General features: G+C 41.1%; 98 protein-coding genes, 1 tRNA gene and 2 pseudogenes (2 of these 101 cut by a window edge). 56 read left to right on the top strand and 45 right to left on the bottom strand.

Annotated elements, in window-relative coordinates; translation table 11 throughout:
- Positions 1–3,314 carry the 3' portion of a LysM peptidoglycan-binding domain-containing protein gene (locus H6G74_RS02490; RefSeq protein ID WP_190966162.1) on the top strand. Its footprint begins 1,693 nt before the window's first position, so only the last 3,314 of its 5,007 coding nucleotides appear in the window; its start codon lies beyond the left edge, outside the window; its stop codon occupies positions 3,312–3,314.
- A gap of 151 nt (positions 3,315–3,465) precedes the next feature.
- Here the strand turns inward: H6G74_RS02490 and H6G74_RS02495 are convergent, their stop codons facing one another.
- The gene (locus tag H6G74_RS02495; protein ID WP_190966163.1) at positions 3,466–3,639 is read right to left on the bottom strand and encodes a hypothetical protein; all 174 of its coding nucleotides are present in this window, start codon (positions 3,637–3,639) and stop codon (positions 3,466–3,468) included.
- 168 nt (positions 3,640–3,807) lie between these two features.
- Between H6G74_RS02495 and H6G74_RS02500 the strand changes: the two genes are divergently transcribed.
- Positions 3,808–4,857, top strand: a complete 1,050-nt coding sequence (locus H6G74_RS02500; RefSeq protein WP_199340868.1) for a DALR anticodon-binding domain-containing protein — start codon at positions 3,808–3,810, stop codon at positions 4,855–4,857.
- Between the two features lie 649 nt (positions 4,858–5,506).
- On the opposite strand, the gene H6G74_RS02505 is transcribed toward H6G74_RS02500, so the two are convergent.
- Entirely contained in the window at positions 5,507–6,466 is a 960-nt protein-coding gene (locus H6G74_RS02505; RefSeq protein WP_190966164.1) for an aldo/keto reductase, read from the bottom strand.
- Between the two features lie 80 nt (positions 6,467–6,546).
- Here H6G74_RS02505 and H6G74_RS02510 point away from each other — a divergent pair, with 80 nt between their 5' ends.
- Positions 6,547–7,137 (top strand): DUF1802 family protein, encoded by a 591-nt coding sequence (locus H6G74_RS02510; RefSeq protein WP_190966165.1) that lies wholly within the window; start codon positions 6,547–6,549, stop codon positions 7,135–7,137.
- A 612-nt stretch (positions 7,138–7,749) separates the two neighbouring features.
- Complete coding sequence (locus tag H6G74_RS02515) at positions 7,750–8,016, top strand: hypothetical protein (protein ID WP_190966166.1); 267 nt, start codon at positions 7,750–7,752, stop codon at positions 8,014–8,016.
- Between the two features lie 173 nt (positions 8,017–8,189).
- Here H6G74_RS02515 and ggt read toward each other — a convergent pair whose 3' ends face one another.
- Entirely contained in the window at positions 8,190–9,989 is a 1,800-nt protein-coding gene (gene ggt, locus H6G74_RS02520) for a gamma-glutamyltransferase (RefSeq protein ID WP_190966167.1), read from the bottom strand.
- Positions 9,990–10,184: 195 nt separating this feature from the next.
- Between ggt and tadA the strand changes: the two genes are divergently transcribed.
- Together tadA and H6G74_RS02530 are read left to right on the top strand one after the other, a co-directional pair.
- Complete coding sequence (gene tadA, locus H6G74_RS02525) at positions 10,185–10,700, top strand: tRNA adenosine(34) deaminase TadA (RefSeq protein WP_190674793.1); 516 nt, start codon at positions 10,185–10,187, stop codon at positions 10,698–10,700.
- Positions 10,701–10,779: 79 nt separating this feature from the next.
- Positions 10,780–11,550 (top strand): lysophospholipid acyltransferase family protein, encoded by a 771-nt coding sequence (locus H6G74_RS02530; RefSeq protein WP_190591012.1) that lies wholly within the window; start codon positions 10,780–10,782, stop codon positions 11,548–11,550.
- A 21-nt stretch (positions 11,551–11,571) separates the two neighbouring features.
- On the opposite strand, the gene H6G74_RS02535 is transcribed toward H6G74_RS02530, so the two are convergent.
- Positions 11,572–13,674, bottom strand: coding sequence for a S8 family serine peptidase (locus tag H6G74_RS02535; RefSeq protein WP_190966168.1), 2,103 nt, complete (start codon positions 13,672–13,674; stop codon positions 11,572–11,574).
- Positions 13,675–13,847: 173 nt separating this feature from the next.
- Here H6G74_RS02535 and H6G74_RS02540 point away from each other — a divergent pair, with 173 nt between their 5' ends.
- From H6G74_RS02540 to grxD, 3 genes are all read left to right on the top strand, one after another.
- Positions 13,848–14,417, top strand: a complete 570-nt coding sequence (locus H6G74_RS02540) for a hypothetical protein (RefSeq protein ID WP_190966169.1) — start codon at positions 13,848–13,850, stop codon at positions 14,415–14,417.
- Positions 14,418–14,511: 94 nt separating this feature from the next.
- Positions 14,512–14,769 (top strand): BolA family protein, encoded by a 258-nt coding sequence (locus H6G74_RS02545; protein WP_190966170.1) that lies wholly within the window; start codon positions 14,512–14,514, stop codon positions 14,767–14,769.
- Positions 14,770–14,843: 74 nt separating this feature from the next.
- On the top strand, positions 14,844–15,167 hold the full coding sequence (grxD, locus tag H6G74_RS02550) for a Grx4 family monothiol glutaredoxin (protein WP_190966171.1): 324 nt from the start codon (positions 14,844–14,846) through the stop codon (positions 15,165–15,167).
- A gap of 312 nt (positions 15,168–15,479) precedes the next feature.
- Here the strand turns inward: grxD and H6G74_RS02555 are convergent, their stop codons facing one another.
- On the bottom strand, positions 15,480–15,728 hold the full coding sequence (locus H6G74_RS02555; protein ID WP_062296854.1) for a DUF6761 family protein: 249 nt from the start codon (positions 15,726–15,728) through the stop codon (positions 15,480–15,482).
- A gap of 561 nt (positions 15,729–16,289) precedes the next feature.
- On the opposite strand from H6G74_RS02555, the gene H6G74_RS02560 reads away from it, so the two are divergent.
- A complete protein-coding gene (locus tag H6G74_RS02560; protein WP_062296855.1) occupies positions 16,290–17,057 on the top strand; it encodes a response regulator transcription factor in 768 nt (255 codons plus the stop codon).
- Positions 17,058–17,283: 226 nt separating this feature from the next.
- Here H6G74_RS02560 and H6G74_RS02565 read toward each other — a convergent pair whose 3' ends face one another.
- The 4 genes from H6G74_RS02565 to H6G74_RS02580 form a co-directional block, all read right to left on the bottom strand.
- Positions 17,284–18,054: an ABC transporter ATP-binding protein gene (locus H6G74_RS02565; RefSeq protein WP_190966172.1), complete on the bottom strand. Its 771-nt coding sequence runs from the start codon at positions 18,052–18,054 to the stop codon at positions 17,284–17,286.
- An 80-nt stretch (positions 18,055–18,134) separates the two neighbouring features.
- Positions 18,135–18,692 carry a hypothetical protein gene (locus H6G74_RS02570; protein WP_190966173.1) on the bottom strand — a complete coding sequence of 186 codons (558 nt, stop codon included), beginning with the start codon at positions 18,690–18,692 and terminating at the stop codon, positions 18,135–18,137.
- 130 nt (positions 18,693–18,822) lie between these two features.
- A complete protein-coding gene (locus H6G74_RS02575) occupies positions 18,823–19,284 on the bottom strand; it encodes a DUF4079 domain-containing protein (RefSeq protein WP_190966174.1) in 462 nt (153 codons plus the stop codon).
- Between the two features lie 143 nt (positions 19,285–19,427).
- Positions 19,428–19,805: a DUF1830 domain-containing protein gene (locus tag H6G74_RS02580; protein WP_190966175.1), complete on the bottom strand. Its 378-nt coding sequence runs from the start codon at positions 19,803–19,805 to the stop codon at positions 19,428–19,430.
- A 568-nt stretch (positions 19,806–20,373) separates the two neighbouring features.
- Between H6G74_RS02580 and H6G74_RS02585 the strand changes: the two genes are divergently transcribed.
- The 5 genes from H6G74_RS02585 (at position 20,374) to H6G74_RS02605 (ending at position 27,304) form a co-directional block, all read left to right on the top strand.
- On the top strand, positions 20,374–21,948 hold the full coding sequence (locus tag H6G74_RS02585) for a photosystem II high light acclimation radical SAM protein (RefSeq protein ID WP_190966176.1): 1,575 nt from the start codon (positions 20,374–20,376) through the stop codon (positions 21,946–21,948).
- Positions 21,949–22,026: 78 nt separating this feature from the next.
- Positions 22,027–23,427, top strand: coding sequence for a DICT sensory domain-containing protein (locus H6G74_RS02590; RefSeq protein WP_190966177.1), 1,401 nt, complete (start codon positions 22,027–22,029; stop codon positions 23,425–23,427).
- Positions 23,424–24,062, top strand: a complete 639-nt coding sequence (locus H6G74_RS02595) for a pentapeptide repeat-containing protein (protein ID WP_190966178.1) — start codon at positions 23,424–23,426, stop codon at positions 24,060–24,062. The genes H6G74_RS02590 and H6G74_RS02595 overlap by 4 nt, the downstream gene beginning before the upstream one ends.
- 166 nt (positions 24,063–24,228) lie before the next feature.
- The gene (locus H6G74_RS02600; RefSeq protein WP_190966179.1) at positions 24,229–25,428 is read left to right on the top strand and encodes a Coenzyme F420 hydrogenase/dehydrogenase, beta subunit C-terminal domain; all 1,200 of its coding nucleotides are present in this window, start codon (positions 24,229–24,231) and stop codon (positions 25,426–25,428) included.
- A gap of 259 nt (positions 25,429–25,687) precedes the next feature.
- Positions 25,688–27,304 carry a TAXI family TRAP transporter solute-binding subunit gene (locus H6G74_RS02605; protein ID WP_190966180.1) on the top strand — a complete coding sequence of 539 codons (1,617 nt, stop codon included), beginning with the start codon at positions 25,688–25,690 and terminating at the stop codon, positions 27,302–27,304.
- Positions 27,305–27,364: 60 nt separating this feature from the next.
- Here H6G74_RS02605 and H6G74_RS02610 read toward each other — a convergent pair whose 3' ends face one another.
- Entirely contained in the window at positions 27,365–28,597 is a 1,233-nt protein-coding gene (locus H6G74_RS02610) for a methionine gamma-lyase family protein (protein ID WP_190966181.1), read from the bottom strand.
- A gap of 87 nt (positions 28,598–28,684) precedes the next feature.
- Here H6G74_RS02610 and H6G74_RS02615 point away from each other — a divergent pair, with 87 nt between their 5' ends.
- The 3 genes from H6G74_RS02615 (at position 28,685) to H6G74_RS02625 (ending at position 32,158) form a co-directional block, all read left to right on the top strand.
- A complete protein-coding gene (locus H6G74_RS02615) occupies positions 28,685–29,503 on the top strand; it encodes an acyl-CoA desaturase (RefSeq protein WP_190966182.1) in 819 nt (272 codons plus the stop codon).
- A gap of 304 nt (positions 29,504–29,807) precedes the next feature.
- Positions 29,808–30,860: a fatty acid desaturase gene (locus H6G74_RS02620; RefSeq protein WP_190966183.1), complete on the top strand. Its 1,053-nt coding sequence runs from the start codon at positions 29,808–29,810 to the stop codon at positions 30,858–30,860.
- 230 nt (positions 30,861–31,090) lie between these two features.
- A complete protein-coding gene (locus H6G74_RS02625; RefSeq protein WP_190966184.1) occupies positions 31,091–32,158 on the top strand; it encodes a fatty acid desaturase in 1,068 nt (355 codons plus the stop codon).
- A gap of 149 nt (positions 32,159–32,307) precedes the next feature.
- On the opposite strand, the gene H6G74_RS02630 is transcribed toward H6G74_RS02625, so the two are convergent.
- On the bottom strand, positions 32,308–33,747 hold the full coding sequence (locus H6G74_RS02630; RefSeq protein ID WP_190966185.1) for a deoxyribodipyrimidine photo-lyase, 8-HDF type: 1,440 nt from the start codon (positions 33,745–33,747) through the stop codon (positions 32,308–32,310).
- 207 nt (positions 33,748–33,954) lie between these two features.
- Positions 33,955–34,287 (bottom strand): antibiotic biosynthesis monooxygenase, encoded by a 333-nt coding sequence (locus tag H6G74_RS02635; protein WP_190966186.1) that lies wholly within the window; start codon positions 34,285–34,287, stop codon positions 33,955–33,957.
- 886 nt (positions 34,288–35,173) lie between these two features.
- Here H6G74_RS02635 and H6G74_RS02640 point away from each other — a divergent pair.
- Both H6G74_RS02640 and H6G74_RS02645 read left to right on the top strand, forming a co-directional pair.
- A complete protein-coding gene (locus H6G74_RS02640) occupies positions 35,174–38,239 on the top strand; it encodes a PAS domain-containing protein (protein ID WP_190966187.1) in 3,066 nt (1,021 codons plus the stop codon).
- 41 nt (positions 38,240–38,280) lie between these two features.
- Entirely contained in the window at positions 38,281–38,745 is a 465-nt protein-coding gene (locus H6G74_RS02645) for a CYTH domain-containing protein (protein WP_190966188.1), read from the top strand.
- 52 nt (positions 38,746–38,797) lie between these two features.
- Here the strand turns inward: H6G74_RS02645 and H6G74_RS02650 are convergent, their stop codons facing one another.
- From H6G74_RS02650 to H6G74_RS02665, 4 genes are all read right to left on the bottom strand, one after another.
- Complete coding sequence (locus H6G74_RS02650; protein ID WP_190966189.1) at positions 38,798–39,160, bottom strand: ATP-dependent Clp protease adaptor ClpS; 363 nt, start codon at positions 39,158–39,160, stop codon at positions 38,798–38,800.
- 13 nt (positions 39,161–39,173) lie between these two features.
- The gene (locus tag H6G74_RS02655; protein ID WP_190966190.1) at positions 39,174–39,569 is read right to left on the bottom strand and encodes a hypothetical protein; all 396 of its coding nucleotides are present in this window, start codon (positions 39,567–39,569) and stop codon (positions 39,174–39,176) included.
- A 243-nt stretch (positions 39,570–39,812) separates the two neighbouring features.
- Positions 39,813–40,397 (bottom strand): Uma2 family endonuclease, encoded by a 585-nt coding sequence (locus tag H6G74_RS02660; protein ID WP_190966412.1) that lies wholly within the window; start codon positions 40,395–40,397, stop codon positions 39,813–39,815.
- A gap of 12 nt (positions 40,398–40,409) precedes the next feature.
- Entirely contained in the window at positions 40,410–40,991 is a 582-nt protein-coding gene (locus tag H6G74_RS02665; RefSeq protein WP_190966191.1) for a Uma2 family endonuclease, read from the bottom strand.
- A gap of 296 nt (positions 40,992–41,287) precedes the next feature.
- On the opposite strand from H6G74_RS02665, the gene bioU reads away from it, so the two are divergent.
- Positions 41,288–42,298, top strand: a complete 1,011-nt coding sequence (bioU, locus tag H6G74_RS02670; RefSeq protein WP_190966192.1) for a (S)-8-amino-7-oxononanoate synthase BioU — start codon at positions 41,288–41,290, stop codon at positions 42,296–42,298.
- 92 nt (positions 42,299–42,390) lie between these two features.
- Here bioU and H6G74_RS02675 read toward each other — a convergent pair whose 3' ends face one another.
- The 4 genes from H6G74_RS02675 to H6G74_RS02690 form a co-directional block, all read right to left on the bottom strand.
- Positions 42,391–42,948: a hypothetical protein gene (locus tag H6G74_RS02675; protein ID WP_190966193.1), complete on the bottom strand. Its 558-nt coding sequence runs from the start codon at positions 42,946–42,948 to the stop codon at positions 42,391–42,393.
- A gap of 64 nt (positions 42,949–43,012) precedes the next feature.
- Entirely contained in the window at positions 43,013–44,236 is a 1,224-nt protein-coding gene (locus H6G74_RS02680) for a type II secretion system F family protein (RefSeq protein ID WP_190966194.1), read from the bottom strand.
- 109 nt (positions 44,237–44,345) lie between these two features.
- Positions 44,346–45,464 carry a type IV pilus twitching motility protein PilT gene (locus H6G74_RS02685; protein WP_190591481.1) on the bottom strand — a complete coding sequence of 373 codons (1,119 nt, stop codon included), beginning with the start codon at positions 45,462–45,464 and terminating at the stop codon, positions 44,346–44,348.
- Positions 45,465–45,551: 87 nt separating this feature from the next.
- Positions 45,552–47,564 (bottom strand): GspE/PulE family protein, encoded by a 2,013-nt coding sequence (locus tag H6G74_RS02690; RefSeq protein ID WP_190966195.1) that lies wholly within the window; start codon positions 47,562–47,564, stop codon positions 45,552–45,554.
- A gap of 297 nt (positions 47,565–47,861) precedes the next feature.
- Here H6G74_RS02690 and grpE (H6G74_RS02695) point away from each other — a divergent pair, with 297 nt between their 5' ends.
- The 5 genes from grpE (H6G74_RS02695) to rsgA all read left to right on the top strand — a co-directional run bounded on the left by grpE (H6G74_RS02695) (position 47,862) and on the right by rsgA (position 53,862).
- Complete coding sequence (grpE, locus tag H6G74_RS02695) at positions 47,862–48,611, top strand: nucleotide exchange factor GrpE (protein WP_190966196.1); 750 nt, start codon at positions 47,862–47,864, stop codon at positions 48,609–48,611.
- A 354-nt stretch (positions 48,612–48,965) separates the two neighbouring features.
- Positions 48,966–50,927, top strand: coding sequence for a molecular chaperone DnaK (dnaK, locus tag H6G74_RS02700; protein WP_190966197.1), 1,962 nt, complete (start codon positions 48,966–48,968; stop codon positions 50,925–50,927).
- Between the two features lie 477 nt (positions 50,928–51,404).
- Complete coding sequence (gene dnaJ, locus H6G74_RS02705) at positions 51,405–52,535, top strand: molecular chaperone DnaJ (protein ID WP_190966198.1); 1,131 nt, start codon at positions 51,405–51,407, stop codon at positions 52,533–52,535.
- A complete protein-coding gene (locus tag H6G74_RS02710) occupies positions 52,535–52,792 on the top strand; it encodes a sulfurtransferase TusA family protein (RefSeq protein ID WP_190966199.1) in 258 nt (85 codons plus the stop codon). The genes dnaJ and H6G74_RS02710 overlap by 1 nt, the downstream gene beginning before the upstream one ends.
- Positions 52,792–53,862 carry a small ribosomal subunit biogenesis GTPase RsgA gene (rsgA, locus tag H6G74_RS02715; RefSeq protein ID WP_190966413.1) on the top strand — a complete coding sequence of 357 codons (1,071 nt, stop codon included), beginning with the start codon at positions 52,792–52,794 and terminating at the stop codon, positions 53,860–53,862. The genes H6G74_RS02710 and rsgA overlap by 1 nt, the downstream gene beginning before the upstream one ends.
- 182 nt (positions 53,863–54,044) lie before the next feature.
- On the opposite strand, the gene H6G74_RS02720 is transcribed toward rsgA, so the two are convergent.
- The 5 genes from H6G74_RS02720 to H6G74_RS02740 all read right to left on the bottom strand — a co-directional run bounded on the left by H6G74_RS02720 (position 54,045) and on the right by H6G74_RS02740 (position 59,186).
- A complete protein-coding gene (locus tag H6G74_RS02720; protein ID WP_190966200.1) occupies positions 54,045–54,833 on the bottom strand; it encodes an ABC transporter permease in 789 nt (262 codons plus the stop codon).
- An 86-nt stretch (positions 54,834–54,919) separates the two neighbouring features.
- Positions 54,920–55,900, bottom strand: coding sequence for an ABC transporter ATP-binding protein (locus tag H6G74_RS02725; protein WP_190966201.1), 981 nt, complete (start codon positions 55,898–55,900; stop codon positions 54,920–54,922).
- A 173-nt stretch (positions 55,901–56,073) separates the two neighbouring features.
- Positions 56,074–57,720: an ABC1 kinase family protein gene (locus H6G74_RS02730; RefSeq protein WP_190966202.1), complete on the bottom strand. Its 1,647-nt coding sequence runs from the start codon at positions 57,718–57,720 to the stop codon at positions 56,074–56,076.
- A gap of 31 nt (positions 57,721–57,751) precedes the next feature.
- On the bottom strand, positions 57,752–58,036 hold the full coding sequence (gene yidD / locus H6G74_RS02735) for a membrane protein insertion efficiency factor YidD (RefSeq protein WP_190966203.1): 285 nt from the start codon (positions 58,034–58,036) through the stop codon (positions 57,752–57,754).
- 85 nt (positions 58,037–58,121) lie between these two features.
- Positions 58,122–59,186 (bottom strand): mannose-1-phosphate guanylyltransferase, encoded by a 1,065-nt coding sequence (locus tag H6G74_RS02740; RefSeq protein ID WP_190966204.1) that lies wholly within the window; start codon positions 59,184–59,186, stop codon positions 58,122–58,124.
- A 117-nt stretch (positions 59,187–59,303) separates the two neighbouring features.
- On the opposite strand from H6G74_RS02740, the gene H6G74_RS02745 reads away from it, so the two are divergent.
- Together H6G74_RS02745 and H6G74_RS02750 are read left to right on the top strand one after the other, a co-directional pair.
- Positions 59,304–60,815: an LCP family protein gene (locus H6G74_RS02745; RefSeq protein WP_190966205.1), complete on the top strand. Its 1,512-nt coding sequence runs from the start codon at positions 59,304–59,306 to the stop codon at positions 60,813–60,815.
- 154 nt (positions 60,816–60,969) lie between these two features.
- Positions 60,970–61,476, top strand: a complete 507-nt coding sequence (locus H6G74_RS02750; RefSeq protein ID WP_190966206.1) for a pentapeptide repeat-containing protein — start codon at positions 60,970–60,972, stop codon at positions 61,474–61,476.
- Positions 61,477–61,719: 243 nt separating this feature from the next.
- Here H6G74_RS02750 and H6G74_RS02755 read toward each other — a convergent pair whose 3' ends face one another.
- Positions 61,720–65,262: a GAF domain-containing sensor histidine kinase gene (locus H6G74_RS02755; RefSeq protein WP_190966207.1), complete on the bottom strand. Its 3,543-nt coding sequence runs from the start codon at positions 65,260–65,262 to the stop codon at positions 61,720–61,722.
- 406 nt (positions 65,263–65,668) lie between these two features.
- Between H6G74_RS02755 and murJ the strand changes: the two genes are divergently transcribed.
- Positions 65,669–67,273, top strand: a complete 1,605-nt coding sequence (gene murJ, locus H6G74_RS02760; protein WP_190966208.1) for a murein biosynthesis integral membrane protein MurJ — start codon at positions 65,669–65,671, stop codon at positions 67,271–67,273.
- 140 nt (positions 67,274–67,413) lie between these two features.
- Positions 67,414–67,926: an outer membrane beta-barrel protein gene (locus H6G74_RS02765; RefSeq protein WP_190966209.1), complete on the top strand. Its 513-nt coding sequence runs from the start codon at positions 67,414–67,416 to the stop codon at positions 67,924–67,926.
- Positions 67,927–68,147: 221 nt separating this feature from the next.
- Here H6G74_RS02765 and H6G74_RS02770 read toward each other — a convergent pair whose 3' ends face one another.
- Both H6G74_RS02770 and metK read right to left on the bottom strand, forming a co-directional pair.
- Positions 68,148–69,872 (bottom strand): sensor histidine kinase, encoded by a 1,725-nt coding sequence (locus H6G74_RS02770; RefSeq protein WP_190966210.1) that lies wholly within the window; start codon positions 69,870–69,872, stop codon positions 68,148–68,150.
- 597 nt (positions 69,873–70,469) lie between these two features.
- Complete coding sequence (metK, locus tag H6G74_RS02775) at positions 70,470–71,732, bottom strand: methionine adenosyltransferase (RefSeq protein WP_190587883.1); 1,263 nt, start codon at positions 71,730–71,732, stop codon at positions 70,470–70,472.
- A 409-nt stretch (positions 71,733–72,141) separates the two neighbouring features.
- On the opposite strand from metK, the gene H6G74_RS02780 reads away from it, so the two are divergent.
- Positions 72,142–73,101 (top strand): glycosyltransferase family 9 protein, encoded by a 960-nt coding sequence (locus H6G74_RS02780; RefSeq protein ID WP_190966211.1) that lies wholly within the window; start codon positions 72,142–72,144, stop codon positions 73,099–73,101.
- Between the two features lie 595 nt (positions 73,102–73,696).
- On the opposite strand, the gene H6G74_RS02785 is transcribed toward H6G74_RS02780, so the two are convergent.
- From H6G74_RS02785 to H6G74_RS02810, 5 genes and pseudogenes are all read right to left on the bottom strand, one after another.
- On the bottom strand, positions 73,697–74,677 hold the full coding sequence (locus H6G74_RS02785) for a PRC-barrel domain-containing protein (protein ID WP_190966212.1): 981 nt from the start codon (positions 74,675–74,677) through the stop codon (positions 73,697–73,699).
- Between the two features lie 58 nt (positions 74,678–74,735).
- Complete coding sequence (smc, locus tag H6G74_RS02790) at positions 74,736–78,362, bottom strand: chromosome segregation protein SMC (protein ID WP_190966213.1); 3,627 nt, start codon at positions 78,360–78,362, stop codon at positions 74,736–74,738.
- Between the two features lie 285 nt (positions 78,363–78,647).
- A complete protein-coding gene (locus H6G74_RS02795; RefSeq protein WP_190966214.1) occupies positions 78,648–78,803 on the bottom strand; it encodes a hypothetical protein in 156 nt (51 codons plus the stop codon).
- A gap of 9 nt (positions 78,804–78,812) precedes the next feature.
- A pseudogene (locus tag H6G74_RS31015) lies at positions 78,813–79,642 on the bottom strand (IS1 family transposase).
- Positions 79,643–79,957: 315 nt separating this feature from the next.
- Positions 79,958–80,257, bottom strand: coding sequence for a 30S ribosomal protein PSRP-3 (locus H6G74_RS02810; protein ID WP_190710745.1), 300 nt, complete (start codon positions 80,255–80,257; stop codon positions 79,958–79,960).
- Positions 80,258–80,510: 253 nt separating this feature from the next.
- Here H6G74_RS02810 and H6G74_RS02815 point away from each other — a divergent pair, with 253 nt between their 5' ends.
- Both H6G74_RS02815 and H6G74_RS02820 read left to right on the top strand, forming a co-directional pair.
- The gene (locus H6G74_RS02815; protein ID WP_190966414.1) at positions 80,511–81,302 is read left to right on the top strand and encodes a TIGR01548 family HAD-type hydrolase; all 792 of its coding nucleotides are present in this window, start codon (positions 80,511–80,513) and stop codon (positions 81,300–81,302) included.
- Positions 81,303–81,396: 94 nt separating this feature from the next.
- On the top strand, positions 81,397–82,692 hold the full coding sequence (locus H6G74_RS02820) for a phthiocerol/phthiodiolone dimycocerosyl transferase family protein (protein WP_190966216.1): 1,296 nt from the start codon (positions 81,397–81,399) through the stop codon (positions 82,690–82,692).
- A 10-nt stretch (positions 82,693–82,702) separates the two neighbouring features.
- On the opposite strand, the gene H6G74_RS02825 is transcribed toward H6G74_RS02820, so the two are convergent.
- The 3 genes from H6G74_RS02825 to ruvB all read right to left on the bottom strand — a co-directional run bounded on the left by H6G74_RS02825 (position 82,703) and on the right by ruvB (position 85,832).
- Positions 82,703–83,509: a tetratricopeptide repeat protein gene (locus H6G74_RS02825; RefSeq protein WP_190966217.1), complete on the bottom strand. Its 807-nt coding sequence runs from the start codon at positions 83,507–83,509 to the stop codon at positions 82,703–82,705.
- Between the two features lie 296 nt (positions 83,510–83,805).
- On the bottom strand, positions 83,806–84,648 hold the full coding sequence (locus H6G74_RS02830) for an Rpn family recombination-promoting nuclease/putative transposase (RefSeq protein ID WP_190966218.1): 843 nt from the start codon (positions 84,646–84,648) through the stop codon (positions 83,806–83,808).
- 83 nt (positions 84,649–84,731) lie between these two features.
- Positions 84,732–85,832, bottom strand: coding sequence for a Holliday junction branch migration DNA helicase RuvB (ruvB, locus tag H6G74_RS02835; protein WP_190966219.1), 1,101 nt, complete (start codon positions 85,830–85,832; stop codon positions 84,732–84,734).
- A 157-nt stretch (positions 85,833–85,989) separates the two neighbouring features.
- On the opposite strand from ruvB, the gene hisF reads away from it, so the two are divergent.
- From hisF to H6G74_RS02855, 4 genes are all read left to right on the top strand, one after another.
- A complete protein-coding gene (gene hisF, locus H6G74_RS02840; RefSeq protein ID WP_190966220.1) occupies positions 85,990–86,763 on the top strand; it encodes an imidazole glycerol phosphate synthase subunit HisF in 774 nt (257 codons plus the stop codon).
- A 105-nt stretch (positions 86,764–86,868) separates the two neighbouring features.
- On the top strand, positions 86,869–87,060 hold the full coding sequence (locus H6G74_RS02845) for a hypothetical protein (protein ID WP_190966221.1): 192 nt from the start codon (positions 86,869–86,871) through the stop codon (positions 87,058–87,060).
- A gap of 104 nt (positions 87,061–87,164) precedes the next feature.
- Positions 87,165–87,237, top strand: a tRNA-Ala gene (locus tag H6G74_RS02850).
- Between the two features lie 658 nt (positions 87,238–87,895).
- A complete protein-coding gene (locus H6G74_RS02855) occupies positions 87,896–88,681 on the top strand; it encodes a hypothetical protein (RefSeq protein ID WP_190966222.1) in 786 nt (261 codons plus the stop codon).
- 271 nt (positions 88,682–88,952) lie between these two features.
- On the opposite strand, the gene psb29 is transcribed toward H6G74_RS02855, so the two are convergent.
- The gene (gene psb29 / locus H6G74_RS02860; protein WP_190966223.1) at positions 88,953–89,654 is read right to left on the bottom strand and encodes a photosystem II biogenesis protein Psp29; all 702 of its coding nucleotides are present in this window, start codon (positions 89,652–89,654) and stop codon (positions 88,953–88,955) included.
- A gap of 304 nt (positions 89,655–89,958) precedes the next feature.
- On the opposite strand from psb29, the gene H6G74_RS02865 reads away from it, so the two are divergent.
- Positions 89,959–90,576, top strand: coding sequence for a chromophore lyase CpcT/CpeT (locus tag H6G74_RS02865; RefSeq protein WP_190966224.1), 618 nt, complete (start codon positions 89,959–89,961; stop codon positions 90,574–90,576).
- Between the two features lie 76 nt (positions 90,577–90,652).
- On the opposite strand, the gene H6G74_RS02870 is transcribed toward H6G74_RS02865, so the two are convergent.
- Together H6G74_RS02870 and hemF are read right to left on the bottom strand one after the other, a co-directional pair.
- Positions 90,653–91,021: an STAS domain-containing protein gene (locus tag H6G74_RS02870; RefSeq protein WP_062298256.1), complete on the bottom strand. Its 369-nt coding sequence runs from the start codon at positions 91,019–91,021 to the stop codon at positions 90,653–90,655.
- 398 nt (positions 91,022–91,419) lie between these two features.
- Positions 91,420–92,463 (bottom strand): oxygen-dependent coproporphyrinogen oxidase, encoded by a 1,044-nt coding sequence (gene hemF, locus H6G74_RS02875; RefSeq protein ID WP_190966225.1) that lies wholly within the window; start codon positions 92,461–92,463, stop codon positions 91,420–91,422.
- Positions 92,464–92,907: 444 nt separating this feature from the next.
- Between hemF and H6G74_RS02880 the strand changes: the two genes are divergently transcribed.
- The 10 genes and pseudogenes from H6G74_RS02880 to H6G74_RS02920 all read left to right on the top strand — a co-directional run bounded on the left by H6G74_RS02880 (position 92,908) and on the right by H6G74_RS02920 (position 103,332).
- On the top strand, positions 92,908–93,432 hold the full coding sequence (locus H6G74_RS02880) for an SRPBCC family protein (protein WP_190591928.1): 525 nt from the start codon (positions 92,908–92,910) through the stop codon (positions 93,430–93,432).
- 332 nt (positions 93,433–93,764) lie between these two features.
- Positions 93,765–94,838, top strand: a complete 1,074-nt coding sequence (locus H6G74_RS02885; protein WP_190966226.1) for an Mrp/NBP35 family ATP-binding protein — start codon at positions 93,765–93,767, stop codon at positions 94,836–94,838.
- A 245-nt stretch (positions 94,839–95,083) separates the two neighbouring features.
- A complete protein-coding gene (gene rodA / locus H6G74_RS02890) occupies positions 95,084–96,400 on the top strand; it encodes a rod shape-determining protein RodA (RefSeq protein ID WP_190966227.1) in 1,317 nt (438 codons plus the stop codon).
- Between the two features lie 101 nt (positions 96,401–96,501).
- The gene (locus H6G74_RS02895; RefSeq protein ID WP_062291551.1) at positions 96,502–96,702 is read left to right on the top strand and encodes an NAD(P)H dehydrogenase subunit NdhS; all 201 of its coding nucleotides are present in this window, start codon (positions 96,502–96,504) and stop codon (positions 96,700–96,702) included.
- Positions 96,703–96,792: 90 nt separating this feature from the next.
- Entirely contained in the window at positions 96,793–97,449 is a 657-nt protein-coding gene (locus H6G74_RS02900) for an HAS-barrel domain-containing protein (protein WP_190966228.1), read from the top strand.
- Positions 97,450–97,595: 146 nt separating this feature from the next.
- A complete protein-coding gene (locus H6G74_RS02905; protein ID WP_190966229.1) occupies positions 97,596–99,728 on the top strand; it encodes a cation:proton antiporter domain-containing protein in 2,133 nt (710 codons plus the stop codon).
- Positions 99,729–100,076: 348 nt separating this feature from the next.
- Entirely contained in the window at positions 100,077–101,012 is a 936-nt protein-coding gene (locus H6G74_RS02910) for a UDP-glucuronic acid decarboxylase family protein (protein WP_190966230.1), read from the top strand.
- A gap of 164 nt (positions 101,013–101,176) precedes the next feature.
- A complete protein-coding gene (locus H6G74_RS02915) occupies positions 101,177–102,568 on the top strand; it encodes a UDP-glucose dehydrogenase family protein (RefSeq protein WP_190966231.1) in 1,392 nt (463 codons plus the stop codon).
- Between the two features lie 190 nt (positions 102,569–102,758).
- Positions 102,759–102,839: pseudogene (locus tag H6G74_RS31885) on the top strand (IS607 family transposase); the annotation flags it as partial.
- A complete protein-coding gene (locus H6G74_RS02920; RefSeq protein ID WP_242051140.1) occupies positions 102,823–103,332 on the top strand; it encodes an RNA-guided endonuclease InsQ/TnpB family protein in 510 nt (169 codons plus the stop codon). The pseudogene H6G74_RS31885 and the gene H6G74_RS02920, both read left to right, overlap by 17 nt.
- 58 nt (positions 103,333–103,390) lie before the next feature.
- Here the strand turns inward: H6G74_RS02920 and H6G74_RS02925 are convergent, their stop codons facing one another.
- Together H6G74_RS02925 and H6G74_RS02930 are read right to left on the bottom strand one after the other, a co-directional pair.
- The gene (locus H6G74_RS02925; RefSeq protein ID WP_190966232.1) at positions 103,391–103,969 is read right to left on the bottom strand and encodes a transposase; all 579 of its coding nucleotides are present in this window, start codon (positions 103,967–103,969) and stop codon (positions 103,391–103,393) included.
- Positions 103,945–104,388, bottom strand: coding sequence for a helix-turn-helix domain-containing protein (locus tag H6G74_RS02930; protein WP_190966233.1), 444 nt, complete (start codon positions 104,386–104,388; stop codon positions 103,945–103,947). The genes H6G74_RS02925 and H6G74_RS02930 overlap by 25 nt, the downstream gene beginning before the upstream one ends.
- Here H6G74_RS02930 and H6G74_RS02935 point away from each other — a divergent pair.
- The 3 genes from H6G74_RS02935 to H6G74_RS02945 all read left to right on the top strand — a co-directional run bounded on the left by H6G74_RS02935 (position 104,379) and on the right by H6G74_RS02945 (position 106,111).
- A complete protein-coding gene (locus H6G74_RS02935; protein WP_242051141.1) occupies positions 104,379–105,041 on the top strand; it encodes an RNA-guided endonuclease InsQ/TnpB family protein in 663 nt (220 codons plus the stop codon). The two genes, H6G74_RS02930 and H6G74_RS02935, sit on opposite strands and share 10 nt — an antisense overlap.
- Positions 105,042–105,450: 409 nt before the next feature.
- Positions 105,451–105,777, top strand: a complete 327-nt coding sequence (locus H6G74_RS02940; protein ID WP_190966234.1) for a nucleotidyltransferase family protein — start codon at positions 105,451–105,453, stop codon at positions 105,775–105,777.
- Positions 105,764–106,111, top strand: a complete 348-nt coding sequence (locus tag H6G74_RS02945) for a HepT-like ribonuclease domain-containing protein (protein WP_190966235.1) — start codon at positions 105,764–105,766, stop codon at positions 106,109–106,111. Before H6G74_RS02940 ends, H6G74_RS02945 begins: the two co-directional genes overlap by 14 nt.
- 168 nt (positions 106,112–106,279) lie before the next feature.
- Here H6G74_RS02945 and H6G74_RS02950 read toward each other — a convergent pair whose 3' ends face one another.
- A complete protein-coding gene (locus H6G74_RS02950) occupies positions 106,280–107,968 on the bottom strand; it encodes a fasciclin domain-containing protein (RefSeq protein ID WP_190966236.1) in 1,689 nt (562 codons plus the stop codon).
- Positions 107,969–108,698: 730 nt separating this feature from the next.
- On the opposite strand from H6G74_RS02950, the gene H6G74_RS02955 reads away from it, so the two are divergent.
- The 5 genes from H6G74_RS02955 (at position 108,699) to H6G74_RS02975 (ending at position 113,291) form a co-directional block, all read left to right on the top strand.
- Positions 108,699–109,472 (top strand): MlaE family ABC transporter permease, encoded by a 774-nt coding sequence (locus H6G74_RS02955; RefSeq protein ID WP_190966237.1) that lies wholly within the window; start codon positions 108,699–108,701, stop codon positions 109,470–109,472.
- A gap of 153 nt (positions 109,473–109,625) precedes the next feature.
- Positions 109,626–110,357, top strand: a complete 732-nt coding sequence (locus H6G74_RS02960; protein ID WP_190966238.1) for a hypothetical protein — start codon at positions 109,626–109,628, stop codon at positions 110,355–110,357.
- Between the two features lie 109 nt (positions 110,358–110,466).
- The gene (locus H6G74_RS02965) at positions 110,467–111,054 is read left to right on the top strand and encodes a Uma2 family endonuclease (protein WP_190966239.1); all 588 of its coding nucleotides are present in this window, start codon (positions 110,467–110,469) and stop codon (positions 111,052–111,054) included.
- 165 nt (positions 111,055–111,219) lie between these two features.
- Positions 111,220–111,987: a DUF1350 family protein gene (locus tag H6G74_RS02970; RefSeq protein ID WP_190966240.1), complete on the top strand. Its 768-nt coding sequence runs from the start codon at positions 111,220–111,222 to the stop codon at positions 111,985–111,987.
- Between the two features lie 167 nt (positions 111,988–112,154).
- Positions 112,155–113,291, top strand: a complete 1,137-nt coding sequence (locus H6G74_RS02975; protein ID WP_190966241.1) for a PP2C family protein-serine/threonine phosphatase — start codon at positions 112,155–112,157, stop codon at positions 113,289–113,291.
- Here the strand turns inward: H6G74_RS02975 and H6G74_RS02980 are convergent, their stop codons facing one another.
- The 3 genes from H6G74_RS02980 to H6G74_RS02990 form a co-directional block, all read right to left on the bottom strand.
- Entirely contained in the window at positions 113,292–113,618 is a 327-nt protein-coding gene (locus H6G74_RS02980) for an STAS domain-containing protein (RefSeq protein ID WP_190966242.1), read from the bottom strand.
- Positions 113,619–114,180: 562 nt separating this feature from the next.
- Positions 114,181–114,843 carry a nucleotide exchange factor GrpE gene (gene grpE / locus H6G74_RS02985; protein ID WP_190966243.1) on the bottom strand — a complete coding sequence of 221 codons (663 nt, stop codon included), beginning with the start codon at positions 114,841–114,843 and terminating at the stop codon, positions 114,181–114,183.
- An 80-nt stretch (positions 114,844–114,923) separates the two neighbouring features.
- Positions 114,924–115,343: the 3' portion of a Dps family protein gene (locus H6G74_RS02990; protein WP_190591945.1), read on the bottom strand. The gene runs 72 nt beyond the window's last position; only the last 420 of its 492 coding nucleotides appear in the window; the start codon falls outside the window, past its right edge — the gene reads right to left on this strand; its stop codon occupies positions 114,924–114,926.

The following is a 115,343-nucleotide window of genomic DNA, read 5'->3' on the forward strand; positions in this document are numbered from 1 at the left end:
GAGATACTCTCAGTGGGATTGCCCAAAAGACTTTAGGTAATGCTGGTTATGACTACTATATGTGGATTGCTAACCACAATGGTATTCCTAATCCAAATTATATTGTGGCAGGGAATTGGATTGAGATTCCTGTGTATCATCCCAACTACGAATGGGAGCAAGAACAAGAACGGTTACGTCGGGAAGCTGAGTTAAGACAACGGCAAGAAGAAGAAGCACGGATTCGCCAGCAACAAGAAGAACAGTTTCAACGAGAACAGGAACGTATTCGTCAAGAAGAAGAAGCACGGCGACGAGAAGCAGAAGCCAAACAACGGGAACTAGAGGAGCAGGAACGACGGCTGCGTGAGGAGATGGAGCGCCGTCGGCAAGAGGAAGAACGTATCCGAGAGATGGAGCGTCAAGCAGAGATAGCCCGTCAACAAGGGAAAGGCGGTTTGGATTGGTTCATTGCCAAGTCTTTGCCTGAGTTTGGCCCAGTCGATCCGTTTGAAACCAAGCTAACAGGCGAGACGGTAGGAAATTTGGTTCCCGACGATTACTATCGCTTTACTCTGTCGCGTCCTGGACGGATTGATGCGCGGTTGATGCGATTGTTGGCAGATGCTGATTTAGTGCTGTATGACGCTCGGAATCGGCCAATTTCGTACTCAATGCGTGATGGGATTACAGACGAGCAAATTGTTGCTGACTTGATTCCTGGCACTTATATGTTACGAGTCAATAGTCCTAAAGGTGTGACAACAGACTATGACTTAATCGTTAAATTTAAGCACAAGCTGTCTCAAACAGAAATAGGGCCACCTCCTGGTTGGCAAGTTGGTGGTGGTAAAAGCGGCAACAGTAGTAATAGTAGTGGCAGTGGTAGCATCTCTAGTGGTGTGACTTTTGCTGATCCACGCATTAAGCGCATTTATGATACGGCATTAAACAATTTTGTAATTCCTGAACGAGCTAAAGCTAATACTCAAATTCAGCAGCTTGTACGAGAGAAACAAAGTTATGAGCAGGAGTTGCAGCAACTGCTCGACCAAATGAATGGTGAGCAGAGGGCAAAGGTTCATCGAGCATTGGATGGTATTCGAGATGAGCGACGCGCTTGGGTTGATTCTGCTGCTAACCCTATTAAAAATGGCATAGATAGCACAGCTGATTGGATTATTAATCAAATTGAAAGTAAGATTCCCAGTCAAGCTTATAGTATTTCCTGGTTTGGAGATCAATTAAGATCCGCTAAAGACTCTTTTAAAGGAGCAGTGAATGGTGCTAGGAGTTGGTTAAAAGCAAAAGTTGATTGGGTGCAAACTGGAGTTAAAGATGCAATTTGGCAGTTTACTGAAGCTCTCAAGAATGCTTACCGAACTGGTGCAGAAATCAATAGTTCGATTGAAACAGCAGCGCAGAAATTAAAAGAAAAAATTGATAGTCTAGTTGGCAATATCAATAATTGGGTTAGTGAATTTAAAGGTAAAATTCTAGGTTCTATTCAATGGCTAAGGAATGTTGGAGTTAATATTCCAGAAGTTAAGATATTTGGCAAGACAATTACCAGTGGTTTCAAATGGAATTTCTACGATGGTGTTGTTGAACCTTTGGCAAATAGCCTAGCTAATGGCATTAAGAGTTCAGTTACCTCTGTCGGTGATTTTGCCAAAGGAACTGTTGATTGGATTAAGCCCCGCGCTCAAAAGGCTGTTGCTGCTATTGTTGATGCAATTTTTGGTGACAAGACAGGACATCTGTACAACAAGATTCATAATGTTGATCAGCAGATAGAGGCAACTAAGACGGGTTTGGAGAGAGCGATCGCTAGTGTTGGACAAAAAATTCTTAGCATAGCCCGACAGATTGAAGCTTTACTGACCGATCCAGAAGAAAGAAAGCGCGTTTTAGATGCTCTCTGGCAATGGGGATTTAAGACGGCTGAAGAAGCTTATAATTTTGTTGTCAAGAAGCGAGATGAAGTTCGCAAGCAAATTGAGGCTGAAAAGGAAGCTCGTCAAAAGATTGAAGAAGAGGCTCGTCGAAAAGCTGAAGAGGAAGCTCGTCGAAAAGCTGAAGAGGAAGCGTGGCTGGAAGAAAAAATACAACTAAGTCCTACTCAGGAACAGCTATTTAAACAGGTAATTCTTCGAGGCAATTCTCAACTAATAGGCGATTATAACTTCCTTAAGTCAATCGCTAAACAAAATATAAGAGAATTAAGTTCCTTCTCTGGTGTAGACTTGCCAGAAAGTGAAATACTAGGTCAAGAATTCCTTAATGAGCCAGGGAGCATCTTCAGAAGATTCAGCTATATGCAGGTTCTTCAGAACAAGCTAGGTATGATAAGCCTAGAAAAAGCATACGATGCTTATGAGAGAATTGGCGATGCGATTAACAGCTATTCTTTTAATGATCCAGCTTTAGAGCAGATGATAAGTGCCAATACAAACAAGATAGTGCAGCAAAACTATGACGAATTACATGAGATAACGGAGAAATACAAATCGCTGTATTCCTTTAATATAGTTAATTCTTTGAAGGATTCAGCAAATGGAATATTCCGGGCAGTTGGTTTAGGACTCCACTTCTCAAGAATACTTGTTGAGATAAAAACTCTCCCAGGAACGTCGTTGGTGAAATCGGCTTATGATAGTTTGGGTGATGGTAGTTCTGGATATAGTGGCAATTCAGTAGGATTAGATGAAAAGTTCAAGATGGGTAAAGCGATATATGATGCCAGATTTGATATTCAGGATGCTTTAGATGCTTTATTTAAAGGTGACTTCAATAAGATGTCTGAAAAACTATTGCACGTACTTTCAATTGCAAAAGATATAGAGGGTGTGAGTAAGAGTGCTGCTACAGGAAATATCGCAGCCGCTTCTGCATTTATTAAATTGACGGAGAATGCAGAAGAATTCATAAACCTCAACTCTCTTTTAAATAATCTTAAGCAGATTCAAGGAACACATATGAATTCTGATGATATTAGCTTTGTCGATTGGTCTAGAACCTATTCATCTGTAAGTACCCTTGTAAGTGTTGTCAAGTTCATGAGTGTCTTAGTATCTCACATAAGCAATGGTTTAAGTAGCACTCAAATTGCGAATTTCAAAACAGATAAAATGACAGGATATTTAGATACTGCAAGTAACATATTGGAATCTGCAAAAGATGCCATTTGGAATATTTTTCAGGAATTAAATGCCACTGATATACGAAATCAAAATGCAATTTACTCTTATGCTACAGAGTACAATCATTCTGCAATCAAGGTAGCACAAAAAGTTGTCAGTTATGTGGCACAGGAAGCAAGCTCAAAACTGTAAAGACCTTATCAAACTTGCCTACTTTGGTGACGACTGTAATCGTGCTACTTTTCAATTCTTATGGTAGCAGCGCCATCCCAAAATTCCACACGACCGCACCTCAATCACTTCCCTAAAGTGCGATCGCATCCCCACTAAAAACCCAACTTCCCTAACCCATACCATCAGCTAACATTCTCACTGCCACTAATATCATTAATCTAATTGTTGGGGGAATTGACAAAACCACCTTAGAAACTGAACTCACCACCTCAAATTGGATATCCACCCCAGCTAGAGGTGGTTCAAAAAGTGGTAGCGGTACAAACTGGACTAGTCCAAACAATCAATCTAGCGTCAGAATAATGACAAAGCCAGATGGTTCATCCTATGCCCGCGTTGATAATGGGACTGGAAGCGGCGACCGGGAGAACAATCCCTCAACACATTAGTATTGATTTCCTAAATTAGTTGAAAAAGCATCAAATATCATCCCCGGTAAAACTGTGAAATTATGACGGCATTATCCGAAAAAAATTCCAAAATTTGGTTAAGTATAATTGAAGATTCTTTAGCAGCTATTCCTTCAACTTATATTCGGTACTCCTTCATAACTGCTATTAAAAGTATTTTAGAAAAGTGTAATTATCTTGTTAGTGCAAAAAGTCAAAATTGTAAAGAAAATTTTCATAATATTCAAAACTTTTTTCAATCAATTCAAACCAACAACCAAGTTTATCAAGCCTCCATGTCGCGCCAAATCGCCGCAGACTTACCCCCCGACATCGAACTCAAAGATGAACCCCAAGACTGGTTTATCAAAACTGCTGATTTTGGTGACGAATACGACAGAGTTCTGCAACACCGCGACGGCGAGTTCACCCAACTCCTAGAAGACATCGCCTGCTACCATCAAATATTCCAACAAGGTTATGACAAAATCATTCTCTTACGTCCCCCAACTTATACAGGCTACGATCTCCAACTCACAGCCGCCATGCAATGCTTGGGCTACACGAAAGAGCAATTTCAATTTATCATTGTCCAGCCCATCAAACTTTATGCTTTCCACAACGCTACCCAAAAAATCCATGCTCTTCCTGATTTAGCCACAGAAGAATTAATCTCAGCTATTGGGATGGATGCGCTATGCTGGTATAGCCTCCGCGTTCCTCTAACGAGTGTCGCCCCTATTAACATCAGCACAGCAGGACAGCCAAATGATAGCCTTTTTCGCGTTCAATCAGCCCATTTCCGTTGCTGTACCCTGCTGCAACAAGCCAACCAAGAAACAGGGACGGAAGTTTATCCACCCCTACCAATAGCTGAAAAATTAAATAGCCTACTGCAAGCTGTTCCTCAAATCCTGGAACAAAGCGCCAATGAAATTGCCCTTCATTTCGTTATTCAGCATTTAGAGGCTATTAGTGAAACCTGTCATCAATGGTTAGATTCCCTCAGCCTAACACCCCCAGATTACGCCCTGTTATTAACTACCAAGCAAACAATTTTTGACGTGCTAGTTAATATTTTGAATGTCACTGCACCAGAACCTAGTAATTGAGCAGAATAAAATTCAGATTAGCCCAGCCCAAAGGCACTCAGCCTTCACCAAATCTGGTTTCTTAAAAGAGGGTTTATACCGATTTAAAAAATGATTACGACCAATGGATTTATAAACACCTTACCAGTAAAGCAATCTAAAATCTAAAATGGTATGACTCTTGAATTTTTATCATCTGATAGCTAAAAACATCAAAACCTGGTCAACGATGACCAGGTTATTGGGAATTCACAGGTTTCAAATTTTTTAAAATTAGCTAAACAATTGAGAGAGTAAACAACTAAGGTGGACTTAATCACTAGCAACTTCAGCAATCTTTGTTTTTCCGCTTTGGGATTTGGCTCTGCCTTTTGTATGCTTGGGCTTTCACCACATTTAATTAGGGCTTGCTGAAAATTTGCCTGGGCTACAGACGGGAGACATCAGAGTCATTTGCCCTTTTGGTTTGGTTGGAATCTGTTTGATGTCTTGTTATTCAATTTAGCACTGACTTAGGAAACAGCAACTAGTAGTTTACTAAAGTTGACATTTTGTTTATTCTTGCAATCTTTGTTGTTACTTTGTTTAGCAAAAGATTCAGATCCCTGATTTTCTTGAAGATTCAGGGATCTGATCTGTCACCTGTAACCTGTCACCTATCCCCTTCAGCCTACCAATTCCACATCACTGGGTTGTTATCTAAATGATCGGTGACAATTCGCCCAATAGAATCGATTTCGGCAATTTCATCAGGGGAAAGTTTGACATCGGCGGCTAAAGCATTATCCTTTGCTTGTTCGGAATAACGTGCGCCTGCGATCGCTTGGGCTTGGGGTTGGGCAATTAACCAAGCTAATGCTAACTGTGCCAAGGTACAATCATGGCGTTCGGCTATGGGGCGGAGTTTATCTAAAGCTTGGTGAGCGCGTTCAAAGTTTTCGCCTTGAAATAATTTATTTTTGGCGCGGTTGTCTTCTGGGGCAAATTTTTGACCGCGAGTAAATTTACCTGTTAATAATCCTTGGGCTAGGGGTGAATAAGCCAAGATAGAAATTTGATTTTCGATACAATAGGGCATAGCATCTTTTTCCACCGCCCGCCAAAATAGTGAATATGGGGGTTGCAAGCTATCAATTCGTCCATATTGTGATGCTTCGGCCAATTGTGCGCCAGAAAAGTTAGAAACTCCAATAGCTCTAATTTTTCCTTGCTGTTTTAGCTCATTTAAAGCGTTCATCGTTTCGGCGATGGGGACGATTTCGCTGTTAAAGGCACCCGCAGGCCAATGAATTTGATAAAGGTCGATATAATCGGTTTTGAGGTTTTTTAACGAGCGATCGCAAGCCTCAATCACTTGATTATACTTGAGATGATTGGCAAAAACTTTTGTGGCATACTGTACTTGATCGCGCACATCTGCTAAAGCTTCGGCTACAATGCGCTCAGAATGACCGTCACCATAAACTTCTGCTGTGTCAACAGTTGTGATTCCGGCTTCAAAGGCGGCGCGAATGGCTTTAATCGAATCAGAGTCTTCAATTCCCACCCACATCTTTTTGCCAGCTTGCCAAGTTCCAACAATAATGGGTGTGATTTCTACGGCAGATGTACCTAATTTTCGCTTTTCCATAATGGTTGTTTCATTACATTTCCCCGGATAGTTTCATACTTTAACGGTCTTAGCGTGAAATTAAATCAGAGTTACAGCAGATGCCGATGAATTTAACTTCGAGTTTATACGCTCTCAAAGAATGGTCTGTGGCGATCAATGCTTTGGAAACTGCCAAAACCATCATGTTGCTGCGTAAAGGCGGCATTCATGAGCAGAATGGACGTTTTCAAGTTGCTCATGAGCAGGTTTTACTTTACCCAACTTTTGAACATCAACAGCCGTTTCTGCTAAAATCAGAATATGCAAATCTCGTCTGTCCCGTAACTCCTGGTTGGCATCCAGAAACGATTCGCATTGGCAGTTGGGCAGAGATTACAGATATTTTGCCGATTAGTGAGGAGTCTACTGTTAACGCGCTACTCCCGTTTCATATCTGGAATGAGTATTTTATTAGCGATCGCTTAAAATGGAAACCACGTCAGCCGTTGTATGTTCTGCTGTTACGCACTTATAAACTGCCCAAAGTCCAAGAAATTCCCTATCATCCAAAATATGGTGGTTGCAAGTCCTGGATTGATTTAGCGCAACCAATTGACATCGCAGGTGCAACACCTGTTTTATCTGATGCTGACTACTCGGCAATAGTTAGCGAAATTCGCACGATTATTAGTGATTTTATTAAGTGCTGAGGTTAGGGGGACAAGGGAGACAAGGGGGACAAGGAAGCAATATTTCTACCTTGTCTACCCCCTCTACCTTGTCTACCCCAACTCCCCACATGACTATCTTTAATAGCAACTGGGTATCAGCACTCAGCACTGATAACTAAATCTTACTGGTGTAACTAGCAAAACAAATGATTTGTTATTCAGCTATTTAGCAAAATAGTAACTCTTGTTACATACACTAACAGCAACCACAGATAACATGAGAAAAATCTTGCCCTCATAATCAGCAAAATATCGCAGAGAAGCGTTATGTTTTTACGCCTATAGGCGATTTTGAATCATTATCAGTCATGGAGCCAAAGATATTGAGCTATTATCAGCTTTTTCCTACAAAATCCGCAATATTTGACACTTTTTGCAAGTATCAAAGGTTGGGGATGGAGTGATTTTGTCTTGCTGTATCTTCAAAGATGGTCTAGAAAATCTATCTTGTGGCTTACGTAATTTTACTAAACCAATTTGTAGGTATATGGACACATACTAGGGAAATTAAAAATTATCCCAGAAGATTGATGCAGTGCTTGACAAAAGTCTGCGATTATGCAATTTTAGCTAAACACTAAGGAGTTTGCCATGAATCGACAAATGTGCTGGTTATCTAAGTCTAGTGGCGACGGTGAGAAGATTTTGTATTTGCAAGTAGAGGCTAATAAAGGTTGGCGACCTTACACAGCTTATCCGCAATTTGCAGTGCCAGATTATAAAATTCCTGGCGGTTCTAAGGGTTGGGCAACTTATCAAAAACTGCTGAAGGCTGGTTGGACATTAGTACCCAGTGCGAGAGCAAATGAATTTAGCACTCAAGTAGAATACTCAGAATCAATGTTACAGAATCAATAGTTGCAGTTATAGCAAAGTGCTGAGTGCTGAGTGCTGAGTGCTGAGTAAAAACCCAGTATTGTCATGCCTTTAAGCTATCAACACTGTCCTAAGCTAAGTGACTACAGCTATAATATTTCAGAATTTTAACTATCTCGAAAAACGGCAGTGTTGCGTTATTTTGTGATGACTGTCTACCAGCCTCTAGGCGAACCTTCACCGCGAGGATCGGCGGCTGCTTCTAGGCTGCCATCTGCTTGAGTAGCGATCGCGTTAACATTACCCCAAGGAGTTTTTTCTTCCTTGATATTGTGTCCACGGCGACGTAAATCTTGCAGAGTTAAAGCATCCAAACCCCAAGGTTCGACGCGCAACTCATCAGGAAGCCACTGATCATGTATGCGTGATACGGAGACAGCTGCACCAACGTCCATATTATATGCCAGCACATTGAGAATTACTTGCAATACCTGAGTGATAATTGTGCTGCCACCAGGGGCTCCCACTGCCATTCGGAGGTGATTATTTTCTGTGACTATTGTCGGAGTCATACTCGACAATGGTGTTTTTCGGGGTGCGATCGCATTTGCTGAGTTGCCAATTAAACCAAAAGCGTTAGGAACTCCTGGCGCAATCGCAAAATCATCCATCTCGTTATTGAGTAAAATTCCTGTTCCTGGGGTGACTACACCCGCACCAAAACCAAGATTAATGGTAAAAGTCAAACTCACAGCGTTGCGTTGTTCATCCACAACGCAAAGATGGCTGGTTTCGGAAGATTCGTAGCGCGTGGCTTGCAGTTGTAATAATTTGTTGGGTAGAGGGACAATTTGATTGCTAACAGAGCCAAACCGTTGAAGAATTTCTGGTGCTACTGGTTTGATTTCCGACGCAGGTTTCGCCACATCCATATTGATTTGTTGACGGCGCTGTTTGGCGTAAGCCGGGTTAATGAGGGCTTGTACAGGTACTTTGACAAAATCAGGATCACCCAAATATTGTGAGCGATCGGCGTAGGCTATCTTCATCGCTTCCGCCATTAAATGTAAACTGTTGGGATGGTGCCATCCCCAAGCTTTTAAATCACTGTCACCGATAATGTTTAAAATCTGCAATAGATGAACGCCGCCTGATGATGGTGGTGGCATAGAACAGACTTTAGCTTGACGAAAACTACCGCAGAGAGGAGTTCGCCAGATTGGTTTGTATGCCTTGAGGTCGTCTAAAGTAATTAAACCACCATTTTTTGCCATATCTGAGGCGATCCCACGGGCAATTTTGCCAGTATAAAAACTTTGGGGATCGTCGGCAATGGTTTCTAAAGTGTTTGCTAAGTCTCGTTGGACTAATCTTTCTCCAGGCTGATAAAATTCGCCGTTGCGGGTAAATATGCGTCTAGCGGCGGAATTCTGGAGAATTACGGGTTTGCGGTTTTCGTAAACTTGAATGGAACGCCAAGTTAGTTGTTTACTTAGGATAAAGCCATTTTTTGCTAGAGCGATCGCAGGTTTGACAACTTCCTTCCACGGCAACGTACCATAACGGCGATGCACCTCATACATCCCCGCCACCGTTCCTGGTGTCGCCACTGCCAAATATCCATTCACACTTGCATTCGGACGCACCTTTCCCTGTTCATCCAAATACATATTTCTGGTAGCTTTGATGGGTGCGCGTTCCCGAAAATCCAACGCTTTCATCTCGCCAATTTTCTCAGAATGTAGCAGCAAAAATCCCCCGCCACCAATTCCCGCCGAAAAAGGTTCAACTACAGATATCGCAAAAGTTGTGGCGACTGCTGCATCAATAGCATTCCCTCCCTGACGTAACATCAAAAGTCCCGCCTCACTCGCTAGGGGATGTGCAGATACTACCATCCCCTTTTTGCTGCGTAGCGGTAAAGTGGTAGTGGCTGCTGCAACTTGGCTGTAACAGAGAACAGTAAGGGAAAAGACAGTAAATACAACCTGTTTGGGTTTAGCAAAGATTGGCATTTTGACACTATTCTAGATTGATATGTCTTAGCCTATCGCTTGATGATGAATTTTGTTTCGTGCATAAACGCAAAAAATATACAAGGTTGACTGTAAAAAAGTTATTTAGCGCGATTAATGCTAATAGCCTAAAATTAGTAAGTCTTAAACAACAAAAAGCGGCCGCATTCATTAAACCATCAAACTAGATTTGATATGTCTATCGAATATCCAGAATATTGGACACATCGTCAATGGATGAGTCGGGCTTTAGAAATCGCCCAAGCCGCAGGAGAGGCGGGTGAAATTCCAGTTGGTGCTGTTATTGTCGATAGTCAGGGAAATTTGATTGCTGAAGGGGAAAATCGCAAAGAACGGGACAAAGACCCGACAGCCCACGCCGAAATTGTAGCAATTAAAGCAGCATCTCAAACATTACATAGCTGGCGACTGCATGAATGTACATTATACGTAACTTTAGAACCTTGTCCGATGTGTGCAGGTGCAATTATCCAATCACGGTTGAGGACGCTTGTCTATGGAGTGGACGATACTAAAACTGGCGCAATTCGGACTGTCCTAAATATTCCCGATGGTGCAGCTTCTAATCATCGTCTGCAAGTCCTGGGAGGCATTCTAGAATCAGCTTGTCGCCAGCATTTGCAAGCTTGGTTTGCTACTCGCAGACTTCAACAAAAAACTACAGACACCAAGAAAACTGTCCAATCATAACTACACAATTTATAAAAGAGAATTTACGGTTTAATTAATCACTATTTAATCAACCTCTGGGCAATTCGCAGCTACCGACATGATAAAACTTGACTTCTCCCAAAATACGCAACAGATCAAGCCAACATCACAGAAATCATTAAATCATCAGGTGGCTGATACTACCTCACAGGTTTCTCCCTTGTTAGGGCCGATAGCGTATCGTTTGGGACGACATCTGCTTTTACCTTTGTTCTTCGGCAGAATTACCATCACGGGACAACACAATGTTCCCACAACAGGGCCAATTATCTTAGCACCCACCCACCGGGCGCGTTGGGATGCTTTAATTGTCCCTTACGCTACTTCTCTAATTACTGGGGGAGATTTGCGCTTTATGGTGACTATCACTGAATGCCAGGGCTTACAAGGCTGGTTTATCCGTCGTTTAGGTGGGTTCCCTGTAGATCCACAACATCCGACAATTTCCACCTTACGACATGGCGTTTCTTTACTAGAGCAAAGAAAAACCTTGGTCATCTTTCCCGAAGGCGGCATTTTCCGCGATGGTAAGGTTCATCCTTTAAAGCCAGGAATTGCCCGCTTGTCTTTGACTGCGGAAATGAATCACCCAGGACTGGGGGTCAAAATTGTGCCTATGAGTATCAATTACAGCGAACCCTATCCCAACTGGGGTACAGATGTGCATATTAACATCGGTAGCCCGATTAATGTTGCAGAATATACTAACGGCTCAATCAAACAAAATGCAAAACGGATGACAGATGAGTTAGCCAAGGAACTGCAAAGCTTAAATCATCAAGAAGCAGAAGTGACTAATGGGCAATGGTCAATGGTTAATGGTCAATAGTCATTGGTGTGTGATTTAACCCTAATTACCAATAACTAATTCCCAACTGTTTAATCTACCAACATCTTGCGGTGCAGCATCGATGAGCCACAATTGCCAGCGCCCTTGACCAGATATGGATAGTAATTGCTTGAGGGCAGGATGCGATCGCACATTATAAGTCGTCTGCAAGTTTGTCCGTCTGCCCAAAGTCCGATTCTGTAACAAAACTGACTGATTATTTGGTGCTATTAAGTAAATTTCTACATCGCCTAAGAAATCGTGCGAGACATTCACACTCACTTGGATATCTTTAACTACAATATCTTCGTTAATAGTGATCGCACTTTTGATACCCTGGCGATCGTTATCTGGAATGCCTACAGAGTTGGTATTACTCACCTGCAACTTTTGGCTGACAGGTGATGCGCCTTCTCGCATTTGCTTGGCGGCTTGGACTGCTTTAGCGGCGTTGATTTTGCCATAGCCAAACCATTGGGAATGACCATTGCCATTGTATGTCCCGCCTTTTAAACCTAATTGGGGGTCGGGATTCGGGTCAACTATTTTATCGGCAGTTTCTTGTAAGATGCGTTTAACTTGTTGAGCAGTTAAATCGGGATTCGCTGATAAAATCAAAGCTGCTACCCCAGCCACCACAGGCGTAGCACTGGAAGTCCCACCAAAACTACTGGTAAAATTCCCCTTGTCATAACCTGCGGCTCCTAATTGGTCAGTTGTAAACACACCCAACCCGTTAAGATAAGCAGCGATCGCAGGTTGGGTATACACATAACCCTTTTCCGGAAATGACATTCCTGGCGGCGCATTATTACTAGGCGCACATACAGCAATACTATCTCCCCAATTACTGTAAGCCGCTTTCTTATTCAAACTCGTGGAAGCCGCAACAGTAATCACATCAGGATGTACCGCAAAACCACTGAGCCACTCGGTTTTACCTTGTAAAATTTTATCAGGCCAAGTTTGTTCAATTACACTACCATTAATTGGACGATTGGCATTACCAGCAGCAAAACAAATCACACATCCTTTTCCCTTCCTGCCTTTGGTGGCTGCGCGGGTAATTGCAGCCCGTTGCCGCAAAGACAAGGGGAAATACACAGCCGAGGCTCCCCAACTGCAAGAAATTACACTTGCACCCTTGTCAATTGCCCAATTAAAAATTTGTTCAACAGATTCATCATCTAAATAGCCAGTGGTACGGATGGGCATAAATGCACAACCAGGAGCCACCCCCACAATACCAGAACCATTTTCTTCGGCAATGGCTACCCCTGCACAGGCTGTCCCGTGGCTAGTTTCTTTCGCATCAGGTAAAGGTAGAAAATCATTTTGTTTCAAATCTCTAGGGGCAACTACTTTACCTGAACCTTGAAAATCAGGATGATTCAAATCAAAAGAATCATCTACCACAGCCACAACCACAGAACGCACACCACGAGTAATATCCCAAGCTTTTTCAACTGCGATATGGGAACCTAAAACTAAATCCTCACCGCCGCTATGGTTTAAGTACCACTGTTGGGTATAAAGCGGGTCACGGGGTTTGTAGTGTGTTTCGCTGTTAACGATAATGTTAGGTTCAGCAGCTAAAACTTCTTTGAGTCCTTGCAGTTGGTTAGTAATTTTAATCGGGTTGTCTGTAGCTTGTTTACTAACTAAAAATACGAAAGTGTTAGGTATACCCAGAACAGGTTTATCTTGAATTAAACTATACTTACTGGCGATCGCACTAATTCTAGGTGCTGCTATCTCTTCTAAAAATTGGATAGTAATTTGGTCGCCCAAGTAAACAAAAGTCCCAGGATTATTTTTAATCGTGTAAACATGGCTGGAAAAGGCTACAGTTTCTGCTGCGCGGGCTTGAGACATCGCCGCATCTAATTGGGCGGGGGGAACTTGAAATAATTCTAGTTGCGCTTGGGGAATACTTCGCTGCCAAATGCCCCAAGTTACCTGAGATAATTGTTGAGGTGTAAAATCGTTAGCTGGGCGGATGGTGAAACGGTCTGTTGCTTTTTCTAACACTAATTCTTCACCACCGCGTTGCAGAACAACTCCCAAATTGCTGGCTGGTACACCTGTGGTTGGAAGATCAGAGGAATTAATGCGATCGCTCATAATAGACGATGGTAATTAGTATACAGAGGCACTGGGAACTCGATTAAACCGATTTTCAGTCTAAAGCAAAGAAACCAAGTATATAGCTGTGTTTTGTTTAAAACGAAAACAAAGTTAAGATACCCAAAGTTTCTCTTAAGTATTTGTATATATTTGTCACACCCATTCAATCCATGAAAATAGCTGCAACTGCGCCTTTTATTAGCCTCAGTTCCTTCTCAGTCATTGCCCTCTTGAGTTTGCTATCACCCGCTTATAGCCAACAAGCACAGCCCATTGACCCCAACAACCCCAATAATCTCCGTCCTACCACCCAAAACAATAGCCTGTTAAGCATTGAAGGAGGAGAGCGACTGATGAAAGAGGCAGAAGCAGCAGTTTCCGCCCAAAACTATCCCCTAGCCGCTAAAAAGCTCCAAGAAGCACGACAAGTTTTTAATCAGCTATCTAACTTTTATCAAGACCTAAACTCTAGCTTTTCTGGTATTGACATCAGAGTGTCTGACTCTCAACGTCAAAAAGCTTTACTAACCGCCCAGAAGCGAGATGAAGCTACATATCAACTAGCACTCGTACATCGCGCCCAAAATCAGCCAGAATTGGCCGTACCACTATTAATTCAAATTATTAAAAGTCAAAATCCCACACGCGATTTAGGTAAAAGAGCATATCAACAGCTATTTGAACTCGGTTTTGTTGATACCCCCTACCCCAGACAAGGCGGTTCAACTTCCCAAAAATAAATTCCTATCTGTCGTCTCCCTTGTCCCCCTTGTCCCCCTTCTCTCAACTCTCTAATCTGCTAATAATAGAGAAGTAGTTTTTTCAAAAATTGCGATGATTAGTCCGCAGCAGATTGAGGCTATGATCAAGGCGGAACTGCCAGACGCTCAGATACAAGTACAAGACTTAACAGGTGGCGGAGACCACTATCAAGTTACAGTCGTATCATCGCAGTTTGCAGGTAAAGGACTGGTGCAACAACATCAGCTAGTTTATGGCGCGTTGCGGCAAGCTATGTCCACGGAAGCAATTCACGCCTTGGCAGTTAAAACATTTACGCCAGAAACTTGGCAAGCAACCACCACTTCATAAAATCAATAGTTCCAAGCTAGGTTGAGCATTGACTATTGATTTTTTATATCCGTAACATAGGAAGCGAAAATACCATGTCACAAGCAGTCCAAGAGAGAATTGAGAACTTAATTAAACAAAACAAAATCTTTGTTTTCATGAAGGGAACTAAGTTAATGCCTCAATGTGGTTTTTCTAACAACGTCGTCCAAATCCTCAACAGTTTGGGTGTTCCCTTCGAGACGATTAATGTTCTTGATGATTCTGAAATTCGTCAAGGCATTAAAGATTATTCCAACTGGCCGACTATTCCCCAAGTTTATATTAATGGTGAATTCATCGGTGGTTCCGACATCCTGATTGAAATGTACCAAAACGGCTCATTACAGGAAAAAGTGGAAGTTGCTCTAGCTTCGTAATTTTAAAATAAGTTTAATTACAAAAAAGCCCCTGTAACGGGGCTTTTTTGATGGACTACGCTTCCCAAAGCAGAAAAATTACTCAATGGATAGTAGCAAGTAGTGAATAAAAAATTTTCTGCTTTTTAATTAAAATCACAATCTTAAACACCCCTCACAAGAGTTACCAAAATTACCACAGGTTTGAGGGGATGTTTTTCCCAGTACAATCTCTCCCAAAATTCACACCATCGCACACTTGATCAATACAGATAACGTGCTATAATCATCTGCGTCAATCTACGTTTACTTTGAATGGCTAAAGCAAAAGCTTTAGTAGTAATCGTGTTGTGGTTGTGGTTCCGGCATTGCAAAATTTGAAGCATCGTACAAGTAGCGGCTGGCTTCCTCTTCTAGACGATGAATCAGATATGGCTCGATAGCGTTGCCATGTCGCAGTGCGGCTAGATATCCATCCAAATACATCCGCATATCGTCCATACGATAACCGCGATTCCATAGCTCGACGAAGGCGTCTGTGAGTCTTTGGTAATAGCGGATGGTTTGTGTGTCTTGAAGCATAACTGCTGTTTGATCTCTTTGGAATGAGAATTGTAAATGATTAACGCTGAAATGTGAAGTGCCACTTTCGCTTTTTTAGCGTTTTTGGCATATAAATTATGCCAATAATTCTGCTTTGATCTGCCCCCTCCAGCAGCTACAGCGTATTCAGATCCTATTCCAGAAAACTGGGAAATTGATTGGTCAGTAATTTATTCTTATGATTTCTTCTTTCAACAACCTGATTTTTGTGGTTGAGGTTAAGCTTAAACAAGCAGAACTTAAACTCCAACAGCAGGCTGAAGGACTTTTACAAGAATGAAAATTTGGCTGAGTACAAGTTCTTCATAAAGTTACAATGTGCTAAAAGCAAAATGATTGTTAAGAAGAACTTTCGATAAGTCTAACAAAAATTTAAGAAAATTACTAATTAACCTTGGAAATAGGCTGAGGTGGGAGATATTGCCACCCTTTTTTGGAATAAATGTCAAATGAATTGTGATTAGAAGTAACAAAGACTACAAAACCTTGAGCATGAGCTTGTTACTTTGAAAGTCATCAACGCTAAGGGGTCTTACCGCCGTGGGTTCGGTTTGTATTGAAATCGTTGAGGGGAATCCCCATCTAAGGTCGTTGCTGGGTTGGCACTTGCAACAGTTAGAGTATAGGGTAAATCAAGCTGCCAGTATTTATCAAGCAAGAGAAGTGTTTTTAACCCATCAACCTACTCTAGTGATTCTAGATGCGGATCTGCCCGATGGAGATGGTATCGAGTTTTGCCGTTGGTTGCATCGTCAGCAACAGCCTTTAATTTTAATGCTGTCTGCACGTAGCAACGAAGCGGATGTGGTCGCAGGACTAAAGGCGGGGGCCGATGATTACCTCAGCAAACCTTTTGGGATGCAGGAGTTTTTGGCTAGGGTTGAGGCATTAATTCGCCGCAAACGCACGCCGACTGCACCAGCTTATTTAGACTATGGCACTTTACAAATTGATTTAGTGCAGCGTCGTGTCCGGTTTCAAGGGGAGTTTATTGATTTAACACCCCAGGAATTTAGTTTGTTGTATGTGTTGGCGCAAGCTGGCGGGGTACCTTTGTCTCGCTCAGAATTGCTGCGTCGTGCTTGGCCAGATGCAATTGACAACCCGCGCACGATAGACACTCATGTTTTATCACTACGCAAAAAAGTAGAACTTGATCCCCGTCAACCTAGTTTGATTCAAACTATTCGGAATGTGGGATACAGATTTAACATGGAAATTTTGAATGCTAATCTTCCTCAATCACAAACTAAGTTAGCAAAAGAACGGTTTAGCAATCAACGTCCAACACTGACTACTCAACGGTGATGAAGCAGGTGATAGGTGACAGGTGATAGGTTTTGCCTGAATTTTATCATCTGCGGATTTCTGAAACTATGCTTCAACTGCTACATAAGAGGGTTTGGTTGGGTGCAGTACAAGTTTTAAGGAAAGAGGCTAGAGGCTAGAAGTTAGAGACTAGGCTATGTTGCTTTATCCAACGGAAGAGTGCTGTAACATTTGTGTTTAGGGTGATTGATCAGATAAGAGGTTTTTAAATCCATTCTTGTGCGGCTTGAGTTTCTGCCTGAGTCAAACTTGCTTGTAAACTGACTAAATCTACCTCAGAGGCGGGTTTATCTGCTAACAACTGGCCTTGGTGCAGGTGTAACAGCCTTGTACAAAACATTTGGGCTAAATCTAACTGGTGATTAACCATCAAAATTGTAGTTTGTTGGGTTTCGGCTAGTTGAATGAGGATTTGCATCAGATGAGAGGCTGTACCCGCATCCAAGGCTGATGTTGGCTCATCTAATAGTAAAATTTTGGGTTGGATGATTAAAGCACGAGCGATCGCAACTAATTGCCTTTGACCCGATGATAACTGTAACTCATTCTTGGCTAACCAGTCGTTAGGAATATGCAGTTGTTCCAGGCAATGGCTAACTTGTTGCTGAATCGTCTGTTTGGGCAAACCGCGCAAAACTAAAGGATATTCCAATGCCTGCTGGACTGTCATCCCCAGTAGCTTTGATTCTTGCAACACCAGTGTCACCATTTGCCGTAGTTGAATAGCAGGCATTTGGTGATATTCTTGATTTTCTAGATAAATTTTGCCGCTAGTCGGTTCCGTTAAGCGGTTTATTAAGCGTAGTAATGAGGTTTTGCCAGCACCAGTTACGCCAACAATGGCAATTCTTTCACCAGGGAATACTTGAAAGGAAATATTCTGTAAGATTGGGTATCCCTGGTGATTGTTTTTTAGTTTGCTAAATAGATTAACTTGCTCAAGCCTGAGTTGGGCTTGTGGAGTGAAATTATCCACAGTTATAGTTTTCCTTTTTTCTCACGCAGAGGCGCAGAGGCGCGGAGAGTACCTTTGAGCTTTTGCGTGAGATTTTAAATTTAAAATAGTGTCAAAGCTGTATTAATAGTCCAAGCATCAACTAACAGCAGTAGTAATGTAAATCCAAATAAAATTGCATACATCCAAGGCTGTGCTAAAGGACGGATATCGGTGGTGTCTATGCCTGTTTTGGCTTGGACGATGTTAACTAACCGGGCAAATCCCGCCACGCGCATTGGTAGTAAATAAGCTTTACCATCTTTGCTGAGGAAATAATAAACTAAACCGCCTTGACCTGTAGAACGGGGTTTGATTTCTTTAACTTCTGACCAAGGTAAAATCCAACCTTTACGAAAGAAACGCGGAACCCATACAGGGTAAGTTACTTGGATTTCTTGGTCATTAACAATTACTCTTTCTGTCAACACAGCATACAGTCCGACAAAGCCGATGGCAATACCCACCCATAGTAATGACGGTGGTGTTGGTGCGGCGGTTGCTTGGGCTAAAAATGGCAATGGTATTGTGAGTGCTACATATAAACTCAACAGGGTAATCCGAATCAACGGAGATAGGCGAAATATAGTTGTAGAGGTATTAGCTGAGTTGGCTGTCACGGTTCCATTAAGATTGTTGCTTTCAGTTTTATCCTAACTGGAAGGCTCATATCCTGGCGACTTGTCAGATCCCCGACTTCTTCAAGAAGTCGGGGATTTCGCAGCCCATCAAAATTAATGACATTAACTACTAAGGTAAATACTTCTGTACGACAGTCCAGCCAGTCCAGGATACCCAAGCAAAGGCGGCGCAGAGAATAATATTTACGGTGATGTGTAAAGTTCTAATCCAAGGTCGTCTAGGACTAATTTGAGTGGCGCTGAGGGCAGATATTAAAACTAAAAATACTACTATTAGCCCAGCACTTAGGTGTGATGAATGTCCTAATGAACCAAAGTGACCTAATGTGCCGATAATGCCGATCGCTAATAACAATAACACTAAACTCACCATACTAATGCCCATTGTATAGTGGAGCGATCGCACTCCCCCACGACTCGCAGGAAATCCAGGCAAACTAGGTATAGACTGAGAAGTCCTGGCTTGCCACATCAGTATTCCGGTGACAGCTAACATGATATACGCTAACAGCGATAAGCCCATCGACCAAGCGGCGATTTTCCATAGCCAGAGAAAAGAGGGTAGGTGCATAGAGTTGGGGGAGTGGGGAATTGGAAACAAATGACAAAGGACAAAGGACTGATGACAACCCACCATCACAATAGAAAAGGTTGCTGATATCAGCAACCTTAAATTTTTTTTGATCAAATTTTTTATCTTAATCAAGCTAATGATTAACCAGCGATTGTTAAAGGTTTTGTTGTATCTCCGCTTTTGGTATTAATTGACTGAACTATGGGTTTTTTACTGATAGGGTCGAGGGTAGATGATTCGGTATTAAAATCACTACTGGTTGGTTCTTGGAGTGCAAGGCGATCGCACGGAATTGTATCCGATAAAATTGCACTTGCCATCATCCCCGTATGAATCTCCATGTGAGCTTCTATCGGGGCTTCAAACACGAGGCGCTGCCCAGGAAACACAACCCTTTCAAAGTACCAGTTAGCGACGTTAGAGATGCGAGCCACCTGGATTTTGCTTGTGACATTAACGTAGCAGCAGAGAATTTTCCCCGATTGCTCAGGTGGTAGAGAATCTAGTATTTGAGCCATAACTGCCGAGGAGCTTTACGCCAAACATTGTATATTACACCAGCCAAGACTAACATCGGCTGATCCCCAGTTGCTGTAACTCCGACTACCAACTGAAAATTTCTACGTTATTTCTATCTAAAGATATGTTCAAGTTATGAAAACTTTATAAATAAAATCTATTTTCAAAAAATTATACACTATTAAGGAAAATTTTTAATTGTTTGCTTTAGTAACAATTTTGCCTAAGTTATTAATTAACTTTCCCTAGAGGATACAACCTGGAGATTGAGCTTGTATCTTTCTTTTCATGAGTTTAGCTGGGCTTTTATCCCCAAAGAGATAGGGAGGGATCATCGCTTAATGATTAAACTCAATGTTATGGTAAAGATATATGAACAATTTATTCATAAACCCGTTTCTCCTGTTTGATGCCAAGCCAATTTAGCTCTTTCCACCATTCCGCACCGGAAAAATGTCAAAGCATAAATTAACTTCCCAGTCAAACTAGATTGTCATAAATAAAACTAAGCAAGCTTCGTTTCCCTCGCTTTCTCAAAAGAATGGCAAGATAAAGGTTAAAACTCCGATGATCGAAAATCGCATTCTCTACGTTCGCCTTCCTTGTAACCCCATTTTTCCCATTGGGGTGGTTTATCTTTGTGATCATGTCCACAAGCTATTCCCGAACATCGAACAGCGCATTTTCGATTTGGGGACAGTTCCCCCTTTAGACTATGCTGCGGCGTTAGATCGCTGTATCGATGAGTTTAAACCAACACTGTTAGTATTTTCTTGGCGGGATATTCAAATTTATGCCCCTGTGGGTGGACGCGGTGGCAACCCGTTGCAAAACGCTTTTGAATTTTATTACGCGAAAAATCCCCTGATCAAATTACGTGGGGCTTTGGGTGGTTTACGCATCTTCATTGCCTACTATGTAGAGTTGTGGCGTAACTTGGGATTAATCAAACGCGGTTTAAAACGCGCCCAAAAATACCATACTGATGCGCGTGCAGTTGTAGGCGGTGGCGCAGTCAGCGTATTTTATGAACAGTTGGGTAAAAGCTTACCTCCAGGGACGATTATTTCTGTGGGCGAAGGGGAAACCTTACTGGAGAAATTCTTGAATGGTAAAGAATTTCGTGATGAACGTTGTTATGTAGTTGGGGAAGGTAAACCACGCCAGCGCCTAATTCACGAACAACCCACCCCATTACAAAAAACTGCTTGTAACTACGACTACATTGAAAGCGTCTGGCCAGAGTTTAACTATTATCTGCAAGACCAAGATTTCTATATTGGTGTGCAAACCAAGCGTGGTTGTCCGCATAACTGCTGCTACTGTGTTTATACGGTAGTGGAAGGTAAACAAGTACGTATCAATCCAGCCGAAGAAGTTGTAGCGGAAATGCGACAACTATATAATCGCGGCGTGCGGAACTTCTGGTTTACCGATGCTCAATTTATCCCAGCGCGGAGATATATCAATGATGCCATTGAATTATTGCAGGCGATCGTTGATTCTGGGATGACAGATATTCATTGGGCAGCATACATCAGAGCCGATAATTTAACACCCGAATTGTGCGACTTGATGGCCAAAACCGGGATGAATTATTTTGAAATCGGCATTACCAGTGGTTCTCAAGAACTGGTACGCAAAATGCGGATGGGTTACAACCTGCGGACTGTCTTACAAAACTGTCGTGATTTAAAAGCAGCCGGGTTTAACGATTTAGTTTCTGTCAATTATTCCTTTAATGTGATTGACGAACGTCCTGAAACTATTCGCCAAACCATCGCCTACCACCGCGAACTAGAACGCATCTTTGGTGCAGATAAAGTCGAACCCGCAATTTTCTTTATTGGACTGCAACCCCACACCCATTTAGAAGAATACGCCTTTAAAGAAGGCATCCTCAAACCAGGGTACAATCCTATGAGCTTGATGCCGTGGACAGCGAAAAAACTGCTGTGGAACCCAGAACCCCTCGGTTCTTTCTTTGGTGAAGTCTGCTTACAAGCTTGGCGACAAAATCCCAATGACTTCGGAAGGGAAGTGATGAAGATTTTAGAAGCAAGGCTAGGTTGTGCGGAATTAGAAACAGCACTTTCCGCACCAATTGAGCCGAAAGAAAAACAATTAGCAGGCATATCATAGAAGACACGTTAATCAAGGGATGGGGTATAAAACAAGTTTCCCTATTCCCTATTCCCCACTCCCTACTCCCCACCGCCTATGTTAGAAGGTTCGATTTTACAACAGCTGGAAACCGCCCATCGCCATAGCACTAGACCAATTCGATTTGGGGTGTATTATAAAAACACTTTAGTTGCTTTGTGTCATGCTCTCGAAGACCACATTTTAGCTGATCAGGATCAACCCTTGGTAATTACAGCTTTCCAACGTGGTAAATGGTATTTGCAAGAAGCCGAAAGATATGCAGACATAGCTAAATGTAGTCGGGAAATAGTAATTATGGCTTCACCCGATGCTGGCTTTGCGGAACATCCTACTAGCAAATTACCCAATGTAGACTTAGTAGCATTAGATTCACCTGATCCGGTGGCGCAGGAATGGCATTTAATTATTCTGTCGCCTGGATATACAGCAATGGTACTTTGTCAAGAATTATCTGAGGCTGATTATGGTGCAGGTGGGCTACCAGTTTCTGATTTAGAACGGAAATTTTACGGGTTGTGGACATTTGAACCGGAATTGGTAAAGGAAACAGCAGAATTAGCGATCGCTCATATTCAACAATACAACCCAGAACTAGCCGCCAAACTTACTACCCACAAAGAAGCAATCCAATCTCGTCTCGCCACACCAGAAGACTTAAGTACAGTCGTCTCTCGCGTTGTTGATTACCTGCAAACTGGGCAAGATAACTTATCAATTCCCACAGCATTGCGTCAAAAAGCCTTAGATAGCAACTTGTTATCTAACGAAATTCAGGCATTTTTGCGGATGGCGCAGTTGATAGATTTAGCAGATATCAACAACCCAATGGCAGCATCGGAAGTTGTCGCCCTTTCCGAAGCAATGGGACAATTATTAGAACTACCAGCTTGGCAAATTAAAAGATTGCGCTTGGCAGGTTTATTACACCGCATAGATCCGCTACAAAAAACCGAAAGTATTCTGACTCCTGGAACATCCACTCGTTACCCAGAAGAAGAAGCACTCAGTTGTCCTTTAACCTGTCCCCTAGTACCAGGCGCACAGGTATTGCGAACCATGCCTCGTTTACGGGCTGTGGCTCAAATTATCACTCACCAAACAGAGTGGTGGGATGGTACAGGCGAACCCGCAGGTTTAGCTGGCGATGAAATTCCCTTAGAATCCAGGATTTTAGCTTTAGTCGCTGAATTTCAATGGCAAGTTAATCAAATTAAATCAGCTAATCAAAGTCGGGAAGAAATATTTGTTCAAGCTTTAGAACAATGCCGACAGCAACAATCAACCCGCTTTGACCCTAAACTAATAGATGCCCTAACTTTGTTAGTCATGGGTTTGCAACAAGGGCTAGACTTACCTGTGATGACAACCAAAGCCAGCAACGGTATGTGGTTACTAGATTCGCGCTGGGATAGCCACAGCAAAAGTAGTGAGGAGATTGGTAGTTACCCCCAATGAACATCGAAGCTATTAAGTCAGGAACCCTCAAACAACTCCCAGGGGTAAACTTAGAAGACGAGGAACTCTCTAAACTCGATTTAAGCCGGATTAATTTTGCAGGTGCTACTCTGGTTGGCACTAATTTTAGTGGTTCCAAACTGGAAGGCGGACATTTAGAAGGAGCCAATTTAATGGGGGCAAACCTGCAAGAAACTGATTTGCGGGCGAATTTGATGGGCGCAAACTTGATGCAAGCCGACTTAACTAGTGCTGACTTGCGTGGTAGTAATTTACGCGGCGCGAACTTAATGGGCGCAACCCTGAGTGATGTCTCGTTAGCAGGTGCTTTTTTAAGTGGTGCGAACTTAATGAATGTCAATTTACAAGGCGTTGACTTGCGTGGTGCTGACTTGCGTGGTGCTAACTTAACTGGGGCAAATCTCAAAGGTGCAGACTTAAGCCGTGCTGATTTGCAAGGAACGCTATTGAGTGAGGCAAATTTGGAAGAGGCTGATTTGCGGGGAGCAAATTTGGCGGGGGCAAATCTTACAGGTGCTAACTTGCTGTGTGCAGAGTTAGAAGGTGCGAATTTAAGCGGAGTTAAGTTAGATAAGGCTTGTTTGGTGGGGACTGTAATTGAGAAGGGTTTGTAATGGCTAAAAATTCAATTCTGAAGTTTTAAAAATTGGTCTATTGACTACAAAGAAAGCTGTAAATATTCTCCGGCTGCAATCCTCTTCATTTTTCAACCTCTATAGTTAAGTTCATAAGCTGTAAAGGTATTGTAGTAAAAGGATTTCTGGATAAAACAAACTTTATATGACCTCTGTTGATTCTAGCAAGCATACAAAAGCCAAAGCCTTAAAACCCGGTAGCCGTCGCCCTGCCAAAGAACTGTGTAGCGAGTGCGGACTATGTGACACATACTATATTCACTATGTCAAGGAAGCCTGCGCTTTTATCACCCAGCAGATAGACACCCTCGAAGAACAAAGCCACAGCCGTTCTCGGAATCTCGACAACCCCGATGAACTTTACTTCGGCGTGCATCAAGACATGATGGCAGCGCGGAAACAGCAGCCCATCGAAGGCGCACAATGGACAGGCATAGTTAGCAGCATTGCCATAGAAATGCTAAATCGTGGCTTAGTTGAAGGCGTTGTCTGCGTCCAAAATACCAAAGAAGACCGCTTCCAACCCATGCCTGTGATTGCTCGTACCCCAGAAGAAATACTGGCAGCACGAGTAAATAAACCAACACTTTCCCCTAACCTTTCTATTTTGGAACAAGTAGAAAAATCCGGGATGAAGCGACTATTAGTAATTGGTGTTGGTTGCCAAATTCAAGCACTCAGGGCAGTAGAAAAAAAACTCGGTCTAGAAAAGTTATACGTATTAGGTACACCTTGCGTAGATAACGTCACCCGTGCCGGACTGAAAAAATTCCTAGAAACCACAAGCCGATCGCCTGAGACAGTAGTACACTACGAATTCATGCAAGACTTCCGCATCCACTTCAAACACGAAGATGGCTCAATCGAGAAAGTCCCCTTCTTTGGCTTAAAAACCAACCAACTCAAAGATGTCTTTGCCCCCTCTTGTATGAGTTGCTTTGATTACGTCAACTCCCTAGCCGATTTAGTCGTTGGTTATATGGGCGCACCCTTCGGCTGGCAATGGATTTTAGTGAGAAATGATACAGGTAAAGAAATGCTGGATTTGGTAAAAGACCAGATAGACACTCAACCTGTAATGTCGCAAGGAAATCGTAAAGAAGCCGTGCAACAAGGTATTCCGGCTTATGACAAAGGCGTAACCTTACCGATGTGGGTGGCAAAAATGATGGGCGTAGTCATTGATAAAATCGGCCCCAAAGGTTTGGAATATGCCAGATTCTCAATTGATTCGCACTTTACAAGAAATTACTTGTATGTGAAGCGGAATCATCCTGAGAAGTTGGAGGCGCACGTACCGGAGTATGCTAAACGGATTGTTGGGCAGTATAAGTTACCGGAGTAGCTGTTTATGCAAAGACGCATAATTCTCAGCGTCTTTGCCTCATATTTCACATTAAGATTTGACACAAAATTTACTTGAGATGTATCCTATAGCATTAAGCGTAAAAAATAAGAAACTTGGGTAAAGTTTTTAATAATTAACATATTCATAACTTTTGCTTAATTTTTAATTGTTAAAAGGTTAATAACCAGCACCTTTAATTTGAAATAACCATCAAAATTAATCAGGAAAACTACTAGCCTATAGTACCTCCTCATGTATGGCATCGTTGAAAAATCCTTTACGCTTCTTTGGCGATATCGAGTCTGTCTCTAAGCTTGGTCTGATCTCATTAGGATTAGCAAGTGCCAGTTTATTGATACTCATTATTCCTAATGTGGTAAATCGTTTTACGGGAACTACACTTACCCTTGCAGCTGGAGATAAACAAGGGGAAAGCTATATTATCAGTAAAGCTATTGAAGAAGTAGTTGAACGCAAATCTAACATCAAAATTGAAGTAAAAGTCACTGGCGGTACAAAAGACAACCTAGAAAAATTAGAAACCGGCGAAGCTCATTTAGCAACAGCTCAGGCTGATGTCATTACAGAAGAAATTAATACATTAATCAACAGTAATCGTCAATTATCTAAACCGGAGCCGCAAATCGCAGAACGTACTGTAGTCGTATTATATAAAGACCTATTTCAGCTAGTTGTTAGATATCCCAATATTAAGAGATTTGTTGATCTTGAGCGTAAAACAATTGCTATACCTGCTAGAGGTGGACAGTATGAATCTTTTCAACAAGTAGCCAAACATTTTAAGTTAAAAGATTTAAAAATTACAGGTTTAGATAGTAATGGTAAGCCTATTCAAGGTTACAGCGACAAATTAGCAGATGAAGATTTTATTAACAAGAAAGCAGATGCTTTATTTCGTGTTCGTGCTTTAGGTAATAAAAGTATATCTGAACTTTTACAAAATGATAGTGTGAGATTATTACCTATTGAACAAGCAGAGGCAATGAAAATTTTATACCCAGCCTTGGAAAGTGCAAAAATACCTGAAGGTGCGTATAAAGGTAATTTGCCAAAACCAGAAGCAGATTTACCAACAATAGCAGCATCGAGGCTGTTATTAGCAAGTGACAAAGTAAATAAAGATGTTATTAAAGAAATTACTCGCATCATATTTGAAAATCGTCGAGAAATAGCTAATGCTGTTTCTCCAGATAATCCAGAAGTCAAACCTTTAGTGGCTACCATTAGTCAGCCAGACACTACAAATAGCCCAGGTTTTCCCCCCCTTCATCCGGGAGCGATCGCATTTTATCAGCAAAGCCAACCCTCATTTATTCAAGAAAATGCTGACTATGTAGCATTGCTGTTGACAGTTGCCTTACTACTGATTTCTTGGCTGCGACAAATCAAAAGCTGGGTGGAAAGCCGAAGAAAAAATGAAGCTGATGAATATATCGAATCAGCCATCAAACTGATGAATAATAATTTAGGTGATGTGAATTTAAGGCAACAGCTACTTGATGAAGCTTTTAACGCAGCCGCTAAAGCTCTAATTCAAGAGAGAATTTCTCAAGAGTCATTTAGAACTTTTAACGAAGCTTATAAAGCTACTAGGGAAGCTCTAGAGCGTGAAACAGAATTTACTCAAGAAAATATAGAACAGAAACAGAGAGAACTAGCAGCTAAATATATCAAAGAAATTGTAGAATTGTTAAACTATGATCTGCAAGACAAGGATTTAATAAAACAAAAAATTGACAGAATTTTAAAAGAAGTAGCACAAAAATTAATCGCAGATGAAATATCTGAAGAATCATTCCGAACTTTTATTGAAGCGTATAAAACTACAAAAGATGCGATTGATCGAAATTAAATAAGCGTTATGAGTTGGAGAGGGGATGAAGAAAAGAAAATTTACCCATCTCCTGAGAACCTACTCGTGATTTCCTACTGCTTCAATCGCCGCCTCTAATGCGATCGCTACATGAGTCCAATGAGTCCCCCCTTGGCAATAAACTATATAAGGCTCCCGCAAAGGCCCATCCGCCGAAAACTCCAAGGTACTCCCCTCAATAAACGTTCCCCCAGCCATCACAACTTTACTCTCATATCCAGGCATAGCATCAGGTATGGGGTCAAGATAGGAACCCACAGGGGAATTTTGCTGCACCGCCTTACAAAAAGCGATTAATTTCTTAGCAGAACCAAGTTTAATTGCTTGAATCACATCACCACGCGGTGCTAACGGCGCAGGATTCACCGGATAACCAAGTTTGTCAAAAACATAACCAGTGAGTAAAGTTCCCTTCATCGCCTCACCCACCATCTGCGGCGATAAAAATAAGCCTTGGAATAACAAGCGATTTTGGTCAAAAGTAGCACCACCGTAACTACCTATACCGGGGGCTGTGAGTCTACAGGCGGAGGCTTCTACCAAGTCAGCCCGACCAGCTAGGTAACCGCCTGCGGTGACAATAGTACCGCCAGGATTTTTAATTAAGGAACCCGCCATTAAATCCGCACCAACATGGGTGGGTTCTTGAGTTTCGATAAATTCGCCGTAGCAGTTATCCACAAAGCAAACAGTATCGGGATTTTGCTGTTTGACAATATGCACAATCTTTTCGATATCCGCAATTGATAAGCTAGGCCGCCAAGAATAACCGCAAGAACGCTGAATTAAAACTAGACGAGTGTTATGATTAACGCTATTACTTAAAGCTTGCCAATCGATAGTTCCTCCTAAAGTTAGCTCCAATTGGCGGTATTTTATGCCAAACTCAATAAGGGAGCCTTGGCCTTCACCCCGTAACCCAATCACTTCTTCAAGCGTATCGTAGGGAGAGCCGACCACTGCTAACATTTCATCACCAGGACGGAGTACACCATATAGGGCGCAAGCGATCGCGTGAGTTCCCGATACAAACTGCACTCGCACGGCTGCGGCTTCTGCACCCATTACTTCCGCAAAAACTTTATCTAAAGTTTCTCGTCCTAAATCATCATGACCATAACCACTCACACTGGCAAAGTGGTGCGCTCCTACGCGCTGATTACGAAAGGCATCCAGGACTCTTTTTAGATTATGCTTGACCTGAGCGTCAATTCCAGAAAAAATCTCTAACAGTGCCTGTTCTGCTTGCCGCATCTGTTCCAAGCTGTTCATTAATGTCCTCATTAGATAAAAAATTATAAATGTGCGGATTGTGCGATCGCGCAGATTAGGCTGAACAATTTCAACACAGGTTACTGCATGACAATTGCTACTTCAACTAAACCTCAAATCAATTGGGTGAATACCCTATTTTTCGTTGGTCTACACATCGGCGCGTTATTTGCCCTTGTTCCTAGCAACTTTAGCTGGACGGCAGTTGGTGTGGGTTTATTACTTTACTGGATAACAGGTGGTTTAGGAATCACCCTAGGTTTTCACCGCCTTGTTACTCACCGCAGTTTCCAAACGCCCAAATGGTTGGAATATCTCTTGGTATTCTTCGGGACATTAGCCTGTCAAGGAGGGCCAATCGAATGGGTAGGTACACACCGCATTCATCATTTATATTCCGATACTGACCCAGATCCCCATGATTCCAATAAAGGCTTTTGGTGGAGCCACATGGGTTGGCTAATTCACAAATGCCCTGCTCATGCTGACGTTCCTCGCTTTACCAAAGATATTGCCGAAGACCCAGTTTATCAGTTTTTAGAAAAATATTTTATTCTCATCCAATTTGCTCTAGGTTTTCTATTGTTGTTTTTGGGTGGCTGGCCGTTCGTTATTTGGGGCATTTTTGTTCGCATTGTCTGGGTTTACCACTGCACCTGGTTAGTCAACAGTGCGACCCACAAATTTGGCTACCGCAGTCATGAATCTGGGGATAACTCAACTAACTGTTGGTGGGTAGCTTTACTCGTTTTTGGTGAAGGCTGGCACAACAATCACCATGCTTTTCAATACTCAGCCCGTCACGGTTTGGAGTGGTGGGAAATCGACTTAACCTGGATGACAATTCAATTTTTACAATTCTTCGGTCTAGCCAAAAATGTAAAACTTGCAGACAAAAAGTCGTAATTCGTTTATCATTTGTCATTAGTTATTGGTCTACCAATGATTAATGACAAAGGTATTTCTGAGTAATCAAAATATCTATCCGCCAAATAATTTTGGGTTTTAGATTATTTAGATGCTGAATTGACCTCACAGATAAATTGGTGACTTTACCATGAAAAACTATTGGTCGGTTCTATCTAAAAGCTACTTACTTCTGTGCTTAAGTAGCTAAAGTTGCTATAATTCAGAGCGTTAATTCAAAAATTTTTACTACAAGTTACTTTTCTGTGACTTGGTGGAGGAGTTTGTTGTTTTTTAGGTTTTCATGACTACATCAATCATCAAGACGCAAGCTATAAATAAAGACCTTAGTAATTCCCAACTAAGGCTCAAAGATATTATCAAAACTTTGCCAAAAGAATGTTTTCAGCAGAATAGGCGTAAAGCTTGGACACAAGTTTTCTTCAATGTTTTGATGGTAGGTTTAGGCTACTATAGTTTGGCAATTTCTCCCTGGTTTCTGTTGCCTCTTGCCTGGATTTTTACAGGGACTGCTTTAACAGGTTTTTTTGTAATTGGACATGACTGCGGTCATCGTTCATTCGCTAAAAGACGCTGGGTAAATGATTTAGTAGGGCATATATTTATGATGCCCCTGATCTACCCTTTTCACAGTTGGCGGATTAAGCACAATCATCACCATAAACATACCAACAAGTTAGATGAGGATAATGCTTGGCATCCTATCCGACCAGAAGTTTTTGCCAATTGGGGTAAAACTCGTCAGTCTGCTTTTAAATTATTCATGAAAAGGCGGCTGTGGTGGGTAGGTTCCATCGGACATTGGGCTGTTGTGCATTTTGATTGGCGCAACTTTAAAGTTAAAGACCAAGGAAGTATTAAACTTTCAGTTGCTGTCGTAGCAATTTTTGCAGCAGTTGTATTCCCTACCCTCATTGCTACAACTGGGATTTGGGGATTTATCAAATTCTGGTTTATACCTTGGATGGTGTACCATTTCTGGATGAGTACCTTCACCATTGTTCACCACACTTTCCCAGATGTGCCGTTTGACAAAGCCAGCAAATGGAATGAAGCAATGGCGCAGCTATTTGGTACTATTCATTGTGATTATCCCCGGTGGGTAGAGTTCCTGTGCCACGATATTAACGTCCACGTCCCACACCACATTTCTACTGCTATCCCCTCTTATAATTTACGCCTAGCTCATAGCAGCATTAAAGAAAATTGGGGAAATTATTTGCACGATGAATTCAAGTTTTCTTGGTCTTTAATGAAACAAATTACAGACCAATGTCAACTGTATGTGACTGATGAGGGTTATCAAACTTTTAACGAATATTACGCAGGTAAATAAACCAAAATCCAGCTAAAATCGCGCTGAATTAATTTCATCTCCTACATGTTAGAGTAGCGAGGTTATTTGTCTGCAAATTAAATAATTCTGGCAATTCTCTATAAATTTTAGTGATTGTTCAGTGAATTGCCAGATATTTTTGTCTTGCGTCTATATCATCAACGCAAGTATCCCAGAGGGGAAGGAAAACCTCTAACAAAGTTCGACTTTATTTTTTATTACAGAATCAAGTGCAATCAACTACTATCCCGTTCGACAGTTCTCGTGTCAATCAAGCTTCTGAGGATACAACTAAACTGCCATTTACTCTTCAGGATTTAAAAGCCGCTATCCCAGAGGAATGTTTTCAACCAAACGTCAGTAAATCACTGTTTTATTTCTTTCGTGACATTCTGATTATTGGTTCACTTTATGCAGTAGCGCATTATCTTGATTCTTGGTATTTTTGGCCTATTTTCTGGTTAATGCAAGGCACAATGTTTTGGGCTTTATTTGTTGTTGGTCATGACTGCGGACATCAATCTTTTTCTAAGCATAAATGGCTCAACGATTTAATTGGCCATTTATCTCATACTCCAATACTAGTGCCTTATCACGGCTGGCGCATCAGCCATAGGACACATCATAAAAATACTGGCAATATCGATAATGATGAAAGCTGGTATCCTGTGAGTGAATCACAGTATAAAGAAATGCCACTGGCGCAGAAAATAGGTCGATATTATTTATTTTTATTGGCTTATCCAGTCTATTTATTTAAGCGTTCCCCTAATAAAGAAGGCTCTCATTTTTCACCTAATAGCCCACTCTTCAAAAAATCAGAGAAATGGGACGTAATCACTAGCACTGTACTCTGGATTGGGATGGTAGGTCTGTTAGCTTTCCTCACCTATCAATGGGGTTGGATGTGGTTGTTGAAATACTACGCTATGCCCTACATAGTGTTTGTGGTTTGGTTAGATTTAGTAACATTTTTACATCACACCGAACCTGATATTCCTTGGTATCGTGGTGATGATTGGACTTTCCTCAAAGGTGCAATTTCGAGTATCGATCGCAATTATGGTTTAGTTAATCATATCCATCACGATATCGGTACTCACGTTGCCCATCACATTTTCTTGAATATCCCCCACTACAACTTGTTGAAGGCAACTGAAGCCATCAAACCTGTGATGGGTGAATATTACCGCAAGTCTGAAGAACCTATTTGGAAGGCTTTATGGCGTTCTTGTGTTAGCTGTCATTTTGTCCCTGATACTGGCAGTAAGGTTTATTACACCTCTCATCATCATTAAAGAAGAATTCAGAAGTCAGGAGTTTTTTACCCTGCGGGAGGCTAATACAAAAGAAGGGGATTTTGACCCTTCCTAAACAATTGTTCAGATACCCGACTTTTTTAAAAAGCCGGGTATTTATTATCTATCAAAATTTGTGTAATGGGCTACTACTTAATGATTTCTTTTTGCTGTTGGTAACGCTGCTTAAATTTCTGTTGCTGTTGTTTATGATCAACTATGGGTTCAGGGTAGCCCACAGCGCGACGTTCTAACGGTGTAATTTTACCAGTTACTAAATATTCAGTATCTATAGAACGTAATTCTGGCAACCATTGACGGATATATTCAGCATCGGGATCAAATTTTTGTGCTTGACTGGCTGGGTTAAAAATCCGCACAGGTTTAGGATCCATACCACTAGAAGCACTCCACTGCCAACCGCCATTATTTGCTGATAAATCACCGTCAATGAGCTTTTGCATAAAGTATTTTTCGCCTAATTGCGGATTAATTAGCAAGTCTTTGGTGAGGAAACTCGCAACAATCATTCTGCAACGGTTGTGCATCCAGCCACTTTCATTTAATTGGCGCATGGCTGCATCTACTATGGGGTAGCCTGTTTTACCTCCGCACCAAGCTTGAAAGTGTGCATCATTGGTTTCCCAAGGAAAGTTTTTAAAGGCATCGCGGTAAGCACCTACAGCTAATTCAGGAAAATGATACATAGCGTGCTGATAAAATTCTCGCCACGCTAGTTCTTGTTGCCAAGTGCGGATACTAGCTGTTGTTTCTTCGCTGCGGCTATTTTCTTGTGCGGCAATTGTGGCTTGCCAAACAGTGCGAATACCAATTACGCCAAATTTCAAAGCGGTGCTGAGTTGAGATGTACCGTCTGTGGCGGGAAAGTTGCGCTGTTCTTGGTATTCGGTAATGGCTTTATAGGTAAATTCGGCTAATCTGGCTTGGGCGGCGGTTTCGCCGGGTGGCAGAATTAAATCACCATCCCAGATAAATCCTAAATCTTTGGCGGTGGGTAATGGAATTGCACCTATATTTTGAGCAATTTCTTGTTCGGCTGGTGTTAGTCCTTCAGCAGTTTCGATGGTTTCTGCTGGTGCTGCTTTGGGTTTACTACTCCAGTTTTTCCAAAAGGGGGTGTAAACAGTGTAAGGCGAATTGCTCCCTGTGCGAACTTCTGTCGGTGTGTGTAAGATTTGATCCCAATTTTCGTTGAGGAATTGAATGCCTTTTTCTTTGAGTGCATTAATTATGGTGCGATCGCGTATTTGCGAGTATGGTTCTACATCCCAGTTCCAAAACACAGCTTTGGCATTCAAAGCAGCTGCTAAAGCTGGAATGGCTTGTATAGGATCAGTATGGAGAATCAAAAGTTGGCTACCAATTTGGGCATATCGCTCTTGTAATGCCTGCAAGCAGCCAATCATATACTCTACCCTTACAGGCGCAACATCATCGCGTTTGAGAATATTGGGATCAAGACAAAATACACCCACCACTTTCGGGCTTTGCTTTCTGGCCGCAGCTAGTCCAGTATTATCCCCAATGCGTAAATCACGGCGATGCCAAAACAGAATTAACTCAGACATTCCATACCTATTACAGTTCACTTGTACTATGCTAAATCCTAGCAGTAAGTAGCCATTATGAACATCTGAGAGGGGCTAGGGAATAGTATTTTTACTCAGCACTCAGTGAGAAATTGCGTGCGCGGGTTCCCCACTTTGAGCAAAGTTTGGTGTGACTCAGCATTTTCAACTCAGTATGCCACAACATAAAATTTCATACTTTATACGTCATACTTCTTCTATTTCTTTAGGCGTTATTTCACAAACTAGTTCGTAAACTACTGTCTTTGGCGGTTCAGCAAATAAAGGCATCATCTGTTTCAAAATTTCTTGATAAACCTCATTGTGATTCGCTTCCATATCTTCTACACTTTCCCAAAAAATTATCGATATACCTCTGTCTGTTCCTGGTTCTTGTAACAGATAGGCTCCTTTGAAACCTGTTGTATAGGTTAATACGGCTTCTTCATAAAGTTTTTTGGCAGCTTCAAATTTACCTGGCTTGAATTCGCCCATTACAACATGAGTAAATTTATGTCTGAGAAAATCCTGAAAGTCCATAAAATTTTTACCTTATTTTCAGTTTTTTTACAGTTTAGCTTGTAATTTAGTTTACAACCTACTGTTGTTTGATTTTTTTATCTGAAGAACTAAAATATCATTATCGAACGCCATGATGGCAAAAATAAGTAAAATTTAAACTTTACTTGATTTAACTTAAATTACTCAATCAAAATTTCAAGCTACAACCAGATAGCGCCAAAAATTTGGGCATTATTTTCGGCAATCTGGCTTTTGATATCACGTCCCGCAAATCAGTTATGATTCAGCATATCTGTGCAGAAAGATAAAACTCTTCCTCCCCCTGCTTCCTACGGTCTTGATGATAAGTCTGTTACCAGACACGATATGACTTGCCATTTTGGCAATTTAATTTTCAAAATCTATCAAAACGGCTTGATTTTTTCTAATTAAGCAGTAAGTAAAAAAAACTTATATTTTCTATAGATTTATTACATAATATGATGTGTAGCTTTTAGAACTTAATTACTGAGATTTTAAGAATAAAATTTTTTGAAACTCTTGCTATTGATAAGTTTAGTAATTTGCTCTAGAGAATAAAAAGCTACATTTATAAGTTATCAAGGCATTTTAAAAACCAGAATTAATACGATTTATTTTTTGAATCAATAGATCATTTCATCAGCATTTGACAATAAAATGAGTTTGACTACCCCCAAATTGGATAAATAGTCTAACACTGAAGATCCATTGACTCTGTAAGCTAGTTTTAGACTTAATTTAAGAAAAAAATGCCATTTTGCAGTTAAATTTGCACAATACTCTATTAAATTTTAATCAATGATATATCACACTGATTTGCTATAGATTGCATTGTCTAACTTGTTTTCAGGTTAAGAACATACATTTAATAAAGAAATTAACTATGCGACTACAAGATCAGCTAATTAATTTGCCGACTTTAGATTATCTGATTAATCCCTCTCCTTTAATGATTAGTCCTGATAGTTATCTAGTCGATGCTATTATCTTGATGAGTCAGAAAAAAACTCAAAATCGGTCTGTGATTGATTTAAATAGATATTTGCAGCCTGAGATTTGGAATCAGCAAGAAAACAGTTGCATCTTGGTTGTAGAAAGTGGATATTTATTAGGAATAATTACAGCAAAAGATGTAGTAAATATCATTGCATCGGGAGTCGATATCACCCAAACCAAGGTGTCTGAGGTAATGGTGACAGCCTTGATAACTCTCAAAGAAAGTTATGCAACAGATATATTCACAGCTTGGTCTCTATTACACCACTATCAAATTAGTTATTTGCCCATTGTAGATTCCCAAGGCCAATTAAAAGGAATTGTTAATGCTAGTGTTTTAATCCAAGCTTTTAACCGCGACACAATACTAGGTATAAAAACAGCTTTGCAGCAACGACAAAATAATTACCGCCAAATTAGTTGCATAAGTTGTTCTATTCACCAACGTCTCCAGCAAGGGATGAAATATAAATCGCCGACATTTACCCCGATTAACGAAGGATTTCAACAGAATCGTAAACAACTTCAGATGGTAGAAGACAAACTGCACCAAACTCAAAATGAGTTAGAAAGACTCATGGCAGAAAACAAGCGGTTGCAGCAAAAAATCTGGGAATACCAAAAAGCTGAAGCAGCTTGGCAAAATCAAGAAAAGCTTGATTGCGAACAAAAAGATGCTGCATTGCGGGGGATTGAGGCTAAATTTCAGCATTTTGCTGAACATATCCAAGCTTTGATTTGGTGGAAAGATCCCCAAGCAAGGCAATTTTTGTATATTAATCCAGCTTATGAAAAAATCTGGGGTCGTTCTCGCCAGAGTTTGCAAGAACAGCCTCTATCGTGGATGGATGCGGTACATCCAGACGATCGCGATCGCGTTGATCAAGTAATGACGCAACATTTGGCTGGAGAACCAACCGAAATTGAATATCGCATTTTACGTCCTGATGGTTTGATGCGTTGGGTGTGGGATCGCACCTTTGCAATGCGGGATCAACAAGGAAATATTTGTTATTACGCGGGTATTGTTGAAGATATCACTGAACGCAAGCATACAGAAGAATCATTGCGTGAGAGTGAAGCCAGACTCAGTGTAGCTTTAGAAGCAGCACATATGGGCATTTGGGAGTGGAAGATTCCGACAGATGAAACTCTGTGGTCTGCCAATATGGGGTCACTTTATGGTTTACCTAATGGGACATTGTGTCCAACAACAACAGATTTTTTGGAGTTAGTGCATACAGAAGATCGGCAAACTTTTACTCAAGCTGTAACTGCTACTCTTCAACAAGGTGTGAAATTTATTGTGGAATATCGGACTGTTTGGCCTGATGGCAGTATTCACTGGCTCAATTCTACAGGTCAACTGTACTACGACGAAAACAACCAGCCCAGCCGATTGACGGGAACAACTACAGATATCGGTGAACGCAAACAAGCTGAACAGCAAATTCAAGAACAAGCCGCCTTACTAGATATTGTCACCAATGCTATCGTCGTGCGAGATTTGCAAAATCAGATTCTTTTTTGGAATCAAGGTGCAGAACGTCTGTATGGTTGGCAAGCCCAAGAAGCAGTTAACCAAAACGCCAATGAACTTTTATTTCAACAGCCTTCAACCAAAATTCTCACAGCAATAGAACAAGTAATTAATACTGGTACTTGGCAAGGCGAATTACATAAAGTTACCAAATCCGGCAAAGAAATTATTGTCGAAAGTCGCTGGACACTGATGAACGACAGCACAGGACAACCCAAATCTATTTTGATTGTTGATACAGATATTACCCAAAGGAAACAATTAGAAGAACAGTTTTTTCGCACCCAAAGATTAGAAAGCCTGGGGACTCTGGCTGGTGGCATTGCCCATGACTTGAACAATATTTTGACTCCAATTTTGGCAGCATCTCAACTATTGCAACTGAAATTTCCCCAAGACAAAGAGCGTTATCATCAGTTAATGGCAATTATTGAAAATAACGCCAAACGTGGTGCAGATTTGGTAAAACAAGTATTATCGTTTGCGCGGGGATTTAAGGGCGATCGCACCATTATTTCCATTAAGCACTTAATTTCGGAAATGCTATTGATTGTCAAACAAACATTTCCCAAATCTATCGAATTTGCGATCAATATTCCTGAACATTTATCGGCTGTCTCTGGAGATATTACCCAGCTACATCAAGTGCTAATGAATTTGGTTGTCAATGCCCGTGATGCCATGCCAGATGGCGGTAAAATTGAAATTTCTGCCGAAAACCGCTTGATTGATCAAGCCTACGCTCAGATGAACTTGGATATTCAAGCAGGAAATTATATCGAGTTAACTATAGCCGATAATGGTATGGGAATGCCTCCAGAAGTATTACATAGAATATTCGAGCCATTTTTTACCACCAAAGAAATTGGTATAGGCACAGGATTAGGTCTTTCGACAGTGCTAGGAATTGTTAAAAGTCATGGTGGTTTTATTAATGTTTCTAGCAAAGTCGGCAAAGGAACTAAATTTCAATTGTTTTTACCAGCAGTGGAAGGCTGTCAAAGAACGAGAAGCGAAAGTTTAGCAGTACCTTTAGGCGCAGGAGAATTAATTTTAGTGGTTGATGATGAAGCAAAAATTCTCGAAATTGCTACCATCGTGTTAGAAAATTACAATTATCAAATTCTGACCGCGAGTAATGGGATTGAAGCGATCGCACTTTATGCCCAACACAAGCACCAAATCAAAGCTGTACTGATGGATATGATTATGCCTGAAATGGACGGATTGACTGCCATTCGTACCCTACAAAAAATGAATCCGCAAGTAAAAATCATTGCTTGTAGTGGGTTTAATCCCCATGAAGGATTGAGCGGAGTTGTCAACGCCAATGTTCAATTAGTTCTGCCCAAACCTTTTACAGCACAAGATTTATTGAACAGTTTACAGTATATCTTAAGAGACGAAAATTAGGTTTTCTGGATTTAACAATTACACATTACTTAATCAATAAAATGGCTAAAGAAATAGAACGGAAGTTTTTAGTGAAGGGAGATACTTGGAGAACACTAGGTAAAGGTAGTGTGTATCGACAAGGATACATTGCTACTAAAAACTCAGTTACAGTCAGAGTGCGGATTGCTAACAACCAAGGTTATTTAACAATTAAAAGTCCAAGTGTGAACTGTTCTCGGTCTGAATTTGAATATGAAATTCCCCTAGCAGACGCAGAGGAAATGTTAGATACATTATGCGATCGCCCGTTAATTGAAAAGGTGCGTTACAAAGTAGAATTAAATGGGTTAATTTGGGAAATTGATGAGTTTGATGGCGATAATAAAGGATTAATTTTGGCAGAAGTTGAACTAACTGATGAACAACAACAAATTGAAATACCAGAATGGATTGGCGAAGAAGTTTCTACTGATGGGCGGTATTTCAATAGTAATTTAGCAAGATTTCCCTTTTCCAAATGGTAAATCGTAACCAAGCGATCGCTTTACCTCTTGAGAAACTAAATATCATATTGATTTAAAAATTTTTGGGGATAATTTTTGTTAAAAAACATTTCAAACCTACTGCTCTCAAATTTTGCAAATATTGTTCTGCTTCATTAATAGCGCCTGTCCAAACTATTGCAATTCCTTCGTTATGGATTCTCAACGTCAGATTGATTGCTTGTTTTTCAGAAATCCTAAAAACCCTGACTAAGGTATTTACAACAGTTTCGATTGAATTAATCTCATCATCCATAACAATAATTGTATGTGTCTCAAATCCACTGAAAATTTTTTGACAGGAGGTTTGTTTTATTCCTCCGGCTCCTTGCTGAACAAGACGTATCAGCAGATAAATTACGATGGTACTAAGAAGAGCAGATATTAATATCCACATAAAATAAAATCATTTATTTTCTTATCTTTTGGCTATTTGCTTTCTGTTTTGCATTGAATGCTTCTGTGCCTGTCCCCCATGATGGATATTTACCCATGACTGCCAAATAGCCAGAAGGAATTCCCCACACAAGGAATCCTACAATTGCCCGACTAAGATTTTGATTACGGAAACTATCAGATACATAAGCAACATAGGTACAAAAAATCATTGCACCAATAAGTCGTAAAGTAATCGGATGACTTTGAGGAAAAAAACAAGCGATCGCAACAATCATACAGAACGCTGCCATTCCGTAAAAAGTAACAGATCCCGCAGGTAAACCACTTGGATCAAGCGCCGTCATAAAGAAACCAGCAGCACAAAGTAAGGCTACTAATCCAATAGCTATACGTGAGCCAAAACTCATCGTTTAATCTCCTAAAACATAGAATACTCTGCGAGGTTTGGATCTTGAGCAGTTCACTCTCCGCTCTTTTCTACCTTGCAGCTTACTAGATGAGTTTGCCCACGAATTGAAGTTGCCTAACGTTTAACGATTCATTTTCCTGGCTAATGTTGTTGCTCAAACCGCTCTAAAATTTTGATTGACAAAAGTATTACCGTCAATAGGCGCTGTTTGCTTTGCAATTGAGATCACACTGCGATCAATTTATTCATTTTCGGTTGCTTCGGCTTCAAATTGAACTTGTCGGTACAAATCAGCGATCGCTATTTCTACATTCACCGATTCCAGTAACATTGTGTCGCCCAAATTATAATCTGATAATACCCATTTTCCCTGTTCGTTGCGGTGAAATACTTCCACACCCGGTTGTGCTACTTGTACTAAGACATATTCTCGCAAAGTCGGAGATTGACGATATGCAGCAAACTTCTTTCCGCGATCGGCTGCTTCCGTTGAAGGCGATAGAACTTCGATAATTAAGCAAGGAAATTGTATCAATTGTGGATCATCATCCCGCTTGTCGCAAGTCACCACCACATCAGGATAAAAATACTTCTGTCCCGGTTCTACCTGCACCTTCACATCTACAATGTATACTTCACAGGTGCGATCGGCTAAAGCATCATCTAAAAGTTTGAAGAAATTTCCCGAAACCCGATTATGGTTGCGCGTCCCACCACTCATGGCGACAACTTCACCATCCCAATATTCGTAGCGTTGTTCTTGGGTGGGTTCCCAAATTAGATATTCGTCTGCGCTGATGAAAATGCGATCGGGTAAAGCAACCATCATTTATACCTTTCACAAAGCATCAATTTCAATATTTTCATAAATATCGATGATTGGAAGATGCGCTGCAAAAGTATTCAAGGACAAAATAACTTGAGAATCATCATATTCTGAGAGTAGCCATTGATTAGCGGCAGTTTTCACATAATGTTCTACATGAATACTGTATTGATCAACAAGTAAATATTCACAGAAGCTTTCAATACTACGGTAAGCAGAAAACTTTTCGCCATGATCATAATCTTGTGTAGATTTAGAAAGAACTTCAGCAATAAAGCAAGGATTTATCACTGTGTCGTTGCGGCCTGTTTGCAGTTGTAGAGGTTTTTCTACAACCATAACATCAGGATAAGTATATATATTACGATTGGGAATCCAAAGCCGTTGATCAGTAGCAAAAATACGGTAAGGTTTTCCGCGCAAAGCAGATTTCAGCAAGGCTGCAAGATTAATTGCTAATTCATTATGATTGGGTGTACCTCCAGTCATAGGAATAATTGCTCCATTACGGTACTCACTCCGCGTTTGGGATGCAATCTCCAGTTCAAGATACTCATCTGAAGTGTAAATTTTTGGTTCAAGTGCCTGTGTCATAGTTTAATTCTAGACTTTTCGCAGCGATCGCCCTTAATTAGATTTCAGATTTAGGTCACGACTAGCCAGAATATTGATAAAGTAGCGATTCATTTGCCTGCCTGACGCTGTTGCTGAAATGCGTGAAAATTTGCTCAAGCCTAAATTACCAAGCAATAATTTCTGGTAAAAAAACTGATCTGGTTGGAGAAGAAACCAGGATAATAAAGCATAATTAACCTTTATAGCTTAGAGCAACTACCATCAGCCAAGATGGTTCAGACTCCAAGCTTTTGATTCAACTTCAGAAATTCACTATGAGTATAGAAAATCTCAATATTGCGCCAGCGTTACGTGTGGGAGTACTGGGTTTTGGTGGACTCGGACAAGCAGCCGCCAAAGTACTTGCTGGTAAACGAGAAATGACTTTAGTAGCAGTGGCAGATCAAAAAGGCTATGCTTACGCTGCGGAAGGGTTAAATTTTAAAGATTGCATTGCCATTTATCAGTCGCAAGGTTCTGTAGGTTATTTAGAATCAGTCGGGACATTAACAAACAACAGTATTCAAGATTTAATTGATACCGCTCAACCTGTAGATGGGTACTTTTTGGCATTGCCTAACTTACCCAATGATTTTATCCCTTCCGTAGCGCGGCAGTTTATTCAGTCTGGTTGGCGTGGTGTATTAGTAGATGCAATTAAGCGCACCAGTGCGGTAGAACAGCTAATTGCAATGAAAGACGAATTACAAGCCGCAGGTATTACCTACATGACAGGATGTGGTGCAACACCAGGACTGTTAACCGCCGCCGCCGCCTTAGCCGCCCAAAGCTACGCCGAAATTCACAAAGTTGAGATTACCTTTGGTGTCGGTATTGCCAACTGGGAAGCTTACCGCGCCACCGTTCGGGAAGATATTGGTCATATACCCGGTTATACTGTAGAAACGGCACGGGCAATGACTGATGCAGAGGTAGAAGCATTATTAGATAAAACCAATGGCGTGTTGACCTTAGAAAACATGGAACACGCCGATGATGTGATGTTAGAGTTAGCTGGAATAGTAGAGCGCGATCGCGTTACTGTTGGCGGTGTAGTTGATACTCGCAATCCCAAAAAGCCCCTCAGCACCAATGTTAAAGTTACAGGGCGCACCTTTGAAGGTAAAATTTCCACCCATACCTTTACATTAGGCGATGAAACCAGTATGGCAGCAAACGTCTGTGGCCCTGCATTTGGTTATCTCAAAGCAGGAATGCAACTACATAAACGCGGCATTTACGGCATATTCACCGCAGCTGAAATCATGCCTCAGTTTGTGAAATAAGCTGCTGGAGGCCAGAGGCTGGAGGCTGGAGGCTAGAAGTAGAGAAGAGATTAAGGGGCTGTTTCTTCTCCTCTTAACCCTAGCGCCTATCCCTAGTCCCTAGCCTCTAGCCCCTCTTCCTCTCTTCGTTCCTCTTCTAATAGCAAATATGATGTTTGCATCACAAATGGCAACTCTGCACCGATCAGACCTCGTTGAATGCGTTCTGATGTTTCACTAAACACTACAAACAACGGATATATAGTATTTGCACCTTCACTTAATATATGACTATGGCGAGGTGGCATTAACCATTCATAGTCTTGATCTAAGAAAATTTGTGTTTGTCGCCAACGTCCCAACAAATCAGAAAAATCTTCATGGGGACGGTGAATAAAGATTAAGATTTCGGCTCCAGTTTTAATTTTCCATTCTGGATCGCACATTAAAATTGCCACATCACATGGTAGACAAATGGCCTGGGGAACCTCGGAAACAGTTTTACGCAGACGAACAATAGGTAAAGGAATAGTAATTACGCTTTCATCTGGGCGACGCAAACTAGGAATCATTTCTAGGTATGGTCGGTATTGTTTGAGGAGAGCGATCGCTGCTTGATGATTACTATACTCTGCCAAGCTGGCTTCATAGTGAGATTTCTGCACAGGCATAATTTTATAAAGTATGAATTATAAAGTGTGAAGGATGAAGTTTCATACTTCATCCTTTTGCTTTTTATCCCAGCTTTTCAAACACCTTGAATAGTGGCAAATACATCGACATCAAAATAGTACCAACCATACTTCCTAAAACCAAAATCATGATTGGTTCAAGAACACTAGTGAGAGCTTTTACTGCTTGCTCAACTTCATCTTCATAGAAATCAGCAACTTTCATTAACATCCCATCTAATTCTCCCGTTTCTTCACCAATACTAATCATTTGGATTGCCATTGCTGGAAAGACATTCGCTTTTTGGAGAGCAAGACTGATCATTCCGCCTTGTTGAACTTCTGCACGAGCGCCATCTATAGCATTCGCAATAACTTGATTTCCTGATGTATCTCGGACAATTTCTAAGGAAGTCAAAATCGGTACGCCTGAACGAGTCAGAGAACCAAAAGTCCGGCTAAATCTAGCTACGGAAGATTTTTGAATCAAATCACCAAATAAAGGCATTTTGAGAGATAAACGGTCAATAGTTTCTCTACCAACACGAGTTTTATAGTACTGACCATAAGCAAATTTTGCAGCAGAAACAGCACCAATAATAATGAAAACTTTCCAACTTCTTAAAATTTCACTACAGGTCATCAAAAATTGAGTTAAAGCAGGCAATTCTGTACCTAATTCGATAAATATTTTCGCAAAAATAGGTAACAGAAACACTGTCATTCCCACAAAGATGACGATAGCAATACAACCCACAACCACAGGATAAGCTAATGCGGATTTAATCTGGTTTTGTAATCTCGCTACATCTTCTAGTAGTTTAGCTAAACGATTGAGTACTTCATCTAAAACACCCCCAACTTCCCCAGCTTGAATCATACTGACATATAAACCATCAAAACAGTCAGGATGCTTCCGCATAGAATCGGAAAGATTGACACCACTCTGCACATCATTACTAATATCAATGAGTGCTTGTTTCATCTTTGGATTGGTACACTGCTCTGCCAGTACCCCCAAACCTCTAACAATTGCAACGCCCGCATTGACTAAGGTCGCAAGTTGTCGAGAAAAAACTGCTTTTTCTTTAACTTGAACCTTAACAAATGAATTCTTAATTTTTTGGATATCAAAACTGAATGCCAAGCCTTGAGATTGTTTGAGTTCTTGAACGACAAAACCTTTATCTCTAAGATTAGTACGGGCTTCGGCTAGAGATTCAGCAACGATTTTTTCAGTTCGAGATTTTCCTTGAGGATCTCGAATTTTGGCAATGAAGGTTGGCATAGATAGATGAATTCAAAATTCAAAATTTTAAATTTGGTCAATCAGCAATAATTAATAGTCAATTATTCGTTGGCTATTAATTATTACTTGTCTGATTCCGCATGAAATTTTAGTGAGCTTTAGCAGCACCAGGTTTTGCTCCGGCTGGGGGTGTTGATGCACCAATCAAACGTTGAATTTCATCTGGCTTGGAAGTCTTAGACATTGCAGCTTCAAAAGAAATAGTTCCAGCTTTGTAGTAATCAGCTAAAACTTTCTCTAGAGTTTGCATTCCTAATTTACCCCCAGTCTGAATTGCTGAGTAAATCTGTGAAGTTTTACCTTCTCGAATCAAGTTAGAAATAGCCGGAGTCACAATTAGAATTTCTTGGGCCATGACTCGACCATACTCCCCTGGTTTGGGGTTTTTCTTCGGTACTAAGGTTTGGCTAAATACGGCAACAAGGGAGTTAGATAACTGTACTCGTACTTGAGTTTGTCTTTCATGGGGGAAAACGTCGATAATCCGGTCAACTGTTTGGGCGGCGGAACTAGTGTGTAGTGTGCCGAATACCAAGTGACCTGTTTCGGCGGCGGAGATTGCCAAAGAAATTGTTTCTAAATCCCGCATTTCCCCCACCAGCATAATGTCTGGATCTTCACGGAGGGCGGCTTTCAAGGCGTTAGCAAAACTCTTTGTATCTTCGCCCAATTGTCGTTGGTGAACTAAGCTTTTAATTGGTTCGTAGACAAATTCAATTGGGTCTTCTACCGTCAAAATATGTTCGGCTTTAGTACGGTTAATCAAGTCAATGATGGCGGCAAGAGTTGTTGTTTTGCCAGAACCTGTAGGGCCTGTCACCAAAATTAAGCCTCTGGGCTTATCTGCCATTTCCCGGACAACATCTGGTAGACCCAATTTTTCAAAGTTAGGAATTTTGGAACTTAACGCCCGTAAACAAGCTGCATAAGAGCCTCGTTCTTTGTAAACATTCACCCGAAAACGTGCCAAACCCTTTACGCCATAAGAACAATCTAATTCCCAGGTTTGTTCTAGAGTTTTACGCTGGGTATTGTTGAGCATACTAAAAATTAATCTTTGGCATTGATCATTAGTCAAGACTTGATCGCCAATGGGTGTGAGTTTACCACTAATGCGGAAGTAGGGAGGCAACCCCGCAGATAAGTGCATATCCGAACCACCCATTTCAATCATTTGTTCCATCAAGTCTTCAATCATCATTTCCATAGTTCTGCTTCCTTTGTGTCATTTGTCATTTGTCATTTGTCATTTGTCATTTGTGTTTACTAATGACTATTGGCAATTGACCAATCATTAATCTTGAAATCTGGGTGTCATACAGTAGGGACAATCCAACCATTCGGGTTGTAGTTCAGCACTACAGGTTCGACAGGTCAGGCCAGTCTTTCGTTTGGCTTTTAATTCTGCTTCTAAGCCTGTATCGGTAAACGTCACCCGATCAACTTCTTCTAAGGTGGTGGCTCCTTGACGTACTAAATCTAAGCTGTAGGCCAATAGGGTTTTCATCCCTTCCTCTACAGCCACTTCTTTAATGCGTTCTGTGGGTGCTTCTTGGTTAATCAAGGTTTGGAGGTTTTCCGAGACACGCATCACTTCATACACGCCACAGCGTCCTTTGTAACCAACACCATTACAGGTTGGGCAAAGATGATTTGTGGCTTTGGCATTGGTTAAGGCTTCGGCTGTCAAAGTATTCGCTTTATAGAAGGTGAGTTCTACCTCTTGGGAAGTCGATAGACCATAGCGAGCCAGTTCTTCTGGTGTGGGAGTGTAGGGAATGCGACAGTCTGAACAGACTCGCCGCACCAAACGTTGTGCTAACACACCAATTAAAGAACTAGAAACCATAAATGGTTCAATGCCCATTTCACCTAAACGAGCGATCGCACCCGGAGCATCGTTAGTGTGTAAGGTAGTTAATACTAAGTGACCTGTTAACGCCGCTTCAATCGCTGTTTTGGCAGTTTCTTTATCCCGCGTTTCCCCCACCAGCAACACATCCGGGTCTTGTCGCAAGAAAGCTCGCAGTGCTGTGGCAAAATCCAATCCTTTTTCTCGAATTACCTGTACTTGGGTAATCCCTGGCAAACTATACTCAATCGGGTCTTCAACTGTACTGATATTAATTCCCGGTGAGTTCTTTTCCGCCAATGCTGAGTACAACGAAGTTGTTTTACCAGAACCCGTTGGCCCAGTTACCAAAATCAGACCAAAGGGACGACTCACCATTTCCTGAACAATACTCAAGGTTTCAGGATCAGTGATTAACTTATTCAATCCCAATTGGGTAGAAGAGTTATCCAAAATCCGCAGTACAACCTTTTCCCCATAACGACTGGGCAAGGTATTCACTCGGAAGTCTACCTTTCTACCTTCAAACATCCGGCGAATGCGTCCGTCTTGAGGTACACGCCGTTCAGCAATATCTAAGCTGGCAATAATTTTAAATCTGGCTGTAACTGCTGGAATAATTTTTTTCGGCATGGGATCGAAAGCTTCACGCAAGACACCATCCTTGCGAAACCGAACACGAAGGTTTTCTTCTTGCGGCTCGACGTGAATATCCGAAACCTTCTCGTGCAATGCCTTAGCCAGAATGCGGTTCACCAAGTTGATGACGGGAGCATCTTCTGCTCCCTTCATTGCTGATCCCAAATCAGCATCCATTTCGTCGGGAGCGTCATCTAAGCCTAAATTGCCGAGATTTTCTAAATCTTGATTGATATCTGTAAACTTTTCTTGTTCCAGATGTTTTTGCTTCACAGCTAAATCATCCAAATATTGGTTGATTAACTGCTGATAATCTTCTTGAGTAATCACCATCCGCTGCAATGCCAAACCTTGGGGGCGCAAGATGCGATTGAGATCATCCGAAGCTTCTAAGTTATCCGGATCGACCATTGCCACTAAAACGCTTGGAGGGTTTTGGTCTTCGTTTTTAGACAGGGGTACTAAGCGGTGGCGACGGCAAATATCAACCGGGATCAGGGTTTCAATCAGGCTGCCGACGTTGGTATTGCCAATAGCATTGATTTCCGGATCAAGAGATTCAACACCGTATAGTATTTTAAGTTCAAATAGTTGTTGTTTTTTATACTGTCTAAGAAATTCCGGTGATAGTTGTCGCCCAGTGATCGACTCCAGCACTTCCGTCAGGGGTCTGCCAGATTTGCGACTTTCAATCAGTGCCTGTCTCATCTGTTCGCTATTAACATAGCCAGATTGCACTAGCTTACTGCCGAATGGCGAAAACTCTGTTCGGGTCGTGAGAGCGGTACTGCGCCGTTGTGGTGACGATTGAGTCATAGGTGAGCAATTAGTAGGGGAAAACCTCTGCTTAGAGTATTCCCAAGCTACGGCTCAGAATTTTCATTTAAACTTAATAAAATTTCGATTGAAGTTTGAAGTATGAAGTATAAAGTCTGAAATTTACACTTCATACTTTATCCTTGGTCGTTCGGGTTCCCGTCCTGAGAGAGTATGCGCTAATATATTCACCATTTGTCACAATAAGATGACGGTGATATCACTTCCAGAACAATTTTGACAATCAAATCTCCTTCCACGGTGATTTATTGTCCACAAGAGGATCTGGAATAGACCATGATGGACGAAAATAAACAGGTAAACAATACAAGCCAGCAATTGGGTGAACCAACAGAGGTAAAGCAAGACATGATGAGCGACTCCCCAGCCCAAATCAACTCCAACGAATCTGGCAGCGAAGTTACTGAGCAAGTGGCAGCCACAAGCAATGTATCAGGAGATACGGCTGCGCTCAATCAAGAAGATGGCTTCGCTGCTACCGAGAAAACACCAGCAGACACGGCAGCTTTGACAGAATTGACTCAACAAATAGAGTCTCTCAAGGCGCAGGTAGAAGAACGTAGTAGTCAGTACATGAGGATTGCGGCAGATTTTGAAAATTACCGCAAACGTACTAGCAAAGAAAAAGAAGAGCTAGACGTACAAGTGAAGCGGAATACAATTTTAGAACTACTGCCAGTGGTCGATAATTTTGAACGGGCGCGAGCGCACCTCAAGCCACAAACTGACGGTGAGATGACAATTCACAAAAGTTATCAAGGAGTTTATAAACAATTAGTGGATTGTCTGAAACGCTTGGGAGTATCACCGATGCGGCCGGAAGGTGAACAGTTTGATCCGAACCTTCATGAAGCAGTAATGCGCGAACCTACGGATGAACATCCAGAAGGAACAGTGTTAGAAGAGTTAGTACGCGGATATTATATAGGCGATCGCGTGCTACGTCATGCAATGGTCAAGGTGGCTGCTCCGAAGGATGATACACCGTCTGCACCTGAAGATCAGTCGAGTCCAGCTAACAGTTAAACTGCATTTGTCTGCCTCGCTGACTGTCCCTTCGTACAAAGTAAAAAAGCCAAAGTAAAAACAATTATGAATAAAGTTCTTGTTTTTACCTTTTCACTTTTTACTTTTATGAAGTGCGTACTTAGGTCATACACGGGCGAGCAGTGTATATTTCAAAAAGGAAAGGGCTGTTGACGGTTTGCCGCAGTTTAGCAGCCCGCCCTCTAGTCGTATTTACTTAGAGGAACTGGTTTTGTGGCAAACAGCCGATACTTAGTTAGTGCGTTTGACAGACTTAGCCTTTAGCTTTAGCCCGTACAAAAATATCCCGCGCAACAACACACGGTAAAAGCATTCAGTACAAATACTGTAAGTATGGGAAAAGTTATAGGGATCGACTTAGGCACGACTAACAGTTGCGTCGCAGTTTTAGAAGGTGGTCAACCAATTGTGATCGCTAATTCTGAAGGCGGACGAACCACTCCTAGTATTGTGGGATTTGGCAAGGGTGGCGATCGCTTGGTCGGTCAGCTGGCAAAACGCCAAGCCGTAACTAATGCCGAAAATACAGTCTACAGTATCAAACGATTCATCGGTCGTCGTTGGGAAGATACAGAACATGAACGCGATCGCGTTCCCTACAATTGTGTTAAAGGCCGAGATGAAACTGTTGATGTCCAAATTCGTGGCAAAAATTACACCCCACAAGAAATTTCCGCGATGATTCTGCAAAAATTGAAGCAGGACGCGGAAAATTTTTTAGGAGAATCTGTCACCCAAGCCGTAATTACCGTACCAGCATATTTTACTGATGCCCAAAGACAAGCAACTAAAGATGCTGGGACAATCGCTGGTTTAGAAGTATTACGCATTATTAATGAACCAACGGCGGCGGCTTTAGCTTTTGGCTTGGATAAGCAAGACCAAGAGCAACTAATTCTCGTGTTTGACTTGGGCGGCGGTACGTTTGACGTATCGATTTTGCAACTAGGAGATGGAGTTTTTGAAGTTAAAGCAACTAGCGGCAATAATCAACTAGGTGGTGATGACTTCGATAACTGTATTGTGCGCTGGATGATTGAACGCTTCCAGGAACAAGAAAAAATTAACCTCGCCCAAGACAAGATGGCTTTGCAGCGTCTACGGGAAGCAGCAGAAAAAGCCAAAATCGAACTCTCTAGTATGGGGACTACCTCGATTAACTTGCCATTTATTACAGCCGACGCATCTGGGCCAAAGCATCTAGAGACGGAACTCAGCCGTTCTAAATTTGAAGAATTAGCAGCGCATTTGATTGAGGCGACGATTGAACCAATGATTCAATCCCTCAAAGATGCTGACCTCAAACCCCAAGACATCGATAAAATTATTTTAGTTGGTGGTTCAACTAGGATTCCGGCTGTTCAGAATGCTTTGATTAAATTTTTTAACGGCAAAACGCCCGATCGCTCAATTAACCCTGATGAAGCTGTAGCATTGGGAGCCGCCATTCAAGCAGGTGTTCTTGGTGGTGAAGTTGATAATCTTTTGTTATTGGATGTCACTCCCTTATCTTTGGGTATTGAAACCCTGGGCGAAGTATTCACCAAAATTATCGAACGTAACACCACAATTCCCACCAGCAAATCTCAAGTTTTTTCCACAGCAATTGATGGTCAAACTTCTGTAGAAATTCACGTTCTCCAAGGGGAACGGGCAATGGCACGGGATAATAAAAGTTTAGGTAAGTTTTTGTTGGCGGGGATTCCTCCGGCTCCCCGTGGTGTTCCGCAAATTGAAGTATCTTTTGAAATTGATGTTAATGGTATCCTCAAGGTTTCGGCACAAGATAAAGGTACCGGTCGAGAGCAAAGTATTCGGATTACTAACACTGGTGGTTTGAGTGCTAACGAAGTCGAACGGATGCGCCAAGAAGCTGAGGTGTTTGCCGAAGAAGACAAAAAACGCAAGGAATTTGTAGAACTAAAAAATCAAGCAGATAATTTGTTAGTCAGCTACGAATCCACTTTGAAGGATAATGGCAACTTGATTGGCGAGCAGATGAAAACTTTAGCCCATGAAAAGTTTCTCCAACTGCAAGCTGTGATGAGCAATCCGAGTATTTCTCTGCAAGAATTTCAAAATTGTTTAGATGACTTCCAGCAAACGTTATTTGCGATCGGTGCTGATGTTTATAACCGCGCAAACAATCCCAATACGGAAGAAGGTGAAGCAGGTTCCGAGCCATTATTAGCATCTGGATTAGAAAATTCTGCCAGTGGAACTGTCATCCCTCAATTTAATTTCGATTTTGATGAAGAAATGACTGCACAAGCTGATTATGAGGCGATAGACTAAAGGATAAAGTCTAAAGTTTAAAGTCTGAAGTATGAAGTTTAAACCTTGCATACTTTGTTCTTTAATCTTGAAATTCTGTCTTACTACAGATGCCATGTACTACAAATGGGGGGTTTTCCACACCTAATGGTGCGGTTAGCCCCTCTAGTTCATCAGCAGGGTTTTTTCCTGTCACGTAGCACAATTGTAAAAGAGACAGCCAAAGACTCTAGCATCTGCTAACTTCGCTGTTAACTTTCGTTAGTCCTTGTCGTCTCCCACGTAACAGCAAATTTTGCTCAACATTTGCTGGTGATTTTTATAAAAGGTAAAAGGTACAATCAATTATTAATAAAAGTTAATCTATGCCTTCTGCCTTAACAAGTGCTGAGTGCTGAGTGCTGAGTACTGAGTAAAAAAGTCTAGTCCCTAGTCTCTAGTTCCTAGTCTCTAACCCCTAGCCTCTAGTCCCTACCTTCTATCTTTTACCTTTGCTATATGGCCCGCGACTATTACGAAATTCTGGGTGTCTCTCGTGACGCCGACAAAGAAGAAATCAAACAAGCTTACCGCCGTTTAGCCCGTAAGTATCACCCAGATGTGAACAAAGAACCGGGTGCAGAGGAACGGTTTAAAGAAATTAACCGCGCTTATGAGGTACTCTCAGAACCAGAAACCAGGGCGCGTTACGATCGCTTTGGCCCAGAAGGTGTTTCCGGTGCTGGTGTGGGCTTTCAAGATATGGGTGATATGGGTGGTTTTGCCGATATCTTTGAAAGCATTTTCAGTGGCTTTGCTGGCGGTGGTATGGGTGGACAGACAGCGCAAAGACGGCGCAGTGGCCCAGTGCGGGGTGATGATTTACGACTAGACCTCAAGTTGGATTTCCGCGAAGCAGTATTTGGTGGCGAAAAGGAAATTCGCATTTCTCACCTCGAAACTTGTGAAGCTTGTAATGGTTCAGGCGCAAAGCCAGGAACCCGTCCCCGTACTTGTTCCACTTGTAGCGGTTCTGGTCAAGTACGCCGTGTCACTAGAACACCCTTTGGCAGTTTCACACAGGTTTCTACTTGTCCAACTTGTAATGGTACTGGTTCGGTAATTGAAGATAAGTGTGATGCTTGTGACGGTCGAGGTACAAATCAAGTTACCAAAAAACTCAAAATTACCATTCCGGCTGGGGTAGATAACGGTACACGTTTACGCATAGGACAAGAAGGTGATGCAGGTCAACGTGGTGGCCCTCCCGGAGATTTATACGTTTACCTGTTTGTTAACGAAGATGAAGAATTCCAACGCGATGGCATTAATGTGCTTTCGGAAATTAAGGTGAGCTATTTACAAGCCATTTTAGGTTGTCGTTTGGAAGTGAATACAGTTGATGGGCCAGTGGAATTAATCATTCCCCCAGGAACGCAGCCGAATACAGTGATGAAGCTAGAAAATCGCGGCGTACCTCGTTTGGGTAATCCTGTGAGTCGGGGAGATCATCTCCTAACAGTGTTAATTGATATCCCCACCAAAATCATCCCAGAGGAGAGAGAATTGCTAGAGAAGCTGGCTAAAATTAAAGGCGATCGCACTGGTAAAGGTGGTTTAGAAGGATTCTTGGGGAATTTGTTTAAATAATGAGTCTATCTTCTGTGTCTACTCCCGATGCTCAACTTGATTTGCGCGGTACTCCTTGTCCGATTAATTTTGTGCGGACAAAACTCCGCCTGGAAAAAATGTCGCCAGGAGATTTGCTAGAAGTATGGCTCGACCCCGGAGAACCAATCGAGCAAGTTCCTGATAGCTTAACAATGGCTGGCTATCAGGTAGAGCAAATTACAAACTGTAGCGAGTATTTTTCTTTGTTAGTCCGTCGTCCGGCCGCTAATCAATGATGGCTGTTGCTACTGATGGACAGTTAGTGGGTACAGTGTTGGCTGTACAAGCCAATTTTTACAAGGTACAGCTAGATCAAGACGATAGGGAGATAGATCCTGCTCATCTCCCTATACTTTTGTGTACCCGCAGAACCAGGTTAAAAAAAATTGGACAGCAGGTGATGGTGGGCGATCGCGTGGTGGTGGAAGAACCAGATTGGGCTGGTAGACGCGGTGCGATCGCAGAAGTTTTACCCCGCACTGGACAATTAGACCGACCTGCGATCGCCAATGTCAACCAAATTATGTTGGTATTTGCTGTTGCTGATCCGCCCTTGGAAGCTTACCAATTAAGTCGGTTTTTAGTAAAAGCTGAGTCTACTGGTTGGGATGTGGTTTTGTGTTTGAATAAAAGTGATTTAATCTCAGCCGAGGAACAGCAAGAAATTAGCGATCGCCTCTTGGCTTGGGGTTATCAACCTTTATTTATTAGTGTGCAGAATCAGATTAATCTTGACCAAGTAATCACTCATCTGAGTCATAAAACTACGGTAATTGCTGGCCCTTCTGGTGTGGGGAAATCCAGCTTAATTAATGCCTTAATTCCTGATATTAACCTGCGAGTTGGGGAAGTCTCTGGTAAACTTGCCCGTGGTCGTCATACAACTCGCCATGTAGAATTATTTGAATTACCTGATGGTGGTTTGTTAGCCGATACTCCTGGCTTTAATCAACCAGATTTAGATGCTCAACCAGAAGAATTAGTTTACTATTTTCCTGAAGTCAGAAAACTATTAGAAGTGAATCACTGTCGGTTTAGTGATTGTTTGCATCGAGACGAACCTGATTGCGCCGTGCAGGGAAATTGGGAACGCTATGAACATTATCTAGAGTTTTTGGAGGAAGCGATCGCTAGACAAACCCAATTAAACCAACAAACCGATCCAGAATCCACCTTGAAGTTAAAAACCAAACGTAAAGGACAGAGTAAATACGAACCCAAACTAGAAAGTAAAAAATATCGTCGAGTTTCGCGCAAAACTCAACTGCAAGCATTACAAGACTTATATCAAGATAGCGAAGAGTGAACTTATTGGCGTTACTCATTAATGGGATGATTTTTGTCTCACGCAAAGGCGCAAACAATTTACTTTTGGCTATGTCTATAAGTCTTATTTATCCCGTAACTATAAAACACCAATTTATTTATTCTCAAACTCTTAATTCCTCCGCGCCTCTGCGTCTCTGCGTGAAATAAAAAAATATTAGCTCACGCGCCCATACCAGAGTAACGCTTCAATCCCGCCCGCCACAACAAACGGTTTGCGCCCAAAAATATCAATATCCAACCAATCATACATAAAAAACCCCGCGCTATATCTACAGGTAATCCCACCAAAATACTTGCAGGGAAATCAATTAAATAGGGAAAAGGTGTAAATAAAACAACATTCCGCACAAATTCAGGAAACACATTTAAAGGTGCAACCATCCCCGATAAAAATAAAAAGAATAAGAACCATAAATTTTCTAACGCACTAGCGCGTTCTGTCCAAAAAGCTAACACAGCAAAGGTGTACTGAATGACAAATCGCAAAATAAATGCTAACACCACTGCTAACGTAAATAGAAACATTTGCCCAAAACTCGGCAACCAAAAAGCCTGGGGATATAGTACAAAAAATAAAATTATTAGCAGTATGGTAAATGGTATCCGCGTTAATCTTTCAGCCAAATGGGAGGCGACATGATGCCATACTGGATCTAATGGTTGTAATAATCTAGGTGAAAGTTTACCTTCTACCACTTCCTTTTCAAATTCCCAAATTACCCAAGCAACGGTAATTTGTCTAACTACAAAAACTGTGAGAAAATAACGAGAAAAATCTAAAGAAGACAAACCAAATTTGCCTCCTTGTGCTGCTTGCATCCAAACACCCATCAGGATTATAGGTAAAGACCCAGACAACACCCATAAAATGAGTTCTGCACGAAACTCCAACATGTAGGTGTTGTAGACAGCCAAAAAAGTTAAAGTTTTTCTAATAAATCTTTTCATTTGTCATTTGTCATTTGTTATTTGTGGCTTTGTCGTAAAATAAGTGGTCTGATTTCTTTTTCTTAGCACTCAGCACTCAGCACTTACTAAACGACTCCCGCCTGAAATACTTTACCAATGACTTCTTCTATGGGCGGTTCTTTCACTTCTAAATCGATGACTTCTAGTTCTGACAAAATCTGAGATACTGTACGAGTGAGAGCTTCTTGCTGCACCATAAAACAGACAGCTCGCCCGTCTAAAGATTGCACATCCCCATAAGACTTGAGCTTTTCTCTTGATAAAGGTTGGGCTAACTCTACGTGAACTTCTCTGTATGGGGCGAAGCGTTCTAAAAGTCCATCTAAACTACCGTCATACATCAGCTTTCCTTGGTGAATTAATAATACTCGCTGACATAAAGCGGTAATATCAGCCATGTAGTGACTAGTTAATAATACGGTGGCTTGATAACGCTGATTGTAGTCACGCAAAAAATCGCGTACTGCTACCTGAGCATTCACATCAAGTCCGAGAGTTGGTTCATCAAGGAACAATACTTGAGGACGGTGTAAAAGTGCAGCTAACAGTTCTGCTTTCATTCGCTCACCCAAAGATAGCTTGCGTACTGGTTGAGTCAGCTTTCCTTGGAGGTTTAGCATTTCTGTTAATTCTTTTACTCGTTTAGAAAATTCTTGGTCAGAAATGTTGTAGACAGCAGCATTAATTTTTAAAGAGTCTATTGCGGGTAAGTCCCAGATTAATTGCTGCTTTTGTCCCATCACCAAGGTAATTTTTTGTAAAAATGCTTCTTGGCGTAAAAACGGGACATATCCAGCCACCCTAACTGTCCCACTACTAGGATGAATCAGACCAGTGAGCATTTTGAGTGTGGTAGTTTTTCCAGCACCATTCGGCCCTAAAAATCCTACTACCTCACCAGGGGTAATTTCAAAGGAAACATTTTCAACAGCTTGAATTGAACGGTAGGTGCGGCGGAAAAAGTGAGTAATTGTCCCAGCGATACCTGGTTCTTTAATCGCCACCGGATATGATTTACTTAAGTTTTCAACAAAAATATGCGGCATAAAATTTATCTTAAAACCTTCAAGGGACGATTTCAGCCACAAACATAGTTGTCATTTATGCTTCAACTGCTATATGTAGAATAATTATGAGCGTGCATCCGCGTTCATCTACGGTTTTAAATATTTATCAGTATTATCCTGGAGATTGGTAAAGCCAAGGTAAAGCAAGTTAGCTAACGTAAACGTCCCGATCGCAAAATACTAATAATCAACCACAATCCTAATAAACTGGCGGCGGCAAATAACACACTGCTTAATACAGATAGTTGCGGTGTCTGGGTCTTGGTGGAAATAATTGCGGCTCCCATAATCAGTGAACCTACCAGAATACTGAATGAGAGGCGATTGGCTGCATCATCCATTGTGCGGCGTACACCATCTAAGCCATGCAAAGATAAATTCCAACGTAATGTTTCTGATGTTACACGGTCGAGTAAAAGTTCAACTTGTCGGGGTGATTGTAATGATAAACTTTTGAGGTCAAGGGCGGTACGTAAAAGCGATCGCACCGGATTTTCACCAACCAATTGACGGCGAAACAAATCGGTAATTAACGGCTTCACCTCATCAAACAAATTAATCTCTGGATTAAATGCCCTAGCCACACCTTCTAAATTCGCTAGAGTTTTGGCATACAAACCCATATTGCTGGGCAATCTAATTTTATTGTTGCGGGCGACTTGCAAAATTTCATAAATCACTTGACTAAAATTCATGTTTGTCAAGCTGACATTGTGATATTTTCGCAACATGCGATCGTAGTCACTTTCCAGCCGCGCTAAAATTACGGGCTGTGGGGAATCTGCTAATTGTAAAGTCAACTGAGCGCATCGACCCGCATCTAAATCTACGATCGCCAACAACATCTCTGTTAAAATCTGCTGGGTGCGGGGATCAAGTCTGCCCACCATTCCACAATCTAAAAGTGCCACCCGACCATCTTGCAGATAAAATAAATTTCCCGGATGGGGATCAGCATGAAAAAACCCATCAATATATAACTGTTGGAAAAATGCTCTAAATAGTAAGGTGGTTATATTTTTGCGCTGGGTAGCAACATCTGTTCCGTTGTTGTCACCTGTCAACCTTGCCGACAATAACGGCACACCATCTAACCATTCCATCACTAACAATTTTTCGGAAGTTAAATGCCAGTGAATTTCCGCCACGACAATTTGTTGTGGGTCAAACCAACGACCTTTCGCTAAATTCCGGCGTAATTGGTCTGTAAAAGTAGCTTCTCTGGTAAAGTCTAACTCTGCCTCTAAAGCCTTGGTAAATTCTTCCGCAATTGATTTAATTTCGTAAGTTTGCCCAAAATCAGTACGTGCGACTAAATCAGCGATCCCCTGAATTAAAGCAATATCTTGGGCAATGGTCGTATCAATTCCCGGACGTTGGACTTTTAAAGCGACTTCTCGACCATCAGCTAACGTGGCGCGATGAGTTTGGGCAATTGATCCCGCCGCCACCGGTACAGGGTTAATCTTGGGAAAAACTTCTTCTAGGGGGAATTTTAACTGTTTCCGAATAACTACTTCTATCTCTGACCAGGGAACAGGCGGTACTTCATCTTGCAGTGTTGACAGTTCCTCAATGTAAGCCGCACTGAGTAAATCGGGACGAGTCGATAATAACTGACCAAGCTTGATATAAACAGGCCCCAAACTGACCAAAATATTTTTCAATACTGCTGGGGTCGGTAACTGGGGTTCATCGGTTTTACCACCAGTTAGTAGCCTTCGCATATAGTCCCAGCCATTACGAAGCACTACTTCAATAATTTCTCGTTGACGAGGAACAGTTTGAGTTAGAAACATGATGGTAAACAACTGCAAGAACGCAGAGAATTTAAAAGGGTAGACAGCAGGGAATTACAATACAGCCAGAGCTAGTTTTATTTAAGGTTTTACTGGCTAAAGCACAGTCTTGAAATCTTTTTTGGGATGATTTTACAACTTGTATCAAGCTTTGCTCACTTAACATTCTTTTAATATAAGTAGAACAAGATTCTCCACTATGTAATTGCCGATGGGGGCAAGCAAAGCCTTTCACTGGAGAAATATATTTTTGATAAGCAGTGATAGAGTGAATTGCCATTGTCTTGGCCAGAGGCTCAAAGCTTAAAGTCATCATAAACTGTCAGTAAAAACAACAGACAGTCAAGTTATAATAGAAAAACTAGCTTTTAAGCCTCTGTCAAGGGTTTTAACTTTGATAATTACATTAGGTTTGTAAAGCGCGGGTCATCTTGCAGGATTTTGAGAATCTGTTTAATTTCTTGGGTGCGTTCTTTATTAACGATGAGGGTAACATTGCGATCGCGCACAATCACCACATCTTCTAACCCAATAGTAACAATTACATCCTCTGGATTAGAGGCATAAACAATCGCTCCTTGCGTATCTAAACCTACATGGGTAGCTAATTCTACATTGGGAGTCTCTTCCTTTTTTAATAAACGTTCGATCGCATTCCAATCTCCTAGATCATCCCAACCAAAATCTACCGGGAGGACGTATGCTAAATTGGTTTTTTCCATGAGTGCATAGTCTATACTCTTTTTAGGTAATTCAGGGTAAATATCAGGGCCGTATTGTTCCAGAGGTTTTATGATTTCTGGAGCATGGGTGTAAAGTTCCTCAAGAACAACCCCAGCCCGAAAGACAAACATTCCACTATTCCAGCTAAAACGTCCCGTAGATAAAAAAGTTTCTGCTAATTCACGGTTGGGCTTTTCAGTAAAGCGGTTGACATGATAAGCTGGCAACTCATTAAAGCTACCAATCTTTTCACCTTGTTCAATGTAGCCGTAACCAGTTGATGGAAAAGCAGGCTTAATTCCTAAAGTAACAATCGCTCTGGTGCTTGTTGCTAGTTGAGTAGCAGCCTTTAATGTGTCAGTAAACGCCTTTTGGTCAGCTATCCAATGGTCAGCCGGAAAAAAGCCGATGATTGCGTCTTCTCCATAGCGTTTTTTAATTTCTAAACTTGTCCAAGCAACGGCGGCGGCAGTATCCCTTCCTTCTACCTCAATGAGTAAGTTTGACGATGGCAGTTCGGGTAACTGTTGGCGTACACCTCCAGCTATCTGGCTGGAAGTAATCACCCACAAGGAATCCCAACCGTCTGCTAAGGGAAGCAAGCGATCCGCAGTGGCTTGCAGTAAACTTCTGGAACTACCATCTAAACTTAAAAATTGTTTAGGACGGTCTTTGCGACTCAAAGGCCAGAAACGCTCACCTTTGCCACCAGCGAGGATAACGGGGAACAAGGAACTATTCATGTTGTCATACACACCTACGCAAGAACACTACAAGTTTACTGTGAGCATTTACTCTGGCAAGATTTGTAGCTTGCATTAACATAACTTTTATGGAAGTGGTTGAGTGGGGAGAAAATTGTGATTAGAGAAGTTCAATTATCTGAAAATCAAGTAAAGTCTCAGCAAATACCGAATTTAGACTTGGAAAGCAAACCAGGTCAAATTCAACGCGTTGAAACTCAGGGAACGCTGCAAACTGTCACAGATGCCAGCACAGAATCTGCATCTCAAGAAGCATCAGCCAGTTCCACTCGCACTGTTGTTGAGTCAGTCAGTGCCATTCCCAACGAATTGTACGACAGATTGGGCTTAAGTATGCCCCGGTGGCTACTGTGGATACTGACAGTAGTAATGGGGGTAATTCTTTCTGGTCTTTTAGTTTCCACTTTGGCGCTGTGGACTCCCTTATGGAGCAATTTAGATAAAACCGATGAGGAACTCGGTTTCGCTGGTAAAGAAGAGCAGAAAGTCCCTTTACCTGGGGAATTATGGAGCAAAATTTCCCAATACCAGCTATCACGCCCCATGAATATTTTGATTATGGGGATTGAGCCAGTCAACGGTGCTGTTGATGGTTCACCAGAAAGTTTTGCTGGCAAAAGCGACACCATGCTTTTGGTCAGGCTCAACCCCAGTGATAAATCTATTCGGGTGCTTTCCATTCCCAGAGATACGATGATTGCGATCCCCGAAAAAGGGTTAACCAAGCTATCAGATGCTAATCCCCAAGGCGGGCCAGTATTGGCTGCTAGAGTAGTCAGCCGCACCTTAAACAATGCACCCATTGACCGTTACATTCGCATTTCTACCAGTGGCTTAAGGCAATTAGTGGATCAGTTGGGTGGGGTGGAAGTATTTGTACCTAAAGCAATGGAATACCACGATAGTAGCAGCCAATTGAACATTAATCTAGTCAGTGGCTGGCAAACTCTCAACGGTGAACAGGCAGAACAATTCGCTCGTTTCCGGGAAGATGGACTAGGGGATTTACCGAGAGTGCAGCGACAACAAGCACTACTAGGAGCATTGATTCAACGGCTTAATAGTCCTACTGTTGTACCGAAATTGCCCCAATTAACCCGCATTATGCGGAAGTATTTTGATACCAACTTAAAGATAGAAGAAATGATGGCTTTGGTGAATTTCTCCGTGAATGTAGAGCGGGATAATTTCCAAATGACCACTGTTCCCGGTACTTTCAGCCGTTTCAGTCAAGACCCCAATAGCTATTGGCTGAATATGACTGGACAATCAAATCTCTTGAATAATTATGTTGGGGTGGATGTACCTGGACTCAAGCCAGATACACGTCCAGTTTCTAACCTCAAAATTGCTATTCAAAATGCTTCTAATCAACCACAAGTTACGGAAAAAGTTATTGCTTATCTCAAAGAGAAAGGCTTTAAAAATATTTACACAACCTCAGATTGGCCTGATAGCCAGCGTCAAACCCAAATTATTGTTCACAGAGGTAGTCGCCAACCGGGAATTGAGTTGCAAAAAATCTTAGGTTTGGGTCAAATTGAAGTGTCAACATCTGGAGACTTGGAATCAGATATCACAATTCGGATTGGTAAAGATTGGAAATAGTCACAAGTTATTGGTCAAGAGTCATTAGTCATTTGTTACTATTTGTTTGACTCTTGACTATAAAGCTGTGAACAAGATTAATCAAAAATATTGAAGTTTTCTACAATCAAACTTCACCCAGTTTTCATAACTCAGTAAAGAGGTGCGTAAAGTTATGAAAAAGATTTGGCAGAAATTGTTAAGTTTAATTATCATTCTCCTTTTAGCTGGCTTGTGGCTAATACTGAATCCAAGACCAGCTTTTGCCCAAATTAATACCATCAACTACAGCAATACCAATTTAGAAAACCGTGACTTCTCTAATGCTGATTTAGCAGGTGTAACTTTTGTGGCTGCGGAAATGCGGGGTACTAATTTCCAAGGTGCAAATTTAACCAATGCTATTTTCACCAAAGGAGTTTTATTAAAGGCGAATTTAGAAAGTGCAAACTTAACGGGTGCTTTAGTAGATCGGGTGACATTAGATGGTGCTAACTTAAAAAATGCTAATTTTACGGAAGCTACTTTAACTCGTAGTCGTTTTTACGATGCTGATATTACTGGTGCGGATTTTACAGATGCGTTAATTGACCGCTATCAAGTGTCATTGTTATGTGAAAGGGCTACTGGGGTAAATCCAACTACGGGGGTGGCGACACGCGATAGTTTGGGTTGTCGTTGAAGAGTTGTCAGTATTCGGAATAAAGAAGTCAGAAGCGGTCAGAGTATGATGACTCAGAGTCTAGAACTATGAAAATCTCTGTCAAGGAAAACCTAGTACAACAAGGCAAAAAGCAAAAGAAAGAATAACGATACTACAAGCCTTTTAGCAATTTCTTATGGTCTGTTGATTTACACCAAGCTGTACTAGATTGACTAAATATTCTGGATTCTGACTTCTGAATCCTGGATTCTTACAAAGAATTTAATCATGAGAACAGGGAAGTTCAATTAAAAATTCGGTTCCTTTTCCGGGGGTCGATATACATTTAATTTGACCTTGATGTTTTTCGACAATGATTTGGTGACTAATAGATAAACCCAATCCTGTACCTTTACCGGGTTCTTTGGTAGTAAAGAAGGGGTCGAAAATATGGGAAGTCACATCTTCTGGTATTCCCAAACCATTATCAGTAATTTTGATGACTACTTGGCGATCGCGCCTTTGAGTGCTGATCCAAATTTTTAAAGGTACTCTAGGACAGCTAATTGAAGCTTGTAAATGCTGATTCCAGATAATTTTAAACTTATCTTCTAAAGCATCAATACTGTTACTCAAAAGATTCATAAATACTTGGTTCAGTTGTGCAGGATAACATTCTACTAAAGGTAATGTGTCGTATTCCTTCACTACTTCAATATTAGGACGCGCCCGATTTTCCTTGAGGCGATGTCCTAATATTAGTAAAGTACTATCTAATCCCTCATGAATATCTACAGCCCTTAAATCGGCTTCATCAGTCCGAGAAAAATTCCTCAGTGATAGTACAATTTCTCTAATTCTTTCCGCACCGACTTTCATGGAATTTATTGTTTTAGGTAAATCTTCGATGATAAATTCCAAATTATGATTGTCTATCTTTTCTTTAATATTTGGCAAAGAAGAATTATATTGACGGTAAATCTGTAAAACATTCATTAACTCTTGAGTATATTCATTTAAATGAATCAGATTACCAAAAATAAAACTAACAGGATTATTAATTTCGTGAGCGACACCAGCGAGTAATTGTCCTAATCCCGCCATTTTTTCGCCCTGAATTAATCGAGCTTGAGTCTGTTTTAATTCACATAAAGTTTGAGTTAATTCTAGAGTTTGACGTTTAGTTTGTTCCAATAATTCTGCTTGTTGAATAGCAATGCCTAACTGCACTCCAACTTGCGCTAATAAATTAATTTCTTCATCTTTCCAATAACGTGGTTGCGAATTTTGATAAGCGACTAATAATCCCCATAATCTTTCGCCTTGACGAATAGGCACAAAAGTTTCATTACGAGGTAATTTATCGTCTTCATCTGTATCTTCAAAGGTGGCTAAAACAAGTGGATTAACTTGTGTTAAAGGTTTCCAACCATCTTTAAAAGAATCAGCAACAAATTTACCACTCCAATCAGTATTAAAGCGATATATGGCTACTCTCTCGACTTTTAATAACTCACGTACAGCTTGAGTAGTAGTTTTAAAAATAGTTTTTATATCCAAGGACTGGCGGATTTTATCAATAGTTTCAGATAATAATTTTTGCCGTTCCATTGATTTTTCGCGCTCATTAGCCTCAGCTAATTGGACGGCTTGAGTCTGAACTTGTTTTAAATATGAATCTTGTTTTAAAGCAACTCCTAGTTGTTCAGCTATTTGGCTAACAAATTCAATTTCTGACTGTTGCCAATTACGCGGAGTCTTACATTGATGAATACACAATAAGCCCCATAGAAGACCTTCTTGTAAAAGTGGAGCTACTAAATTAGCTCGTACTTGGAATCTTTCGAGAATTTCTATATAACACGAGGGAAAATTACCTTGATAAATATCAGTAATGGCATTGACTCTACCTTGAGCATAAAGAGAGGCAAAGTTTTCACTAAAACAATGATCATAAACTTTGTCTGCTACTGCTGAAGGATAACCATGACTCACAGAATCATAGATAAATTCTCCTTCCCAGTCTTTTTGCTGATCAAACTGAAAAACGCCTACACGGTCAGCTTGCAGCAATTGTCTTACTTCGGTGACAGAAGTTTGAAAAATTGTATCTAAATCTAAAGACTCCCGAATTCGGGTAATAATGCTAGTTAAAGTTTTCTGCTGATTGGCTTGATAGCGAGCTTCATTTAAGAGTTTGTTGTGTTGTAAAGCTACTCCCAAGTTCTCAGCAATTTGAGTCGCAAATTCGATTTCTGAAGGTTGCCAATTTCTGGGTTTATCACATTGGTGAACACATAATAAACCCCATAAATTGCCCTGTTTTAGTAGTGGTACTACTAAATTAGCTCGCACTTGGAAATTTCCTAAAATTTTGGTATGACAAGCACTTAATCCAGCATCATAAATATCAGCTACAGCCTGGACTCTACCTTGTTGATAATGCACCGCAAACTGTTCACCAAAACAATAGTCGTAAACTTTAGCAGCTACTACGGAGTCCCACTCTGATGCAACATCTTCAGAGATAAATTCGCCTTCCCAGTCTTTTTGCGGATCAAATTGAAAAATTGCAACTCGATCTGCTTGCAGCATTTGTCGCATTTCAGTAACGGTAGTTTGAAAAATTGTTTCTAAATCTAGGGATTTACGGATGCGTGTGATCACACTCGTTAAAGTTTTTTGCTGTTCTGCTTGAGCATTAGCTTTAGCTAGTAGTTCATGGTGTCGCAAAGCTACACCTATTTGCGTACCAATTTTGCTCAACGATTCAATTTCATAAGGCTGCCATTGCCTAGGAACAGAATTTTGATATGCAGCAATAATGCCCCAAAGTTTATCACCTTGGAGAATGGGAGCAGTGGCGAAAGCTTTGGCTTCAAATTGTTCTAATAAAATCACATGGCAATTGGTTAATCCCGCTTGATAAATATCATTGGCGCTAAAAGTTTGGTTTTGAGCATAACGTCCACCTTGGGTTTGTTGTAAATAAGTATCGTTAATTACAGGTTGAACATTAACTAAAGGTGTCCAACCTTCAACAAATGATTCAGCAACAAACTCACCACTCCAATCAGGATTAAAGCGGAATATAGCAACACGATCAGCTTCTAACAGTTGACGGATTTCTTGAGTAGTGGTTTTAAAGATACTATCAATGTCCAAAGGTGGACGAATTTGATCAACAATTTGCGCGATTACTTGGTCACGTTGGGCTGTTTGTGCCAGTTTTGTTGCTTGTAGCTGAACTTTTTTCAGGTGGCTGGCTTGTTGAATTGCAATGGTGAGATGGTCAGCAATTTGACGAATAAATTCAATTTCAGCATCTTGCCATTGACGTGGTTGACTACATTGATGAATACAAATTAATCCCCATAATTCCTGGTCTCTTAATAGGGGAACAATCAGGTTAGCGCGGACATTAAATCTACTCAAAATTTCTCGATGACACTTACTCAGTTCAGCATCATAAATATCTGCTACTGCTTGTACTTTGCCTTGTTGATAATCAGCCGCAAATTGCTCACCAAAACAATGGTCATAGACTTTTGCTGCTAAAGCTGATGCCCATTGATCAGCAACATCTTCAGCCACAAATTCTCCTTCCCAGTTTTTTTGCTGATCGAATTGAAATATGGCTACTCGATCAGCTTGCAGTAATTGACGTACTTCTTTGACTGTAATTTTAAATATTGTTTCTAATTCTAAAGATTTTCTGATTCTAACTATCACACTAGCTAGAGCTTTATGTTTCTCTAATTGTTCTTGTAGTTGAGTATTTGTCAAGATAACTTCGGGTTCTGTGAGTATTGATTCGGCTTCCATATTTTAAATTGGTTGTTAGTCAAAAAATTTTTAATACCAGTCTTCCTGATGGGGAAAACTGATGACACAGCACATCAATTACTAGGTTTCCCACTTTTGGCAGATAATCAACCATAAATGTGCCAAGTTGAGAATTTAGCTAAATGTTGGGGAAAGCAATTTATTCCAAGGACTGACAATTTGAAAAATCCAGGATTTTGTGAGGGTAAGATTGGAAAAATTTAATTTGTATGTACAAGAAGTTATGAGCGTGTCAAAGTCAGAGAACGAAACCTTTTGGATTCCCAGTTATGTAAACGGTTTTATTTAAACTTCGGGTTTATCTTAAAATTGACCTGACAGACGACAAGATTTCAGGTTAAATATTGTCAGATATGCACTCTGCAAGAGTTGTCAGGTATTATTCGTGACTAATCAAGAACAAAAATCATCTCGTTCTTTCGCTGGGATTGCTGGCATTGTTGCGGCAGCCACATTAATTAGTAAAGTATTTGGTTTGGTACGACAGCAAGCGATCGCTGCCGCTTTTGGTGTTGGTGCAGCTGCTACTGCTTATAGCTATGCCTATATTATTCCTGGCTTTTTATTGATATTACTAGGTGGTGTCAACGGGCCGTTACACAGTGCGATTGTAAGTGTTTTAGCCAAGCGCAAAAAAGAAGAAGCTGCGCCAATGGTGGAAACCGTGACAACGCTGGTAGGTGGCATACTACTGCTCGTAACCGTAGCCCAGATTTTTTTAGCAGATGAAATTGTAGATATTGTGGGTCATGGTTTGGATGCAACTACAAGAGCGATCGCCATCCAACAAATCCAAATTATGGCACCAATGGCCTTATTTTCGGGATTAATTGGCATTGGCTTTGGTACTCTCAATGCAGCTAATCAATATTGGTTACTTTCTATTAGCCCTTTGTTATCCAGCGTTACCGTTGTCATTGGTATTGGAGTCATGGCTTTACAATTGGGTAAAGACATTATCCAGCCGCAATATGCTTTTATTGGTGGGATGGTCTTGGCTTGGGGAACTTTAGCTGGCGCAATTCTCCAGTGGTTAGTGCAACTAGTTGTACAGTGGCGGTTAGGATTAGGGACACTGCGTTTGCGCTTTGATTTTCAATCACCCGGTGTTCAAGAAGTAATCAGAATTATGACTCCGGCAACCATTTCTTCAGGTATGATGCCGATCAACTTCGCTACAGTTCTTTACTTTGCTAGTCCGATTCCGGGTGCGGCGGCGGCCTTTAACTACGCCAACTTGCTTGTCCAAACACCTTTAGGAGTTATTTCTAACATTATTTTGCTGCCTTTATTGCCGATATTTGCCAAACTGGCTGCACCAGACAATTGGCCAGATTTAAAATTACGTATCCGTCAAGGATTGTTACTGAGTGCTGTGACTATGCTGCCGCTAGGAGCGTTAATGGTAGCTTTAGCTGCACCTATTGTTCAGGTAGTTTATCAGCGTGGTGCTTTTAAGCAAGATGCGACACAGCTAGTATCATCCTTACTGATTGTTTATGGCATAGGGATGTTTGCTTATTTAGGGCGTGATGTGTTAGTGCGGGTTTTTTATGCTTTAGGAGATGGGCAAACGCCGTTTCGTATTAGTACTTTTAACATTTTCCTAAATGCCTTCTTAGATTGGATATTAGTACAACCCTTTGGCGCACAGGGTTTGGTGTTAGCAACTGTTGGTGTGAATTGCAGTTCAATGTTAATGCTGTTATGGTTGCTAGACCGCAAGTTAAATGGTTTACCTTGGCGGGAGTGGAGTGTACCGATTTTTGGGTTGACTGCGGGTAGCGTTGTGGCTGGGTTTGCCAGCTATGGGACTTTGTTTGGTTTACAGCAGTTATTAGGTACAACAGGTTTAATAATTCAGTTAATACAGTTATCAATTGCTGGTTTAGTTGGTTTAGTTGTGTTTGGTGCGATCGCTTCACTCATGAAAATCCCCGAAGTTAGTAGTTTTGTAGTTAGGATGCGCCAGCGTTTCTTCAAAAAATAATTCTTGATTTGGTTCACCCAACTGGGTGAAGGATTTTTCACCCATTCGGCTACCTGAGTGTAGGAGGGTAAAACGAGTTAAAAAAGCGATCCTAGTAGTAGAGAGCATTGATTGCACTCAACTCTAGTGGAGAGAAACTTATGAAACTCAGAACTTTAACTACTTCTTTTCTCGTAGTTGCTTCTATTGTCCTCTCAGCTGGAATTGCGGCTGCTCAAACTGCTGGTACTAACGGTAGTTACATTGGTGCTGGTATTGCAGCAGGTGCTACTAGTGGTGGACGAGGAAATGATGATGCTCAATTTGGTGGTAATGTCCAAGGACGTTATGCCATACCTGATGCACCTGTCTCACTGCGAGGAAGCGTGTTATTCGGTGGTGATACAACTGCCTTTATGCCGATTTTGACTTACGATGCGGCGATCGCCAAAAATACTAACGTTTACTTAGGTGGTGGTTACTCATTTTTGGCTGATGAAGGTCGCAACACCCCATTAGGTAATCGCAACGCACCTGTAGTCACCTTGGGTTTAGAATCGGAAGTTAGTAAAAACGTTATTGCCTATGGTGATGCTAAATGGGGCATTGACGCTTATCGAAACAGTGATGCTGATGCTGTTAGCTTCCAAGCAGGATTAGGCTATCGTTTTTAGGAAGTCTAAAGTGTAAAACCAAATAACAAGACTTACACAGTACGAAGCAAAATCAAAGGTTGAGATGAGAGGTAGAGTATACAGCGTATTTTGGGTAAATGAGGTACAAGCTTAAAACCCAAAACTATGTAGAGACGTTACATGTAACGTCTCTACATTATTTTACGAATAAGCACAAAACCATTTATTTTGATATCTACTGCCTGCTGAATCATACTGTATCATTCCTTGATAGTCAGAGGTATTCGTACTGTGAAGGTTGAACCTACTCCTGGCTGACTTTTCACCCAAATCTCACCACCCATCATCTGACAAAAATGACGACTGATGGCTAAACCTAGTCCAGTACCACCATATTTTTTAGTGGTGGAATTATCCCCTTGGATAAAAGGTTGAAATAATTGTTGCTGTTGATGATGTGTCATCCCAATACCTGTATCAGCAACAGTAAACGCAATCATCCCCAAGGGAGAATCTGATGATGAGTTGGATTTTTCACTTTTAACAGTGAGGGTGACTTTGCCGTTAGTCGTAAATTTAGACGCATTACTTAACAAGTTTAAAAGTACTTGCCGCATTCTTGTTTGATCGGCATACATTGTACCTAGCTGTTCATCGTAGTCCACTTCTAAAATGTTGCCATTTTTTTCAATGGAAGGCTTAATAGTCAACACCAGATTATTAACCAGATTGGTAATTTCAAATGTCTCTGGATAAAGAGTCATTTTCCCCGCTTCAATTTTGGATAAGTCGAGGATGTCGTTAATCAATTCTAATAAGTGTCTACCTGCGGAATTGATTGTTTCTAAATCGGTAATAAAGTCTCCTGATAAGTTTAAATCTGTAGCGTCATCTTGCAGTAATTGGCTGAGTCCAATGACTGCGTTTAATGGTGTACGTAATTCGTGGCTGACGTTAGCTAAAAAGACACTTTTAGCTGTGCTGGCGGCTTCGGCTAGTTCTTTTGCTTGTTCTAGTTGTTTTGTGCGTTCTGAAACTCGCTCAATCAACCGATTTAATGATTTGGCTAATAAACCAATTTCATCTTCGGTGGTGACGGGGGCGCGTAAATCAAAGTTAGATTTACGGGCGACTTGTTCAGCGACTTGAGTAACTGTAATGACTGGTTCGGCGATCGCTCGACTGGTGCGCCATGCGATAATAGCTGCGATCGCTACCGACACCAGCATACTCACCATCACAATTAATCTTTCAACGCCTTTTGCCTGTTCTACATCGATTTGCCTATCTTGTTCTTGATTTTCGGCAGTTTGCAGAATATTCGTTAATTTCTCCGCAAGACTCTCTAATCGCATGGCGGTTTCACCACGCATAATTTTTAACAACTGCTCTCGGACTACAACAATTTTCTGTGGCTGTAGCGGCTGTTTCTCGGTTTTTTTTAAGACCGCTTCTATTTGGTCTACGTAGGATTTTAAGTTAATTGTATAGTCTTCCAATAAAGCCTGTAAATTAGCACTGGTCGCTGCTAATTGCATCGGCTTTCTTTCGATGAAATTGTCAATTTTTTGCTCTAAATCTTCAGCTTTATTAACATCCCTTAAAAATTCTGTTTTCTTAGTCAGCAGTTGTTGAGAATCTTCTAATACTGCTACTAAATTAGAACTATGTAATTGCGCTCCTACTACGGCATTTTTATAGTTAGTTAGTAGTTGGCGTTGTTCTTGAGCTTGATTAAACTGCCTAATTTCTCTTCCTCGGTAGTAATTGGCAATTACTAGACCAGTAAGTGAGCCAAAAAAACCAATACCAATAGCTACAAAGTAGCCATAGCCAATTTTTTGATGTATCCGCCAGGAACTAGCTTTGAGTTTCCCACTGGAGGGAAATTCGATTGTGGGCAGTTCTTCGCTTGATGAATCTTTGGCTGGCATTTTTTTGCTTTCTGAATTACTGTCAATTGGGTTAGGCTTGTGAGTTTGCATTCCTCAAATCTCCTCGCCCTTCCGCAAAAATCGCCACATCAATTCCATCTTTAAAATTAAATTAACTGGTGATTAACACCTACACAATTTTTTGTAAGAAGCAGCGTAAATAATTATTCTTTAAATAATTGCCATGACTTTATTGTATTTAGGTGATTTTGATATGAATGTATACAAAAACACTGAAAAACGATAAAATTCCGTGTTTACATATAATCAATACTTCTTTATGGTAAAGCTTATGCTGAAATTTTATCTTTAGGGTTACGGTTTTTGAAACCTAGTTAATATCAGGTATGTTTTAACTACTAGATACACTGTACTTATTTTTAATCTTGTCTTGTACGATGGAAATACTTAAATGCCAGACAGATTAATTCATCTCGCATCTTAGCATCGATCAGTAAGATTCTCAAACAATTTTGGAAGTTGGATAGCCTGGAGACTAAAAAACCTCTGTCTTGCTACTCAAGTAATGGAAAGACAGAGGAATTTCTATATGGGGCTTACGTAAAGGGATAGTCAATGAAGACTGGGTGAAGGGATATGGGGGAGCCAGTCTCTACAGAAAATCTTTGTGCGTAAGTCTTCAGATTACTAGGCGATCGCAGTTGAGCGCAACTGAGTAACTGCTTGCTTCAACAATTCGGCCTTGTCGGTTTGTTCCCAAGGCAAGTCTAAATCATTCCGTCCCAAGTGACCGTAAGCCGCGATGTCCTGATAAAAACGTCCGCCTCTTTCACTTGGTAAGTTACGTAAGTTGAAGCTATGAATAATTCCTGCTGGACGTAGTTCAAAGTTTTGTTTGACTAATTCCAACAAAATTTCATCATCTACTTTGCCAGTCCCAAAGGTTTCTAGGAGAATACTAACTGGTCTAGCTACACCGATTGCATAACTCAACTGCACTTCGCATTTTTCTGCCAAGCCAGCAGCGACAATGTTTTTGGCTACATAACGCGCCGCATAAGCCGCAGAACGGTCTACTTTTGTGGGGTCTTTGCCAGAGAAAGCGCCACCACCATGACGGGAATAACCGCCGTAGGTATCAACAATGATTTTTCTGCCTGTCAAACCAGAGTCACCTTGCGGCCCACCAATCACAAATTTACCCGTGGGATTGACTAAAAAGCGAGTTTCTTGATCAGGCTTGATAGTAATATCACTAAAAACAGGCTCAACCACTGCTGTCCAGAGGTCTTGCTTAATTTTAGCTTGCACTGCGGCTTCATCAGTGATTTCCCCAATTGTAGCTGTGTGCTGTGTGGAAATCAGGATAGTATCAATGCCTACGGGTTTACCATCTTCGTAGACTACGGTTACTTGAGTTTTGCCGTCGGGACGCAGGTATGATAATTCGCCTGTTTTGCGGACTGCTGCCAGTCGGCGGGCAATGCGGTGTGCCAAACTGATGGGTAAAGGCATCAGTTCTGGAGTTTCGTTACAAGCAAAGCCAAACATGATACCTTGGTCACCAGCCCCAGTGGTATCGAATAGTTCTTCACTATCTTGTTGGCGGGTTTCATGGGCAACATTTACACCTTGGGCAATGTCAGGTGATTGTTCATCCAATGCTACAATCACGCTGGTGCTGTTAGCAGAAAAGCCGTTATCTGCATCAACATAGCCAATTTCAGCGATTTTTTTGCGAGCTAGATGCACATAATTGACATTAGCTTTGGTAGTAATTTCACCAGTAATTAACACTAAGCCCGTATTAACTACTACTTCCGCAGCTACGCGACTGCTGGGGTCTTGTGCCAGTAAGGTATCAAGAATCGTATCTGAAATTTGATCGCAGATTTTATCTGGATGTCCTTCAGTTACTGACTCGGAGGTAAATAAATAGCGTCTAGACAAAGAGATTTCCTCCTGTGAGAGTATAATCACTGACTAAATAAAGTATTTAGTTCAGCTAATTATTTCTAGAATCATACCAATCTTGACACATTCCGTAGTAAGTGTATTTTTATATTTTTAAAAGAGATAATCAAATTTGGGTATTTGTAAAGGAATTAATAATTAAATATTTAAGAAAGTCAGCCCGGTACACTCCCTAACCTGGATTTCTCTCTTGTGAGAAATCCAGGGGTGTGGGAGGGGTGGGAGGTGTGGGAGGATGGTGAAGAAATCTTTCCCCCCCACACTTCCCCCTCTCCCCTCTCTCCTCACACTCCCCACACTCCCCACCCATACGTGAGAAATTCGGACTAATCTTTCATCCCTATATTCCCCTAAAATAAGGAGCGAGTAAGCGTCAATAATTATTATGCGAGTAGTAGCCCTTGTACCTGGCGGAATTGGCGACCAAATTCTCTTCTTTCCGACTCTAGATAGTCTGAAGCGTTATTATCCCGACGCTCAGATAGATGTCGTTACGGAACCCCAGTCAAAGGCTGCCTATCGAGTGAGCAAGTCTGTTCACGAGGTACTGACCTTTGATTATAAAGATCGTAACAGTCTAGCAGATTGGGGTAACTTGGTAGGCACAATACGCGATCGCGAGTATGATGTCGCCATTGCTTTTGGGCAAAGCTGGTTAGTGGGACTAATGCTCTGGTTAACAGGGATTCCCATGCGGATTGGCTTTCAAGGCAAAGGAGCCGTGTTTCTGACTCATACTGTGCCGTTTAATCCATCTCAGTATGTAGCGGCGGCGTATCACGAGTTGCTAAAACCATTGGGTATAGCCACACCCGTACCAGAGTTAGCAGTAAATGTCCCAATACCCGACATCGACTGGTCACAAAATGAGCAAAAACGTCTAGGCGTAAATGACACAGGCTACGTCTTGATTTATGGAGGGGTTGATGCAGGCTCACGGGGGAAAGGTGCTGAGAAAATCTATCCGGTTGAGCATTGGCAGCCAATTATTCAAGAATTTCAACAAAAACAGCCAGATATGTCTGTAGTTGTGATTCAAGGTGCTGATGATGAACAGTTTGTGCGATCGCTCCGCGAATCCTGTCCAGAAATCAAAGTCACATCTCCTGATAATACAGGTAAGTTGACAGCTATGATTGCCGGTGCAAACCTAATGCTGTCTACCGAAAGTGCGCCATTACAGTTGAGTGTTGCGGTTCAGACTTATACTATTGGTCTGTTCGGCTCTTCAGATCCAGGTAAACTGTTACCAAAAAGTGAAAAATTCCTTGCTATTAAATCCCCCTCTGGGAAAGTAGCAGATATTTCACCCACAACAGTTTCTGAAAAAATCTGGGGCGGCTAATTTCATTATTAACTTGTAAGCTAAACCACATCTAGTTTGCATAACGGAAATGCCAATAACTCTTGTGGGGTGGGCATCTTGCCCGCCCTAATTATGCAATTTAAATGTGTAACAGCTTACCAATCATGTAGAGATGTTGTATACAATGTCTCTACAACAGTAATAAATTAATACTGTTTAGTTAAGATAATGAGAGTTAATTTCTCAATTTCTACTCTACCTATCAGAGCATGAGAAAGATTTGGGGGATTCTCCCCCACGCCCCCGATTGGGGGACGGTTGCGTCCCCCAAACCCCCTCCAAAATAATTTTTTCGTTTTTTGTTGAGTTATATGCCTTGCCTGCACGTTAGGCTTAAAATTCATGTTTTATAACATTCGTGCAAGAAGTCTAGTGGTATGGCGGTAGTCAGATATGTTAGGACAATTTGAAAGCTTGAATACCAGGAAGATTAAGACTTTTTCTCCTGCCTTCTGGAGACACTTGCGTGGGCGGGTTTCCCGACTTGAGCAAAGTGTCGTCCTCCTGCCTCTTGCCTTCTGCTATAAATGACATAAAAATTAACCCCTCCTGATAACTTAGGAGGGGTTGAAAATTAATATCCGCCTTCTTCTTCGTATTCTGGCTGCCTTTCTTTGACTTTTTTGGGAATGTTCACGGGTTTTGGTGCATCTTCCCAAGCGTCGCCTTCTACATCGTCGTCATAATCGTCGTAATCGTCGGTGTAGGCTTTGGTTTCGTACTTGGGCGGTTGTTGATATCTGTCGCCGCCTGTGGCTTCGCTCCAGTTATCTTCTTCGTCGTCTTCTTCGTAGCGGATAGACTCATACTGTCGCGCTCGCATGACTTCGCGCCGTGGTCTTTCTTCTTCTACGTAGTCTTCGTTCCATTCTTCTTCCCGCGCTACGGGTTCGGGGGCGCGGACTTTCGGCTTGGGTGGCTGTAATGGTGTGCCGCTTGGTAGCTGATTTGAAGGTGCAACTGTGCGTGGTGCAGAATAACCATATTCTTCTTCTGCATCCCGTTCCCAAGGTGGTTTGCCGATACCTAAACGTTCTAAAACGCCTACTGTTAATTGGGTTGTACGTTCTTCGGCTCCTTCAAACACAATTAATCTGCTGGGGCCTGTGCTAACAACTTCGTCGATGGAAATTTCGTAGGTGCTGAGAAATTGGTCGGGAATTTGCGGTACTCCCAAAGAAGCAATAATTATTGAGTGCAGCTTCCCTGAGATACCGTCAAACTTAAAGCCCCGCACTCTACCTAAGACTTCACCTGTTTCTGTAATTACTTCCCAGTTAATCAGATTACTGAAAGCTTCAATTTCAATATCTTCGATGACATCTTCGTTATCAACCAGGATGGCATCACCAATTTGGTTGATACTACTAAGGTACATATAGCGTGGCAGTCCAGAGATAGAGATCAGGCTGTCTCGTAAACCAAGAGCCACAACCTCCCTTTGATCGATATCAACCCAGATTTGATTCACAATCCCTAGCCGCTTGGCGTTGTCGCGGGTAATCACCTGAGTATTTAATAAGTCGGAACGCCTAATTATCTGTTCAGAGGTCATTCTATACCGAGTCCTGATCTCGAATCCGGTTTATCTATACACTATTATTAACAAAGATTCAAGCAGATGTATTCGAGGATGTTAACTTAATTCCCAAAACTTGGGTGTAAGCGCCTCGTGCTTGAGTAACGCCAATGGTGCGTTCGGCTGATTCTATCATCGGACGACGCAAACTCACAACTATGAACTGTGCCAGTTGTGCCTGTTGTTTGATCATTCTAGCTAATCGTTCTACGTTTGCCCCATCTAAAAACATATCTACTTCATCAAAGGCATAAAAAGGTGATGGACGGTAGCGTTGCAGGGCGAAAATAAAGCTTAAGGCGGTGAGGGATTTTTCACCCCCAGACATGGAAGCTAATCTTTGTACTGGTTTACCTTTGGGGTGGGCGACTAAGTTTAAACCACTGTTAAAGGGATCTTCAGGATCATCAAGTTGCAGGTAGCCGTCGCCTTCTGAGAGGGTGGCGAAAATTGATTGGAAGTTTTCGTTCACTGCGTCAAAAGCTTCTTTAAAGGCGCGTTGTCGCAGTGTGGTAAAGTTTTCAATTCTTAATAATAATTCGGTGCGTTCGGCTTCTAAGGTTTGTAATTTTTCTGTGAGTTCTTGCAGCCGGTTTTGGGTGCGTTCGTATTCTTCTAACGCCAGCATATTTACAGGTTCCATTGCTTGTAGGCGTTTGGCAAGCGATCGCAATTCTTTCTGCAATTCTTCTAAATCTACCTGTTCTGGTACTTCCGGTAAAGGGCTGGGCAATTCTGGGAGTAGTTCTCGCAATTGATTTTGCAAAGCTTCTAGTTCTTCCCGCCGCTTTTGCTGGGTTTCTTGCAGTTTTTCGAGTTCCCATTCTAATTGTTGCTGACGGAGTAAATGCGATCGCACTTCTTGTTCTATCGCATCACGTTTTACCTTTTCTTCACCCAAACTTTTTTCCATTTCACTCAGCTTGGTGCGAGTTTCAGCGATTTGAGTGCTGAGTGCTGAGTGCTGAGTGCTGAGTGTTTGGAGTTTATGCTGAGAATTTTCTTGTTCTTGATGATACTGAATAATTTTTTGTTCAGCTTCTTGAATACGTTCTTGTAAACGCTGCTGCTGATTTTCTAGGTTTTTTAACCGTTGTTCTGCTTCCCGTAAAGCTGTTTCTCGTTGTTGTAATTGTTGCTCTTGAGTTTTAATTACCGCTTGAATTTGTTGCCATTCACTAGGCGTTTGGGATGCTTCTAATTCGGCTAAAACATGACGTAATTGTTGTAATTGCGCTTCTTGCCCTGGTAAATCTTTATCCAAAATTTCTAGGCGAGATTGGGCGGCGGAGAATTTTTCGGTATTTTGGGCAAGTTGCGATCGCGTGCCTTCTAATTGCGTCGTCAAAGCTTTAATATCTTTTTGCAACTGTTCTAATTGCAATTGCTGTTCGCGGCGTGCTTGACGGGCTTCTGTGAGTTCTTGGGTGAGTTGTTTGGTTTTGCTGGATAAAGAAGCGATCGCATCGATACAACGATCTAAAATGCGTTCTATATCCACCAAGCGATTTTTCAACGCAATGGCTTCATCTGATTCTGCCGCTTCCCCTGTACCGAAGCGCAACGCTGAACGCTGATTTGTACTCCCACCAGTCATTGCGCCACTGGTTTCCAGCAATTCTCCATCTAAGGTGACGATGCGATATAAACCGAGGTTTTTCCGCGCCTGTTCTAAGGTGGAAAATACAACAGTGTTACCAAAAACATAGTTAAACACATCTTTATAACGGCGATCGCATTCAACTAAGTTCACAGCATAACTGACAAAGCCGTTTGCTAACCGCAAAGTTGCATCTTGGGTAATTCTTGGAGCCTGAATCTTATTTAAAGGTAAAAATGTCGCTCTCCCGGCGCGTTTTTGCTTGAGTAATTCAATCCCCGCCGCAGCTATCCCATCGTCATCAACAACAATATGTCCCAACCGCGCACCAGCCGCAATTTCCAACGCCAACTGATATCGAGGTTCCACCCGTCCCAAATGTACCACCAAACCACAAACCCCAGGCATCCCCGACTGGATAATTACCTTACTGGCTTGTGTCCCTTGGACTTCTTGTTGTGCTTGGGTTTGTGCCTCAATTTTATCTAACTGGCGCTGCTTTTCCCGTTGTTCACTAGAAAGCCGCTTTTGTGTGTCTTGCTGAATTTGTAATTCCTGTTCTGTCGCCGCCAGATTTTGCGCTAGGTTTTGGATGGGTTCACTAGAGGCGTTAAATTCTGTCTCGACTCGCACACACTCAGCTTGCTTTTCTGCCAGTTGCGGTTCTAACGTGGCAATTAACTGACTTTGTTCGTGAATTAATTCTTGTAGCTGACTATTCCTTTCTCTTAATTGTGCTTGCTCTGTGCGTTGTGGTTCTAGAGTTTGCAACACAGTTTCAATTTGACGATTGAGTGCAGTTTGTTGCTGTACCCAAGCTTCCGACGCAGAGGCGATTTCGGCGGCGGCTTCGCGGGATTTTTGTAGTGCTTGTTGTGTCTCATCCCGTTGCTGCTGACAATATACAATCGATTGCCGTTCGACATTCTGGGTTTCGGCAATTTCTCCCAAAGCTTGCTGCTGCTGGTGAATTTCCTGCTGAGTTTGCACCAAGCGTTTAGCGGTTTCTTGGGAAGTTGTTTCTAATTCTGTTTGCTGACGTTGGAGTTGCTTGCGTTCCGCTTCTTGAGTAGCGAGAGTCGCTTGTACTGCTAACAGTTCCTCCTCACCCAAAGCTTTCACATGAGCATTAAGCTTTTCTAATTCAGCAGTTTTTTGCGTAATACCGACATTGAGCGTTTCTAATTGCAGTGTAAGGTCATTATGAGAGCGATCGCCATTTTGAATTTCCGTTGCTAACTTTTCTTGCTGTGCTTGCAGCGAACGCCACGATAACACCGCTTCCCAAGATTGCTTGTGCAGATATTCCGTCCGCAACTTTTGATATTTTTCCGCCTTCGCCCTATCTTGAGAAAGGCGATCGCGTTGTGCAGTTAACTCCGTCTCAATAATCCGACAACTATCTTCCTTCTCCTTCACCTCATCTAACGTACCCTTAGCTTGGTGAATCTTGCGATCGAACGCCGCCACCCCCGCCAACTCATCAATAATTTCCCGCCTCTCCCGCGCATTCATCGAGATAATGCTAGTAACGTCCCCCTGCAATACCACGTTATAGCCTTCGGGATAAATCCGCAGATTCTCCAACTCCTCATGCAACTCCGTCAACGTACAAGCCGCACCATTGATATAGTAATTTGACGTGTAAGTTCCTTGATGAGTTACCCGCAACCGTCTAGTTACACTCCACTCACTAGGAGAGTCGGGAGTCGGGAGTCGGGAGTGGGAATTCTCTTCATCTTCCTCTAATTCCTCACTCCGCGCCTCTGCGTCTCTGCGTGAGATATCCTCCCCCGACAAATCAAACGTCACCGTGACACTAGCTTCTACAGATGCGCGTCCCTTAGCCGTTTGAGTGTTATTTACCAAATCCGGCAGGCGATCAGCTCGCATCCCCTTAGAACTGGCGAGTCCCAAACAAAACAGCAGCGCATCCAAAATATTCGACTTACCGGAACCATTTGGCCCAGATATGACAGTAAACCCCGGCAGCAAAGGGACTGATGTAGTACCGCCGAAGGATTTGAAGTTGGTAAGTTCCACGCGCTTGACGTACACCATAGTAGGCGCTGGTTCACTGGGCTAATGGCTAATGAAGAACAAGTGTATCAATTAATGAAAATTTAGCAATAGGTTGTGTGAATAAATTATCGAACCGCCAAGGCACAGAGGAAGACACTTGCGTGGGCGGGTTTCCCGACTTGAGCAAAGTGTCTGTCGAGGACACTTGCGTGGGCGGATCTCCCGACTTGAGCAAAGTGTCCGTCGCACAGAGGAGGGGAGCTAAGACTAAAATATCAAAAGTAATTTTAACTAACTTTAGGGAAAATAGTATTCTTGTCAGAATTATAATTGTTGAGTTTTGTTATCGATAAATGTTTCTAAATCTTGCATAGTATATGTGGAAAGATTATTAGTAACCATATAACGAGAAAATTGTAGCGATACTCTGAAAAATGTCAAACATGGTTCTAATTTTTTCAAATCTTGGTAGTAGTGCATAGTAATGATTTAGCTTTTTAAATTAGCATTGTAGTGATGAACAAAATACCAAATAGTGCCAATATAGTTGTCTAGTATTTTAGAGAATGACAATGTTTTACGAACCAAACGTCCAACTCGTTGCCGCAGAGTGTTGTTAAATCTTTCAATATAGCTAGTACAACAAGGCAAAAGTAAAAAATCAAAAGGAAAAATAAAGAACAGTGATAACACGAGCCTTTTAGCAATTCCTGATGGTCTGTTTATTTACGCCGACCTGTACTAGTCACTAGTCTTTCCATTGTCTTTGCCTACCGCTTTATGTCGTTTACTGGGTAGAACTTGTTCATAAGCATCCCAAAAGTCAGTGTAACAAATTGCACATTGACGATAAACTGGCGGTAGAGACTGCCATAACTGTTTTGCTGATTGACTAGAGCGATCGCCAACATACACTCCAATAATTTCTCTTGTTGCCGCGTCAATTGCAAGCCAAATCCATTGTTTATTAGATTTTGAACCCACGTATGACCACATTTCATCTAGTTGTATAATCAGCTTACCTGGTTTTTTTTAGTCACCTCAACGAATTTAGGAACTTGATAATATTTCTGATTTACGTAGTATTGAAGCCAACGTAGCGATACTCCGGTTATCCGAACGATCGCTGCTAATGAAACTCGTTCTAGTAAGAGTTTGTCAATTAATTCTCGTGTTGAATTCTCAATCGGTTGTCTCGTTGGACTTTCGACAAATTGCCGTCCACAATTAGAACATTTGAACCGTTGTTTTCCGTAGTGAGTGCATCCATTTTTGACTACTTTCTTTGAGTTGCATTTAGAGGATGTTTTGAAAGTCATGAAAGATACTAACTATGCACTACTACCTGTTGGGTTACGCTATCACTCCACCCAACCTGATTTTCCGCTTAAATAAAATGTATTTCCTTATACTGAAGTCCTAATCTTGTCAGTAATGCAGTGGACTTGATATGAGTTCTGGTTAAATACAAATGACAAAACCGCCTACACATTACCTGAAAGAATAGCTAACAAGGTATGGTTGTGGCGGTTTTAAAAATCGCTGTTGGGTAACTGGTAGCGATGCTAACCTATAAAAATTGTGGAAGATTGGCACTGTTCAGGTAAAACAGCTAAAGAGTTAAATGTGCAGTATCAAGCACTACCTGTAAAACCAACTTCTGGGAACTTCAACTGAGCTTCTGCCATTGGACGGTTTCGACCTTCCTCTTGCCAGTAGTTAATCACTTCTGTTGCTTTGTTAAGCAATTCTACGCGATCTAGCTCAGTAATCCAGTGTTTAGATTCGAGTTCCTTTTTTAACTCTTCCCAAGCATCATTTCTGGGCCAGAAAAAGTACTTTGTTAAGGGACTGGTACCTTTACCTACAACTTGGTCAACTGCTAGGGCAACGTTATCTTCCAACCAAAGAATTTTTAGAATGAACTTGGTCAATCACACCTCCGGGATACATCCGGGCATAGCTTACTAAGTTTGCGATTGCTTATTGTAACTTAATATCTAGCCGAATGACCAAACTTTTCAGGGAGTAGGGAATGGGGAGTGGGGAATTATCGAAAAAATTCAGGACTCAGAAGCGAGAATTCTCCAATTAAATTCTATGCGGCTGATTCTGACTTCTAAATTATTCTTCAAGGATGCTTATCAATTTAAAATCGGAAAAGTTTAAATTGTGATCCACGCAACCATGACTGCACAAGCTTCAGCACGAGCAATTGTCGTTTTTGATATTGATGGCGTTGTGCGCGATGTCGGCGGTTCTTATCGCCGCGCGATCGCTGATACTGTAGAGTATTTTACTAACGCTGCATATCGTCCCACACCGTTAGATATTGACCAACTCAAGTCTGAAGGCGTTTGGAATAATGATTGGGAAGCATCGCAAGAATTAATTTACCGCTATTTTGAGTCTCAAGGAAAGACAAGAGAACAACAACAACTAGACTACAACTCTATTGTTACTTTCTTTCAAGCCCGTTATCGTGGCCCAGACCCGAATAATTTCACGGGATATATTTGTGATGAGCCTTTATTGTTAAGCTCAGAATATTTACAGCAGTTGACTCAAGCTAACATTGCTTGGGGATTTTTTAGTGGTGCGACGCGCGGTTCTGCTAATTTCATTTTAGAAAAACGCTTGGGTTTGCGATCGCCAGTGTTGATTGCGATGGAAGATGCACCCGGTAAACCCGATCCGACAGGGTTGTTTGCCACTGTGGAGAAATTAGAGAATGAACCCAGCAACACCACCGTCATCTATGTGGGTGATACTGTCGCTGATATGTACACAGTTACAAAAGCGCGGGAATTGCAGCCGCATCGTCCTTGGGTTGGTGTTGGGGTGTTACCGCCTCATGTCCAAGAAACAGCCGCACGCGCTCAAGCATACAGCGAAACACTGCAAAAAGCTGGAGCCGCGATAGTTGTGAGTAATGTTGAAGAGTTGAATCCAGTCAAAATAGCAGAACTATTGTCGTGATGAAATACTAACTTGTTGGTATTGGGAATACTTAACCTAAGAAAGCGATCGCTTTTTTACTGCATACTGCTTTTTATTCCCAATAGTTCAATTTATGACAGTCAATCGTCAACTTACTCCCATTGAGGAGGCCTTGGAAATAGTTAATCAGACTGGTGGTTCGTTTAATGTAGTGACAATTAGCCGAATTATTGGGTGTTTAGACGAAGAAATCTTGAGAAAAGCTCTTGATATTGTCCAGTTACGTCATCCTCTGTTAAATGCTCGGATTATTAATTCCCTAAATCGTCTGTGCTTTGAAACAGGAGCAATTCAAATTCCTCTGCGTAGTGTTAATAGCCAGCATTGGCAAGAGGTTGTGATTGCAGAAATGAACGAAAAAATAGCGAGTGATGCAGGTTTAGCAAGATGTGTGTTAGTTAAATCGCCGAGTGAGAATCATGTAAATTATCTAATTACAATCTTGCACCATGCTATCTCAGACGGTTTATCTAACGTCCAACTGCACTCAGAAATATTAACTTATTGTCAAAAAATCGCTGATGGAGAGTTAATCAATTCTGTTGAAAGTTTACCTGTATTACCACCTATTCAAGAATTGCTGCCAGAATCAATGCAGGGATGGCGGGGTAAAATCAAAGGCATTTTCTTGTTATTAAATTTGCAATTTAAGCAGTTATGGTATCAACCAAAAGCTCTAGATTTTGAGCAATGTGTCCCGATAGAATCTCGTCGTTGTGGGTTGGTTCACCGACAACTAGACAAAGAACTAACGGAAAAGTTAGTGAATTTTTGCAGACAGGAAAAAACAACAGTACAAGGCGCGTTATGTGCAGCGTTAATGTTTGCAGTCACTAATCAAATTTATGCTTATGAGAGGAAAGATATTTGGTTAAATTGTTGGTCTCATGTTGACTTGCGCCAAAGGTTGCGATCGCTTGTGAGTGAAAATAATCTCAGTGTTTTGTTTTCGTCCATCACTTCATTTCATACCCTCACAACCAAAACAACCTTCTGGGATTTAGCACGGGAAGTCAGACAGACTATCATCGCAGGGTTAAATTCTGATCATCTCTTTAGCATCATCATGATGTACAAGCAGGTACTCAAATTCTTACTGAAAAAACCTAATCAAGGACCTGCAAGTGTTTCTGTAACTAATATTGGCAAGGTCAAAATTCCTAAATTTTACGGTCAATTTGAATTAGAACAAATCAGCTTTTTGCCAGTACAGAGCGTTTTTGGTGGTGTTGTGACTTTGGCTGTGACAACTTTTGACAGCAAAATGAATTTAAACTTTGCATTTTCTCTACCTGCAATTAGCCAAAATTCGATGGAAGAATTGGCAGACACTTTAGTTGTCTGCCTGAAAAATGCTTGTGATTTTTAGACTTCCCTGATTATTCCAGTTTCAAGAACTTATCTAAAGCAGCCACCATACTAGGCGGCCATCGGCGGATATTTTTTACCCAATTGATATCTTTATAACGGTTATCCAAGCCATAAGCGGCTACCCAGTTGCTTTCGGCTTCACCTTTTTGTCCGTTTACCCAGTAAGCGGCGGTTAAAGCTGCACGCACATCAGCAAATTTGGGATATTTCCGGGCAATATTTCGCATTTCACGGATTGCTGGTTCTATTTGACCAGTTTCATATAAAGCGATCGCATAGTTAGCACGAGCAAAGGCGAAATTAGGTGCAACTTCGGTAGACTTTTTATAATCTGCGATCGCATCGTCCCATTTTCCTAAACCTGCTTTGGCATTGCCACGATTGTTATAGGCCATTGCATCGTTAGGATCTAATTCTAAAACGTGGTTGTAATCTGCGATCGCGTCGTCCCATTTTCCCAAACCTTCTAAAGCTGTACCCCGATTTAAATAGGGATCTGTCACATTCGGAGCCAATTCTACAGCTTTGTTGTAGTCTGCTAATGCCTCTTGCAGCTTATTTTGACTCACCCGCGAATTTCCGCGATTACTCCACGCACCCGCATTCGTCGGAAATTTCTCAATAATTTTCGTCCAATATTGTTCAGCCGTGGCAAAGTCACCCTGATTTGTCGCTGTAAATGCTTGATTTGCCCATTCTTCCCCTTGTTGCAGTTCTTCTGCTGTGAAGTTGGGTTGTTGGGATTGTGCCATGACTGGTTGACCCCAGCCAAACACAAGTAACACACAAAGAACAAAACTAATTAACTTAATCATCTGGGTTTACCTGTGTCTATCTGCGGTGGAGATTCCACAATTTATCATGGCGAAAACTGTCTTAGACAGCAAGCTAGTAAAACAAGGCAAAAGTAAAAGGTCAAAAGGCAAAAGAAAGAATATTCATCCCATGAGCTTTTTAGCAATTTCTTATGATCTTTTTATTTACGTCGATCTGTAAGCATAAAAACGCAAAATTAAGGGTGTGGACAAGGTTTGATGTATCCAACACCCTTACACCCTCACACCCCTAAACCCAATCTCTACAGGCAATCTTAGTGCGTAAGTCCTGTAATTTATTTTCCCACCGCTTCTAACCAAACCTGCACATCCGCAATGCTACCAAAGTCTAACAATGCTTCGCTCAAATCTTCTAGAACAGGCAAAGGTAAACCAGAAATTGACAAACGCATTTCCTGTGGTAACTCGCCAAATCGCTTAGTTAATTGTCGGCTAATTAAGTTAGCAGCTTCTTCTGTTCGTCCTTCTTCTTTGATTTCACGGTAAACTCTTGTTTCTTGCAGCGTTATTCCTAACATCGACTCTACCTCGGCTCTACTTAATATTTCAAATTTGTACACCATGATCGTCGTAATCATCTCTATTATGGCGCGGCTCGCCTTTTGGGACGCTTCTTGACTAGCTCTGGTTAACAAATACCTGGCTTCTGTTGGTGCTTGTTCTGGTTCTACTGTCGTCAGTACCATCAACGCTACCCATAAAGGTAATTGACGAATATCTCCTAACTCGTCTAAATATACCCGATGGACTTGCTCTCCATTTAGCAGGGTACGATGAGGGTAAATATCGACTTGCTCAATACTGCGCGATGGATAGATAACTACAGCCTGCCAATCGCTGAACCTGGGACGATTGCGGTAAAAATATAACGATGACTCCGCAAATACCCTTTCATAAAGCTGTTCGTCTCTTTGAAATTGTACCTCGCAGAAATATACAACCCCAGCACCTTCATTGTCTGGCGGCAGAAATACGCCATCGATTTCAAATTTCGGTTCTTTGACAGCTACCGAATCAAACCGATAAGCTCCTGCATTATTTGGGGTGTTTGTCAATAGTTCAAATAATAAACTAGGGGATTGTTGAAATAGTTTGTAAAAGATTGAGTCTCGGCGCATGAAGCATTCTATTTTTTGTTTCAGCTTGCGATCGCATCATCCCACATCCCCGCAGTGTGATTTTGCGATCGCACTACCTCCCTTCACAAAAGAGACAACTGCTCATTCGGTGGCGTAAAATTCATGTGCTTGTATGCAGCTTTAGTCGCAATCCGACCCCGTGGTGTGCGGCTCAAATAACCAATCTGCATCAGATAGGGTTCGTAAACTTCTTCAATGGTTTGCGGATCTTCACCTGTGGCGGCGGCGATAGTTTCTAAACCCACAGGGCCGCCATTAAACTGTTCAATAATCACACTGAGCATTTTTCTATCTGTCCAATCTAAACCGCATGGGTCTACTTGAAATAGTTCTAGGGCTTCTGCGGCAACGCTCTCGGTAACTTCTGGCTGTTTTTTTACTTCCGCAAAATCACGTACTCGCTTGAGTAATCTATTCGCAATACGCGGTGTACCTCGTGAACGACGGGCAATTTCTGTTGCACCATCGGGTGTAACGTTGGTTTGTAGTAGTTGAGAACTGCGGAGAACGATTTGACTTAGTTCATCCACTTCATAAAAGCGTAACTTCTGCACCAAGCCAAAGCGATCGCGTAATGGTGAAGTCAAAGCACCGACGCGGGTTGTTGCTCCCACCAAGGTAAATTTCGCCAAAGGCAAACTTCTAATCCGGGCGCTGGTACCCTTGCCAATGGTAATATCTAAGCGATAATCCTCCATAGCTGGATAGAGAATTTCCTCGGTCATCCGCGAAAGACGGTGAATTTCGTCGATGAAGATGATATCTCCGGGTTTTAGGTTAACTAATAACCCTACAATATCTCTAGGACGTTCTAAAGCTGGCGCACTCGTAATCTTATAGTTGACACCCATTTCTGATGCTAAAATCATTGCCATTGTCGTTTTACCCAAACCTGGTGGGCCGTATAACAACAAGTGATCCAGCACTTCCCCCCGTGATTTTGCGGCTTTGATGGCAATTTCTAGCACATCCTTTAAGTCTTTCTGCCCAATATAATCGGCAAATCGCTGCGGTCTGATACTCTCTTCTTGCTTACCTTGCTCGTCCAACACGGCTTCGGGTTGCAAAATTTTGTCTTGGTCAGATGCTTTGACTGATTCTTGTTGCTCCTTGGGTTTTTTATTGGGTTCTGGAGGCTGTTTTTTTGAGGAGATTATCGCCATAATTCAGCTATTAATTTTGACTTGAGGAATGATTGAGTGCCATCAATATCGCAATCCTTGAGAATAAACCTCAGATGCGAAAATTTTGGTTTGGGAATACACGTACCAATTTAAAATTTAAATTCCGGGCAATGAAAGAAGGAGTTAAGAATTTACTATGTTGTCTAAAAGAATCTTACCTTGCTTGGATGTGAAGGCGGGACGGGTTGTAAAAGGAGTTAACTTTGTTGATCTCAAAGATGCTGGTGATCCTGTGGAGTTGGCGAAGGTTTACAACGATGCTGGGGCAGATGAGTTAGTGTTTCTGGATATTACAGCGACTCATGAAGACCGAGGCATAATTTTGGATGTTGTTTACCGGACTGCTGAACAGGTCTTTATTCCACTCACTGTAGGCGGCGGCATTCAAACCTTAGAAAATGTTAAAGCTTTGTTACGAGCCGGAGCAGACAAGGTTAGTATTAACTCTGCGGCAGTACGTGACCCAGACTTGATCAATCGGGCAAGCGATCGCTTTGGTAATCAGTGCATAGTAGTTGCCATTGATGCCAGACGCAGAGTAGACCCCCAAAATCCTGGCTGGGATGTGTATGTGCGTGGCGGCAGGAAAAACACGGGTTTAGATGCCCTCAAATGGGCTGTTGAAGTTGAACAGCGTGGTGCAGGAGAACTGTTAGTTACAAGTATGGACGCAGATGGGACTCAAGCCGGTTACGACTTAGAGTTAACCAAAGCGATCGCTCAATTAGTACAAATTCCAGTTATTGCCTCCGGTGGAGCAGGCAATTGTGAACATATCTATCAAGCTGTAACGGAAGGTAAAGCCGAAGCTGCATTGTTAGCTTCGTTACTGCACTATGGGCAATTAAGCGTTTCAGAAATTAAACATTATTTGCGCGATCACTCCATACCAGTACGTTTGTACTCTTAACGCCAAAGATAACATTAAAATCCCACTACCTGCCACCGAAATTAACTACACTTCTGAAAATCGATGTTAATATTGATTTATAAGTATTAATAAATATTAAGAAATATGTTGATTCCTATTTTATTATTTGATGTAGCACTGGTGGCATGGTCACTACATTTAATGGAAAAAGCCTATGAAAATAAAGAATTCTCCCTCATGCTGGCTGGTACATTAGTAGCTCTAGCTGCTGCGGCGATGTTAGTTGTTTACTTTCTCATGGGTCACTGTATGACCTACTTATTAAAAGTTTCCTAGAAATTACGAGGTATTAGATTAGGTTGTGACAACCATTTAATCCAGATAACCTATGAGACTTGACAAAAGATAAATTTATCAGCCATAATCAATAATGGCTTTACGGGGTTATAGCTCAGTTGGTAGAGCGCTGCAATGGCATTGCAGAGGTCAGCGGTTCGAACCCGCTTAGCTCCATTTGTAATTTTTTAATGTAGACATATAAATTCATACATAAAAAAACTGTCAAACTAAATCTAGTCGCTGTGAGTATCACAGCAAATCTAAGTAAGCATTATGTAGAGATTTATATGTATTTTGCTAGATAATATAAACGTCTAAATACTCTTTTAAGGAGTTAAAATACTTTTTTTACGTTTACTCAGTAATTTTCTAAATAATTATCACAGGTTTAATGTTGTTATAATTATAGCAATAGACAAGAAATCCCAAGCCAAAGCGATCGCAGACAAACTTCGGTATATTTCCCCAAAGATAGCCACAAGGTTGGAGTGATACAAATTTTCAGTCAGGCAGTACAGGAAAGAAACCAGCAGCAGAATTTATCCTCATAAAATATACTTGTATACACAGTTTTTGACAGCCAATAGCATCAAAGACTGTTGAGACATAAAATCAGCAGACAGATTCGGGCTTTTGAGTAAAATTTTTACAGACCGCATTTATGTTTCTCAACCACGGGCTACTCAACTTTTAGAAGACTTCGGCTTCAATTTTTTGCCAAGCCTCGTTGCAATATGAAAAACAAGCTGATGCTGCTTTATGAAAAGCTTTTATCCCCTGGGTACAAAGTAGGAATACTGTTTTTACAAGCAACTTAAGTATTAGGGTATCTATGCTGCGTTTATCATATCAAGCTTTAATTACACCTTTAGTAGCCTGTTTTAGCGTATTAGGAGTTAGCGCCCTGCAATTCCCTCGATTACAATCACTGCTAACTAACAAACAAGGTATTTCTCTAGACGTTTTACAAAAAGATATCAAAGCCGAAAATCTCCGGTTAAATTTATTAAAAGAGATACCTAGTTTTGGTTATGACAACTTGATGGCTAATTGGGTTTATCTCAATTTCTTACAGTACTTTGGTGATGATGAAGTGCGAGAAAAAACAGGTTACAGTCTTAGCCCAAAATATTTTGATATTATTATTAAACATGACCCAAGGTTTTTAGGAGCTTATGTCGGGCTTTCTACTAGCACTTCTTTATATGCTGCTATGCCAGAACGCTCAATTAAATTAATGGAAGAGGGTTTACGTAATATGACTCCTCAAATTCCAGAAAAATCTTACCATATATGGCGTTATAAAGGTACTGATGAATTATTATTTTTAGGAAATGATCAGGCTGCACAAAATTCTTTCATTATGGCAGCTAATTGGGCAAATAACTATTCCGATCCAGAAAGTAAATATATAACTCAAAATTCCTATCAAACCGCTTTATTTTTGAGCAAAAATCCTGATAGCAGGTACGCCAGAATTGCTACCTGGGCAATGATATTAAGTAATGGAGTAGATGAAAAAACTCGCAAAAGAGTAGTCAGAGAAATTGAAGCTTTAGGAGGAAAGGTAATTAGCACTCCAGAGGGTAACAAAATTACTTTTCCTCCAAAGGATTGAAGAAAAATTGTCTGAATCAAAAATTCAGGATTCAGAAGAGTTCATTAGTCTAGTTATGCAGCATCTATACTCCATTCTGACTTCTTGACTGTTAAGAGGCTATTTATAAAGTAAATATTTAAGTAGGGTGTGTTACAGCTATACAAAGATTTTGGAACTTAAAAGAGTGAGAATTAGCTGTAACTCACCATTTTTCTCGGTGCGTTCAGCGTTGCTATAAAGCACCCCAGAATTTAAAGTTTACTGGATAAATCATCTCTAACAATGTTAGCTATTCGTTAGCCGTAGGGGGAGTAGCTGATGTAGTCTGTTGACGCTGTTCGCGTTTTTTGCGGTCGGCTAAGAGCATATCTGCCATTACTGCTAGTGCTTGCGACATTTTCTCTAAATTAGAGCGGTATAACTCCAAATCTTTGTTGAGCTTGTCTTCAGATAAATGCAACCCATCTGCAATTGTTTTGATTGCGTCAGTGCGTTGTTTTTCATCTTTAACTAAGTCTGGATCTGACTGTTCTAGTAAGGAAAATAGACCAATGGCAAATAAGCGATTGTACTTAAATTGAGAATTGTTGGCGATCGCTTGCAATTGTGATTGTAAATCAGGATCACGGTCTGAATGATGAGTTTGACTCAGCCAAGCAATTAAATCACTGGCTGCTAAACTTTTTGCCAAAGCTTGTGACCTTTCAGCATCCTGTCTATATCGCTGAGGATCTTGCTCTACGGCCTTACAGATAGCCTGAAAAATGGATTCTTTGTCCCTTTCTGGTTGATAGCCTTGCATAAAGCGGTCAAAGGTTGTGACAACGCCCAAGGCATAAATTGGATTGTAACTAAAATCAACATTTACTGATAGTAGGTGCATTTCCACCATCAACTCTTCTACTACCCGACGATAGATTGTGTTGATGGGGCGGGTATGTAAGGAGTAGAAAGTTCTCTTGGTATCAGAAACAGTACGGACGTTATTCACAAAAAAATTATTAAGAATGTTAAGGGCGAAGTTATTTTATTGTCTCCCTTAAAGGCTACTTTGCCAAGTTCGGCTTTTTCATCAGAATCTTTGGTTAATTTGGTAGCATAAGGGGGAGCAACTTTATCAACGCAGAATTTACACCAAATTCTTTCAAATTGGTGAATTAATAACTAAGTTTCAGCCAAGGGCAGAATTGCCTATTTTGCGGTATGCACTCAGTGGCGCTTTGAGTTTCCTACTGAATTTATTCTGACTCCCGAATTATTTTTGATCCAATATTTTGAATTGTGCATCTCAACTTATGAGCCTTTCACCGCTTCTCATTACTCTAGGTAATTATATAGCTGGGGAATTTGACAATCGAGAACAAGCTTTAGCAGAGCCTGCTTGGTATGTTCATTTGCGGATGTGGCAAAGACCAGTGAACTTATTCACCCAAGACAGCATTACTTTGTTTGCCGAACAAGCGAATATTGTCAACTTAGACCGCCCTTATCGCCAGCGAATTATGCGATTAATGGCAGGGAAAAATTGGGATGCACCTTTGCAAGTCCAGTACTATATGATTAAAGATCCAAGTGTCTTAAGTGGCGCAGGCCTTAATCCTGCTTTACTCAAGACACTCACAGTCGAACAATTAGATTTATTACCAGGGTGTGTATTGACACTGACCCAGGAAGAATTAACTCCCAAAAACTATAAGTTTGTCGCTACGCAACCAACCGAGACTCGTTGCTGTTTTAATTATCAAGGCAACAATATACAAGTTTCCTTGGGGTTTGCAGCTACAGCAGCAGAATTCTACAGCTACGACAAAGGCATTGACTCGGAGACTGGCAAAGCAACTTGGGGAGCGATTTTAGGTCCTTATCGCTACACTAAACGGGAACAGTATTCCTTTGATGTTGCTGAGTGCTGAGTAAAAAAGCCTAACTGTTAGCCTTGAGCAGTTGTCTCACAGGTTGTTAGCGCAGTCATTCATACTCAGCACTAAATTAACTGGCAATACTCCGAGGAACACCTTCTAAGGCTTCCTCTTCTGTTTCAAAAATTTCAAATACTGTATCCATCATGGTAACTTCAAACACGAGTTTGGCTTCTGGGTGTACGTTGCAGATGCGGAAACTGCCTTTGACTTTATCCGCATCGCGCATCCCAGCTACCAAAGAGGTGAGACCAGAACTATCAATAAAATTTACTTGTCCAAGATTTACCACTACATGGCGACTCAACTTAGAAATACATTCCTGCAACTTTAAGCGAAACTGCCAAGCTGTGGTGATATCCAGACGACCAGCCGGTGTTAAAACTATGACGGTGTTACCGTCCTGGGTGGTATAGGTTGTTTGATCTATTTTTATCACTAAAAATCCCCGTGGCACTCATTTTCAAATTGACTATTGCTGGATTGAACCTGAGATTGGTGAGTCAAACAACTTACTTTTTTGGTAATTCTGACTTTCGTAGGCACGAAAGCTTGACAGAAACTTGGTAAATTAGTTGACTCACCGCTTAAGAGGACTATCCAGTGCTGACACTTGAGATAAACAAGTTATAGCTAAAATAGTCACCTATTTACTAGGTGCTTACCTTTAGTAGTGTAACTCACTAAAAAAGTACTGAGTGCTAATCAAAGTGCTGAGTTGAAAGCTCTGAGTGCCAAGTAACGAATATGCAAAATTTTATATTCCTATACAACGCACCCAATACTGAACTTTCTTGGCAGATAAATTTCACTTGGGGGATTACATTGTATGTGATCTTAGGGGGTTGTTGTCCAATTAATCCAATCTTGCGGCTTGAGGAAAGTATTATACAATTCGGCTTCGGGGGAATTGGGTTCTGGCTGATAACCATATTCCCAACGTACTAAGGGCGGTAAGGACATAAGAATCGATTCGGTGCGGCCGTTGGTTTGGAGTCCAAAAATGGTGCCACGGTCGTAAACCAAGTTAAATTCCACGTAGCGGCCGCGTCGGTAGAGTTGGAAGTTGCGCTCGCGATCGCCATATTCTATTTCATGTCGCCGTTCGACAATTGGCACGTAAGCTGGTAAAAAAGCTCGCCCACTGCTATTGATAAAGGCAAACAAATCTTCCCATGTCCGTTGCCCTACTACTCCTACTTGATCGCTGTAGTTCGCTGCTGGGCCTTGGGGGTTGGGGCCGCGATATAAAGTACCTTGACCATCTTGATAATCAAAGAACAAACCGCCGACACCCCGTGTCTCATTGCGATGTTTCAGGTAAAAATACTCATCGCACCACAGCTTAAATACTGGGTAATACTCGGCGTGGTGTTGGTCACAAGCCTGTTTCAAAGTTTTGTGGAAATGGGCTGCATCTTCGGCGAAGGGGTAATAAGGTGTTAAGTCAGCACCGCCACCAAACCACCAAACGGGGCCAGCTTCAAAATAACGGTAGTTTAAGTGAACTGTGGGGACATACGGGTTGCGTGGATGTAACACCAAAGAAGTACCTGTAGCATAAAATTGGTGTCCTTCCGCTTCTGGACGTTGGGCTAAAATCGAGGGCGGCAGGTGAGAACCCCAAACTTCAGAAAAATTTACACCTGCTTGTTCAAAAATTCTGCCCTCACGCAGTACACGCGATCGCCCACCACCACCCTCTGGACGTTCCCAAGCATCTTCTTGAAACTTACCCACACCATCTAACTCGGTTAACGCTTGGGTAATTTCGTCTTGCAGTTGTTTCATAAACTGACTCACCCTCGCCTTCGCATCCGTTGGCGGCAAGAACTTGGATGAGGCTGCTTTTACTGTTGGGGTGTGCGAATTAGTCAACATAGAGATTCCCGAACCTTAATTACAATTGCCAAAAACCCAGAAATTTTCCGTTAAAAATTGGTAGACAATAAGAACTGTTTTTTTAGCTCGACTTACTCAAACTACTTTTGTCTTAGTTGTCACACTTTTAAACGATTGATGTGTATGACTAGAGTTATTTTCCCTCAAATGCGTATAGGCTTGTATATTGACTCAGTTTTTTTTGTACTTCTTGATGGGAACATTCTGGTGTTAGATCAACTTCAGGCAAGTTAGTATATGCCGTACTGATGTTGGTGATGCCCTGCAAGCCTCGGTTTCCAGCCTTAGCAACCTTGTTATCATCTGTGACTAATCGGTACTTGCTATGCCGCTACCAATATTGAGAAATGTTAAGTCAGGGCAATTATGATTGCTCACCATACCAGAGTTACCAGCAAGTCTGTAGCGAGGAGGATAAGGCAAATGCGAGGTTGGTTATCAAAATTCATCCACCGCAAACGTCGGCGCTTTTGTGCGTCTTTAGTCAGGACGTATCGAGAGATCAGTGACGCTTCTGTAGATGAACTGTGGCAAAAAGTAGTTGACTTAACCGATGTATCCTGGCATCCCCTACTCAAAAGTACTAATGTCCCCTACGGATTAGTCCCCAAACCCGGATTAATTTACCAAGCCGTCACTCGCGTTTCGCCCTTTCCTATCCGCATCTTTGTAGAACGGGTAAACCCCAGAGAACTGTTGAGTGTGAGAGTGCTGGCAATTCCTGGCGTAGAAGAAAGAATTACTTATCAAGTGGAATCTACGGTGTGTGGAACTTGTTTATCTTATTCTGTCACCCTCAAAGGCTGGCTATCTCCCCTGATTTGGTCATTTTCTCGCCCCTATGCAGATCGGGTGGCACGTTCTTTAGTGGAAGCCGTAGAAAATGCCGCAGTGCAAGCGGTATCTAGTAAGAAAAAACCTTTGAATGATGGTTGTTTTGATTTTTAGAAATGAGGGAGTGGTGAGTTGGGAGTAGGGGTTGGAGGTTAGAAGCCAAAGCCGAAATTTGGTACGGCGAAAATTATTTTTTCATCTTTGACTCCTACTCCTGGATTTCTCACAAGAGAGAAATCCAGGGATGTGGGAAGTGTGGGAGGATGGTGAAGAAATCTTTCCCCCCACACTCCCCACACTCCCCTCTCTCTCCACACCCGCTACCCATAAGTGAGAAATTCGGGTACTCCCCACTACCTATTCCCCACTCCCCAACAAAGTTAAGATTCTATTAGGTGAGAATAAAAATTTCTTAAATTTTTTACGGCGGTAATGCTGAAAACACTATGTACGATGTCCTTGATTCCCGTTCTGTCTTAGAAGTATTGCGGCCTGTGCAAGACCCAGAACTCCGTAAGAGTCTGGTAGAACTGAATATGATTCGCAACGTTAACATTGACGGTGGCAAGGTGAGCTTTACTTTGGTTTTGACCACACCAGCCTGTCCTTTGCGTGAATTTATTGTTGAAGATTGTGAAAAAGCTGTTAAAAAACTCCCAGGCGTGACGGAAGTCAAGGTAGAAGTCACAGCCGAAACACCCCAGCAAAAAAATGTCCCCGATCGCACTGGGGTTCCTGGGATAAAAAATATCTTGGCAGTTTCCAGTGGTAAAGGTGGTGTCGGTAAAAGCACAGTGGCGGTGAATGTCGCCGTCGCCCTTGCCCAAACAGGTGCGAAAGTTGGTTTGCTGGATGCTGATATTTACGGCCCCAACGATCCCACCATGTTGGGGCTAGGAGATGCTCAAATTACCGTCCGTTCCACAGATAAAGGTGAAGTTTTAGAACCCGCCTTTAATCATGGAGTCAAATTAGTCTCAATGGGCTTTTTGATTGACAAAGACCAGCCGGTGATTTGGCGGGGGCCGATGCTGAATGGTGTGATTCGCCAGTTTCTTTATCAAGTGGAATGGGGCGAACTAGATTATTTAATTGTGGATATGCCGCCGGGAACGGGTGATGCTCAGTTAACTTTAGCCCAAGCTGTACCAATGGCGGGATCTGTAATTGTGACTACACCACAAACCGTCGCTTTATTAGATGCTCGGAAAGGATTACGGATGTTTCAGCAAATGAACGTCCCTGTTTTGGGAATAGTAGAAAACATGAGTTACTTTATTCCCCCGGATATGCCAGATAAACAGTACGATATTTTCGGTTCTGGTGGTGGTGAAAAAACTGCTACAGAATTGGGAGTGCCTTTATTGGGCTGCGTCCCCTTAGAGATTTCCACTAGAGTTGGTGGTGACAGTGGTGTGCCGATTGTAGTTTCTCAACCAGATTCGGCTTCAGCTAAAGCCTTAAAAGCGATCGCCCTGACTATCGCCGGTAAAGTATCAGTTGCTGCACTGACGGCATAAATTTTTAATTTTGTCTGATTCCTGGGCAATTGCCTAGGAATACAGATTATGAATTGAGAATTTAGAAGTTAAAATTCAGAAGTCATAATTTCTCATGTTTAAGTATGCGGAATATAGTGAAAAAGTATTTTGTTTTGTGAAATAAATTCACAGGTTTGTAAACTCCTCCTGAATTTTACTTACTGTTTTCTAAATTCTTTTACTCAGTAAATTTAACTCTCCAAATTAAATTCTAAAATCGCACAATGTTGTTAAAACGTTCGCTTCCCAAAGTTCGCTGGAAGTCTTGGGTTAAACCTTGGCAACAAGTAGATTGGTTATTATTTTGTTTACCTGTTGCAGCCAGTATGTTTGGCGGTCTGATGATTCTCAGTACAGAACTCAAACAGCCGGTGACAGATTGGTGGTGGCACTGGTTAGTAGCTGGTATCGGCACTTTTATCGCGTTATTCTTAGCTCGTATCCGCTACGAAAATCTACTCCAGTGGCATTGGATTACTTATGGTCTGACCAACTTGAGTTTGATGGCGGTGATGGTGGCTGGTACGAGTGCGAAAGGCGCACAACGCTGGATTAGCGTCGCGGGTTTTAATGTTCAACCATCAGAATTTGCCAAAATTGGCATTATTATTACCCTCGCCGCCTTATTACACAAACGTACCGCATCCTCCCTAGATAATGTATTTCGCGCCTTGGCGATTACTGCCGTTCCTTGGGGACTAGTATTTTTACAACCAGATTTGGCGACATCCTTGGTATTTGGGGCGATCGTTTTGGGGATGTTGTATTGGGCTAACGCCAATCCAGGCTGGCTTATCTTGTTGATTTCTCCGGTGATTTCCGCGATTTTGTTTAGTATTTACTGGCCTTTATCGGAGCCAATTATCTTATTTAAAGAATTAGCGTTAGGGCCTTTAGGGGTGGTTTGGTCATTTGCAATGGCGATTGTAGGCTGGCAAACACTCCCTTGGCGAAGATTTGGTCTGGGTGCGCTTGGCGCTTGGATTTTGAATATTTGCGGTGGTGAACTCGGTGTTTTTGCCTGGAACCATGTTTTAAAAGAGTATCAAAAAGACCGCCTCACCGTATTTATTAACCCCGATCATGATCCTCTCGGTGCTGGCTATCACCTGATTCAATCACGGATTGCCATTGGTGCAGGCGAAATTTGGGGATGGGGTTTGTTTAAAGGGCCGATGACTCAACTCAATTTCGTCCCGGAACAGCATACAGACTTTATTTTCTCTGCTGTCGGTGAAGAATTTGGGTTTGTGGGTTGTTTAGTGGTTTTGTTTGTCTTTTGCTTGATTTGCTTCCGGTTGCTGCACGTAGCCCAAACCGCCAAAGATAACTTTGGTTCGTTATTGGCGATCGGTGTGTTGTCGATGATTGTGTTTCAGTTGATTGTAAATGTCGGGATGACTGTTGGTTTAGCACCTGTCGCTGGGATTCCCCTACCGTGGATGAGTTACGGACGTTCTGCAATGCTGACTAATTTCATCGCTTTAGGAATAGTAGAATCGGTGGCAAATTTCCGACAAAAGCAGAAGTATTATTTATGAGTCATTGGTCATTAGTCAATAGTTCTAATGCAAAGGACAAATGACCAATGACAAAGGACAAGTATTAAGCTATTAACAGTAAACCAGCGAGGGTAAAAATCATGATTCTGCCTGGAGCAACTGTTCGTGTCAAAAATCCCGCAGATACCTACTATCGCTATGAAGGACTCGTACAACGGGTAAGTGATGGCAAGGTAGCTGTATTGTTTGAAGGTGGCAACTGGGATAAACTAATTACCTTTCGCCTGTCAGAGTTGGAACCTGTAGACACCACAGCAGGACGTAAAGCAGGTAAAAAGTAAAAAGTAAAAAGGCAAAAGAAAAATAACTAACTCTTTTGCCTTTCGTGTTCCACCTTTTGCACTTTGCATTTTGCCTTTTAACTTGATTCTATGCGTCTTCCTCTACCACAATTTGCGACAAGCGATCGCCACCCCAGCCACATTGCGGAGGTGATTGAGACTAATACTACTGAATTTCTGGCACAATGCTTGGAACCAGAGGATTTGAGCTTTCCGGCTATGCCACCTTTTGGTAGTTGGGTTTGTGCTGTAGATGAAGAGTCTGGAAATCAAGTGTATGCTGTGGTGTCTTATGCCACAACTATGCCGATAGATTCTGTGCATCGGGCTGTGGCGATGGGTTTGTCATTGCAAGAATTACGAGAAGAACAACCCCAAATATTTGCTATGCTCAAAACGGAATTTCGGGCGGCGATTGTTGGTTTTTCACCGCCTACCCAAAATTCTTCAGCAATTCCCCGGATATATCAGTATTTACCTCCCCGTCCACCGCAAATTCATCAAGCGGTTTATCGTTGCGAAGCGGAAGCAATTATTAAATTTACAGAAGAATTAGATTTTTTACGGACATTATTATCTGTAAATGTTGCGCCAGTTGAGTCTTTAACCGCCGCAGCTATTCGAGATGTTTATCAGTTACGCAAAGCTGACAGAGAATGGCTGGTGAAAGCAGGACGAATGCTGAGTGTACTGTTAAAAGATGATTATGACCGCTTACGGTTTATTTTGAGTCAAATCCACCCATAGGTAGTTGTTTTATGAAAAATTACCTAAGTAGTTTAAGATAAACTGTTTTGTCATTTCTCAGGGTGGCTTTTATAATGATTTATTTTGATTGTGCGATCGCCTAACAAGCGATCGTTGTTTTACCGTCGCTCCTTTAAGTCCTACCTATGGAACCAGTCTTATCAGTTCTTGCGATAGAACCTACTTTCCATCTGGGTCAGGAACCAATTGTTCCTTTGGCAATTTTACTACTGGTGATTTTAGTTATACCCATTTTGTTTGAGCGCCTCAGAATACCAGGGTTAGTTGGTTTAGTTGGTTCTGGAGTTGTACTTGGCCCGTCAGGTTGGAATTTAGTTCACACTGATTACTCAATCATTAACCTACTATCTGACATTGGCTTAATTTATTTGATGTTTTTAGTAGGTTTAGAACAAGACTTTCGCCAATTACACCAGAGTCAGAAACAAGCTTGGGGATTTGCCTGGTTCAGCTTTATTATTCCTTTACTGATGGGAATTTTCATCGGTAAGATTTGCGGTTGGGGGGCGAATACATCTCTATTCATCGGCTGCTTATTTAGTTCTTATACCCTTTTGGCACATCCCATTCTCAGCAGCTTGGGAGTGATTAATAATCAAGCCGTTAGCACCTCAATTAAAGCAACGATATTAACTGATATTGGTGCTGTTTTGATATTATCAATTTTCTTATCTAGCCAACCCACAGAGGCATTCAGTTTATCTTACATCCTCACATACTTAGGTCGGTTAATTATTTATACAACAATTGTTTGGGTGGGTTGTGATTGGGCTGGACAAGAATTTTTTCGTCGTTCTGGAGATGATGAAAGTAATAAATTTTTATTTGTCTTGCTCTCAGTATTTATTGCTCTCATCAGTTGTCAATTACTGGGAATTACCAAAATTGTCGGAGCCTTTTTAGCAGGTTTGGCAATGAATGCAGTAGTTGGTGACAGTCCCACCAAAGAAAAAATTACTTTTTTGGGTAGTGTTTTATTTATTCCGGTATTTTTTGTTAACCTTGGTGTTTTGATTAATTTGCCTGCTGGCAGCAACCGAGTTACAGTTCTAGAGTTAATTTTGTTAGGTTTTGTTAGTGTAATTGTTAGTAAATTTGTAGCGGCGTTGTTAGCAAAACTTTGCGATCGCTATAACTGGCAAGAAATGTTTACTATGTGGTCGATATCCGTACCACAAGTGAGTACCACCTTAGTGGGGACTTTTTTAGGGTATCGTGCTGGCTGGCTCTCTACAGAAGTATTTCTCAGCATGGTGGCTTTAGTGCTGATCACATCAACTTTAGGGGTTGCACTTACAGATCGCCTAGCTGTGGCTTTAACATCTACACCCCAGCCAGAAGCACTCACAGTAAATTTACCTGAAGCCAAAATTGCTGAAAAACCCAGTATTTTAACTATAGTTGTACCGATATATAATCCTCATACGCAGCAGTACTTAATGGAAATGGCGGCATTATTAGCCCAGTTTGAAAAAAGCAAAATTATCCCGTTAAATATTGCCACGGCTGCGGCGCAGATGGATGCACCACAACTAGAAGCGTCTCTGCTAAGAGGTGAACAGTTATTAGCTAAAGCCACTGATCAGAGCCTAGGCGGAAAAATTGAAACAGTACCACTAGTGCGAATTGATAATGCTTATGGAGATGGAATTAGCCGAGCTGCACGGGAGCAGAAAGCCAGTTTAATTGTTATGGGTTGGGGTAAACGGACTGGTTTGCGATCGCGTTTATTTGGTAATGTGACTGACAGTGTATTATGGGCATCCCATTGTGCTGTAGCGGTCACACGTTTGGTAGAGTCCCCCCAAAAAATTCAGCGCATTCTTGTACCATTAGAAAATTTAACGTCGCCTGTATTGCCTGCTGTTAAGTTTGCCCAAATGTTAGCAGAGGCCAATCAAGCCCAAGTCACAGTTTTAAATGTGTGCGATCGCCGCATTAGTGCTAGTAAAATTGCCGCTAGGCGATCGCAACTGACAGTTTTAGTCTCACAGTTAGCCCTACCAAATTCCCCAGAAATTCAAATGATTGCTCATGACAATATTGCCCAGGCAATTTTACAGGCAGCCAGACTGTATGATTTGGTAGTATTACCTTTTATCCGTAACTATCATATCCCTGGCGGCTTAGTTACAAATGATCTGACGACTCAAATCGCCAAGCATCTAACTTGCTCGATTGTCATCCTGAAAGCCTCTGAAAATACGCAAGTCACAAACATATCTAAAACTATTGCTAACACGAGTTATATGATTTAAGTAATTTCCCTAACCCACAACTTGCAGTCGGCAATTTTGTAACTTCAGGTAGATGAAAAGCTATTCCTGATTATAATTCGGGTTTTACAAGCAGCTAAATTTTGTTGAAGATTTCATGAATTCTCTAGTAAAAATGCTCAAGCTTTCGGTGATGTTTGCTATTTTGCTAGAAGAATTGTCCAATAACCAAGTATTCATGTAACAAAATTGCATACATAACAAATTAGTCACTCATAAAATACATTACTAAAATTTAGCTCTGTTCGCCCTGCATTTTTGTATCTCGGCTGGGTACTCTAAAAACAAGCTAAACAGCCACTACTAGTATCTGTAAATATCAGGAAAACTATGAGAATTTTGGTGACGGGCGGCGCTGGGTTCATTGGTTCCCATCTCATTGATCGATTAATACCCCAAGGACATGAAGTAATTTGTTTAGATAATTTTTATACAGGTACTAAACGTAATATCTTCAAATGGATGGGACACCCCAACTTTGAGTTGATCCGCCACGATATTACTGAGCCAATTCGTTTAGAAGTTGACCAAATCTATCACTTAGCTTGTCCAGCTTCGCCAGTACATTATCAGTACAACCCAGTGAAAACCGTTAAGACTAACGTTATGGGAACACTGAATATGTTGGGGTTAGCTAAACGTGTGAAAGCTAGATTTTTGTTAGCTTCAACTAGCGAAGTTTACGGTGATCCCGAAGTTCATCCCCAAACCGAAGACTACAGAGGTAATGTTAATCCTATTGGCTTGCGTTCTTGTTACGACGAAGGTAAGAGAATTGCGGAAACTTTAGCATTTGACTACTACAGACAAAATAAAGTTGAAATTCGCGTAGCCCGGATATTTAACACCTATGGGCCACGAATGTTAGAAAATGACGGTCGTGTAGTCAGCAACTTAGTAGTTCAAGCATTACGGGGTATTCCCTTAACTGTGTATGGTGAAGGTACACAAACACGTAGTTTTTGTTACGTATCTGACCTAGTAGAAGGACTGATGCGGTTGATGAATTGTGAATTTACTGGCCCCATCAATTTAGGTAATCCTGACGAATACACAATCTTGGAATTGGCTCAGGCTGTGCAGAATTTGGTGAATCCCGATGCCGAGATTAAATTTGAACCACTACCCTCGGATGATCCTCGCCGCCGTCGCCCTGATATTACAAGAGCAAAAACTTGGTTAAATTGGGAACCTACCATTCCTCTGCAAGAGGGGTTAAAACTGACAGTAGAGGATTTCCGCGATCGCATAAAAAGCGATACTTAGGATTTAAGCTTCCCCATAGTTGATCAAACTGCTCTGAATCAGAGTAAAAGCTAAGTTGCCTTCATAGCTTGTACTTCAATCATTAGTTCATCAACGGCGTGTAAATGTCGTACTGACAACTTCATTTATGAAGAATCACCCCAAGAAAGCGAGGAGTTAATAAAATGCGTGTTTGCGTAATTGGTACTGGGTACGTTGGTTTAGTTACAGGTGCTTGCTTGGCTCACATTGGCCATGATGTAGTTTGCATCGATAACAACGAAGAAAAAGTCAAACTGATGAAGTCTGGGCAATCACCCATTTTTGAGCCAGGACTTTCGGAAATTATGCAATCTGCCATTCAATCTGGCAATATTCAGTTTTCCACTGATCTTGCGGCTGGAGTTGCCCACGGTGAAATTCTGTTTATTGCTGTGGGTACACCACCCCTACCTACTGGTGAAAGTGATACCCGTTATGTTGAAGCTGTAGCCCGTGGAATTGGTTCAAATCTCAATGGCGGTTATAAAGTTATCGTCAACAAATCTACAGTACCCATTGGTTCTGGTGACTGGGTAAGAATGATTGTTTTAGATGGCATTGCAGAACGCCAAAAAGCACTGGTACCAGCAGGTGGTGTGCCTAGTGATGACAAATTGCCAGAACTGGCTGCACATTTTGATGTAGTCAGCAACCCAGAGTTTTTGCGTGAAGGTTCAGCAGTATACGATACCTTTAACCCCGATCGCATTGTTTTAGGTGGCAATAGCTCGAAAGCGGTCGCTATGATGCAAGAACTTTATGCCCCCATTGTCGAGCGCAAGTTTGCTGCTGACCAATCTTTACCACCTGTACCTGTACTAGTTACAGACCTGAGTTCAGCAGAGATGATTAAATACGCTGCTAATGCTTTCTTGGCTACCAAGATTAGTTTTATTAACGAAGTTGCTAACATTTGCGATCGCGTTGGTGCTGACGTGACTCAAGTAGCTAAAGGCATCGGTTTAGACTCCCGCATTGGTAACAAATTCTTACAAGCCGGCATTGGCTGGGGTGGTTCCTGCTTCCCCAAAGACGTTTCCGCTTTGATTCACACTGCTGATGATTATGGTTACGAAGCCCAACTACTCAAATCAGCCGTTAGCGTTAACGAACGCCAGCGTTTGATTGCTTTGGAAAAACTTCAGCAAGTCCTAAAAATCCTCAAAGGTAAAACAGTCGGCTTGCTTGGTTTAACCTTCAAACCTGATACCGATGACTTGCGCGATGCACCCGCCCTCAACTTAATTGAGCAACTCAACCGCTTAGGAGCGAAAGTTAAAGCTTACGACCCCATTATTTCTCAAACCGGGATGCGTCATGGTTTGTCTGGCGTTTTGGTAGAAACCGATGCTGAAAGACTCGCCGATGGTTGTGATGCTTTGGTACTCGTAACCGAATGGCAACAATTCAGCCAATTAGACTATGCCAAAATGGCACAACTGATGAATAACCCTGTCGTGATTGATGGTCGTAACTTCCTCGACCCTGAAACAATGGTGAGAGCAGGTTTCCAATACGTTGGTATCGGTAGATAATTCTACGAATGTAGGGTGGGCAATGCTAGTGACGTAAGAATTAGAGTTTACATTAATTTTGAGCATTGCCCACCTGATAAAACTTGCAATTGATATAACCTCTTACTCATCCCTTCTCCAACGCGGAGAGGGGAATTTTAATATCTGACGCACCTAAAATTGAGGAAAATAGCAAAAGCGATCGCCATCATCAACCGCAATACAGGGTTCTAGAAGCCACAAAAACAAGAAAATTATCGAGGAGCTAAAAGAAGTTGCTGATAGGATTTAAAACTGAGTTAAACATAAATAATGATCAGCGTACTCAATTGATAGGACATTGCGGTGTTACTCGTCATGCTTGGAATTGGGGTTTAGCACTAACCAAGCAAATACTTGATCACAACAAACAATATCCTGATTCTAAAATAAAATTTCCTACAGCTATAGAGTTACACAAATGGTTAGTAGCATTAGTTAAGTCGGAAAACTCTTGGTATTATCAATACTCAAAATCAGCACCACAAGAGGCACTAAGAGCTTTAAAAAAAGCATGGGATAGGTGCTTTAAGAAAATATCAGGAGTACCAAAATTCAAAAAGAAAGGTAAACATGATAGTTTTACCTTGGAAGGTACTGTAAAAGTCTTAGGTTCTAATAAAATTCAAGTACCAAAAATAGGAGTTCTAAGAACTTATGAGAGATTGCCTCAGAAAGAAATTAAATCAGTAACTATCAGTCGTAAAGCTGATCGATGGTTTATCAGTTTTAGGTTTGATAAGTAGCTCAACCTAATTAAAGCGAAAACGCTCAACAACATAACCGTGATGTGTTGCCCTAGCTTCAACACCAGCCATAATTGCACAAGCACTCATCATATTCGTCATCAAAAACTGGTCCTGACAATTCATCACGCTTGAGATGTAACCACTCATCTTCTATGCGATTAAGCTGGGGACTATAGGGTGGCAAGAAAAATAGATATAGTCCCTGCTGTTGCCAGTCGTCAATTCGAGAACGCACCAAATGGCTTTTATGAACAGAGGCATTATCCAGCATCATGACAGTGATTTGCCCAGTTTGTTGAAGATGTTGCAAGGCTTTTTGTGCCTGCCATTCCATCAGTTGTAGATGAGTAGATGTTTTGAGCGTGCCTAACATCAAAGCGTAATCAAAGCGAACTTTTTGCTCCAACACAGCCCAAATATTTATTCGTCGTCCACGCCTTTTTCTTTGCCCAATTCGCTTTTGTACTCCACTACGAGCATAACTGTACTCAGTTGGGCTTTGGCAACATGAGCCAGATTCATCAAGATAAATTAATCGCAGTATTCCCAAGCTTGACCACAGTTTTAACATCTCCCAATCTAGCCGCTTGGCAAAAGCATACTCCTGTTTTACAGGTGGTGGGCTGGAGCGCATTCGTTTCCATGTGTAGCCTTTTTTTTGACTAATCGGCGCACTTGTTCCTTCCCCACCTTGACTCCACAAGCCTGCTCCCATTTTTTTTGAAGTTGCGCCGCACTATAACGCCGAGGTTCTTCTAACCATTGCTCCATCTGCTGCCAATGACTATCCGTCCATTTACGCTTGCGTCCACGCCCATCTGCTTCCCAAAGCCCCTCAATTCCTCCACTCAGCCATCTATGAATTGCTTGGCGCACTGTTTGGTCTGCCCAATTCCAATACTCGGCTATCTGCTTTACCTTCCATCCACGCGCATTTAAACGCACCACACTTGCCCTCTGCTTTACCCGATGTGGTACTCCATCTTTCATACTCAACTCTAAAAGAGCTTTGTCTTCTTCTTGACTCAGTTTTATTTGTAGTGATGCTGGCATTTTTATGGTTGAGATGCACTGCCACTTATTTTACGTTTTATTTGGTTGAGCTACTTATAGAAAAACAAGAAAATAATGTGAATAGTATTGTTGGAGTAGATTTAGGCGTAAAAAACCTAGCTACTCTATCAACAGGTGAAATAATAGAAGGTGCAAAATCTTACAAAAAATATGGATCTAAATTAAGTAGACTCCAATGGTTAAATCGAAATAAAATTATCAATTCAAATAATTGGATAAAAGCCCAATTAAAAATAGCTAAGTTACATCTGAAGATAGCTAATATCCGTAAAGATACATTACATAAACTCACCACACTATTAGCTAAGAACCACAGCAAAGTAGTAATTGAGGATTTAAATGTATCTGGAATGTTAGCTAACAGAAAGTTAGCACAAGCTATTTCCGATATGGGGTTTTATGAATTTCGTCGTCAATTAACTTACAAGTGTGAATTATATAGTTCCGAACTTGTAGTAGTTGATAGATGGTATCCAAGTTCTAAAACCTGTTCAAATTGCGGCACTAAAAAAGAACATCTCACACTCAGTGATAGAGTTTTTAAATGTGAAAAATGTGGATTTGAGTGTGATAGAGATTTAAACGCAGCAATCAATTTATCAACGATTGATTTGTCAAAAGTGGCACACTGAGCCTGTCGACGTGCTGTCAGTTAGACAGTGTTAGTCTGTGGACTGGATAATGCCGACATTACCAGAGTGAAGCAGAAAGTAAGTAGGTCGGTGTAAATAATTATTGTTGGAATAAGGCAGGGGGCAGGGAGCAGGGAGCAGGGGGAGAAAGCGTTTGAGCTTTATTTACTTTTCTTTACATAGTTTGGTTTTATTGCATCGACTTACTTAAACATCGAACTCTATTTAGTACAAGTTATCTTTTCTAGAAAAGTCTAAATAGATAAGTTTGAGTAAGTTTTATATAACGGATAATTATCCTCATGCTACAATTACCATCATCAGCTTTGAAAGAGCAAGCGATCGCGTAAAATGCACTCTTCCTCAGCCAGAGTATTTCTCCAATAAAACCAGATAGAGAACCGCTTAGATGGAAACAGCTAAACAATTAGCAATTCCTCTACCGATGGATGCTATAGAAAACTTTTGTCAACGCTGGCAAATTGCTGAACTATCAGTATTTGGCTCAATTTTACGTGACGATTTTAACGCCAATAGCGATATAGATTTTCTGTATATCCTAAAACCGAATATTCAATGGAGATTAGTTGATTTACTTAGTGCTGAAGAGGAATTAGCAAAATTGCTGGGTCGCAAGATTGATTTAGTCAAAAAGTCAAGTGTTGAACAAAGTCACAATTGGCTACGAAAACAAAATATACTTTCATCATCCCAGGTAATTTATGACAGCAAATAGAGATTTAGAATCTCTAATTGATATACACCACTACAGCCAAAATGCAATTTCTTTTGTATCAGGAATCACGAAAGTTGAATTTGTGGAAGATCAAAAAACAATCGCAGCAGTGATGTACGCGATCGCTGTTATGGGAGAAGCCACCAAAAGATTGTCAACAGAATTTCGAGAACAACATTCCTATTTACCTTGGAAGGAACTTGCCGGTTTGCGCGATCGCTTAGTGCATGATTATAAAAATATCGATCTCGATATACTGTGGGATGTGGTTTCGGTTGAAATTCCCGCATTATTGGTGAGTTTAGAACCTTTGTTGCCCAAGCAGGATGAGTAATTATGAGTAATCGGATGTTTTTAAACACTCAGATGCTAGGCAGTGTGCAAAATTAACAAATTTTGATAACTGACATACCCCAGCATTGAGAACAATAATAAAAGCGATCGCCCATCCACAAAGACAAGCGATCGCCATCAGTTTTAAAGCTCAATACACTGTATTGAATTAAAAGTTGTAACCAACGCCGAACAGCAAACCAACATCAGTCTGATCCAAAAAAGCAGCATTGACAGTACCATTCAGGGTAAAGCGATCGCCTAAAGGTACATCCACACCACCAGTCAACAACAGTCCAACATCAGCATCATTGCTAGTTTCGATAGCGACACCAGCACCAACAAAAGGTGAAACAGGGAAACGTTGCTCACCTGTGGGATTAACAGAACGAGGTAAAAAGTCAAAGGTTACAGGTACTAAAACCACAGTGTCATCACCAAAGACGGCGGAAGGACGTACAGAAATATAGTTAGTTAGCCCGACTTTACTAATTACGGCAATATTTCCTTCACTTAAAGCGGAGTCTCCACCCAAACCGATGTTACCAGCAACACCAATATAACTAGAACCGCCACGGGTAGCTCTACCAGCCTCAATATCCGTAGTTGTGCTTCCAGGAGTAGTTTGATTATTCTCTGTTGGTTGTTGACTCACATCCAAGTTAGGTGGAATTAGAACTTCATTAATAACGTGAATCACACCATTACTCGCTTGAACATTCGGTTGAATTACTCGCGCATCGTTGACAGCGATTTGATTATTTGCACTATCTACTTTGATATTTACAGACTGATCCTCAGCCGTTCTTAGTTCGCCAGGTGTCAGTTGAGTAGAAGTTAATGAGCCAGGAACAACGTGATATCTGAGAATTTTCACTAACACTTCTCTGTTTTCTGGGCGCTGTAGCTGTTCAATAGTACCAGCAGGCAAAGCAGCAAACGCCTGATCTGTAGGCGCAAACACTGTATAAGGGCCTGGTTGTTGTAAAGTATCAGCTAAACCTGCTGTCCGTAATAAAGTAGTTAAGGTAGTAAAAGAATTATTAGATGCAGCGATGGAAACAATATCGTTACCAGTTGGAGTATTACCAGTATTACCTGCCACTATATAATTAGCAGCCGTCAAATTACTAGCCAGAGGTTGGGCTTGTCCTTGTCTAACCAAGGCTTGATACAACAAACTTGCAGCTTCAGCACGAGTTAACGGAACTTGGGGATTAAGTTGTTTTACATCTGGATAGTTGACAACAATGTTAGCTTGAGTTGCCGCAGCCACATTGTTAACTGCATAGTCAGGAATTGCAGAAGCATCTGTATAGTAAGTGCTGAGAACATCAGAAGCATTGCCGCTAGTATTTAAATTTAAACCACTAGACAAAGCTGCGATCGCCTGAACTTTCGGAATTTGCAAATTAGGGCGAAACTCATTACCAGGATATCCCGTCATAAACCCAGTTTCGTAAGCTTCTTGAATTGCCGGAGTTGCCCAATAGCCAGCAGGTACATCTGTAAACCCACCCGCACTAATTTGCCGAACTGGATTTTGATTAAAAGCTTTTTGAATCATCGTCGCAAATTCGGCACGAGTTACAGCTTGGTTGGGTCTAAATGAACCATCTGGAAATCCCGAAATTACATTTCTGGCTGCTAATGCTTGAATAAAAGGAGTTGCCCAGTAATCTGTACTCACATCAGAAAAATTACTAGCAGCAGTTGAAGAAGGTGTCACCGATGGCGCAGGTGTTGTAGATGGCTCGGTTGTTTGTGCCGAAACTACTATGGGGTTAAATGCCGCCGTTGCTACTCCTAAAACCACCAAAGTGGTCTGTGCTAATGACCAACCAAATAAGTTACCCATGAAAATTTCCTCCAGAACAAAGTAGAAATATGAAAAATTCAAATATTCTCAGACATGACAAATCAACCCAATATGAAAAAACACAGGCTTTTCATAGTAGGAAGCTCATTTCCGTTCATGAGCTAAAACAATACTTCCTTTAAGTAATTCCGTAATCTTCCTGCTGCATGATATTTAGTAATATTAGAAATAGCAAATTGCTACCACATCTATAGTTAATATTTCCAAAAATTACTAAATTTCAACAACTAGCTAAAAGGTTACATTTTTAAAATAAATTCTCTTACCTTAGATAGTTGGTCTATTTATGATATTTTGCTAAAAAAATCAGCCCAAACCAGCAATTACCCTGCATAATTAGAGTATAATCACCATCAGACTGCCAGCTTTTCAGGATGTAGTGCAGTATGAAAAATGATTTTTGAGTTTGTTTTACTAAATTTCAAAACAAATAAAAAATCTATTTGACTAGTACAGTTTGGCGTAAATAAACAGAGCATAAGAAATTGCTAAAAGGCTTATGGTATCACTATTCTTTCTTTTTCCTTTTGCCTTTTGCCTTTTTCCTTTTTCCTTGTTGTACCAGGGTATAACTGCAAAAGTGTGGACAAGCACTTCCCTACCAATAAAGTACGTTTCTCTTCCTTGTCTCCCTTGCCTCTTTTATTCATATATCAAATAGGACTGTGATATATTTTATTCCCAAAAACTCAGTCTGAAGGAGGGGAAATTGCCCCCAAAACAAAATCTCGAACAATTATGGATTGTACGTTGTGGTGCTGCTGTCTTGCTGTTTGGTCAAGTTATACTTCATTTGCTTCAGGGAAAAGCTTACTATCGCAAAATTCTGGAACACATGGTGACAGCAGGGCCTGGTTCTATCTCGCCAGTGCTGCTGGTGAGTGGTTTTGCGGGGATGATTTTTACGATTCAAACCGCCAGAGAATTAGTTCAATTTGGCGCTGTGAGTGCGGTGGGAGGTGCCTTTGCTTTAGCTTTTTGCCGAGAATTAGCACCTATTTTGACAGCTAGTATTCTTGCAGGACAAGTTGGTTCTGCTTTTGCTGCTGAGTTGGGTGCAATGCGTGTTACAGAACAAATTGATGCACTTTACATGCTCAGAACTGATCCGATAGATTATTTAGTACTACCTAGAGTCATCGCCTGCTGTTTAATGATGCCTTTAATGATGATTTTTGCTTTGATGATTGGCATCATGGGTGGTGTATTTGCTGCATCACAGTTTTACCAGATTGTTCCAGAAGCTTTTTTAGAATCAGTCAGAAATTTTTTAGAACCCTCAGATTTAATGATTATTTTGTTAAAAGGATTCATTTTTGGAATTCTGGTGGCTGTTAATGGTTGCAGTTGGGGACTAACTACAAAAGGCGGTGCAAAGGAAGTTGGAGAATCAGCTACAACGGCAGTTGTTACTACTTGGGTATCAATTTTTATCATGGATTTTATCATCACTGTATTACTTTCTGGACAGCTTAATATTTAGTAATTTCTCATCCTCTTAAGTACTTTCGCTGAAGCAAAACTAGTGTTTTTATACTAGTTTTCTTGAAGTAAAAAATTCTTGCCAAAATGACATTTGATTTAGCAATCTGGAAATTTGATTGTTATATTGTATTAAATGACTATGTAGCTAATTATGGGGAAAGCTGTGCGTGATGATTTACAGGGCTTAGAAATTAGTCAAAAAGAATTACAACAACTAACTAATTTGCCTGTCAAATATCAACTAGTTTTAATTACTAATCCTCTAAAAGAATTTAGTAAACAATTGATATATAAAATGAAAGGCTCTGAAGGAGCTACAGTAGTTTTTATTAGCTTTTCTATATTTGTTTTTACTTATTTAATTCTGGATATTATTATTAAATTATTTGCCAATTGGCTCACTATTCCATCTTGGATATTACTACTAATGATGTGTTTTTTTGGTAGTGCTGGCATACAGTTAATTTTCTATTTGCTGTGGCGCAATATTCAGAAAATATTAAAAGAGAATATGACTAGCTCTCTACACATTCTTTTAAATGATGTTGACCGATATAATGCAGTTATTAAAGCCATAGATATTAATGATCAAATAGAAGCGGCAGGAAATGCAGAAGTTAGTATTCAAGAACGCGAAAAAGTAATTGCTGCATTGCAATTTACCAGAGCCGATTTAGTACGAGCTTTGAAAACCGAAAGAATTCTGCGCGAAAATAAGAATTTTATTATTCATAATGCTGAATTATTTGCCAATAATTTAGCAGCTTTGGCAACAATGCAAGTTACAGAAAAAGCTACTGAACATGGCAAGTTATTAAATGAAGCATTACAGATTGCTTTAGATGTGCAGTATGAAATGAAAAAATTGCAAAGTCAAGGATGAATGTGAGACGGCAATTTTATTGAGGAAGACAAGGGAAGGGAGATAGTAGATTGCTTGGGAACTTTTACTGTGACTGCTATAGTTGGGGGCAGGAGCTAAAAACATCGCTATGACTGCAACTACTAAGAAACTAACTTTTGCAGAGTATCTCAAGCATAGTGATGGTACAGATACTCAATATGAATTAGTAGATGGAGAACTTATCCCCATGAGTCTTGGTACTGGCAAACATGGCAGTATTTCCAAGTTTTTAGAAAGAACTTTTGATGATGAAAGTGCCAAGATGAGTAAGAATTGGACAGCACAAAAGTTCTCTGTGGGAGTGCGATCGCCACGCGGGGGACGTTGGGATAGTTCACGCATTCTAGATGTAGTGGTGTTATTAACCGCCCAGTGGGAAGCAATGTTGAATCGAGGAGCTGTGATTGAACTTGATGAAACTCCTCCCATATTGGTGGTAGAAGTTGTCAGCGAATCGACTCAAACGACAGATTATCGCCACAAGCGTTCTGAGTATGCTGTACGCGGAATTCCTGAATATTGGATTGTTGATCATCTTCAACAGGTAGTAACAGTATGCACGTTGGTAGGAGGTTTCTATGATGCTGTTGCATTCCGAGGAGAAGAACGGGTGATTTCTGCGACTTTCCCGGATTTGAATTTAAGTGCTGCACAAATTTTGGCAGGAAGGAACTGAGTTACAGGAGTTGAGTAAATCTGCGATCGCATCATTTTTTCTGTTGCTCAGTCTGCAAAGCTCAGTATTTCTCTGATTCTGACTCCTGAATTCTGCTATGTTACCCCAGTGTCGCGGTTCCCAGTCTAATATAAAGAAGTGTAAATTAAGCGATCGCCTACAGGCATGGACTGGAAAGAAATTAGAGGTAACTGGGTACTGGTTCCCAAAAATCCTATAGGTATTGTCCATTTTTTAGGGGGTGCTTTTGTGGCTACTGCACCCCACCTAACTTACCGTTGGTTACTGGAAGAGGTAGCCAGTAAGGGATATCTTGTGATTGCGACTCCCTTTGTGAACACTTTAGATCACATAGCGATCGCCCAATCTGTTTTGTTAAACTTTGAACGCACCCTCGAACGCTTACACGACTCTGGTTTATTGCGTAAGCTGTATCTTCCTACTTATGGTATTGGCCATAGTATGGGTTGCAAACTCCATTTACTCATCGGTAGTTTGTATTCTGTAGAAAGAGCCGGAAATATCTTAATATCCTTTAATAATTATGCAGCTAAAGATGCTATTCCTTTAGTTGAGCAACTCAATTCTAGTTTAGCAATTGAGTTTACACCTTCGCCATTAGAAACCAATAAGATTGTGCAGGAAGGTTATAAAGTCCGCCGTAATTTACTAATTAAATTCAATAACGATAACCTCGACCAATCAGCAGCTTTAACCAAAATTTTACAACAACGCTTTCCAGAAATGGTTACAGCACAAACCTTACCTGGAACTCATACAACTCCTCTCGGACAAGATATTCAATGGCAAATCGGTGCTTCATTCACTCCTTTTGATGCTTTGGGACAATGGTTTAAGCAAGAAGTCTACCGTGATTTACATCAACTTAAGCGTGCTATTCTCCTATGGATAAATCCTTTATCACCACCGTAATTTTTGATATATTCCTGAACAGATATAGCAGTCCTAAAGATACCTGATTTTTGTAAGAAGTCGGGTATCTGACAGGAGATAACTTTAGGAAAGTTGAGAAATTTTAAATTTGTTAATTTGTTGATTTTTTATGATATCAAATAATAATTAATTATATCAAAATTTTTATGTTACAAATATTAGTAATCGATGATGATCAGACAATACAAGTATTTCTCAAAAGGCTGTTAGAAAAACAAGGTTATGAGGTGATTACTGCCTGTAATGGAGAAGAAGGTATTGAGAAAGCGATCGCCTATCATCCAGCCTTAATTATTTGTGATTGGATTATGCCCGGATTAAATGGGCTAGAAGTGTGTAATTATATTAAGAATGATCCGAATTTATCCACTAGTTTTTTTATTTTATTAACATCATTAGATTCTGTTGCCGATCGCGTTAAGGGTTTAGATGCTGGGGCTGATGATTTTATCACTAAACCTATCGAGCAGAACGAATTAAAAGCTAGGGTTAGAGCTGGATTAAGGCTGCATCAATTAAGTCGAGATTTACAAATTCAAAAGCAGCTTTTAGAAACAGAATTAGCACAAGCGGCTGAATATGTGCGCTCACTTTTACCTTTACCAACCACAGAACCATTCAAGATTAATTCCTGTTTTATTCCTTCACGGCAACTCGGTGGTGATTGTTTTGATTATTATTGGTTGGATGATGATTGTTTGGCAGTTTATTTATTAGATACAGCCGGACATGGACTTAGGGCTACTCTCCCATCTATTTCGGTGTTAAATTTACTGCGATCGCGGGCTTTAAAAAGTTTAAATTACTATCAACCTAGTGATGTACTGCGCGGATTAAATGAAACCTTCCAGATAGATTATCAAAATGATAAATACTTTACCATTTGGTATGGGGTTTATCACCGAGTTACCCAGCAGTTAGTTTATGCTAGTGCTGGACATCCGCCAGCCGTATTAGTATCTGGCAAATCCCCAAAAAATACTGAGGTGCAGCTATTGAGAACTCCTGGTATGCCGGTGGGGATGTTTCCTGAAGCAAAATATGTTGATGCTTGTTGTCAAATTGCTGACTTTAGCAATCTGTATATTTTTAGTGATGGAGCTTATGAAATCACCAAAACTGACGGAACTCTTTGGAGTTTAGATGGGTTAATTCAAATATTAGTAAGCATACAAAATACCTTTGATTGCCCACTAGAGCAAGTGCTAAATTACCTAATTGCTTTAAACTCCAAAGAGAATTTTGATGATGACTTATCAATCTTACAAATTCAATTTCAGTAATTAATTTTTAGAAAGCACAACTTGATGAAATTCATCTTGGCTAGGAAAAATTTCAAAAACTTTATCCATACCAGTCAATTCAAATAAAATTCTCACTTGTTCATTAATAGAACAAAGCACTAATTTTGTACCTGTCGCTCTTAATGTTTTGAAAGCTAAAACTAAAGCCCCCAGAGCTGAACTATCCATAAATGTCACATCTTGGCAGTCAACTAGCACAATTTTTGCACCAGTTCCTTGAAGTTCAGTAATATTTTCTCTCAGAGTTTGTGAATTGTTGGTGTTGATAATACCATTGAGCTTTACAACTTGTACTTGATTATCCATAATATTTCTCCATTGTTGTATGAAAAGATGCTGATTTTGTTAGTATTATATACTAATAGCTATTTTGAGCAGAAAACTAGCAAAATCCAAGTTATGATTACTAGCATTTGCTAAATTGATGTCACTACTTTTGTGATGTGAGTGTTGATAATACATCTTTAATTCCAATTAAGAAGTATCCATAATTTCATTTATCAAGATTAAGAAATCTCTAAACTTTTCTGTATTCAGCGTATCGTAACTTAAATTACAAAAATATATTTTTGTAGTTAAGTTTTTCAAAATTCTCATCAAAAAGAGTTAGATATATGAACATAACCGAGAAGTAAAACTAATTTTTGTATCAATCGCACCAGAATATGTAGCAATCTTATTTGATTTCTCAACTATTCGTTTAGGTAGAGAATCAGGAAGGCTATAGTAAATAAGATGGAGAGTCCCTGAATAAATTTACTGAGATTTGCAGCAGCGATCACTTCGACTTTATTAGTATTCCCAATATTTGTAATATTTTTCACAAAACTTAGTTCAGTAATCAATTAAAAATTTAAATATAATTGCCTCAACCGGAATCAATGGGACTTACGGTGACTCGATAGAGCAATTTATCGCCTTGCAAGTAGCCACTGTAGCGGACTTTGACTAGTTCACCAGGCTGTGCATTTCCTTTGCTTAATTGATGTTTTTGGGGATCATAGGGGATTTCTGCGCCGATTGGTGCGATCGCTTCTATCCCCCAGGCTTGTAACAGTTTTTTAAGTGAGTTTTCGATTAATGGTAGTATCTTCACTGCTTCCAACTGGGGATTTTCTCTTGCTTTTTGAGCCGCAGCCGGAAATTGCAATAATAAAGATTCCAGCAATTGCAAACTCGACTGCTGGAATTCTTGGAGTAATAACTCTCGTTGTTGTTTGATTTGTAATTGCGATCGCTGGTATTCGGTTTTTAAATCAGCAATCTCTTGCAACATCTGTTGAGTAGCAACTTGATCAGCTTGATTCAACTCTCGTGATGAAAAAGCTGTAACCAGTTCATTTAACGACACCTGGAGAACAAAAGCCAACTTGAGCAACACATCGACTCTGATTTGTTCTACCTCTCCCCGTCGTAACCGCAATATTTGCCGTTCGGAGACACCAGCAGCTTTACTCAAAGCTTTAAAACTTGTAATCCCGACTTTTTGGGATAAATCTTGCAGTTTTTGTGTGAAATCAAGATTTGCCATCGCTCAGGAAAGAATAAAGGCTTAAGGATGAAGTATGAAACTCATACTTAAAATACTTCACGCTTCATCCTTCACATTCCTTATTCTTCCAGCAAACTTCTCAACATCCAAGCAGTTTTTTCATGGACTTGCATACGCTGAGTTAACAAATCGGCTGTGGGTTCGTCGTTGACTTCATCTACTATGGGAAAAATCGATCGCGCAGTTCGCACTACCGCTTCTTGTCCTTCCACCAGTAATTGAATCATCTCCTTAGCCTTTGGTACTCCTGGGGTTTCGGGAATGGAACTGAGTTTGGCATATTCGCTATAAGTTCCAGGTGCAGGATAACCCAAAGCCCGGATGCGTTCAGCAATTAAATCCACGGCTAAAGCTAGTTCTGTATACTGGGTCTCAAACATTAGATGTAATGTTTGAAACATTGGCCCAGTAACATTCCAGTGGAAGTTATGAGTTTTGAGATACAGTGTATAGGTGTCTGCCAATAGACGAGACAATCC

It is taken from the genome of Nostoc spongiaeforme FACHB-130 (assembly GCF_014698475.1).
Classification (GTDB): Bacteria; Cyanobacteriota; Cyanobacteriia; order Cyanobacteriales; family Nostocaceae; genus Nostoc_B; species Nostoc_B spongiaeforme.

Excerpts from the sequence above, each read along its gene's own strand:
- H6G74_RS02900 (WP_190966228.1), top strand. The coding sequence starts at position 96,793 with ATGCGTCTTCCTCTACCACAATTTGCGACAAGCGATCGCCACCCCAGC.
- H6G74_RS02660 (WP_190966412.1), bottom strand. The coding sequence starts at position 40,397 with ATGGTTGCTTTACCCGATCGCATTTTCATCAGCGCAGACGAATATCTA.
- H6G74_RS02640 (WP_190966187.1), top strand. The coding sequence starts at position 35,174 with ATGCGACTACAAGATCAGCTAATTAATTTGCCGACTTTAGATTATCTG.
- H6G74_RS02905 (WP_190966229.1), top strand. The coding sequence starts at position 97,596 with ATGGAACCAGTCTTATCAGTTCTTGCGATAGAACCTACTTTCCATCTG.
- H6G74_RS02780 (WP_190966211.1), top strand. The coding sequence starts at position 72,142 with ATGCGAGTAGTAGCCCTTGTACCTGGCGGAATTGGCGACCAAATTCTC.
- H6G74_RS02575 (WP_190966174.1), bottom strand. The coding sequence starts at position 19,284 with ATGCACCTACCCTCTTTTCTCTGGCTATGGAAAATCGCCGCTTGGTCG.
- H6G74_RS02675 (WP_190966193.1), bottom strand. The coding sequence starts at position 42,948 with ATGCCTGTGCAGAAATCTCACTATGAAGCCAGCTTGGCAGAGTATAGT.
- ruvB (WP_190966219.1), bottom strand. The coding sequence starts at position 85,832 with ATGGCGATAATCTCCTCAAAAAAACAGCCTCCAGAACCCAATAAAAAA.
- tadA (WP_190674793.1), top strand. The coding sequence starts at position 10,185 with ATGTCTATCGAATATCCAGAATATTGGACACATCGTCAATGGATGAGT.
- H6G74_RS02600 (WP_190966179.1), top strand. The coding sequence starts at position 24,229 with ATGACCTCTGTTGATTCTAGCAAGCATACAAAAGCCAAAGCCTTAAAA.
- H6G74_RS02895 (WP_062291551.1), top strand. The coding sequence starts at position 96,502 with ATGATTCTGCCTGGAGCAACTGTTCGTGTCAAAAATCCCGCAGATACC.
- H6G74_RS02765 (WP_190966209.1), top strand. The coding sequence starts at position 67,414 with ATGAAACTCAGAACTTTAACTACTTCTTTTCTCGTAGTTGCTTCTATT.
- H6G74_RS02610 (WP_190966181.1), bottom strand. The coding sequence starts at position 28,597 with ATGAACAGCTTGGAACAGATGCGGCAAGCAGAACAGGCACTGTTAGAG.
- H6G74_RS02555 (WP_062296854.1), bottom strand. The coding sequence starts at position 15,728 with ATGCTTCAAGACACACAAACCATCCGCTATTACCAAAGACTCACAGAC.
- H6G74_RS02540 (WP_190966169.1), top strand. The coding sequence starts at position 13,848 with ATGAAAATAGCTGCAACTGCGCCTTTTATTAGCCTCAGTTCCTTCTCA.
- H6G74_RS02950 (WP_190966236.1), bottom strand. The coding sequence starts at position 107,968 with ATGGGTAACTTATTTGGTTGGTCATTAGCACAGACCACTTTGGTGGTT.
- H6G74_RS02930 (WP_190966233.1), bottom strand. The coding sequence starts at position 104,388 with ATGCCAGCATCACTACAAATAAAACTGAGTCAAGAAGAAGACAAAGCT.
- grpE (WP_190966196.1), top strand. The coding sequence starts at position 47,862 with ATGATGGACGAAAATAAACAGGTAAACAATACAAGCCAGCAATTGGGT.
- H6G74_RS02725 (WP_190966201.1), bottom strand. The coding sequence starts at position 55,900 with ATGCCGCATATTTTTGTTGAAAACTTAAGTAAATCATATCCGGTGGCG.
- yidD (WP_190966203.1), bottom strand. The coding sequence starts at position 58,036 with ATGATGACTTTAAGCTTTGAGCCTCTGGCCAAGACAATGGCAATTCAC.
- H6G74_RS02770 (WP_190966210.1), bottom strand. The coding sequence starts at position 69,872 with ATGCAAACTCACAAGCCTAACCCAATTGACAGTAATTCAGAAAGCAAA.
- H6G74_RS02755 (WP_190966207.1), bottom strand. The coding sequence starts at position 65,262 with ATGGAAGCCGAATCAATACTCACAGAACCCGAAGTTATCTTGACAAAT.
- H6G74_RS02910 (WP_190966230.1), top strand. The coding sequence starts at position 100,077 with ATGAGAATTTTGGTGACGGGCGGCGCTGGGTTCATTGGTTCCCATCTC.
- H6G74_RS02965 (WP_190966239.1), top strand. The coding sequence starts at position 110,467 with ATGACTGCAACTACTAAGAAACTAACTTTTGCAGAGTATCTCAAGCAT.
- ggt (WP_190966167.1), bottom strand. The coding sequence starts at position 9,989 with ATGCCAATCTTTGCTAAACCCAAACAGGTTGTATTTACTGTCTTTTCC.
- H6G74_RS02945 (WP_190966235.1), top strand. The coding sequence starts at position 105,764 with ATGACAGCAAATAGAGATTTAGAATCTCTAATTGATATACACCACTAC.
- H6G74_RS02585 (WP_190966176.1), top strand. The coding sequence starts at position 20,374 with ATGATCGAAAATCGCATTCTCTACGTTCGCCTTCCTTGTAACCCCATT.
- H6G74_RS02645 (WP_190966188.1), top strand. The coding sequence starts at position 38,281 with ATGGCTAAAGAAATAGAACGGAAGTTTTTAGTGAAGGGAGATACTTGG.
- H6G74_RS02680 (WP_190966194.1), bottom strand. The coding sequence starts at position 44,236 with ATGCCAACCTTCATTGCCAAAATTCGAGATCCTCAAGGAAAATCTCGA.
- dnaJ (WP_190966198.1), top strand. The coding sequence starts at position 51,405 with ATGGCCCGCGACTATTACGAAATTCTGGGTGTCTCTCGTGACGCCGAC.
- H6G74_RS02885 (WP_190966226.1), top strand. The coding sequence starts at position 93,765 with ATGTACGATGTCCTTGATTCCCGTTCTGTCTTAGAAGTATTGCGGCCT.
- grpE (WP_190966243.1), bottom strand. The coding sequence starts at position 114,843 with ATGGCAAATCTTGATTTCACACAAAAACTGCAAGATTTATCCCAAAAA.
- H6G74_RS02535 (WP_190966168.1), bottom strand. The coding sequence starts at position 13,674 with ATGAGCGATCGCATTAATTCCTCTGATCTTCCAACCACAGGTGTACCA.
- H6G74_RS02630 (WP_190966185.1), bottom strand. The coding sequence starts at position 33,747 with ATGTCTGAGTTAATTCTGTTTTGGCATCGCCGTGATTTACGCATTGGG.
- hemF (WP_190966225.1), bottom strand. The coding sequence starts at position 92,463 with ATGTTGACTAATTCGCACACCCCAACAGTAAAAGCAGCCTCATCCAAG.
- H6G74_RS02505 (WP_190966164.1), bottom strand. The coding sequence starts at position 6,466 with ATGGAAAAGCGAAAATTAGGTACATCTGCCGTAGAAATCACACCCATT.
- H6G74_RS02750 (WP_190966206.1), top strand. The coding sequence starts at position 60,970 with ATGAAAAAGATTTGGCAGAAATTGTTAAGTTTAATTATCATTCTCCTT.
- H6G74_RS02980 (WP_190966242.1), bottom strand. The coding sequence starts at position 113,618 with ATGGATAATCAAGTACAAGTTGTAAAGCTCAATGGTATTATCAACACC.
- H6G74_RS02595 (WP_190966178.1), top strand. The coding sequence starts at position 23,424 with ATGAACATCGAAGCTATTAAGTCAGGAACCCTCAAACAACTCCCAGGG.
- smc (WP_190966213.1), bottom strand. The coding sequence starts at position 78,362 with ATGGTGTACGTCAAGCGCGTGGAACTTACCAACTTCAAATCCTTCGGC.
- hisF (WP_190966220.1), top strand. The coding sequence starts at position 85,990 with ATGTTGTCTAAAAGAATCTTACCTTGCTTGGATGTGAAGGCGGGACGG.
- H6G74_RS02605 (WP_190966180.1), top strand. The coding sequence starts at position 25,688 with ATGGCATCGTTGAAAAATCCTTTACGCTTCTTTGGCGATATCGAGTCT.
- H6G74_RS02845 (WP_190966221.1), top strand. The coding sequence starts at position 86,869 with ATGTTGATTCCTATTTTATTATTTGATGTAGCACTGGTGGCATGGTCA.
- dnaK (WP_190966197.1), top strand. The coding sequence starts at position 48,966 with ATGGGAAAAGTTATAGGGATCGACTTAGGCACGACTAACAGTTGCGTC.
- rodA (WP_190966227.1), top strand. The coding sequence starts at position 95,084 with ATGTTGTTAAAACGTTCGCTTCCCAAAGTTCGCTGGAAGTCTTGGGTT.
- H6G74_RS02880 (WP_190591928.1), top strand. The coding sequence starts at position 92,908 with ATGCGAGGTTGGTTATCAAAATTCATCCACCGCAAACGTCGGCGCTTT.
- H6G74_RS02690 (WP_190966195.1), bottom strand. The coding sequence starts at position 47,564 with ATGACTCAATCGTCACCACAACGGCGCAGTACCGCTCTCACGACCCGA.
- H6G74_RS02975 (WP_190966241.1), top strand. The coding sequence starts at position 112,155 with ATGTTACAAATATTAGTAATCGATGATGATCAGACAATACAAGTATTT.
- H6G74_RS02665 (WP_190966191.1), bottom strand. The coding sequence starts at position 40,991 with ATGACACAGGCACTTGAACCAAAAATTTACACTTCAGATGAGTATCTT.
- H6G74_RS02865 (WP_190966224.1), top strand. The coding sequence starts at position 89,959 with ATGAGCCTTTCACCGCTTCTCATTACTCTAGGTAATTATATAGCTGGG.
- H6G74_RS02940 (WP_190966234.1), top strand. The coding sequence starts at position 105,451 with ATGGAAACAGCTAAACAATTAGCAATTCCTCTACCGATGGATGCTATA.
- H6G74_RS02615 (WP_190966182.1), top strand. The coding sequence starts at position 28,685 with ATGACAATTGCTACTTCAACTAAACCTCAAATCAATTGGGTGAATACC.
- H6G74_RS02785 (WP_190966212.1), bottom strand. The coding sequence starts at position 74,677 with ATGACCTCTGAACAGATAATTAGGCGTTCCGACTTATTAAATACTCAG.
- H6G74_RS02825 (WP_190966217.1), bottom strand. The coding sequence starts at position 83,509 with ATGATTAAGTTAATTAGTTTTGTTCTTTGTGTGTTACTTGTGTTTGGC.
- H6G74_RS02590 (WP_190966177.1), top strand. The coding sequence starts at position 22,027 with ATGTTAGAAGGTTCGATTTTACAACAGCTGGAAACCGCCCATCGCCAT.
- H6G74_RS02820 (WP_190966216.1), top strand. The coding sequence starts at position 81,397 with ATGACAGTCAATCGTCAACTTACTCCCATTGAGGAGGCCTTGGAAATA.
- H6G74_RS02925 (WP_190966232.1), bottom strand. The coding sequence starts at position 103,969 with ATGCGCTCCAGCCCACCACCTGTAAAACAGGAGTATGCTTTTGCCAAG.
- H6G74_RS02730 (WP_190966202.1), bottom strand. The coding sequence starts at position 57,720 with ATGTTTCTAACTCAAACTGTTCCTCGTCAACGAGAAATTATTGAAGTA.
- H6G74_RS02650 (WP_190966189.1), bottom strand. The coding sequence starts at position 39,160 with ATGTGGATATTAATATCTGCTCTTCTTAGTACCATCGTAATTTATCTG.
- H6G74_RS02815 (WP_190966414.1), top strand. The coding sequence starts at position 80,511 with ATGACTGCACAAGCTTCAGCACGAGCAATTGTCGTTTTTGATATTGAT.
- H6G74_RS02830 (WP_190966218.1), bottom strand. The coding sequence starts at position 84,648 with ATGCGCCGAGACTCAATCTTTTACAAACTATTTCAACAATCCCCTAGT.
- H6G74_RS02655 (WP_190966190.1), bottom strand. The coding sequence starts at position 39,569 with ATGAGTTTTGGCTCACGTATAGCTATTGGATTAGTAGCCTTACTTTGT.
- H6G74_RS02855 (WP_190966222.1), top strand. The coding sequence starts at position 87,896 with ATGCTGCGTTTATCATATCAAGCTTTAATTACACCTTTAGTAGCCTGT.
- H6G74_RS02545 (WP_190966170.1), top strand. The coding sequence starts at position 14,512 with ATGATTAGTCCGCAGCAGATTGAGGCTATGATCAAGGCGGAACTGCCA.
- H6G74_RS02500 (WP_199340868.1), top strand. The coding sequence starts at position 3,808 with ATGACGGCATTATCCGAAAAAAATTCCAAAATTTGGTTAAGTATAATT.
- H6G74_RS02580 (WP_190966175.1), bottom strand. The coding sequence starts at position 19,805 with ATGGCTCAAATACTAGATTCTCTACCACCTGAGCAATCGGGGAAAATT.
- H6G74_RS02720 (WP_190966200.1), bottom strand. The coding sequence starts at position 54,833 with ATGAAAAGATTTATTAGAAAAACTTTAACTTTTTTGGCTGTCTACAAC.
- grxD (WP_190966171.1), top strand. The coding sequence starts at position 14,844 with ATGTCACAAGCAGTCCAAGAGAGAATTGAGAACTTAATTAAACAAAAC.
- H6G74_RS02515 (WP_190966166.1), top strand. The coding sequence starts at position 7,750 with ATGAATCGACAAATGTGCTGGTTATCTAAGTCTAGTGGCGACGGTGAG.
- bioU (WP_190966192.1), top strand. The coding sequence starts at position 41,288 with ATGAGTATAGAAAATCTCAATATTGCGCCAGCGTTACGTGTGGGAGTA.
- H6G74_RS02635 (WP_190966186.1), bottom strand. The coding sequence starts at position 34,287 with ATGGACTTTCAGGATTTTCTCAGACATAAATTTACTCATGTTGTAATG.
- H6G74_RS02935 (WP_242051141.1), top strand. The coding sequence starts at position 104,379 with ATGCTGGCATTTTTATGGTTGAGATGCACTGCCACTTATTTTACGTTT.
- rsgA (WP_190966413.1), top strand. The coding sequence starts at position 52,792 with ATGGCTGTTGCTACTGATGGACAGTTAGTGGGTACAGTGTTGGCTGTA.
- H6G74_RS02960 (WP_190966238.1), top strand. The coding sequence starts at position 109,626 with ATGGGGAAAGCTGTGCGTGATGATTTACAGGGCTTAGAAATTAGTCAA.
- H6G74_RS02510 (WP_190966165.1), top strand. The coding sequence starts at position 6,547 with ATGCCGATGAATTTAACTTCGAGTTTATACGCTCTCAAAGAATGGTCT.
- H6G74_RS02795 (WP_190966214.1), bottom strand. The coding sequence starts at position 78,803 with ATGCACTACTACCAAGATTTGAAAAAATTAGAACCATGTTTGACATTT.
- H6G74_RS02620 (WP_190966183.1), top strand. The coding sequence starts at position 29,808 with ATGACTACATCAATCATCAAGACGCAAGCTATAAATAAAGACCTTAGT.
- H6G74_RS02530 (WP_190591012.1), top strand. The coding sequence starts at position 10,780 with ATGATAAAACTTGACTTCTCCCAAAATACGCAACAGATCAAGCCAACA.
- H6G74_RS02915 (WP_190966231.1), top strand. The coding sequence starts at position 101,177 with ATGCGTGTTTGCGTAATTGGTACTGGGTACGTTGGTTTAGTTACAGGT.
- H6G74_RS02710 (WP_190966199.1), top strand. The coding sequence starts at position 52,535 with ATGAGTCTATCTTCTGTGTCTACTCCCGATGCTCAACTTGATTTGCGC.
- H6G74_RS02740 (WP_190966204.1), bottom strand. The coding sequence starts at position 59,186 with ATGAATAGTTCCTTGTTCCCCGTTATCCTCGCTGGTGGCAAAGGTGAG.
- H6G74_RS02970 (WP_190966240.1), top strand. The coding sequence starts at position 111,220 with ATGGACTGGAAAGAAATTAGAGGTAACTGGGTACTGGTTCCCAAAAAT.
- H6G74_RS02685 (WP_190591481.1), bottom strand. The coding sequence starts at position 45,464 with ATGGAAATGATGATTGAAGACTTGATGGAACAAATGATTGAAATGGGT.